This is a genomic window from Bacillus sp. Nf3 (assembly GCF_003028545.1).
GTDB classification, from domain to species: domain Bacteria; phylum Bacillota; class Bacilli; order Bacillales; family Bacillaceae; genus Bacillus; species Bacillus safensis.
On the sequence record NZ_PYUA01000004.1, the window covers coordinates 57,672 to 173,014 of the forward strand.

At 40.9% G+C, this 115,343-nt stretch carries 114 protein-coding genes and 1 pseudogene (2 of these 115 cut by a window edge); 64 read left to right on the top strand and 51 right to left on the bottom strand.

The features are described 5' to 3' along the window. The 4 genes from C9414_RS13185 to C9414_RS13200 form a co-directional block, all read left to right on the top strand. Window positions 1-1,520, top strand: the 3' portion of a protein-coding gene (locus tag C9414_RS13185; RefSeq protein WP_107163802.1) for a phospho-sugar mutase. The gene continues 226 nt to the left of window position 1, outside the view; the window shows 1,520 of its 1,746 coding nt (coding positions 227-1,746); the start codon falls outside the window, past its left edge; its stop codon occupies window positions 1,518-1,520. Between the two features lie 156 nt (window positions 1,521-1,676). Beyond that, on the top strand, window positions 1,677-2,822 hold the full coding sequence (locus C9414_RS13190; RefSeq protein WP_107163803.1) for a GAF domain-containing sensor histidine kinase: 1,146 nt from the start codon (window positions 1,677-1,679) through the stop codon (window positions 2,820-2,822). Continuing rightward, a complete protein-coding gene (locus C9414_RS13195) occupies window positions 2,819-3,469 on the top strand; it encodes a response regulator (protein ID WP_039177456.1) in 651 nt (216 codons plus the stop codon). Before C9414_RS13190 ends, C9414_RS13195 begins: the two co-directional genes overlap by 4 nt. A 250-nt stretch (window positions 3,470-3,719) precedes the next feature. After that, window positions 3,720-4,604: a GNAT family N-acetyltransferase gene (locus tag C9414_RS13200; protein ID WP_107163804.1), complete on the top strand. Its 885-nt coding sequence runs from the start codon at window positions 3,720-3,722 to the stop codon at window positions 4,602-4,604. Window positions 4,605-4,655: 51 nt separating this feature from the next. Here the strand turns inward: C9414_RS13200 and C9414_RS13205 are convergent, their stop codons facing one another. After that, window positions 4,656-4,904: a YhdB family protein gene (locus tag C9414_RS13205; RefSeq protein ID WP_024425297.1), complete on the bottom strand. Its 249-nt coding sequence runs from the start codon at window positions 4,902-4,904 to the stop codon at window positions 4,656-4,658. Window positions 4,905-5,095: 191 nt separating this feature from the next. Here C9414_RS13205 and C9414_RS13210 point away from each other — a divergent pair, with 191 nt between their 5' ends. Continuing rightward, on the top strand, window positions 5,096-5,416 hold the full coding sequence (locus C9414_RS13210; RefSeq protein ID WP_390273615.1) for a YqzG/YhdC family protein: 321 nt from the start codon (window positions 5,096-5,098) through the stop codon (window positions 5,414-5,416). 144 nt (window positions 5,417-5,560) lie between these two features. Here C9414_RS13210 and C9414_RS13215 read toward each other — a convergent pair whose 3' ends face one another. Beyond that, window positions 5,561-7,036, bottom strand: coding sequence for a catalase (locus C9414_RS13215; protein ID WP_039177466.1), 1,476 nt, complete (start codon window positions 7,034-7,036; stop codon window positions 5,561-5,563). A 160-nt stretch (window positions 7,037-7,196) separates the two neighbouring features. Then, window positions 7,197-7,628 carry an Rrf2 family transcriptional regulator gene (locus tag C9414_RS13220; RefSeq protein WP_047202875.1) on the bottom strand — a complete coding sequence of 144 codons (432 nt, stop codon included), beginning with the start codon at window positions 7,626-7,628 and terminating at the stop codon, window positions 7,197-7,199. A 183-nt stretch (window positions 7,629-7,811) separates the two neighbouring features. On the opposite strand from C9414_RS13220, the gene C9414_RS13225 reads away from it, so the two are divergent. After that, a complete protein-coding gene (locus C9414_RS13225) occupies window positions 7,812-9,011 on the top strand; it encodes a globin domain-containing protein (RefSeq protein ID WP_107163805.1) in 1,200 nt (399 codons plus the stop codon). A 67-nt stretch (window positions 9,012-9,078) separates the two neighbouring features. Then, the gene (locus C9414_RS13230) at window positions 9,079-10,503 is read left to right on the top strand and encodes a SpoVR family protein (protein WP_390273620.1); all 1,425 of its coding nucleotides are present in this window, start codon (window positions 9,079-9,081) and stop codon (window positions 10,501-10,503) included. A 48-nt stretch (window positions 10,504-10,551) separates the two neighbouring features. Here C9414_RS13230 and C9414_RS13235 read toward each other — a convergent pair whose 3' ends face one another. Beyond that, the gene (locus C9414_RS13235; RefSeq protein ID WP_107163807.1) at window positions 10,552-11,916 is read right to left on the bottom strand and encodes an alkaline phosphatase; all 1,365 of its coding nucleotides are present in this window, start codon (window positions 11,914-11,916) and stop codon (window positions 10,552-10,554) included. A 353-nt stretch (window positions 11,917-12,269) separates the two neighbouring features. Here C9414_RS13235 and C9414_RS13240 point away from each other — a divergent pair, with 353 nt between their 5' ends. Together C9414_RS13240 and bcaP are read left to right on the top strand one after the other, a co-directional pair. Then, on the top strand, window positions 12,270-13,100 hold the full coding sequence (locus C9414_RS13240) for a C40 family peptidase (RefSeq protein WP_025093318.1): 831 nt from the start codon (window positions 12,270-12,272) through the stop codon (window positions 13,098-13,100). 451 nt (window positions 13,101-13,551) lie between these two features. Further along, the gene (gene bcaP, locus C9414_RS13245) at window positions 13,552-14,952 is read left to right on the top strand and encodes a branched-chain amino acid transporter BcaP (RefSeq protein ID WP_107163808.1); all 1,401 of its coding nucleotides are present in this window, start codon (window positions 13,552-13,554) and stop codon (window positions 14,950-14,952) included. A gap of 63 nt (window positions 14,953-15,015) precedes the next feature. Here bcaP and C9414_RS13250 read toward each other — a convergent pair whose 3' ends face one another. The 3 genes from C9414_RS13250 to C9414_RS13260 are packed head-to-tail and all read right to left on the bottom strand — an operon-like array spanning window position 15,016 to window position 16,836. Next, window positions 15,016-15,306 (bottom strand): hypothetical protein, encoded by a 291-nt coding sequence (locus tag C9414_RS13250; protein WP_024425288.1) that lies wholly within the window; start codon window positions 15,304-15,306, stop codon window positions 15,016-15,018. Beyond that, window positions 15,294-16,352: an anti-sigma factor gene (locus C9414_RS13255; protein WP_039177486.1), complete on the bottom strand. Its 1,059-nt coding sequence runs from the start codon at window positions 16,350-16,352 to the stop codon at window positions 15,294-15,296. The genes C9414_RS13250 and C9414_RS13255 overlap by 13 nt, the downstream gene beginning before the upstream one ends. Then, window positions 16,345-16,836, bottom strand: coding sequence for a sigma-70 family RNA polymerase sigma factor (locus tag C9414_RS13260; protein ID WP_024425287.1), 492 nt, complete (start codon window positions 16,834-16,836; stop codon window positions 16,345-16,347). The genes C9414_RS13255 and C9414_RS13260 overlap by 8 nt, the downstream gene beginning before the upstream one ends. 370 nt (window positions 16,837-17,206) lie before the next feature. On the opposite strand from C9414_RS13260, the gene C9414_RS13265 reads away from it, so the two are divergent. Further along, window positions 17,207-17,809: a lysophospholipid acyltransferase family protein gene (locus C9414_RS13265; protein WP_039177489.1), complete on the top strand. Its 603-nt coding sequence runs from the start codon at window positions 17,207-17,209 to the stop codon at window positions 17,807-17,809. 38 nt (window positions 17,810-17,847) lie between these two features. On the opposite strand, the gene C9414_RS13270 is transcribed toward C9414_RS13265, so the two are convergent. Together C9414_RS13270 and C9414_RS13275 are read right to left on the bottom strand one after the other, a co-directional pair. Then, window positions 17,848-19,179 (bottom strand): hemolysin family protein, encoded by a 1,332-nt coding sequence (locus C9414_RS13270; protein WP_039177491.1) that lies wholly within the window; start codon window positions 19,177-19,179, stop codon window positions 17,848-17,850. Window positions 19,180-19,237: 58 nt separating this feature from the next. Then, on the bottom strand, window positions 19,238-19,678 hold the full coding sequence (locus tag C9414_RS13275) for a MerR family transcriptional regulator (RefSeq protein ID WP_034667702.1): 441 nt from the start codon (window positions 19,676-19,678) through the stop codon (window positions 19,238-19,240). A gap of 337 nt (window positions 19,679-20,015) precedes the next feature. Between C9414_RS13275 and C9414_RS13280 the strand changes: the two genes are divergently transcribed. Together C9414_RS13280 and C9414_RS13285 are read left to right on the top strand one after the other, a co-directional pair. Continuing rightward, entirely contained in the window at window positions 20,016-21,398 is a 1,383-nt protein-coding gene (locus C9414_RS13280; RefSeq protein WP_107163809.1) for a hemolysin family protein, read from the top strand. Window positions 21,399-21,488: 90 nt separating this feature from the next. Next, window positions 21,489-21,881: a transcriptional regulator gene (locus C9414_RS13285; protein WP_107163810.1), complete on the top strand. Its 393-nt coding sequence runs from the start codon at window positions 21,489-21,491 to the stop codon at window positions 21,879-21,881. On the opposite strand, the gene crcB (C9414_RS13290) is transcribed toward C9414_RS13285, so the two are convergent. The 3 genes from crcB (C9414_RS13290) to C9414_RS13300 are packed head-to-tail and all read right to left on the bottom strand — an operon-like array spanning window position 21,878 to window position 23,361. Continuing rightward, a complete protein-coding gene (gene crcB, locus C9414_RS13290) occupies window positions 21,878-22,243 on the bottom strand; it encodes a fluoride efflux transporter CrcB (protein ID WP_047202882.1) in 366 nt (121 codons plus the stop codon). The genes C9414_RS13285 and crcB (C9414_RS13290) overlap by 4 nt on opposite strands. Continuing rightward, window positions 22,244-22,639, bottom strand: coding sequence for a fluoride efflux transporter CrcB (gene crcB, locus C9414_RS13295; RefSeq protein WP_107163811.1), 396 nt, complete (start codon window positions 22,637-22,639; stop codon window positions 22,244-22,246). It abuts the gene before it with no gap. 5 nt (window positions 22,640-22,644) lie between these two features. After that, on the bottom strand, window positions 22,645-23,361 hold the full coding sequence (locus C9414_RS13300) for a glycerophosphodiester phosphodiesterase (RefSeq protein ID WP_107163812.1): 717 nt from the start codon (window positions 23,359-23,361) through the stop codon (window positions 22,645-22,647). A gap of 305 nt (window positions 23,362-23,666) precedes the next feature. Between C9414_RS13300 and C9414_RS13305 the strand changes: the two genes are divergently transcribed. From C9414_RS13305 to C9414_RS13315, 3 genes are all read left to right on the top strand, one after another. Beyond that, complete coding sequence (locus C9414_RS13305) at window positions 23,667-23,768, top strand: YhdX family protein (RefSeq protein WP_017360338.1); 102 nt, start codon at window positions 23,667-23,669, stop codon at window positions 23,766-23,768. 164 nt (window positions 23,769-23,932) lie between these two features. After that, window positions 23,933-25,021 (top strand): mechanosensitive ion channel family protein, encoded by a 1,089-nt coding sequence (locus C9414_RS13310; protein ID WP_047202885.1) that lies wholly within the window; start codon window positions 23,933-23,935, stop codon window positions 25,019-25,021. 29 nt (window positions 25,022-25,050) lie between these two features. Next, on the top strand, window positions 25,051-25,782 hold the full coding sequence (locus C9414_RS13315) for an NAD-dependent protein deacylase (protein WP_258182636.1): 732 nt from the start codon (window positions 25,051-25,053) through the stop codon (window positions 25,780-25,782). 40 nt (window positions 25,783-25,822) lie between these two features. On the opposite strand, the gene C9414_RS13320 is transcribed toward C9414_RS13315, so the two are convergent. After that, on the bottom strand, window positions 25,823-26,677 hold the full coding sequence (locus C9414_RS13320) for a polysaccharide deacetylase family protein (RefSeq protein WP_107163814.1): 855 nt from the start codon (window positions 26,675-26,677) through the stop codon (window positions 25,823-25,825). A 296-nt stretch (window positions 26,678-26,973) separates the two neighbouring features. Here C9414_RS13320 and dat point away from each other — a divergent pair, with 296 nt between their 5' ends. Continuing rightward, window positions 26,974-27,831 (top strand): D-amino-acid transaminase, encoded by an 858-nt coding sequence (dat, locus tag C9414_RS13325; RefSeq protein WP_107163815.1) that lies wholly within the window; start codon window positions 26,974-26,976, stop codon window positions 27,829-27,831. 45 nt (window positions 27,832-27,876) lie between these two features. On the opposite strand, the gene C9414_RS13330 is transcribed toward dat, so the two are convergent. Further along, window positions 27,877-28,383, bottom strand: coding sequence for a universal stress protein (locus C9414_RS13330; protein WP_039177520.1), 507 nt, complete (start codon window positions 28,381-28,383; stop codon window positions 27,877-27,879). Window positions 28,384-28,939: 556 nt separating this feature from the next. On the opposite strand from C9414_RS13330, the gene bmrC reads away from it, so the two are divergent. Next, on the top strand, window positions 28,940-30,697 hold the full coding sequence (bmrC, locus tag C9414_RS13335; protein WP_107163816.1) for a multidrug ABC transporter ATP-binding protein BmrC: 1,758 nt from the start codon (window positions 28,940-28,942) through the stop codon (window positions 30,695-30,697). Further along, entirely contained in the window at window positions 30,694-32,709 is a 2,016-nt protein-coding gene (locus C9414_RS13340; RefSeq protein ID WP_058838785.1) for an ABC transporter ATP-binding protein, read from the top strand. The genes bmrC and C9414_RS13340 overlap by 4 nt, the downstream gene beginning before the upstream one ends. 117 nt (window positions 32,710-32,826) lie before the next feature. Here C9414_RS13340 and C9414_RS13345 read toward each other — a convergent pair whose 3' ends face one another. The 7 genes from C9414_RS13345 to C9414_RS13375 all read right to left on the bottom strand — a co-directional run bounded on the left by C9414_RS13345 (window position 32,827) and on the right by C9414_RS13375 (window position 39,107). Continuing rightward, window positions 32,827-33,444, bottom strand: coding sequence for an NAD(P)-dependent oxidoreductase (locus C9414_RS13345; protein WP_039177527.1), 618 nt, complete (start codon window positions 33,442-33,444; stop codon window positions 32,827-32,829). A 285-nt stretch (window positions 33,445-33,729) separates the two neighbouring features. Further along, window positions 33,730-33,933, bottom strand: coding sequence for an alpha/beta-type small acid-soluble spore protein (locus C9414_RS13350; RefSeq protein ID WP_039177528.1), 204 nt, complete (start codon window positions 33,931-33,933; stop codon window positions 33,730-33,732). A gap of 236 nt (window positions 33,934-34,169) precedes the next feature. Next, window positions 34,170-35,276, bottom strand: a complete 1,107-nt coding sequence (locus C9414_RS13355; RefSeq protein ID WP_047202891.1) for an ABC transporter ATP-binding protein — start codon at window positions 35,274-35,276, stop codon at window positions 34,170-34,172. 145 nt (window positions 35,277-35,421) lie between these two features. After that, window positions 35,422-36,297, bottom strand: a complete 876-nt coding sequence (locus C9414_RS13360; RefSeq protein WP_107163817.1) for a helix-turn-helix domain-containing protein — start codon at window positions 36,295-36,297, stop codon at window positions 35,422-35,424. Between the two features lie 20 nt (window positions 36,298-36,317). Then, window positions 36,318-36,527, bottom strand: a complete 210-nt coding sequence (locus C9414_RS13365) for a YheE family protein (protein WP_073204534.1) — start codon at window positions 36,525-36,527, stop codon at window positions 36,318-36,320. A 152-nt stretch (window positions 36,528-36,679) separates the two neighbouring features. Further along, window positions 36,680-38,038, bottom strand: a complete 1,359-nt coding sequence (locus C9414_RS13370) for a YheC/YheD family endospore coat-associated protein (RefSeq protein ID WP_107163818.1) — start codon at window positions 38,036-38,038, stop codon at window positions 36,680-36,682. Continuing rightward, window positions 37,995-39,107, bottom strand: coding sequence for a YheC/YheD family protein (locus C9414_RS13375; protein WP_107163819.1), 1,113 nt, complete (start codon window positions 39,105-39,107; stop codon window positions 37,995-37,997). The genes C9414_RS13370 and C9414_RS13375 overlap by 44 nt, the downstream gene beginning before the upstream one ends. A 215-nt stretch (window positions 39,108-39,322) precedes the next feature. Here C9414_RS13375 and C9414_RS13380 point away from each other — a divergent pair, with 215 nt between their 5' ends. The 5 genes from C9414_RS13380 to C9414_RS13400 all read left to right on the top strand — a co-directional run bounded on the left by C9414_RS13380 (window position 39,323) and on the right by C9414_RS13400 (window position 45,212). Then, window positions 39,323-40,456, top strand: coding sequence for a DUF445 domain-containing protein (locus tag C9414_RS13380; RefSeq protein ID WP_107163820.1), 1,134 nt, complete (start codon window positions 39,323-39,325; stop codon window positions 40,454-40,456). Between the two features lie 121 nt (window positions 40,457-40,577). Further along, window positions 40,578-40,934, top strand: coding sequence for a YlbF/YmcA family competence regulator (locus tag C9414_RS13385; RefSeq protein ID WP_024425750.1), 357 nt, complete (start codon window positions 40,578-40,580; stop codon window positions 40,932-40,934). A gap of 448 nt (window positions 40,935-41,382) precedes the next feature. Next, window positions 41,383-42,249, top strand: coding sequence for a Cof-type HAD-IIB family hydrolase (locus C9414_RS13390; RefSeq protein WP_039177545.1), 867 nt, complete (start codon window positions 41,383-41,385; stop codon window positions 42,247-42,249). Between the two features lie 113 nt (window positions 42,250-42,362). Beyond that, window positions 42,363-43,862: a coproporphyrinogen III oxidase gene (locus C9414_RS13395; RefSeq protein WP_047202896.1), complete on the top strand. Its 1,500-nt coding sequence runs from the start codon at window positions 42,363-42,365 to the stop codon at window positions 43,860-43,862. Window positions 43,863-43,937: 75 nt separating this feature from the next. Next, window positions 43,938-45,212 (top strand): lysine N(6)-hydroxylase/L-ornithine N(5)-oxygenase family protein, encoded by a 1,275-nt coding sequence (locus tag C9414_RS13400; RefSeq protein ID WP_107163821.1) that lies wholly within the window; start codon window positions 43,938-43,940, stop codon window positions 45,210-45,212. A 37-nt stretch (window positions 45,213-45,249) separates the two neighbouring features. Here the strand turns inward: C9414_RS13400 and C9414_RS13405 are convergent, their stop codons facing one another. Further along, window positions 45,250-46,473 (bottom strand): cation:proton antiporter, encoded by a 1,224-nt coding sequence (locus tag C9414_RS13405; protein ID WP_039177552.1) that lies wholly within the window; start codon window positions 46,471-46,473, stop codon window positions 45,250-45,252. Between the two features lie 3 nt (window positions 46,474-46,476). After that, entirely contained in the window at window positions 46,477-46,974 is a 498-nt protein-coding gene (locus tag C9414_RS13410; RefSeq protein WP_048238384.1) for a cation:proton antiporter regulatory subunit, read from the bottom strand. Window positions 46,975-47,327: 353 nt separating this feature from the next. Between C9414_RS13410 and C9414_RS20255 the strand changes: the two genes are divergently transcribed. Together C9414_RS20255 and C9414_RS13425 are read left to right on the top strand one after the other, a co-directional pair. Beyond that, window positions 47,328-47,522, top strand: a complete 195-nt coding sequence (locus tag C9414_RS20255) for a hypothetical protein (RefSeq protein WP_080967171.1) — start codon at window positions 47,328-47,330, stop codon at window positions 47,520-47,522. A 27-nt stretch (window positions 47,523-47,549) separates the two neighbouring features. After that, on the top strand, window positions 47,550-48,320 hold the full coding sequence (locus C9414_RS13425; RefSeq protein WP_039177561.1) for an enoyl-CoA hydratase: 771 nt from the start codon (window positions 47,550-47,552) through the stop codon (window positions 48,318-48,320). A 30-nt stretch (window positions 48,321-48,350) separates the two neighbouring features. Here C9414_RS13425 and C9414_RS13430 read toward each other — a convergent pair whose 3' ends face one another. Continuing rightward, window positions 48,351-48,539, bottom strand: a complete 189-nt coding sequence (locus tag C9414_RS13430) for a YhzD family protein (protein WP_039177563.1) — start codon at window positions 48,537-48,539, stop codon at window positions 48,351-48,353. 172 nt (window positions 48,540-48,711) lie between these two features. On the opposite strand from C9414_RS13430, the gene C9414_RS13435 reads away from it, so the two are divergent. The 4 genes from C9414_RS13435 to C9414_RS13450 all read left to right on the top strand — a co-directional run bounded on the left by C9414_RS13435 (window position 48,712) and on the right by C9414_RS13450 (window position 54,085). Beyond that, the gene (locus C9414_RS13435) at window positions 48,712-49,926 is read left to right on the top strand and encodes a metallophosphoesterase family protein (RefSeq protein WP_107163823.1); all 1,215 of its coding nucleotides are present in this window, start codon (window positions 48,712-48,714) and stop codon (window positions 49,924-49,926) included. A gap of 16 nt (window positions 49,927-49,942) precedes the next feature. Continuing rightward, window positions 49,943-52,729: an ATP-binding protein gene (locus C9414_RS13440; RefSeq protein WP_107163824.1), complete on the top strand. Its 2,787-nt coding sequence runs from the start codon at window positions 49,943-49,945 to the stop codon at window positions 52,727-52,729. A 62-nt stretch (window positions 52,730-52,791) separates the two neighbouring features. After that, on the top strand, window positions 52,792-53,739 hold the full coding sequence (gene yhaM, locus C9414_RS13445; RefSeq protein WP_107163825.1) for a 3'-5' exoribonuclease YhaM: 948 nt from the start codon (window positions 52,792-52,794) through the stop codon (window positions 53,737-53,739). A gap of 115 nt (window positions 53,740-53,854) precedes the next feature. After that, window positions 53,855-54,085, top strand: a complete 231-nt coding sequence (locus tag C9414_RS13450) for a sporulation YhaL family protein (RefSeq protein ID WP_039183045.1) — start codon at window positions 53,855-53,857, stop codon at window positions 54,083-54,085. Between the two features lie 53 nt (window positions 54,086-54,138). Here the strand turns inward: C9414_RS13450 and C9414_RS13455 are convergent, their stop codons facing one another. Continuing rightward, complete coding sequence (locus C9414_RS13455; RefSeq protein WP_047202904.1) at window positions 54,139-55,017, bottom strand: peptidylprolyl isomerase; 879 nt, start codon at window positions 55,015-55,017, stop codon at window positions 54,139-54,141. A 161-nt stretch (window positions 55,018-55,178) separates the two neighbouring features. Here C9414_RS13455 and C9414_RS13460 point away from each other — a divergent pair, with 161 nt between their 5' ends. Together C9414_RS13460 and C9414_RS13465 are read left to right on the top strand one after the other, a co-directional pair. Further along, window positions 55,179-55,265, top strand: coding sequence for a YjcZ family sporulation protein (locus C9414_RS13460; protein ID WP_008361129.1), 87 nt, complete (start codon window positions 55,179-55,181; stop codon window positions 55,263-55,265). Between the two features lie 145 nt (window positions 55,266-55,410). Further along, entirely contained in the window at window positions 55,411-55,500 is a 90-nt protein-coding gene (locus tag C9414_RS13465; protein WP_017360317.1) for a YjcZ family sporulation protein, read from the top strand. Between the two features lie 51 nt (window positions 55,501-55,551). Here the strand turns inward: C9414_RS13465 and C9414_RS20545 are convergent, their stop codons facing one another. Then, complete coding sequence (locus tag C9414_RS20545; protein WP_072368131.1) at window positions 55,552-55,737, bottom strand: hypothetical protein; 186 nt, start codon at window positions 55,735-55,737, stop codon at window positions 55,552-55,554. A gap of 82 nt (window positions 55,738-55,819) precedes the next feature. After that, window positions 55,820-56,341, bottom strand: coding sequence for a DUF3267 domain-containing protein (locus tag C9414_RS13475; RefSeq protein ID WP_039177576.1), 522 nt, complete (start codon window positions 56,339-56,341; stop codon window positions 55,820-55,822). 232 nt (window positions 56,342-56,573) lie between these two features. Between C9414_RS13475 and C9414_RS13480 the strand changes: the two genes are divergently transcribed. Beyond that, window positions 56,574-56,918 (top strand): YhaI family protein, encoded by a 345-nt coding sequence (locus tag C9414_RS13480; RefSeq protein WP_058838794.1) that lies wholly within the window; start codon window positions 56,574-56,576, stop codon window positions 56,916-56,918. On the opposite strand, the gene C9414_RS13485 is transcribed toward C9414_RS13480, so the two are convergent. Together C9414_RS13485 and C9414_RS13490 are read right to left on the bottom strand one after the other, a co-directional pair. Beyond that, window positions 56,896-57,516 carry an HTH-type transcriptional regulator Hpr gene (locus C9414_RS13485; protein WP_039177583.1) on the bottom strand — a complete coding sequence of 207 codons (621 nt, stop codon included), beginning with the start codon at window positions 57,514-57,516 and terminating at the stop codon, window positions 56,896-56,898. The genes C9414_RS13480 and C9414_RS13485 overlap by 23 nt on opposite strands. A 187-nt stretch (window positions 57,517-57,703) precedes the next feature. Continuing rightward, on the bottom strand, window positions 57,704-58,060 hold the full coding sequence (locus tag C9414_RS13490) for a YtxH domain-containing protein (protein WP_024425453.1): 357 nt from the start codon (window positions 58,058-58,060) through the stop codon (window positions 57,704-57,706). Between the two features lie 128 nt (window positions 58,061-58,188). On the opposite strand from C9414_RS13490, the gene yhzF reads away from it, so the two are divergent. Then, entirely contained in the window at window positions 58,189-58,380 is a 192-nt protein-coding gene (gene yhzF / locus C9414_RS13495) for a membrane protein YhzF (protein ID WP_024425454.1), read from the top strand. Between the two features lie 49 nt (window positions 58,381-58,429). On the opposite strand, the gene C9414_RS13500 is transcribed toward yhzF, so the two are convergent. The 3 genes from C9414_RS13500 to C9414_RS13510 all read right to left on the bottom strand — a co-directional run bounded on the left by C9414_RS13500 (window position 58,430) and on the right by C9414_RS13510 (window position 60,943). Next, the gene (locus tag C9414_RS13500) at window positions 58,430-58,948 is read right to left on the bottom strand and encodes a tryptophan transporter (protein ID WP_039177586.1); all 519 of its coding nucleotides are present in this window, start codon (window positions 58,946-58,948) and stop codon (window positions 58,430-58,432) included. A 127-nt stretch (window positions 58,949-59,075) separates the two neighbouring features. Next, complete coding sequence (gene serC / locus C9414_RS13505; protein WP_107163826.1) at window positions 59,076-60,155, bottom strand: 3-phosphoserine/phosphohydroxythreonine transaminase; 1,080 nt, start codon at window positions 60,153-60,155, stop codon at window positions 59,076-59,078. A 359-nt stretch (window positions 60,156-60,514) separates the two neighbouring features. Continuing rightward, complete coding sequence (locus tag C9414_RS13510) at window positions 60,515-60,943, bottom strand: HIT family protein (RefSeq protein ID WP_024425457.1); 429 nt, start codon at window positions 60,941-60,943, stop codon at window positions 60,515-60,517. A gap of 487 nt (window positions 60,944-61,430) precedes the next feature. On the opposite strand from C9414_RS13510, the gene C9414_RS13515 reads away from it, so the two are divergent. The 3 genes from C9414_RS13515 to C9414_RS13525 are packed head-to-tail and all read left to right on the top strand — an operon-like array spanning window position 61,431 to window position 64,145. After that, window positions 61,431-62,171, top strand: a complete 741-nt coding sequence (locus C9414_RS13515) for an ABC transporter ATP-binding protein (RefSeq protein ID WP_047202605.1) — start codon at window positions 61,431-61,433, stop codon at window positions 62,169-62,171. Further along, a complete protein-coding gene (locus tag C9414_RS13520) occupies window positions 62,164-63,384 on the top strand; it encodes an ABC transporter permease (RefSeq protein WP_107163827.1) in 1,221 nt (406 codons plus the stop codon). Before C9414_RS13515 ends, C9414_RS13520 begins: the two co-directional genes overlap by 8 nt. A gap of 53 nt (window positions 63,385-63,437) precedes the next feature. After that, window positions 63,438-64,145, top strand: coding sequence for an EcsC family protein (locus C9414_RS13525; RefSeq protein ID WP_107163828.1), 708 nt, complete (start codon window positions 63,438-63,440; stop codon window positions 64,143-64,145). Window positions 64,146-64,374: 229 nt separating this feature from the next. Here C9414_RS13525 and C9414_RS13535 read toward each other — a convergent pair whose 3' ends face one another. After that, a complete protein-coding gene (locus C9414_RS13535) occupies window positions 64,375-65,562 on the bottom strand; it encodes a M20 family metallopeptidase (protein ID WP_047202373.1) in 1,188 nt (395 codons plus the stop codon). 283 nt (window positions 65,563-65,845) lie between these two features. Between C9414_RS13535 and C9414_RS20550 the strand changes: the two genes are divergently transcribed. Next, entirely contained in the window at window positions 65,846-65,998 is a 153-nt protein-coding gene (locus tag C9414_RS20550; RefSeq protein WP_224927902.1) for a hypothetical protein, read from the top strand. A 64-nt stretch (window positions 65,999-66,062) separates the two neighbouring features. On the opposite strand, the gene C9414_RS13545 is transcribed toward C9414_RS20550, so the two are convergent. After that, a complete protein-coding gene (locus tag C9414_RS13545) occupies window positions 66,063-66,548 on the bottom strand; it encodes an antibiotic biosynthesis monooxygenase family protein (protein WP_024425462.1) in 486 nt (161 codons plus the stop codon). Window positions 66,549-66,675: 127 nt separating this feature from the next. On the opposite strand from C9414_RS13545, the gene C9414_RS13550 reads away from it, so the two are divergent. The 7 genes from C9414_RS13550 (at window position 66,676) to C9414_RS13580 (ending at window position 76,720) form a co-directional block, all read left to right on the top strand. After that, the gene (locus tag C9414_RS13550; protein ID WP_107163829.1) at window positions 66,676-68,811 is read left to right on the top strand and encodes a transglycosylase domain-containing protein; all 2,136 of its coding nucleotides are present in this window, start codon (window positions 66,676-66,678) and stop codon (window positions 68,809-68,811) included. Between the two features lie 124 nt (window positions 68,812-68,935). Beyond that, window positions 68,936-69,994, top strand: a complete 1,059-nt coding sequence (gene hemE / locus C9414_RS13555; protein WP_039177601.1) for a uroporphyrinogen decarboxylase — start codon at window positions 68,936-68,938, stop codon at window positions 69,992-69,994. Window positions 69,995-70,026: 32 nt separating this feature from the next. Beyond that, window positions 70,027-70,965 (top strand): ferrochelatase, encoded by a 939-nt coding sequence (gene hemH, locus C9414_RS13560; protein ID WP_047202369.1) that lies wholly within the window; start codon window positions 70,027-70,029, stop codon window positions 70,963-70,965. Between the two features lie 22 nt (window positions 70,966-70,987). After that, window positions 70,988-72,400 (top strand): protoporphyrinogen oxidase, encoded by a 1,413-nt coding sequence (gene hemY, locus C9414_RS13565; protein ID WP_047202368.1) that lies wholly within the window; start codon window positions 70,988-70,990, stop codon window positions 72,398-72,400. A 173-nt stretch (window positions 72,401-72,573) separates the two neighbouring features. Then, window positions 72,574-73,152 (top strand): TetR/AcrR family transcriptional regulator, encoded by a 579-nt coding sequence (locus C9414_RS13570; protein WP_047202367.1) that lies wholly within the window; start codon window positions 72,574-72,576, stop codon window positions 73,150-73,152. 64 nt (window positions 73,153-73,216) lie between these two features. After that, entirely contained in the window at window positions 73,217-75,526 is a 2,310-nt protein-coding gene (locus tag C9414_RS13575) for a YhgE/Pip domain-containing protein (RefSeq protein ID WP_047202366.1), read from the top strand. Between the two features lie 144 nt (window positions 75,527-75,670). Beyond that, window positions 75,671-76,720 (top strand): M42 family metallopeptidase, encoded by a 1,050-nt coding sequence (locus C9414_RS13580; RefSeq protein WP_047202365.1) that lies wholly within the window; start codon window positions 75,671-75,673, stop codon window positions 76,718-76,720. Window positions 76,721-76,753: 33 nt separating this feature from the next. On the opposite strand, the gene C9414_RS13585 is transcribed toward C9414_RS13580, so the two are convergent. Beyond that, window positions 76,754-78,043, bottom strand: coding sequence for a glutamate/proton symporter GltT (locus C9414_RS13585; protein ID WP_047202364.1), 1,290 nt, complete (start codon window positions 78,041-78,043; stop codon window positions 76,754-76,756). A 339-nt stretch (window positions 78,044-78,382) separates the two neighbouring features. Next, on the bottom strand, window positions 78,383-78,520 hold the full coding sequence (gene yhfH / locus C9414_RS13590; RefSeq protein WP_008359029.1) for a protein YhfH: 138 nt from the start codon (window positions 78,518-78,520) through the stop codon (window positions 78,383-78,385). A 156-nt stretch (window positions 78,521-78,676) separates the two neighbouring features. On the opposite strand from yhfH, the gene C9414_RS13595 reads away from it, so the two are divergent. The 3 genes from C9414_RS13595 (at window position 78,677) to C9414_RS13605 (ending at window position 82,138) form a co-directional block, all read left to right on the top strand. Further along, window positions 78,677-79,420, top strand: a complete 744-nt coding sequence (locus C9414_RS13595) for an MBL fold metallo-hydrolase (RefSeq protein WP_047202380.1) — start codon at window positions 78,677-78,679, stop codon at window positions 79,418-79,420. Window positions 79,421-79,422: 2 nt separating this feature from the next. Further along, the gene (gene lplA, locus C9414_RS13600) at window positions 79,423-80,412 is read left to right on the top strand and encodes a lipoate--protein ligase (RefSeq protein ID WP_107163831.1); all 990 of its coding nucleotides are present in this window, start codon (window positions 79,423-79,425) and stop codon (window positions 80,410-80,412) included. A gap of 172 nt (window positions 80,413-80,584) precedes the next feature. Then, a complete protein-coding gene (locus C9414_RS13605; protein WP_107163832.1) occupies window positions 80,585-82,138 on the top strand; it encodes a fatty acid--CoA ligase family protein in 1,554 nt (517 codons plus the stop codon). Between the two features lie 92 nt (window positions 82,139-82,230). On the opposite strand, the gene C9414_RS13610 is transcribed toward C9414_RS13605, so the two are convergent. Further along, a complete protein-coding gene (locus C9414_RS13610; protein ID WP_107163833.1) occupies window positions 82,231-82,638 on the bottom strand; it encodes a YhfM domain-containing protein in 408 nt (135 codons plus the stop codon). A 177-nt stretch (window positions 82,639-82,815) separates the two neighbouring features. On the opposite strand from C9414_RS13610, the gene C9414_RS13615 reads away from it, so the two are divergent. Continuing rightward, window positions 82,816-84,099, top strand: coding sequence for a M48 family metallopeptidase (locus tag C9414_RS13615; protein ID WP_064498263.1), 1,284 nt, complete (start codon window positions 82,816-82,818; stop codon window positions 84,097-84,099). A 46-nt stretch (window positions 84,100-84,145) separates the two neighbouring features. On the opposite strand, the gene C9414_RS13620 is transcribed toward C9414_RS13615, so the two are convergent. From C9414_RS13620 to C9414_RS13635, 5 genes and pseudogenes are all read right to left on the bottom strand, one after another. Beyond that, on the bottom strand, window positions 84,146-85,291 hold the full coding sequence (locus C9414_RS13620; protein ID WP_047202379.1) for a serine alkaline protease SapB: 1,146 nt from the start codon (window positions 85,289-85,291) through the stop codon (window positions 84,146-84,148). A gap of 387 nt (window positions 85,292-85,678) precedes the next feature. After that, window positions 85,679-86,263: a histidine phosphatase family protein gene (locus tag C9414_RS13625; RefSeq protein WP_047202360.1), complete on the bottom strand. Its 585-nt coding sequence runs from the start codon at window positions 86,261-86,263 to the stop codon at window positions 85,679-85,681. Window positions 86,264-86,324: 61 nt separating this feature from the next. Continuing rightward, entirely contained in the window at window positions 86,325-86,936 is a 612-nt protein-coding gene (locus C9414_RS21325; protein WP_404841197.1) for a methyl-accepting chemotaxis protein, read from the bottom strand. A 144-nt stretch (window positions 86,937-87,080) separates the two neighbouring features. Further along, window positions 87,081-87,620: pseudogene (locus tag C9414_RS21330) on the bottom strand (protoglobin family protein); the annotation flags it as partial. A 91-nt stretch (window positions 87,621-87,711) separates the two neighbouring features. Continuing rightward, window positions 87,712-89,244: an FAD-dependent oxidoreductase gene (locus C9414_RS13635; protein ID WP_107163834.1), complete on the bottom strand. Its 1,533-nt coding sequence runs from the start codon at window positions 89,242-89,244 to the stop codon at window positions 87,712-87,714. Between the two features lie 142 nt (window positions 89,245-89,386). On the opposite strand from C9414_RS13635, the gene C9414_RS13640 reads away from it, so the two are divergent. Further along, on the top strand, window positions 89,387-90,247 hold the full coding sequence (locus C9414_RS13640; RefSeq protein ID WP_024425480.1) for an SDR family oxidoreductase: 861 nt from the start codon (window positions 89,387-89,389) through the stop codon (window positions 90,245-90,247). Between the two features lie 56 nt (window positions 90,248-90,303). Here the strand turns inward: C9414_RS13640 and C9414_RS13645 are convergent, their stop codons facing one another. Next, a complete protein-coding gene (locus C9414_RS13645; protein WP_107163835.1) occupies window positions 90,304-90,540 on the bottom strand; it encodes an IDEAL domain-containing protein in 237 nt (78 codons plus the stop codon). A gap of 289 nt (window positions 90,541-90,829) precedes the next feature. On the opposite strand from C9414_RS13645, the gene C9414_RS13650 reads away from it, so the two are divergent. Continuing rightward, entirely contained in the window at window positions 90,830-91,408 is a 579-nt protein-coding gene (locus tag C9414_RS13650; RefSeq protein ID WP_039177625.1) for a competence protein ComK, read from the top strand. Between the two features lie 323 nt (window positions 91,409-91,731). Further along, window positions 91,732-92,214, top strand: a complete 483-nt coding sequence (locus tag C9414_RS13655; RefSeq protein WP_039177626.1) for a hypothetical protein — start codon at window positions 91,732-91,734, stop codon at window positions 92,212-92,214. A 31-nt stretch (window positions 92,215-92,245) separates the two neighbouring features. Here the strand turns inward: C9414_RS13655 and pdxR are convergent, their stop codons facing one another. Beyond that, a complete protein-coding gene (pdxR, locus tag C9414_RS13660) occupies window positions 92,246-93,685 on the bottom strand; it encodes a MocR-like pyridoxine biosynthesis transcription factor PdxR (protein ID WP_107163836.1) in 1,440 nt (479 codons plus the stop codon). A gap of 145 nt (window positions 93,686-93,830) precedes the next feature. Between pdxR and C9414_RS13665 the strand changes: the two genes are divergently transcribed. From C9414_RS13665 to C9414_RS13675, 3 genes are all read left to right on the top strand, one after another. Continuing rightward, entirely contained in the window at window positions 93,831-95,000 is a 1,170-nt protein-coding gene (locus C9414_RS13665; RefSeq protein WP_107163837.1) for an MFS transporter, read from the top strand. A 65-nt stretch (window positions 95,001-95,065) separates the two neighbouring features. Further along, a complete protein-coding gene (locus C9414_RS13670; RefSeq protein ID WP_064498569.1) occupies window positions 95,066-95,344 on the top strand; it encodes a barstar family protein in 279 nt (92 codons plus the stop codon). A 179-nt stretch (window positions 95,345-95,523) separates the two neighbouring features. Further along, on the top strand, window positions 95,524-96,480 hold the full coding sequence (locus C9414_RS13675; protein WP_107163838.1) for an LCP family protein: 957 nt from the start codon (window positions 95,524-95,526) through the stop codon (window positions 96,478-96,480). A 62-nt stretch (window positions 96,481-96,542) separates the two neighbouring features. Here C9414_RS13675 and C9414_RS13680 read toward each other — a convergent pair whose 3' ends face one another. Beyond that, complete coding sequence (locus tag C9414_RS13680; protein WP_041089714.1) at window positions 96,543-96,911, bottom strand: YhjD family protein; 369 nt, start codon at window positions 96,909-96,911, stop codon at window positions 96,543-96,545. 158 nt (window positions 96,912-97,069) lie between these two features. Between C9414_RS13680 and C9414_RS13685 the strand changes: the two genes are divergently transcribed. Together C9414_RS13685 and lepB are read left to right on the top strand one after the other, a co-directional pair. Further along, entirely contained in the window at window positions 97,070-97,687 is a 618-nt protein-coding gene (locus C9414_RS13685) for a TVP38/TMEM64 family protein (protein WP_024425492.1), read from the top strand. Continuing rightward, a complete protein-coding gene (gene lepB / locus C9414_RS13690; RefSeq protein ID WP_047202354.1) occupies window positions 97,687-98,199 on the top strand; it encodes a signal peptidase I in 513 nt (170 codons plus the stop codon). Before C9414_RS13685 ends, lepB begins: the two co-directional genes overlap by 1 nt. Before the next feature lie 38 nt (window positions 98,200-98,237). Here the strand turns inward: lepB and C9414_RS13695 are convergent, their stop codons facing one another. Further along, a complete protein-coding gene (locus C9414_RS13695) occupies window positions 98,238-99,383 on the bottom strand; it encodes an AbrB family transcriptional regulator (RefSeq protein WP_047202353.1) in 1,146 nt (381 codons plus the stop codon). Between the two features lie 267 nt (window positions 99,384-99,650). Here C9414_RS13695 and C9414_RS13700 point away from each other — a divergent pair, with 267 nt between their 5' ends. Genes C9414_RS13700 through C9414_RS13710 form a run of 3 tightly spaced genes read left to right on the top strand, consistent with a single transcriptional unit; the run spans window position 99,651 to window position 101,374 of the window. After that, window positions 99,651-100,073: a BlaI/MecI/CopY family transcriptional regulator gene (locus C9414_RS13700; RefSeq protein WP_047202352.1), complete on the top strand. Its 423-nt coding sequence runs from the start codon at window positions 99,651-99,653 to the stop codon at window positions 100,071-100,073. Beyond that, a complete protein-coding gene (locus tag C9414_RS13705) occupies window positions 100,066-100,905 on the top strand; it encodes a M56 family metallopeptidase (RefSeq protein WP_047202351.1) in 840 nt (279 codons plus the stop codon). Before C9414_RS13700 ends, C9414_RS13705 begins: the two co-directional genes overlap by 8 nt. A gap of 58 nt (window positions 100,906-100,963) precedes the next feature. Then, window positions 100,964-101,374 (top strand): DoxX family protein, encoded by a 411-nt coding sequence (locus C9414_RS13710; RefSeq protein WP_107163839.1) that lies wholly within the window; start codon window positions 100,964-100,966, stop codon window positions 101,372-101,374. Between the two features lie 197 nt (window positions 101,375-101,571). On the opposite strand, the gene C9414_RS13715 is transcribed toward C9414_RS13710, so the two are convergent. Further along, entirely contained in the window at window positions 101,572-102,018 is a 447-nt protein-coding gene (locus C9414_RS13715; RefSeq protein WP_047202349.1) for a ferritin-like domain-containing protein, read from the bottom strand. A gap of 152 nt (window positions 102,019-102,170) precedes the next feature. On the opposite strand from C9414_RS13715, the gene addB reads away from it, so the two are divergent. The 5 genes from addB to C9414_RS13740 are packed head-to-tail and all read left to right on the top strand — an operon-like array spanning window position 102,171 to window position 114,274. Continuing rightward, window positions 102,171-105,680 carry a helicase-exonuclease AddAB subunit AddB gene (addB, locus tag C9414_RS13720; protein ID WP_107163840.1) on the top strand — a complete coding sequence of 1,170 codons (3,510 nt, stop codon included), beginning with the start codon at window positions 102,171-102,173 and terminating at the stop codon, window positions 105,678-105,680. Beyond that, complete coding sequence (gene addA, locus C9414_RS13725) at window positions 105,658-109,362, top strand: helicase-exonuclease AddAB subunit AddA (RefSeq protein WP_107163841.1); 3,705 nt, start codon at window positions 105,658-105,660, stop codon at window positions 109,360-109,362. Before addB ends, addA begins: the two co-directional genes overlap by 23 nt. A gap of 25 nt (window positions 109,363-109,387) precedes the next feature. Next, complete coding sequence (gene sbcD / locus C9414_RS13730) at window positions 109,388-110,563, top strand: exonuclease subunit SbcD (protein ID WP_047202346.1); 1,176 nt, start codon at window positions 109,388-109,390, stop codon at window positions 110,561-110,563. Next, window positions 110,560-113,955 carry an AAA family ATPase gene (locus C9414_RS13735; protein ID WP_064498269.1) on the top strand — a complete coding sequence of 1,132 codons (3,396 nt, stop codon included), beginning with the start codon at window positions 110,560-110,562 and terminating at the stop codon, window positions 113,953-113,955. Before sbcD ends, C9414_RS13735 begins: the two co-directional genes overlap by 4 nt. A 19-nt stretch (window positions 113,956-113,974) precedes the next feature. Then, window positions 113,975-114,274, top strand: coding sequence for an HNH endonuclease family protein (locus C9414_RS13740; RefSeq protein ID WP_039177660.1), 300 nt, complete (start codon window positions 113,975-113,977; stop codon window positions 114,272-114,274). A gap of 47 nt (window positions 114,275-114,321) precedes the next feature. Here C9414_RS13740 and C9414_RS13745 read toward each other — a convergent pair whose 3' ends face one another. The 4 genes in view from C9414_RS13745 to C9414_RS13760 are tightly spaced (at most 22 nt apart) and all read right to left on the bottom strand, a layout consistent with a single transcriptional unit that may run on beyond the window. After that, the gene (locus tag C9414_RS13745) at window positions 114,322-114,540 is read right to left on the bottom strand and encodes a spore germination protein (RefSeq protein ID WP_003211468.1); all 219 of its coding nucleotides are present in this window, start codon (window positions 114,538-114,540) and stop codon (window positions 114,322-114,324) included. Window positions 114,541-114,562: 22 nt separating this feature from the next. Continuing rightward, window positions 114,563-114,994: a spore germination protein GerPE gene (locus C9414_RS13750; RefSeq protein ID WP_024425504.1), complete on the bottom strand. Its 432-nt coding sequence runs from the start codon at window positions 114,992-114,994 to the stop codon at window positions 114,563-114,565. Continuing rightward, window positions 114,994-115,170, bottom strand: coding sequence for a germination protein GerPD (locus C9414_RS13755; protein ID WP_003210893.1), 177 nt, complete (start codon window positions 115,168-115,170; stop codon window positions 114,994-114,996). The genes C9414_RS13750 and C9414_RS13755 overlap by 1 nt, the downstream gene beginning before the upstream one ends. Beyond that, window positions 115,167-115,343 carry the 3' end of a spore germination protein GerPC gene (locus tag C9414_RS13760; protein ID WP_047202343.1) on the bottom strand. The gene runs 438 nt beyond the window's last position, so the window shows 177 of its 615 coding nt (coding positions 439-615); the start codon falls outside the window, past its right edge; it ends in the stop codon at window positions 115,167-115,169. Before C9414_RS13760 ends, C9414_RS13755 begins: the two co-directional genes overlap by 4 nt.

The window sequence follows — 115,343 nt, forward strand, 5'->3', positions numbered from 1 at the left end:
TTGCGAAACATGGAGAGGATGCAAAAAAAAGAGGCGTCGCCATTGCATATGATTCACGTCATAAATCGCCTGAATTTGCGATGGAAGCAGCCAAAACACTTGCTTCACAAGGCATTCAAACGTACGTATTCGATGAATTGCGTCCGACACCAGAGCTCTCCTTTGCGGTTCGTGAGCTGCATGCATTTGCTGGAATTGTTGTGACAGCAAGTCATAATCCACCAGAATATAATGGCTATAAAGTGTATGGTGAAGATGGCGGGCAGCTGCCTCCATTTGAAGCAGACCAAGTCATTCAAGAAGTAGATGCAATTGAAAATGAACTGTCAATTTCAGTTGATTCTGAAGAAACGTTGAAACAGCAAGGACTGATCAAAATGATCGGAGAAGAAATCGACCATGCTTATATTGAAAAATTAAAAACCATAATTGTGCACCCTGAGCTGGCACATGAGGTTGATGTCAAAGTCGTTTTTACTCCGCTTCATGGGACGGCCAATCACCCTGTCAGAAACGGGCTTCAGGCTCTAGGTTATCAGCATGTCACGGTTGTGCCTGAGCAGGAAAAACCAGATCCACAGTTCTCAACAGTGACCTCGCCTAACCCAGAGGAGCATGCAGCATTTGAGTACGCCATCAAGCTTGGCGAAAAACAAAATGCCGATATCCTCATTGCAACAGACCCAGATGCTGACAGATTAGGCATTGCGGTCAGAGATCACGAAGGAGAATTTACTGTTTTAACAGGCAACCAAACAGGCGCCCTGCTGCTCCATTATTTATTGTCTGAAAAACAAAAGCTGGGTCAGCTGCCGCCTCGTCCTGTTGTGATGAAAACCATTGTCACAAGTGAGCTTGGGCGTGCTGTAGCATCAGCTTTTGGGGCCGACACGATAGACACACTTACAGGCTTTAAATTTATTGGAGAAAAAATTAAGCAGTTTGAAAAGAGCGGAGAATACACGTTTCAATTCGGTTATGAAGAGAGCTATGGCTATTTGATCGGTGACTTTGCTCGAGATAAAGATGCGGTGCAAGCGGCACTATTAGCCGTTGAAGTCGCTGCCTTCTATAAAAAACAGGGCAAGTCCTTGTACGACGCGCTTGTCGATATTTTCAAGCAGTTTGGATTTTACCGTGAAGGATTAAAGTCTTTAACCTTAAAAGGAAAAGAGGGAGCAGAGCAGATTTCAGCGATCCTTCATACCTTTAGAACAAATCCGCCAGCTGCCATCGCAGGGCAGCGCATCACAGTGATCGAGGATTACCAATCAAGTCAAAGACATCTTGTGGCTGAAAAGAAAGAGGAAACCATTCATCTGCCGGCATCAAACGTGCTGAAATATTTCCTTGAGGACGGTTCGTGGTTCTGCTTAAGACCTTCCGGCACTGAGCCTAAAGTGAAATTTTATATTGCAGTCAAAGGCACATCTTTAACAGATAGTGAAGAAAAACTAAAGCATCTGTCAGAAGAAGTGATGAAAGTCGTTTATGATATTGTGGAAGAAACAGCGAAATAACGAAAGACAAGGCCATCGTGTATGAATGCATGATGGCTTTTTTCTCAGTCAAAAGGATGAGAAGAAATCATTCTTTTGGAGAAAGAGCCGCGTGGGGACTCATGGTATAATGAGCGTAATGATAAGTGAAGGCTGCAAATGCCGGGGGTAAACAGTATGGGAGAATACCAAGAGAAGGTTGAAACATTAAAAACGTTAAAAGAAATTGCTGAAAAGCTAAATGAAGGCATGGAAATGAAAGAAACGCTCCATGAAGTGCTCCATATGCTGATGGATGTCACAGGCTTTCATTCAGCATGGATTTATTTTATAGAAAAAGACGGGTCATATGAACTGATGGCAGAGGTTTCTTTACCTGAAGCACTCGCAAAGCATCAAAAACAGCTCATGTGTCAAAATGATTGTTATTGCATCAATCGATACACAAAAGGCTCACTGCAATCAGCCACCAATATTATAAACTGCAAACGGATTGAAACGGCGATTGAACAAAAGCTTGGAGATACAGAAGGGATTACACATCATGCGACGGTGCCGCTACAAGCATGTAAGCGTACGTTCGGCTTATTAAATGTGGCGGCAAAGGGGAAAGTCACATTTACACAAGAAGAGCTGAATTTGCTTGAAAGCATTGCGCTTCAAATTGGCACAGCGATTCAGCGGATGAAGCTTGTGCAAAATGAACAGCAGCACGCCCTTTTACAAGAAAGAAACCGGCTGGCACAGGATTTACATGATTCTGTCAACCAAATGCTATTCTCTGTGAGTCTGACTGCTAAGGCTGCACGGCAAATGACAAGCGATCAGAATCTAGGGGAAATGATTGATTTTATTCAACATTTGTCACAAGACGCTCTGATTGAAATGCGGTCACTCATTTGGCAGCTGAGACCAAGAGGCCTTGAAAAAGGGTTTACGACAGCAATTGAAGAGTATGCTCAGCTTTTAGGATTACGCTGCAATTTATCTTTATCAGGCTGTGTAGAAATGGATCATTCTCACAATGAAACTTTGTTTCGGGTCTGTCAAGAAGCGCTGAATAACTGTCAAAAACATGCGGAAGTAGAAGAAGTCGAGGTCAAACTTGAGCAAGCAAAAGATACGTTCGAGATGAAAATCATTGACCTCGGAAAAGGTTTTCAATATGACGAGCAAATGAGCCTTCCTTCACTTGGGCTGAAAGGGATGTCTGACCGCATCCGAAGAGCAGGTGGTACATTTTGTATCCATTCAGAGTTAGGAAAAGGAACAACGATTCATGTAAAAGTGCCATTTTCACAAGAAAGGAAGGGATCGTCATGAGAGTTGTCATTGCAGATGATCATCATATTGTGAGAAAGGGCCTGGTGTTTTTCTTACAGACACAGCCTGATGTGGACATCGTTGGTGAGGCGTCCAATGGGCAAGAGGCATTAGAGGTTGTCAGAGATACTCAGCCTGACATTGTCTTAATGGATTTGTCTATGCCTGTCATGAATGGCATTGAGGCAACGAAACAAATGACGCTGGAAATGCCGGATACCCGCATTGTGATCCTGACAAGCTATGCGGACAAAGATTATGTGATTCCCGCCATTCAAGCAGGGGCGAAAGCCTATCAATTAAAAGATGTAGCACCAGAAAAGCTGCTTTCGACCATGATTGAAGTACAAAATGGCACCTATCAGTTAGATGGTCATATCACGACTTTTCTTGTGCAGCATCTGACAGAGCCAAAAGAACAGAAATGGGCATTGATGAAAGAGCTTACCAATAGAGAGCGAGATGTTTTATTTGAGATTGCAAAGGGCAAAAGCAACAAAGAAATTGCCTCATCGCTGTTTATTTCTGAAAAGACTGTCAAAACGCACGTATCTCATGTATTATCAAAGTTAGAGCTGGCAGATCGAACCCAGGCGGCTCTGTATGCAGTGGATTATCAAAAAAATCAGCCAAAAGAGCTGCTATGACAGAAGGGGATTTAGTCGTTATGCTAAAACTTTTAAGCGCACATTCAATTCAATGAATTGAATAAAAAAGAGCACAGATGTTGGTTATTTGATGTGCGCTTTTGTGTAAAAAGAGAGGCATGGATCGTCTAATTTCTAATAGAAAAATGTAAAAGACTTGACGAGTGGATGCTCATCAAGTCTTTTTTTATTTTATAGGAGGTGATGAACTGGTCAATCACAGGTGAATTTAAAATGGGAGGGAATCAAAGTGGAAAAATATGAATTAGTAAGTGGTTATCGCCATGATGTCAAATTAAAAGAGAGCTTTAATAAGCTTGCGATCGATACATTTGATTTGGATTTTAGCGGCTGGTACGAAAGAGGCTATTGGGATGAAAAATATATACCTTATTCCTTTGTACATAACGGGAAGGTAATCTCTAACGCTTCTGTCTATCTTATGTCAGTGATCATTGATGGGCAAACGTATCGAGCAGTTCAAATCGGCACTGTTATGACAGATCAAGCCTATCAGCGCAAAGGATTAGCGGCAAAATTAATGCAGCATATCATGGATCAATACAAAAATGAGTGTGATGTCATCTTTCTTTTTGCTAATGAAACTGTGTTAGATTTTTATCCGAGATTTGGTTTTACCCGTCATCACGAAAGTGAATATAGCTTAAATATCAATAAAAGCGCTATTCAAATAAAAAAAGGCGTAGATGTTAAAAAGCTGACATTGGAGCAAGACCTCTCATTACTTGAACGTTTCGCAGAAAAGCGGCAAACTCACTCAATGAAGCTGGATGCTCAGCATCACAGCAGCTTATTGATGTTTTATTTTACATTAGTATGGCCGGATGCCATTTTTTATATTGAAGCATTAGATAGCATTGTGCTGTTGAATGAAGAAAATGAAACGATGCATGTGTTCGATATCATTTCGCTTCAAACACCAAATGTACAAGAAGTTGTAGAAAGCATTGTGAAGGAAACAACGGAAAAAGTGATCTTTTATTTCACGCCTGATACGACAATTGAAGGTTTACACGCAGTTACAAAGCCAAATGACGAGGATGCACTATTTATTTACACAAAGGAACATTGGGCAAAAGGCCACTTTATGTTTCCCATCACAGCGCACTGCTAATTGTATGTAAAAAGGGAGGGCTAAAATAAACTTCATTCTAGCCCTTTTTCTTTATGTGTACATCGGTTGTGAATAAACTTCAGCAGCAGCAGCCTCTGAAGCGTGGTCAATGTACTGCAGGAGCCCATATAAACATTTTTCAACATCTGCATCGTTCCGGTTAAATTGATACGCATGTAAGAAATGCTCAATACGTTTCGAGAGCAAATCATCTTGCGTACGTACCATAAGAATAAGTAAATTATCCCATTGCGAGCGATGCGTATAATAAAGTGCTTTATCATAATCCGCCACATTCATTAAACCTTCTCCTTTCCCTTGAGAAGTCCTCATTAGTTTGCTCGGAACATATCGACTTTTTCAGGGGAAAAGTTGGTGTCCGCATGAATTGCGTACCGGGAATTATAGGCTGAATAATTGCTTCATGTATGAAAAAGGATCAGCCAGCTAAAGCTAAACAAAACATATATGAAAGTGAGATCAATGATATCATGCAGTCGAAATGGTGGATGCTTATTGCAGCAGGAATCGTTTTGCTTGGCAGTTTGATGATTCATCCTGCATCAAAAGCAGCGGTGCAGCCGTTTGAAAATTGGGAAAGACTCGCGTACACAGCGTTGCAAGATGAATATAAAGGTGCCGCTTTAAACGATTATCATTACATTGGCCGGACAGAAGTAAATGATGAGCAGACAAAAGATGTGTTTCGCGTAACTGTTAAGGAAGGCTCAACTCGCTTTGCCGCACATGCAGAAATTTATTTTCATCCGGTGACCGGTCATTTGATTAGTATTAACGTGTTTCGACTATAAAGAAGCACCTTTTTTTGTAAAAGGTGCTCGAGGTGTTCTGACAAACCCTCAATAACTGCCTTTACTAGCACGCTCAAAAAAAGACAAAGGGCCAAAATTAAGATCATTTTAGCCCTTTGTCCAACAATTTATTTCGAGATGGATTTACTTCATGCTTCCTTGAAGATAAGCGCGAATATCCACACCAAGTGAATCTGCTAATCGCTGGCCGTAATCTTCATCGGCACGATAGAAGTTGCAGATTGCAAGTAATTTTGTTTTGTCATTTACATCTTTCAAATCAGCTGTTAGGTTTTTAATCAATGCTTGTTTCTCTTCTTCAGAGTAGCTTCGATATCTTTCTCCAGCTTGTTTGAAATCGTTCGGTTTTTCAATTTTTTGTCTCACCATACGGTCACCGTGAAGAACTGGCTCACTTTCTTTGTAGTGAGGGTTTTCTTTTGGCTGATCGTCATAACGGTTTGGTTCATAGTTAATATGACCGCTTGGACGAGTCGTTGTCATAAAGCCATCCTGCTGGTTATTGTGTACAGGTGCATAAGGGCAGTTAACCGGAATGCGCATGTAGTTCGCACCAAGACGGTGACGCTGCGTATCAGGATATGAGAACAGACGGCCTTGAAGCAGTTTATCTTCAGATGCCTCAATTCCTGGAACAAATGCACTTGGCGTGAAAGCAGACTGTTCTGTTTCAGCAAAGAAGTTTTCAGGATTGCGATTGAGTGTCATGCGTCCTACTTTTTGAAGCGGGTAATCTTCCTCGCTCCACGTTTTAGTTGGGTCACATGGATCATAATCAAGTTCATCATAATCACTAAGCGGCATAAGCTGGACATATAAGTCCCATGCTGGGAAGTTGCCTTTTTCAATGCGGTCATATAAATCTCTTGTCGCATGCTGGAAATCGTTCGCTTGAATTTCTGCTGCTTCTTCCATAGATAAGTTGTGAATACCTTCAGAAGGTCTCCAGTGATATTTCACATATTTTGCTTCGCCGTATTTGTTCACCCATCTAAATGTATGCACACCAGAACCACGCATTTCAGCGTAGCTTGCAGGGATTCCTTCGTCAGAGAAGAGCCATGTGAGCATATGAGTGGATTCAGGTGTTAAGGTCATAAAATCCCAATAACGGTCAGGATCTTGAATATTGGTTACAGGATCTGGCTTGAGAGAGTGAACCATATCAGGAAATTTCAATGCATCACGAATAAAGAAGATCGGCAAGTTGTTACCAACGAGATCATAGTTGCCTTCTTCTGTATAAAATTTGACAGCAAAGCCGCGCGGGTCACGTAAGGTTTCAGGTGAACCTTTTGGATGAATAACGGTGGAGAAGCGAACGAAAACGTCTGTTTGTTTGCCTTCTTCACTTAAGAAGGCCGCTTTTGTATGTTTCTCCATGCTGTTTTCTACTTCAAACACACCGTAAGCGCCGGCGCCTCTAGCATGAACGACACGTTCTGGAATACGTTCACGATCAAAGTGTGCGAGTTTTTCAATCAAATGGTAATCATCAAGAAAGGTAGGTCCGCGGTGACCAGCCGTTCTTGAGTTTTGGTTATCGCCAACAGGAACGCCTTGGTTCGTTGTCAAATTTTTATGATTTGAATTTGTCATTCTTTTCTCCTCCTGTAAACAAAAAAGTGTTTTCTAGCAATCTATATACCCTAATTATATTGAATCAAACATGATAGTCAATATTTATTTATAATAATTTTAAATAAATTATTATTACAAGAAGGTAAAGAAAAAGACGAAAGAATAAAATTCTTTCGCCTTAAAGCAGGAGCTCTCTGAGAGCATCTTTGTTTTGTGTTAAATCTTTTAGTGTGTATCCGTCAAGAACGCTTAAATAAGCAGTGAGTGCTTCATGAAGTACATGCTTTAATGAACAAATCGGGGAAATGATGCAGCCATTTTTCTTTGGATCAAAGCATTCAACCATGACTAAATCATCCTCTGTATAACGGACAACCTCTCCAATGTTAATGCTTTCTGGGCTTTTTCCAAGCCTGATCCCGCCATTTCTTCCGCGAATCGTGTCTACATACCCGCGTTTTCCAAGATGATAAATCACCTTCGTCAGATGATTTTTAGAAATGCCATAAACATCGGCGATCTGCTGAATATTTGACAGTTCATTGTTTTCTCTTGATGCTAAATAAATGAGTACCCTTAATGAGAAATCTGTGTAATTCGTAAGTTTCATTTTGACGACCTCTAAACCTAATAGAGTTTTGTATCATCGTAACACATTTTAGACAAAAACTGTTCGAGAAAGTGTGAAATGTGACAACATTTAAAACATGTATTATAAATATTGCTTTTAGAGACTGTCTTCCATTACGATAAAGATGTATTTAAAATACTTCTTTTGAAAGAAGGAATGAAGATGTTATCTAAAGATCAAATGAATGCAATAAAGCAATCAGCTCCTCTATTAAAAGCCGAGGGAACCAAACTTGTCACTGTTTTTTATGAAAATATGATTCGCCAGCACCCGGAGCTACTCAATCAATTTAATAAAACAAATCTTATGAACGGAAGTCAGCCAGAGGCACTTGCTGCGACACTATATCAGGCTGCACTGCACATTGATCGATTAGAGGAATTACTACCTGCGGTCAAACAAATTGCCCATAAGCATGTCAGTGTCATGGTCAAAAAAGAGCAGTACCCAATTGTCGGGTATCACTTGATTGAAGCGATGAAAGATGTGTTTCGTTTAAGAGAAGAAGATGACACTCTATTAGCGTGGAAAGCTGCATATGACATCATTGCGAATATTTTCATTACCATTGAAGCAGAAATGATGGATGATAATGTGAAGCAGACAGGTGGATGGGCAGATGTGAAGCCGTTTGTGATAAAGAAAAAGAAGCAAGAATCTCCATCGCTTATCTCCTTTTATTTAGTACCAGAAGATGAATCAGAGCTGCCAATGTATAAAGCAGGCCAATACATTACGGTTCAGACAGATATGCCAGGAGAAGCCTATATGTGCAGCAGACAATACAGCTTATCAGACGAGCATCATCCATCTTATTACCGTATTACAGTGAAGCGTGATGGTCATGTGTCCAAATTTTTGCATGATGAAATGGAAGAAGGGGACGTTCTTCAAGTGAGTATGCCGCAGGGAATGTTCTGCTTGCAAGATGACATAAAAGAGCCTGTTTATTTCATCAGTGCTGGGTCTGGTGTCACACCAATGATTGGTTTAGTGAAAACTGCAGCACAAAACAGCCAGACATTTACGATGATTCATGCTGATCGATTAGAGGATGTCATCGCTTTTGAAAATGAGTTTGAACGCGTTTTAGCTTCAGCAGCCCATGGGCGCATCATTCTATGTAATGAACAATTTGCGCAGTCTGGAAAGGGTGAGCTTGTTGAGAAAGCGGTTTCCCGCATTGATCGTCCATTTCTTCAATCGGTGATCGGAGAAGGGAAAGGCCAATTTTATCTATGCGGTTCCCCGGTGTTTACACAGGAGATCATTCATATTTTAAAAGAGCTGGGAATTCCAACAGACCATATTCATTTCGAAGCATTTGGCGGGCAATCCACGAAAGAAATGGAAGTCGTCTAAACGGTTGGAGGAACATCATGTTTTTTTACATACGCTCATATAGTAGGGATAAGTCCGATGAGGAGGGATGGTTTCCTTGAGCGTATCTGAAAAACGTCTTTTACAAAGAGCGATTGATGAAATTACAGAAATTGCAGAAGGATTTGGTCTAGATTTTTATCCGATGAGATATGAAATCTGTCCCGCGGAAATTATTTATACGTTCGGTGCATACGGAATGCCAACACGATTCAGCCACTGGAGCTTTGGGAAGCAATTTCATAAAATGAAGCTTCATTATGATTTAGGGTTAAGTAAAATTTATGAGCTGGTGATCAATTCAAATCCTTGCTACGCCTTTCTACTTGATAACAATACGCTTGTTCAAAATAAATTAATTGTGGCTCATGTACTGGCACACTGTGATTTCTTCAAAAATAATTGCCGTTTCCAAAACACAAAACGAGATATGGTCGAAAGCATGTCAGCAGCGGCAGAGCGGATCAAAGAATATGAGCATATCCACGGAACAAAAGAAGTCGAATCCTTTTTAGACGCGGTATTGGCTATCCAAGAGCATATTGATCCGTCTCTTGTTCGATCAAAATTAAGCTGGAGTATGGACGATGAAGAAGAATATGAAGATGATAAACCAAAACGTCAAACGCCTTATGATGATTTGTGGGGAATGGATGAGCCGAAGACGCGTCAGAAAAAGAAAACCGTCAAACAATTTCCACCAAAGCCGGAAAAGGATCTTTTACTCTTTATTGAGGCGCATTCCCGGGAGCTGGAGCCATGGCAGCGGGATGTTCTTACTATGCTGAGAGAAGAAATGCTCTATTTTTGGCCGCAGCTGGAAACAAAGATTATGAATGAAGGCTGGGCATCGTATTGGCACCAACGGATAATGCGGGAGCTTGATTTGGATTCAAGTGAATCGATAGAGTTCGCAAAATTAAATGCAGGTGTGGTGCAGCCATCTAAAACAGGCATCAATCCTTACTATTTAGGGCTGAAGATTTTTGAAGATATCGAAGAGCGCTATGACAACCCGTGTGAAGAATTAAAAAAAGCAGGGGTCACAGAAGGATCTGGCCGCAGCAAAATGTTTGAAGTCAGGGAAATTGAATCGGATATTTCCTTTATTCGAAACTACTTAACGAAAGACCTTGTGATGAGAGAAGACTTGTACTTGTTTCAAAAGCAGGGGAGAGATTATAAAGTCATTGATAAAGAATGGAAGGCGGTACGTGATCAGTTAGTCAGCATGAGAGTGAATGGCGGCTTTCCGTATTTGACCGTGATTGATGGCGACTATTTAAAAAATAATGAACTTTATATCAAGCATTGGTATGAAGGCATTGAACTTGATCTGAAATACTTAGAAAAAGTCCTGCCGTATTTATATCAGCTATGGGGAAGAAGTGTGCATATCGAGTCAGTTCTTGAAGGAAAAGAAGTCATGTTTTCTTATGATGGAAAAGGGGTTCATCGGAAATATCTCGCATAAAAAAAGACGAAAAAAGATGTCTCTTAGCAGACATCTTTTTTGCTCGTTTTATTGGTTTTTCAGCAGTTTGAAAATGTGTTTTGCTTGATCGGTGTTTTCCATCAGACCTTTTAGCTGCTCACTTGTTGGACCATATGCATAGAATGGAACTTCATCACCGGTATGACCTGATGTGGTCCAGCCTGTATGTGATCTCGTGTTGATCACTTCTTCAATCGCATCATCAATTTTAACAGCATCCTTTGTTTCAGCGGCCTTTTGAATGGCGGCTGTTTCCTCTTTTGTGAAATCAAGATTGATATATTGTTTCAGCGCTGACTCAATAGGCATGCCGCTGACAATTTTGTTTGCGATAAAGTCAGGCGTCTTTTTCGCTGCTTTGACAGGCTTGTAATCCCAGCTGCCCGAACCGTCTGCTCCGAAGGAAAGTCCGCCAGTTGAATGATCTGCTGTCGTGATGACTAACGTGTTTTTATCCTTTTTCGCAAAACGAATCGCTTCTTCAAATGCTTTCTCAAAATCCTTCATTTCGCTCATCGCACTGACAATATCATGATCGTGTCCAGCCCAGTCAATTTGACTGCCTTCAACCATAAGGAAAAATCCTTTTTTGTTTTTAGACAGCTGTTTGATGGCTGAGGATGTCATATCTTGCAGGGAAGGAGTCGTTTTATCACGATCGATGGCTTTATCTAGACCTCCATCAGCAAAAATGCCTAACACTTTTTCATTTTTGTTTTTTTGTAAGGCGGCTTTATTGGTGACATAATCATAACCGGCTTGTTTGAATTCTTTCGTCAGATCACGATCCTTCCGGACAAAATCGACAAGTCCACCGCCAAGCATGACGTCGACTGTATGCTGTTTTCCGATTTTCTCATCGAAGAAATCATCAGCGATGGCTGCTGTGTTTTTCCTAGACACATCGTGAGCGGCATACGCAGCAGGCGTGGCATTCGTTAATTCAGATGTCACGACAAGACCCGTTGACTTTCCTTTGCGTTTGGCTTCTTCTAAAACGGTTTTTAATTTTTTGCCGTTTTTATTTACACCAATGGCATTGTTGTATGTCTTTTTACCAGTGGCCATGGCTGTACCAGCCGCTGCTGAATCAGTAATGTTACTTTTAGAGTCGTCAGGGTATGTTTTATGCATGCCAGTGAGGTAAGGGTCAAACGCTGTTTGCTTTGAAAGGTCACCGTTGTGTTTAAATGAGCGGTAAGTTGAAAGATAAGGTGTTCCCATGCCATCTCCAATCAGCACGATCACATTTTGCACATCATTTTTCGGCTTCTTTTTAGCCTCAGCTTTGTCAGCTTGTCCAAATTCAATCCCTGAAAAAATGCCAATCGATAGCACAGATGCTGCTGCCACTGCAGCGATTTTCGTTTTTGAGTTTTTCAACACACTCATTCATTTTGCCTCCTCATTGTTTATGTATCGCTCTTACGTTTACAATGGTAGAGCAGAAGTGTGGATTCCTTTTTACAGCATCGTAAAGTTCACTTTAAAATTGTAAAGGTCCACTTTACATAGAATGAACCAAAAAGAGAAATGAATGTATCATTTATCCATGACAAGATGCGATTATTTTGTCATGATTGTGTAATGAAAATGAAATAAAAAGAACCCTAAAAAAAAATAAATTTTGCCGAATTAATAAGCATAATGTCGTAGGAAGTCAAGACTATTTCTTCTGGTATTTGATCCTTATAATAGGGAGTAGATAAAAAATCGGATCAGATAGATACATACAGGAGGAACAAATGAAAAAACAATTGATCACAGCTGCAAGTGCAGTTCTACTTGGGACGACATTATTTGCCGGAGCTGCCTCAGCACAATCAGTAAAAGTTCAAAAAGGTGACTCTCTTTCTGTTCTAGCGAAAAGATACAAAACAAGCGTGAGCAAAATTAAATCAGACAATAAGCTGAAATCTAACGTAATTTATGTTGGACAAACCTTAAAAGTAAATGGCACTTCTTCGAAAAAAGCAGTGAAAACATCAAAAACAACAACAAAAGTAAAAACGGCTTCAGCAACTGCCACTCATAAAGTTGTCAAAGGCGATACATTATCGAAGATTGGCAAAAAATACGGGATGACTGTGAAAGAGCTGAAATCGTTAAATAAGCTTAAAACAGACCTCATCAAAATCGGACAAAAGCTAAAGGTGAAAAAGACATCTAAAGTAAAGACGAAACCTGTAAAAGAAAAAACAGTCTCTACTTCTTCCTTAAACACGTCTAAGCTCATAGCAGATGCTAAAGCGCAGAACGGTACACCATATAGATGGGGTGGAACGACACCGAAGGGCTTTGATTGCAGCGGATTTATGTGGTATATCATTAACAAACAAAAAAAGATTTCAAGACAAACCACTGAAGGCTTCTGGGGATCGATGAAAAGTGTATCCAAACCAAAAGTTGGAGATTTTGTCTTCTTTACAACGTATAAATCGGGTCCATCTCACATGGGTGTCTACCTTGGGAACAACAAGTTTATTCATGCTGCTTCTGACGGAGTAACGATCAGTGATATGACATCAAGCTATTGGAAGCCCATTTATCTTGGAGCGAAAACATTCGTAAACTAATTCATTTTAAGAGACTGCTATGAAGCAGTCTCTTTTTTCATATATCAATTGTGCCGCGGAACTGGTCTTTTCTCATAGATCACTATCAGTCTAAAGGCTTTAAAATAACATAATTGTGGACCCGCTTTTTAAAAAAGGGTCTAATTTTTGTTGCATAATAAGTATACTAAAAAAATATAATCTGCTATGTTGTATAATAAATAGAGAAAGACAAGCTATCAATTGAATAAGGAATGGAGAAAATCTAACCCACTTATTGACAAACATTTCGTTGATATATAAGAATTTTCACTCTATTTTTAAAAAAAGTGTTTTCATTTTTTAATTTTCATATATAATAATTTTACGCCACCAATTTATTGCGCTAAATTTAATCTAAATATTCAGAAAATATTGTGAATTATATGAATGTGGCGTCTTTAGACTGATACTAAGTTTTGGGAGTGATGGTATGAGCAATTCGTTGTTTAGAAAAAAGAGCATTTCAGAGCTCATTGCGGCAACACAAGGGGAAAAAGCATTAAAAAAGGAATTGGGTTCATTTGATTTAACCATGCTTGGCATTGGAGCCATAATTGGGACAGGGATATTTGTTCTGACAGGGACAGGAGCCGTCACTGCGGGGCCAGGACTTGTTCTATCATTTGTCATCGCAGGTCTTGCTTGTTTGTTTGCAGCACTGTCATATGCGGAATTTGCTTCCACAGTGCCTGTATCAGGGTCTGTGTATACATTTACGTACGCATCAATGGGGGAATTTCTAGCGTTTATCATTGGCTGGGATTTAATATTAGAATATATGCTGGCCGCTAGTGCCGTTTCAGCGGGCTGGTCAGGCTATTTTGTGTCATTTTTAAATGGGATAGGGATTCATATACCAGTTGAATTAACAGCAGCACCAGGTGGTTTAAAGGGGCAAGTGACATATTTTAATCTTCCAGCATTTATTATTTTAATGGTCATCACTTTCCTGCTGTACTTTGGTATTAAAGAATCAAAACGAGTAAATAACATCATGGTTATTATGAAAATTGCTGTGATTCTGCTCTTTATTTTAGTCGCTGTGAAATATGTAAAACCTGAAAACTGGACACCATTCGTTCCATTTGGGACATCAGGGGTCTTAAGTGCAGCAGCCCTAGTATTTTTTGCATTTATCGGGTTTGATGCAGTAGCTTCCGCGGCAGAGGAGACAAAAAATCCATCACGCAACCTGCCTAGAGGGATTATTACTTCCTTATTGATTTGTACGCTGCTTTATGTTGTTGTTAGTGCGATTATGACGGGCATCGTTCCTTTCATGAATTTTGAGGGAGTATCACATCCAGTGTCTCTCGTTTTACAAATAGCCGGACAAAACTGGGTGGCGGGTATTGTGGATGTCGGAGCAATTCTAGGGATGACAACCGTGATGCTTGTCATGCTGTACGGCCAGACACGCGTGATGTTTGCTATGTCTCGTGATGGTTTGGTGCCGAAGGTTCTATCAAAGGTTCATCCAAAGCATAAAACACCTTACATCAATACACTGTTCTTCGGTACATTGTCAGCATTAATGGGTGGATTTATTCCACTTGATGAGCTGGCAAGCCTAGTGAACATCGGGACACTTTCAGCATTCATTTTGATTTCAGTGGCCGTCATTGTGATGAGAAAAACGCAGCCGGACTTACCGAGAGCATTCAGATGCCCAGCAGTTCCGCTTATTCCGATCTTGGCTATTCTATCTTGCGGATTGCTCATTTATAAGCTTGGTGCAATCACCTTTGTTCGTTTCTTAATCTGGCTTGCGATTGGGCTGGTTGTGTATTTCTTATATTCAAGAAAGCACTCAGAATTGAATAAAAAATAACTTAAAAAAGCCCGTGCTACTTGGTTCAGTCAAGTAACACGGGCTTTTGCTTTTGAGTACTGATTAAAAACCTAACTGAAGATCGACATCGATTGATACGATGGCATAGACACAAACAATGACAAAGATATTCAGTACGACACCGAGGAAACCTGGACCCGTACGGCCTTTTTTAATGAACAGTTCAATAATGCCAAATGGAACTGCGGCCATTGCAAAAGGTAGCATTTGAAAAGAATAAAATGTCACGTTGCTGATAATGGCGAGGTTTAGCATGAGCAGGGATAATATCGCTGTGCCGACAGAAATCCAGCCAAATACATTATGCTCTTTAAAGATTCTTACCAATTCCATAATTCCACCTCGCTCACTTTTGCCGTTTTGATGCGTTTTGTCTTCACAAATTTCTCAATTTCTTTAGAAGGTCCAGTGACCACAGAGCCATAAACCGTGACGCCATTTCGATCGATATAGCGTATACGATTAGACAGATCAAGATCAGGTCTGCCAGAGATCGTTGTTGCCCAGGTCGGGTGCTGATTGACATAAGCAAGGGCATCTTTGAATTGATCTACCTCAGTTTTGGATGTGTGCTGAAGCTCTTTTAAAAATTCAGAGTCTTTCCCAGGAAAGCCGATTGGCCGCTGATTTCCACTTAATGAATCCTCTGTTTTAATCGCATTCCACAGCACTTTCATATCGTATTTTTTAGCAAAGGAATAAACATCCTTTGGTGTGTAAGCTTTGTCATAGGATACATACACTTCACTTACTGTTCCTTCAGGAAGCTTGTCTAACGTAGTGAGTGTTTGTTTTTTTGAGGCATCTGCTTGCGCCGAAGGATGAGTAAAGAAACCTTCCGTTTCGCGTGCGCTGTCACCATAATAAGAGATGGTAGGCTGCTTTAATTTATCGAAAAACATCTCGATTTGTTCACTGCCAATGGCTTCTGTTTTATTGCCAATTTGTTTTTGCAGCTTCAATTCGGTGTTCATCCCAAAAAGTTTGACCTGACCTTTTAAATCCTTCATATCTATGGCCACGTTTGGTTTGGTCAAAGCGACGGTGACAGCGGCTGTTTCCATGAAGTGATTGCCTTTGCTCTCGGCTCCGCCAACGCCGTAGTATAGATAACTTCCTAATGTACAAAGTGGTAAAATAATGAGTGTCGATATGACAGCAAGTACGGAAATACGTAAATATGACTTTCTTTTTCCGTATTGTAAAATGGCTTTTTGCTTCTCAGGACTGATGGAAAAATCTGTCCAATCCGAGTCGTTCAGTTCCTGGCTTAAGCGTTTTTCGTTTTCTTCAAGCTCTTCTTCAAACGCCATCATTTCTTCCTCATTCATCTCACCATTATTATATTGTTCCCATCGCTTGTTAAACTCTTCATTCATCATTAACACCTCTGTTGTAAAGTGCTTTTAGGCGCTGCCTTGCACGAAATAAAACACTTTTAAAATTTGCTTCAGTAATATTCATGACCTTGGATGCTTCCTTGTAATTTAGTTCTTTTAAATAATACAATGTCAACGCTTCCTTGTAGTTATCTGGAAGCTGCTCCAAATACATGGTGAGGACTTCCTTTATTTCAACCTGTTCAGCAGGGCTTTGTACAGACGTTTGTAAAAGGCCGCCAATGAGGTCATCCGATATGGTCACTTCTTTTTTATGTTTCCTGACATAATCAATAAAAGCATTTCGTGCCACCTGAAATAACCAAGGTTTCACTTTGCTATGGTCGTAGGAATGGATATGTATATACGCACGCATAAAGGTTTCCTGCAATAAGTCTTCTGCCAAATGTTTGTCTTTTGTCATGGAGAGCAGAAACCTGTAAACATCGTTCATATACATTTGATAAATTTCATCGATCGTCACTGATTTTTCTCCCCTCTATGTTATACACGCATAAGAAAGGCATAAAGTTGCACGAAACTTCTCATTACCGTACATTACTCATTTCTTTCGCCGAATCAAAATCATTTCTCCTTATCATAGCGAAATTTGCATCATTTATAAAGTATTTTCAATAGAACAAATCAGGAAAAAACATCGAAAAACGACAAAAATGGACACAATTCCTATTCTATTCTCCCCTAAAACCATGTGCTTGAATACAGTCAGAACGTTCATTTTAAACGAAAAAGACAGGGAGGATTGGGCTGCTCATAAATTTTTAGTACCAGGTAATAAAAAATTTGTTATAATAGAGACAAATCCTTCATTTTTCAAACAAAGGAAGTGCACTATGTATAAATTTTCAGGCTATACCGTCAAATTAATATTTGGTCTCCGAGGTGGAATCAAAGTATATCAAAAAGAGAATCTGCCAACTGATCGGGGGTTTGTCATTGCTTGTACACATGAGGGTTTTGTGGATGTTCTTGCATTAGGCGCAGGAATTCTTCCGTTTGAGATCCATTACATGGCGAAAAAAGAATTGTTTGCGAATAAATGGATCGGTGGATTTTTAAAAAAGATTCATGCCTTTCCAGTTGATCGAGAGAACCCTGGGCCAAGCAGTATTAAAACGCCCATTAAATTATTAAAAGAGGGAAAGATCGTTGGGATTTTTCCAAGCGGAACACGTACAACAGAGGATGTTCCTTTAAAAAGAGGGGCAGTGACCATTGCGCAGCTCGGTAAAGCGCCAATTGTTCCAGCCGCATACAAAGGGCCTTCAAATGCGAAAAGTCTTTTCAAAAAAGGGAAAATGCGCTTAATTATCGGTGAACCGATTGAACTGTCTGAATTTGACCATCTCCCGCCAAAAGAAAGATTAGGTGCCATGACGGAAGTATTAAACACGAGAATTAAAGAGTTAGAAGCTCAATTAATCGAAAAGTCATAAGAAAAACGACCGCTTGCTTAGGCAAGGGTCGTTTTTTATTAAGAAGCGCCTTCTTCAGCTGCTTCTAATAATTGTTCATTTAACTTTTTTACTTCGATGTATGCCACATGGTGTCCATCGACTTCATTAATGATAAATTCATAGCCTTGTTCACGAATGGCGTCATTTTTCTCTACTTCATATTTCTGAGTAAGGAACCAGCCGCCGATTGTGTCGACCTCTTCATTATCAAGCTGTATACCTAATAGCAGGTTGACTTGATCAACAAGGACCTTGCCATCAAAGATGTAATGGTCTTCTCCAAGTTTACGTACTTCGTTGATTTCATCAATGTCGAACTCATCACGAATTTCACCAACGATTTCTTCAAGAATGTCTTCAACGGTCACAAGACCTGCTGTACCGCCATATTCATCAGATAAAATGGCCATGTGTACACGTTCGCGCTGCATTTTGAGCAGTAAATCATGAACAGGAACCGTTTCAATCACATGAATAATCGGATTCACAAACTTTTCGATCGTATCACTTGTAGAACACTCACCGCTAATGCAGGCAGTGAGAACCTCTTTAATATTTAGAACACCAATAATGTTGTCTTTGTCGCCGTCTTCAATTGGATAACGTGTATATTTTTCTACCTTTGTTACTTTCAACATTTCCTCAATGGTAATATCATGAGGGAAGCTGACAACTTCGGTACGAGGAATCATAATTTCTTTCGCCAGACGGTCATCAAATTCGAAAATTTTATTTACATATTTGAATTCAGACTGGTTAATCTCGCCGCTCTTATAACTCTCTGATAAAATAATCCGCAATTCTTCTTCAGAGTGCGCCATATCATGCTCAGATACTTGCTGAAGACCAAACGCTTTTGTTAACAAACGAGCAGAACCATTTAATACCCAAATGAACGGGAACATCACTTTGTAAAAGATCATCAGTGGTCTAGCAAATAGAAGGGATACTTGCTCCGCCTTTTGAATGGCGAGTGTTTTTGGTGCAAGCTCTCCAACGACAACGTGTAAAAACGTCATGATACTAAACGCAATAATAAAAGTGACAATAGAACTAGCTGATTGAGGAATCGACAGCTCTACAAATAGTGGAGCAAGCATATGCGCAATTGTTTCTTCCCCTAACCAACCAATACCAAGGGCGGTAATGGTAATACCAAGCTGACAGGCTGATAAGTACTCATCAAGGTGAGTCGTTACATGCTTGACAGCAACTGCTGTTTTATTACCTTCTGCGATTAACTGATCAATTCTTGAGCTTCTTAAGCGAATGATCGCAAACTCTGATGCAACGAAAAACGCGGTTAAAGCTATAAGTAAAGCAACTATGAGTAAATTAACTATGTCCAATTAAGGCCTTCGTTCTGACTTTGAGAACGAAGGTAACACCTCCTGTTTAGTAAAAATTTTAACTTAACAGCAGTAAAAATGATTGGACAGCCGTCATTTTTTCAGGAGTAAGCTGTTCTTTTAATTTTTCACGTTGTTCTGGCTGAAGCTGCTTACAACGTGCCAAAATGCGGTCCATATGCTCATTCATCCGATCGATATCAGAGGTTAAATGGACAAGTTCATCATGATCTTCCTTTTGAGAAGGAAATTGTTCATCTAATCTGGATTTGATGTCAGAAAGAGCCAATCTCTGCTGTTTGCAAAGAACGATTAATTGTAATCGTTTTAAAGCATATTCATCGTAATAACGATAATTTGAGCAAGATCTAACAGGCGCAAGCAAACCTAGATTTGTATAATAATCTACAGTTCGTTTCGTTACCTGTGCAATCTGTGCTAGTTCACCAATACGATACTTTTTCTCAGCCCCATCTGAACATCTCCTCCTAACCGTCACGTTATAGTTTATGAAAATAGTTTAATATAATTCTAGTCTGAAACACAAGTTAATTGTTCATATTTCCTGCCAATAAGAAGAAACAGAGGAGGATTTCCCTCAATTTAGTCAGTCATGTCAAAAACAGCATGATGATACAGGAATTTTCAGATTATTTATGGTAAGATAAAATGAATACCGTTTCATATATATGTAGAGAGGCGGAATTTTACGTGAACCGGAGGTGGTTAAGTGGGGCCCTCAAAGTCGTCTTATTTAATCAGTTAACCGTTTTGCAAAACATAACATCATCAATCAGGAGGTGACTCCTTGTTCTTCTAAGAAAGAGCAAGGTTAAATGGACGATATTGTTAATCTGAGTATAGTCGGTGTTTTGATTGCTTTAACAGCTTTCTTTGTTGCATCTGAATTTGCCATAGTCAAGGTGAGAAGTTCAAGAATTAATCAGCTTGTTGCCGAAGGGTCCAAAAAGGCCATCATGGCGAAAAAGGTGACATCAAGGCTAGATGAATATTTGTCAGCCTGTCAGCTCGGTATTACAGTGACATCCCTTGGTTTAGGATGGATTGGTAAGCCGGCTGTGAAAGAACTTTTGGTTCGAGGTTTTGGTTTGACAAACATTCCTGATTCAGCAATCAGCCTGATCTCAGCAACACTTGCGTTCTCTATTATTACCTTTTTGCATGTAGTTGTAGGTGAGCTTGCACCAAAAACACTCGCCATTCAAAAGGCGGAAAAAATGACGCTATGGCTGTCAGGCCCGCTGCATGCATTTTATATCCTTATGTTCCCTTTCATTTATGTGTTAAACGGGTCAGCCCGTTTGCTAACTAAAATGATGGGCATTGATATGGGGGCTGAAAAAGAACATTCCCATTCTGAAGAGGAATTGAAAATTTTATTATCTGAGAGCTTAAAAAATGGGGAAATCAACCCATCAGAATATAATTATATGAACAAAATTTTCGATTTCGATAATCGAATTGCCAGAGAGATCATGATACCGCGCAGAGAAATTTGTGCGATTCCAGAAGATATGCCGTTAGATGATATCCTCGCCATCATGACGCAGGAAAAGTATACACGTTTCCCTGTGTTTTCAGGAGATAAAGACCATGTTATCGGCATGCTGAACAAAAAGCAGCTCTTTGCAGATCTTGTGTATCAAGGAGAAAAAAATCAACTGAAAATTCAAGATTATATATATCCAGTGATTGAGGTCATCGACACGATTCCTATTCAAGAGCTTCTCGTCAAGATGCAGCGTGATCGAATGCATATGGCGATCTTAACTGACGAATATGGCGGAACGTCTGGGCTTGTCACAACGGAAGATATTTTAGAAGAGATTGTCGGAGATATTCGAGATGAATTCGATGAAGATGAGCAGCCAGTTATTCAAAAAAGAGCCGATCATCATTATGTTTTAGATGGCAAAGTGAGATTGGATGAAGTTCAAGATTTGATCGAGATTTCATATCATGATGAGGAAATTGATACAATCGGCGGGCTCATCTTAAAAGAGAATATTGATATTAGAGAAGGACAATCCATCTATCTTGATGATATTCGAATGAAAGTGCTGGAAATGGATGGACGTTACGTTAAAAAGATTGATTTAAAAAAAGGCGTCACATCGGCAGAAAAAGGCAGTGTACGCACTGGGCTTGATATAAAGGAGCCACTGCTAGTAAACGAAATGACCTTGAGCGAAAAATAAGCTCAAGGTTTTTTTAGGTATTTAGTCTCTTTTAAACGAATATACGTTCGGTATATAATAAGAACAAACGTTCGATAAAGGGGGATGGACATGCTTTGGTATGAAACAGCAAGTATCACGGAGAAAAAAACATCAATGAAACGAATTGAGTTTCATTTAAAGAATTTCAAAAATTATCAAGCAGCGATCTTAAATATCGAAAGGCAGCTTGAAAAAAGAAGCCCGCATCATCTCGACCACATGACACGGAAAAAGTTAGAAGAGCAAAAAAGTCAGTATGAACTCATCGTTGCTTGTATTGAAACGGCATTAAAAGAGTTGGATGAAATAGAGCAGCAGCTCATCGATTACAAATATTTTCGAGATTGGCGGATGGCAAAATGTGCAATGGAAATCGGCTATAGTGAAAAAACACTCTTTTTGATGAAGCGCCAGCTCATGAATCAGCTGCTCATCAGCTTAGCCGCCATCACCAATATTTAAAAAAGATGCTGTCCTATTTGATAAAACGCAGCAAACAGACATAAAGACCCGATGATGGTAACCAATAAGTAGACAGCAAGCTGTCCAATTTGCCGCTCATGCAGCATGGACGCAGCCTCTACACTAAATGTAGAGAATGTTGTAAAACCACCGAAAAACCCAGTCCCAATGATCATAAGCAGCGGATTATTGTCAGTCACTGCACCTGTCAGTAAACCTAAACCGGCTGCACCGAGTAAGTTGATAAGAATAATACTATACGGAAAACGAGTATGAAACTTGGTTTTCTGAATCGATTGACTGAGGAAAAAACGAAGGGCACTGCCCATCCCGCCAGCAACAGCTGTATAAAATACAATCATTTATCTGCTTCCTTTCGGCTGCTCATTTTGTTGAAAGAAGTGCTGAGCGGTGATCAGTCCACATAAGGCAGCGCCCACTCCAGCAATCACTGAGAGTAGAATGTATATGACACTTGATGTGAACAGTCCATCCTGTAATAAGAGAACTGTTTCTTTAGAAAAAGTGGACATTGTCGTAAAACCACCACAAAATCCTGTTCCGATTAAAGCAGCAAGATACTTTTTTCCCTTCCGAAACATAAAATACCCTGTTGAAAAGCCAAGAAGCAGACTGCCTGTAATGTTTTCAATCAGTGTTGCATAGGGGAATGTGTGGCTGACAACGGACTGGCTAAGTTCATATCTGCAAAGGGTACCAACCAGTCCACCGATAAATACGGCGAGATATGCTTTCATTTACATCATTTCTCCTTTAGAAAAAATGGCGGGTGATCCGTCACCACTCCATCAATGGGATATGTTTTGATCCTGTCGGCTGTTTTTTGGTCTTTCACTGTCCATATAAAGACATCCATTCCAAATGAGTGGATGCGATCAATCCACCATCTGTTGATCATCGTTTTCTTCATATTAAGGCAATCGGCAAAGGAGCTGTACTCTGCTAATTTCCTTTTCGTCAGTTTGAAAGCCGAGGGTTTTATAATAAAAGCTGTTCGAAGAGAAGGGGCGTAAGCTTTGACTTTTTGAAGGGCATTGGCATCAAAAGATTGAACCATGATGTGACGGGAATAGGCAAACCGGTTGATGATGTCGACAACTGCCTTTTCAATCCCAATCTGTCGTTTTGGATGCTTGATCTCAATCAGTATCCCGACAAGCTGACTGTATCTTTGAAGGATTTCCTGTAAGGTGGGAATTCGTTCGTTGGCGTACTGAGAATCAAACCAGCTTCCTGCATCAAGTTTCTTCAGCCGATCAAGTGTATAACTTTTCACTAATCCGCTTCCGTTACTCGTTCGATCAACGGTATCATCATGGATAACGGCTACGTGCTGATCCATTGTCAGCTGGACGTCTAACTCAATATAATCCGCACCCTGCTGAACAGCTAAATCAAATGCGGCGATTGTATTTTCTGGGGCAGCGCTTGATGACCCTCTATGCGCGATAATATACACATGCTCCAGCTCCTGACATAAGTTCTGGTCTTATCATATCAAATTTTTGCTGTTTTTCCTTCTTTACTATATGGAACGAGGGAGAGCTGTATGTAATGGAACATGGCTTGTGGTGAGAAAGCATCGTGTATATAAGGTGAAAAGTTGCAGGAATATCCCAAGCTCTTATTGAGTAAATCTGAACTACATCATTTTTTCTTCGATCAATTTTGTCCAAATCGTCAGCGTTCGTCAAAATATTAGTGCTTTCGTCATGTTGACTGAAAATTCTGATGTTTTATAATGATGAAAAGGAGGCGAGATGATTGGGTAAAGGGAGAATTAGAGTGGAAGAACGTATTAAGGCCGAAACGGATGCTGAAATGTTTAAAGCGACTCTCCTTGATCAGGCTCAGAAGAAAAAGTAGTTTGCTGCCCGTCGATATGTCTCTAGCCAAAATTTCATATTTGAACATCATGCCTCGGGATTACTCCCGAGGCTTTTTATGTAGAGGTCAGACATTTAAGAGAGGACATGAACGAAGGATATATTATAAACTAGAGAGGATTGTTTTAAAGGAGAGAGACAGACATGTTTACACAAAAATGGATGGATACATATTTCACAGTAGATATTGCGATCCAAATCGGTATTAGCCTTTGTATTTTATTGCTTTTTTTATTGCTTCGGAAAGTATTTACGAAGTATTTATTTCAACTTCTGTTTAGGCTGACAAATCGGTCTAAAACGGAGGTCATTAACCAGATTGTTGTGGCATTTGAAAAACCAGCCAGGCTGTTTTTCGTGGCACTTGGTTTATATTTTGCGTTAAGACAGGCACCATACTTTGAGCATCATATGGATGTCATCATCAAATTGTATAGATCCTCCATTATATTGATGCTGACGTGGGGACTTTGTAATTTAACCGCAGCATCTTCCTTCTTATTTCAAAAGGTCAATTCGAAATTTGAATTAGAAATGGATGATATTTTAGCACCGTTTTTATCAAAGGTACTTCGTTTCATTATTATCGCACTAAGTATTAGTATCATTGCACAAGAATTTAATTATGATGTCAATGGACTTGTGGCAGGTCTTGGTTTAGGTGGTCTAGCCTTTGCGCTTGCCGCTCAGGATACAGTGGCTAACTTTTTTGGAGGGATTGTCATCATTACAGAGAAGCCTTTTACGATGGGCGACTTTGTGGAGACACCAAGTGTTCTTGGGACTGTGGAGGACATTACCTTTCGAAGTACAAGGTTTCGAACACCTGCTGAAGCCGTTGTGACCGTTCCGAATTCTACGCTTTCTAAGGAGCCGATCACAAACTGGACTAGAATGAATAAACGTCAGATTACGTTTTCTGTTCGCGTTTCCTACAATACACCAAAGGAAAACATTGATCAGTGTATTAAGCGTCTGAAGCAGATGCTTCACGAGCATGATGGTGTACATAAGGAGACGATTATGGTGAATCTCGATGTATTGGCAGACAGCTATTTGAACTTGTTTTTCAACTTTTACACAAACACGACAGCTTGGTCTGAAAACCTTGATATTAAGCAGGACATTAACTATCGCATCATAGATATTTTCCACGAAGAAGGCGTAGAATTTGCTTTCCCTGGACAGACCATTTATATGAAACAAAAAGGTGAGAAGCAGCTGGGTGAATAAAGGAGGAATGGTACGTGGATCAAAAAAAGCTGGAAGCGCTAAGAGAGAGAATATCGCAGGCTTCACATATCACGGTACTCTCAGGTGCAGGTATGAGTACTGAATCGGGTATTCCTGATTTTAGATCATCGGGTGGATTGTGGACGGAAGATACTTCTCGCATGGAGGCGATGAGCCGGTCCTACTTTTTATCAAATCCTCATCAATTCTGGCCGAAATTCAAGGAATTGTTTCAGATGAAAATGAGTGGGAAGTACGAGCCGAATAGTGGGCACACCTTTTTAGCCAGCCTTGAGCAACAAGGGAAGCATGTGGATATTTTCACCCAAAATATTGACGGTCTTCATAAAAAGGCGGGAAGCCAGCATGTATATGAACTCCATGGCTCCATTCAAACGGCTACTTGTCCATTGTGCCAGGCGGTATATGATTTGCCTTATTTGTTAAAAGAAGAGGTGCCGGTCTGTCAAAGGGTTTCCTCAGACGGCAGTACTTGTGGACGTGTGCTAAAAACAGATGTTGTTCTTTTTGGAGATATGGTCAAACATTTAGACCAAGTGGAGACATCACTTCAGAAAACGGACATGCTGCTCGTCATGGGGACTTCCCTGGAGGTAGCGCCAGCAAGATATATTCCAGAAGATGCAGCTCATGATCCTTCCATCTTCATGGTGATGATGAATTTGAGTGAAACAGAATTCGATCCGCTTTTTGATCTTGTCTTTCATGAGCGAATTGGCGATCTCGTGAATGCTTTATAGATTATTAAAAAACCCGCATCCTAAAGGTGCGGGTTTTTCTTTATTGCTGCAGCGGCTTCATTGTTTCATCAAGGACTTCAAATGTATAGCCCTTCGCCTTTAGCTGCGTAATTAAGCTGCTTAAGTATTTTGCCGTCGCAGGCTGATCATGCATTAAGATGATTTTTGGTTCTTTTGGATATTTTGTCTCCAGCACTTGCAGCTGATTTAATACCTCTGGTACATATTTTGAGCTTTTATATTTCCAGTCCAGACTGTCAATGGTCCAGTCCCAGTAGACAAAGCCTTTTTGTTTTAAACGTGCTTTTTGCTGATCGGTTAAATTGGGGGCACTGCCATAAGGTGTTCTTACAAGATGGGTATACTCACCTGTGACAGAAGCCAAAATGCGCTGATCTTCCTTCATCTCGTTAACAGGAGAATCACTTTTTTGATAAAAGCGTTTCACATCATGGGTAATACCATGAAGCCCTAATTGATGACCTTCTTGATGGAGTCTTTTCACAGCTGCCGGGTGTTCTTTAATCTGCGGCCCGAGCATAAAGAATGTAGCCTTCACTTTTTGCGCTTTTAGCACATCTAACAGCTGATTTGAAGTCGCTGATGGACCATCATCAAAGGTTAAAAAGATTGTTTGATCCGTTATATGTTTATTTGAATCGATCTTAAAATGTGCATCTAATGTTTTCCGAGAAGCATCTTTTGCTTTCATACTAGTGCTTGTGTCCCTAAATTGACTGCTCGCAGACAATTTCGCCGGCTGATCTGCTGCCTGCATATTGGTTTTGGACATATCCCAAATAAAAAAGAGGATCAGTGTCAGAATGACAAAACCAATCGCCTTTGAGAGCAGCATTGTGTTTGAAGGTGTCTGTTTTTTTTTAACCCGTTGCATTACAATCGCTCCAATAAATCAAAAATTTGTGTCGAATCATGTAGTAGATTCTGTCTTTTTCCGCTGTTTTTTGTCATGTTTATATGGTGTCAGTATACAGGAAAAAAGAGCCTATGAATATAGAAGATGCTAAAAAATTGGAATCTTTTTGGTTATGAATCTATATTTGTTACAATAGAAAGTTATCCATTTTATATGATGTGAAATAATTCTGAATAATCATTGAAACGTACTCATTTATCCGCTAAGATAGCATCAGATTCAACCATTATTGCAAAGCGAAGGGGAGATTCCATATGAAAGTATTGTACAATGGAGATTTCATTGAAAAAAAGGATGCACATGTTGATATTGAGGACAGAGGCTATCAATTTGGTGACGGAGTCTATGAGGTCATCCGAGTATACAATGGTACTTTGTTTACGTTAAAGGAGCATACAGAGCGTCTGTTCAAGAGTGCAAAGGAAATTGGTATTCATCTGCAAGGTACAGTATCTGATATGGAAGAAAAGTTAAAACAGCTCGTCGCTCACAATCAATTAACAGATGGCGGTGTATATATTCAAGTCACGCGGGGAGTCGCCCCTCGTAAACATCAATATAGCGATTCTCTCACTCCTCAAATCACGGCATATACGTTCCAGGTGAAAAAGCCTGTTCAAGAGCAGAAAGCTGGTGCAAAGGCCATATTATCTGAGGATCTTCGCTGGTTAAGATGTGATATCAAAAGCTTAAACCTTTTATATAACATCATGGAAAAGCAGAAAGCATCTGAAGCTGGTGCGTTTGAAGCAATCCTGATAAGAGACGGCTTTGTGACCGAGGGAACCTCCTCGAATGTATATGCCGTGATTGATGGCGTGATTCGCACTCACCCTGCAAACAATCTCATTTTAAACGGCATTACCCGTAGAAAGCTGCTGGAGGTATGTGAGGCAGAAGGATGTACTGTTGAAGAAAATCGAATAAGCAAAGAAGAACTGCTGCGCGCTCAGGAAATCTTCATCAGCTCGACGACGGCTGAAGTCATTCCGATTGTTGAAATAGATGGCGAGCCAGTAGGGAAAGGCGTTCCAGGCGAGCTGACAAAGCGCGTACAGGAAGGCTTCCAGCAAAAAATTAAACATGAAAGTGAAGCATCGATCTCTTCATAAATAAAAAAGGCTGTAAACATTAGTTTACAGCCTTTTGTGATGCATTTATTTCACAATAAGCACAGGTATATCTGATTTTGCTGATAACTTTTCACTCACACTGCCAAATAGCATTTTTTTCAATCTGCTTTGGTCACGTGCTCCCATGACGATGAGGTCTGCTGAAATTTCCTCAGCATATTCGATAATCGCTTCTGCTGGTTCTCCCTCCACAATTTCAATGGCAGCCTCAAACTGCTCCTCATTTAAAAGCATTCTTGCTTCTGCGACGACCTCTTCTGTATGGTCTTCAAAAATCAAGGGACTTTGCTGTTCATCATGAGGCACATACACAGGGGGTGTTTGAAGATCTGCCATGCCGCCGCCGATATAAGCCCCGCCAGTCATTGGGCGCGGTGCATCAAACACCTGTCTGCCTGTTTTGCCATCATGGGCATAGGCAACGGTCAGCTTGGCATGCAAGGTTTTGGCTAAAGCGATTGCCTTTTTTAATGCTTTCTTACTGTCTTCATGTCCATCAAATGCAACGACCATCCGATCAGCTTGAAACAATGTCCTCATTCCTTTCAAAAGGAGTCTTTACACTCATGGTATACCCGTTATTAGAAAAAGATACACATAAAGGAGATTGATTTTTGTTAGAAAATTTCATTTATTGAAAAATATTTATTGACAAAATGGTGACAGCCACTATAAGATAAAAAAAGATTCAAGAGCCAAAAGGAGGAAATGTCATGTGCAACATTGGAAGAATGAAATCAAACTGCATGAATGGGTTGATTCACGTGACAATTACACCTTCATTGGTCATTGAAAAGGAACTCGTATGTTCCAATTGATCGGATGAATCAAGGCGTATGTTGCGTATTTGTCAACATGCGCCTTTTTACATGACGAAAAGAGGCGTACCAGCCAGCTGGTGGCCTCTTTTTTTGTTGTATTCATTTCGCAATCCGAAATAAAGAGATGGAAAACACCAATTAAATGAAGAGGAGTGAAAGCATGTGAACATGCCAAAATCAAGACAAATGATAAAAGCCCAAAAAACGAAACAAGGTGACTTGCAGGAAAATTTAGAAAGCGGCTAGCTTGAAAAGGAGAGACAAACATGTTTTCAGTATTTGCGAAATTAGGCTGGTTCTTTAAACAAGAGTGGAGGCGTTATACAATCGCTATTACGCTTCTGCTCATTGTGAATGTGCTTGAAATGCTTCCGCCAAGATACCTTGGCCAGGCAGTGGATGACATTCGTTCTGGTCAATTTACAACATCCAGTATTTTGTTTTATGTGACCATTTTTTGCTTACTAGGTGTCGTCGTCTATACACTTACATATTTTTGGATGTATCAGTTATTTGGCGGCGCAAATGTCATGGAGCGTGTGATGCGCGGGAAACTGATGCGCCACTTGCTGAAGATGACACCGACCTTTTATGAAAAGAAAAAAACCGGTAACTTAATGGCATTAGGAACAAACGATTTGAATGCTGTGGCCTTAACGACAGGTTTTGGCGTTCTGACCTTGGTTGATTCCACTGCTTATATGCTGATGATCTTCTTTACGATGGGTCTGACAATTAGCTGGAAATTAACCTTAATGGCGATTATCCCTATGCCGCTGATGGCGCTCTTGATTGCGTTTTATGGCAGCAAAATCCATGAGCGCTTTACTGTCGCTCAGGATGCATTTGGTGATATGAACGATCGTGTTCTTGAATCAGTGGCAGGCGTTCGAGTCATTCGGTCTTTTGTACAGGAGAAACAAGATGTCGAACGCTTTCGCGAAATGACAGATGATGTATTCCAAAAAAACATGCGAGTGGCAATCATTGATTCCTTATTTGAACCGACAGTGAAATTACTTGTAGGAATCAGCTACTTAATCGGAATCGGCTACGGAGCCTATCTCGTATTCCAAAGTGATTTAACCATTGGGGAGCTTGTTGCATTTAACGTCTATCTTGGCATGATGATCTGGCCAATGTTTGCGATCGGCGAATTGATTAATATTATGCAAAGAGGAAATGCGTCGTTAGACCGGTTGAATCATACACTCAGCTACAAGCCGGACGTAACAGACGCTGCTCAGCCGAAAACATTACAAGAGCCTGGAGATATTGAGTTTGATCACGTGACATTCAGGTATCCAACTTCACCTAAAGATAATCTCATTGATGTGTCTTTTACCGTTCGAAAAGGGCAGACGATTGGGATTACAGGCAAAACGGGAAGCGGCAAAACGACCATTGTCAAACAGCTTCTGCGCCAGTACCCGGCAGGTGATGGGCAAATATTGCTATCAGGTGTTCCAATCCAAGACATTGAATTAGATCAGTTATTTCAATGGATCGGATACGTACCGCAGGATCATATTCTTTTCTCAAAAAGTGTCGAACAGAATATGCGCTTTGGTCATCGGGACGCGAAACAAGATGAGTTAGCACAAGCAATCAAAGATGCTTACTTTGAAAAGGATCTACGCCTTCTGCCAGAAGGTTTGGAGACCATGGTTGGGGAAAAAGGTGTTGCGCTGTCAGGCGGACAAAAACAGCGAATATCCATTGCACGTGCTTTATTAATTGATCCAGACATTTTAATTCTGGATGATTCATTGTCTGCGGTAGATGCAAAAACAGAAACCGCTATCCTAGAAAATCTAAGACAAAACCGTCATAGCAAAACGACGTTTATCACGACTCATCGCCTATCAGCTGTTGAACATGCGGATCTCATTCTTGTCATGGAAGAAGGACGCATTGTCCAAAAGGGCACTCACAACGAGCTCATCCAGCAGGATGGGTGGTACCAAGAACAATTTTTGCGTCAGCAGCTGACAAATCAGCTGGAAGGAGGGGATGAGGCATGACAACAGGAAGAAGACTCCTTGCCTACGCACTCCTATATAAGAAAGTACTGTCTGTTGCCTTAATCTTTCTAATGATTGCAGTTGGTGCTGAGCTGACAGGACCGTTTATTGGGAAGAAAATGATTGATGATCATATTTTAGGTGTAGAAAAACCGTATGTCGAGGTCAATGAAAAGACAGACAAAACCGTTTATTACCAGGGAAATAACTATATACGAAGCGATCGATTAAACAATGGAATGGAATCTGGAAAGCAAATCAATGTGGTGCAAGTCGGGTTCGGTTACTATTTTGTGAATGAGCCGATTCGTTTTGATGGAAACAGAAAGATATCGGGAGATCAGCTCACCATTGATAATGGGAACGAGCGTGAGACCTATGAGGTACAGCGTTTATCAAAAGAAGAGATTTTTGCTTTTTATCAGCCAGAAATCAGTGGTTTGGTGCAGCTTGTTCTATTTTATCTAGGGCTGCTCATCGTTGCGATTTTCTTTCAGTATGGGCAGCATTATTTGCTCCAGAGGATTGCAAATCGAATTATTCAAAAAATGAGGGTAGACGTCTTTGAGCACATCCAAACGCTGCCGATCCGATATTTTGATAATTTACCGGCTGGAAAGGTTGTCGCGAGGATCACCAATGACACGGAAACCATTCGTGACCTATATGTAACAGTCCTTGCTAATTTTGTGACGAGTGCCATTTACATGATTGGGATTTACATTGCCATGTTTTTATTAAATGTGAAGCTGGCACTCATTTGTTTGGTCGCAGTACCAATTATATTCCTATGGTCGATGACTTACAGAAAGTTTGCATCCGTGTACAATCACCGAATTCGTTCGATCATCAGTGAAATCAATGCCAAGTTAAATGAAGCCATTCAAGGGATGACCATTATTCAAGCGTTTCGTCATGAAAAAGCGACGAAAGAGGAATTTGATGAGCTGAACAACAATCACTTTCGGTATCAGCGAAAGATGCTGCATTTAAATTCACTTCTTTCACATAACTTGGTTAACCTGCTGCGAAATTTAGCATATGTGGCGCTCATTTGGTATTTTGGCGGTGCATCGTTAAGTGCGACAGGCATTGTGTCCATTGGTGTGCTCTATGCGTTTGTCGATTATTTAAATCGATTGTTTCAGCCGATCACAGGTATTGTGAATCAATTCTCCAGGTTGGAATTAGCAAGAGTTTCATCGGAAAGGGTGTTCCGATTATTAGATGAACCCGGAACAGAAGTGGAAGAACCTGTTCAGAAGAAGCTGGAGGGACACGTTCAGTTCAAAGATGTCACCTTTGCTTATAATGAAGGGAAAAATGTCTTAAAGAATATTACGTTTGAAGCTAAGAAAGGTCAAACGGTTGCACTTGTGGGGCATACTGGTTCTGGGAAAAGCTCGATCATGAACTTGCTGCTGCGTTTTTATGACATTCAGCAAGGAGACATTCTCATAGATGGCGAAAGCATATATGATCAGTCGCGTCAAACGCTGCGTAAACAAATGGGCATTGTGCTGCAAGACCCGTATTTATTTTCGGGAACGATTGCCTCCAATGTCAGCTTAGGAAATGAAGACATCAAAAGAGAAACCATTGAATCCTCATTAAAGCAAGTAGGCGCAGCAGAGTTATTGAAGCATCTGCCGCAAGGCTTTGATGAACCAGTCGTTGAAAAGGGAAGCACCCTTTCCTCAGGGGAACGTCAGTTGATTTCATTTGCGCGCGCATTAGCGTACGATCCAGCGATTTTAATTTTAGATGAAGCCACCGCCAACATTGATACAGAAACAGAAGCGATCATTCAGCGGGCGCTTGATGTAGTCAAAGAAGGACGAACGACTTTTGTGATTGCTCACCGATTATCCACGATTAAGAAAGCCGATATGATCTTGGTGTTAGAAAAAGGTGAAATCGTCGAGCGTGGCAGTCATGAACAACTCATGCAGCAAGAAGGGCTGTATGCGCAAATGTATGAACTGCAAAAAGGCGCTGTTGCAAACAGTTGATGAATAGTAGAAAAAAGAGCCTCTTCAAATTGAATGAGGCTCTTTTCCTTTGCATGAAAAAGTCGAGGACGGACTCCTCGACTTTTACTGGTTATATTGTTTGGACAGGCTGCATCATCAATAAGCGATGCCGACGCGTTGATGCACAAATTCCTTCGAATTTAACTGCTGATATAAAAAGTGTGCGGTATCTTCAACTGAAATTTTCTTTCCATCTATAGGGAGAAAATCTTTCTCATAGCGATATGACCGTGTCACTTCTCCATCTGGTAAATAGGTTGGACAAATAATGGTCCAATCTAGATCAGTTGATTGAAGGATTTCAAACGCTTTCGCATGCTCTTTAGCTGCTCGGGAAGTAGTCCGCTTTGATTCATTTGTTTCAAAACGGTAAAGCTCCGGCTGCTGCCTTGCTTTTAAAATACCTGCTGTACCAATTGTAATAATTCTAGATGTATTTGTTTGCTTCATGGCTTGTACGATATGCTCCATTGAAACAGATAATGTATCATCACCATCTGTTGATAGACAGCTCACAACAATATCTGCTCCTTTCATTGTCTCAAGCACATCTTCTCGATTTCTTGAATTGCCGGTGACTTGAAACATACCCGCAAGCATTTCTTCCCGGTTTGTCCGAATCAATGAACGAACCATGTAACGATCATCTACTTGAACGAAACGAAGAAATGCTTGTCCTACACGTCCATGAGCACCGAAAAGAGCTATTTTCATCTGTTCGATCCCTCCACTACATACTATAAGTGAAAAGAACCCAAAATGGTACAACTTTTATGTGATGCTTTTTTTATAAAGGTGAAAGGACCGAATACTATGACCATATTCACATAATAGAGAGATCCCTACAAATTGTAAAAGTTCAAAGTTCATACCAGAAATAATGTCCATGAAGATCCGCTCCTTTCTACTACATGATATGAGCTGAAAGGAGTTTGGTGAGGGATAAAAACAAAAAAAGAAGACACCATAAGAGGTGCCTTCTATGATCCAGGTATGAAATTAAGCTTTTGTTCCGCCAAGGTTTTGTTGAGCGTAAGACACAAGACGTTTTGTGATTTCTCCACCAACTGAACCGTTAGCACGAGCTGTAGTTTCTGCTCCAAGGTTTACACCAAATTCAGAAGCAATTTCGTATTTCATTTGATCGATTGCTTGCTCTGCTCCAGGAACTAGTAATTGGTTTGAACTATTAGAATTTGCCATGATGTGATTCTCCTTTTTGTATATGATTTATTTTTTTGGTTGGGTTTGCTGGAATCGCACCAGCGAAATGATCAAGTCATTTGCCACTTGGCGAAACCCAATGCAGTAACTGCTTTGTACTAAGTATTATGGTTATTTCCGAAAAAAACATACGAGAAAAGAACATGGTAAATGTTGTGTGAACATACAAAAAACCATCACCCAATAATAAGTGATGGCGCTGCTTATATATCTTTTTATTCAGCTGAGCGGATGCGCAGCTCTGTATCTGAATCAAAGAAATGGGCTTTGTTCATATTAATCGCAAGAGGGATAGACTGTCCGGCCTGTACATCGGTACGAGAATCAACACGTGCAATAAACGATTGATCATCGATAGAAGAGTAAAGCATCGTTTCTGCTCCCATTAATTCAGCTACTTCTACGTTAGCTTTAATTTTTGTGCCTTCAGACGCCTCTATAAATACTGGTTCATCGTGAAAATCTTCTGGTCTGATGCCTAGTATGACATCTTTTCCAATATAGCCTTGGCTGCGTAATACTTTCATTTTCCCCTCTGGTACACGAATATGTGTTTTTCCAACCGCGATGGCGCCGTCAGAGAGCTTTCCTGTAAAAAAGTTCATCGCTGGTGAGCCAATGAATCCACCTACAAACACATTCTCTGGGTTTTCATATACATCTTTCGGTGCTCCAACCTGCTGAATAAAACCATCTTTCATCACAACAAGGCGGGTTGCCATTGTCATGGCTTCAGTCTGATCATGTGTCACATAGATAAATGTCGTTTGCAGACGCTGATGAAGTTTAGAAATTTCAGCACGCATCTGAACACGGAGTTTTGCATCTAAATTAGAAAGCGGCTCATCCAAAAGGAAAACCTTTGCATCACGTACAATCGCTCTGCCAAGGGCAACACGTTGTCTTTGACCGCCAGACAGTGCTTTTGGTTTTCTGTCTAAATATTGCTCAAGCCCCAATATTTTAGCGGCATTTCGAACCCGCTCATCAATCTCTGCTTTCGGAAACTTCCGAAGCTTTAATCCAAAAGCCATATTATCGTACACATTCATATGAGGATATAATGCATAGTTTTGGAAAACCATTGCGATATCCCGGTCTTTCGGCGCTACATCATTCATCCGTTTTCCATCTAACAGAAAGTCTCCTTGTGAAATTTCTTCTAGACCTGCAATCATGCGAAGGGTTGTTGATTTTCCGCAGCCTGATGGACCAACAAACACAATAAATTCTTTATCTTCTATATGTAGATTAAAGTTGTCTACTGCTGTTACCTTGTTATCGTACACTTTATAAATTTGATTCAGCATTATTTCAGCCATTTAATGTCAGCCTCCCCAGTCTCTCTTTTTGAAAGCGCTTTACTATTGATTAAAGTGTATAAAATGGGGAAGAGTCTGTAAATGGACAACGTGCACAACATCCTATTTTCATTTTTGGGCAGGGTGCTCATCTTTCGTTCTTTCTTTATGAAAGATCAAGTAGAGTCATCATCAAATAAGCAGCTGATGCTTCTGGAAAATGTCGTATATCTAGCCCAGTGCGCTCAATAAATTTATCAATTCGATATTGAAGACTGTTTCTGTGAACATATAATGCTTTTGCTGCTTTGGATGCGTTTAAATTACATTGCATATAGGTCATGAGAGTGCGGTAAACATCTCGGTCAACAACCGCTTCTTTAAAAGCATCTGATATAGCATGAGAGAGGGCGGATGCATCATAACAAATGAACGATGGCAGGCATTGATAAAATGTGGAGACCCCTGATCTAAGCTTTTCTCGCTGCATGTGGCATACAAAGAGCTGTTGTTCATTTAATAATCTCATCTGTAAATGGTCATTTGGCAAATGCAGTTGCCCTTGTATAAAGACTGAGTCTGTTAAAAAATCACTTGTAATGGCTAGAGACAAATCGTTTAACTGATTTAATTGACTATTTTCTGATGTAGCGTTTGGTTGAATCAGCATAGCTGTTTCAGGGCCTGTCCATATGAAATGAGTATGTTCGAGGCTGTTATTCACAGCCTCTTTTATTTGCTGTCTTTGTTCCTCTTGATGGATCATTTGAAAATAATAAACACGGACGGGATGTTGGACAGTTAGTGGTTTGTTTTCAAAAAGATAGCTGAACCATCTTTGTTCACCCTCGGTCTGCGCTTTTTGAAATAGATCAATCGGTGTTAGAAAAGAGTTGAGAAGAAGTGTCTCTCTTGCTGTAAGCTCCGATTTGTCTACTCCGAATATTTCGCCTTCGTCTGTTTGATACCAAAGAATTTGTTTGTCATGAGTAGGTGTACTGATGATATGGTCTCCGTAAACAAGTTTTAATTTTTCTAACATGGCGGGGCTCCTTAAACAGTTTAATCATAGACATGGAATAGCATTAATTCGTGGATTTCTTCTTTTAAGGTTGGTTCAACTTCATGGGGCGGAAGATGAGAGCCCCATTCAATGTCACCTGTTTTGTGGTAGATGCCTTCATAGTGCGCTCCATTGTGGAAAAAGGATATTTTCCAGCCTGGCAATTGTGCTTTCTTAAAAAGAGGTTTCCATTGAAAATGAGAAATCATATCATCATTGCCTCCTTGCTTTTATTGATGAAACAATAAACAAACACGACAACACGGAAACAACCTTGAACTTGATTTTATTGTATCTCATCTCATGAAAAGAGCATAGAAAAAGCATAAATTTAAGAGCACAACATGTGGCAAAAATGTAGTCAGTAGACGTTCGCGTGATCTGAAGTGGTGAGTGCCGTTTCTGAAAGGTAAGATGCGTAACCCATGATTCTTTTCCCAATCAGCCATTCTGATTTTTTCAAAGAGACATGCTGGAAAATCTCTCGGCCAGGGCGAGAATTGGCCTCAAACATCCAAATTGCGCCTGTTTGATCAATGCCTAAGTCAAAACCGATTTCACCAATATGCCCGGTCATTTTTTTATCTATTACTTGGCTAAGCGTGATGGCAGTATGAGAAAGCTGCTGTAAAATCTGCAAACGTTTCTTTTCTTCTGGAAAGACTGCATAAAGTGTTTTCACCGTTCCGCCGTGTAACTGGTGAGTTGTGATGGTGTGATCTCCAGAAATTTTTGCTGCTGCTGCTGTGACTGTCCAATCACCGTCTTTATTTTTATTCGTATGAACTCTGAAATCCATCGGCTGATTGTCTATTTGAAGAAGCTCAATGCCTTGTTGTGCAATAAAATCATGAATTGCATGATCTTTTCGCAGCCTTTGAACAAACTGATCTATTGAATCATATGGAATAGCCCTTCCAAAATTTGAGCATACAGTGATTCCGTGATTTTCCTTTTTTAACCGATAAATACCGTCTCCATGACTTCCGTTCGTCGGTTTTAAGTATATAACTTGATGAAGGTGGAGAAGTGTTTCAATTTTACTTAGAGCGTCCATGGGATCTAATTGTACAGAATGTGGGAGAAAGGACCATGTTTTTTCATCTGTTAATAGCTGTTCATGAATCTCCCATTTATTAAAAAAGTAAGGATTGAACCAAGGGATATTATAGTCTTGGGTGAGTTTTCGCTTCGTTTCTTGAATGAGTGCTGACTGAGCAGCTTTTCTATTTGGAAGACGGTCATAAATGACTGACGGCAGGGGAAGCTGTTTTTTAACCCATGAACCTTGCTGGTACAACAATCCTTCTACAATTCCTTTTTCCCAATCAATAGAATGTGACCCAAAAAGATAGGCAAAACCAGCATGCTGTCTGAAAGAATGCAGCAGTTTGATAAAAAGTTGTGTTCTTGTTCCTAATGGCTGCGTGCTTTGCTCAAAACCTGCAGTGAAAATGCCCATCAACGCCCCTATAAAAAGTGTATGGTCAATGATGATCACATCAGCTTTTGATTGGTAAGGAATCAGTAAATCTCTGTATAGATCTTCAGATAATAATATTTTCTTTGGATGCTGATGATAGGAAATGTTGAAGTCATCGACTAAACGAGACCCTAGGGCAAGAGAATGGATGGCCTCTTTCTGTTTATAATGGTCGGGAAGATGAATTGTTTTTTCACTTGTGAGGTGTGGGGCGATGATGCAGCGATTTTTGTTCATAAGAAACCTCCTTCGGTTGAGACATCATCGATTGCGCATGTTCAAGAATGGTACGAATCAACTGATGTTCCTTTTCAGGGTAAGCTTTTAAAAAAGCGGATCGTCCTGGCTTTGATCTGACATATGATATGAACAGCCTGCCTTCACTTGTATGAAGCAAGTCTACTGCGAATTCAAAGCAAGGAGAGTAGGTTTTATCTATATAAGCTGGAATTGATGCCTGAATGGACGCAAGATCGTCTAAAAGGAGCTCCTTGATGTGTGGCTGCAATGTATGTAGATAGTGTTCAAAGCCTATCACAGGATCTGATTTTTGTGTAAAACTTAAAAGACTATTTTCTGCAGGTGATTTTGTGTGAATCCCCATGCGTTTCCATTGATTTTGTGAATCTTTCATAAGAAAAATCCTGATTTCATTGAATAAAGGTTCTTTTTGATCACTTGTGTTGAAAAATTGAAGGAAATACCGGCCTGCATATTTTTGGCACCAGCGCTCCATCTCTGACGCGCGAGAAAATGTAATGGTTTGATTGGAACTTAGCTGAACGGTGAATGTTGATTTGCCATCAAAGGAAATGAAGTAAGTAGATGCTGCGTGCTGCTGGGAGAGAGGCTGCATTCTATAATAACCGCCAGCCCCGCACTCCCTTACCATATTGATCAGGTCTGAGGGCTCTTTTAATAAAGAGCATCCAGGTAAATATGGCTGTAAAGCAGAGAGGAGACGGAGCTGCTCAAATAGCACCATTTTATTTGAAATGCCGGTATTCAAAAAATCTGTTTTTGGATACTTTTTTAGCCATTCCATGATGGGTTTTGCTTTTTTAGATTGTGCGTCATGCCGGTAAAGACATCGATCGTAAATCAAGTCGGGAATCGGAAACTGTGCGTCGGCAAACCCTTGGTCATTCATATATGTTTGACCTTGTATCAAATTTGAAGCCGGCTTTAAATCAAGTGGTGTAAAACGAACAACCTTTAAACGATAAGAAGAGGCAGCTTTGGCGAGCTGACGTGTAAATGCCTCTTCATACTGCGGAGAAAGGGTTACAATACCTAATGTTTTCATTAAAAAACACCTTCTTTTCAACTTCTTTTTTTACCATTCACAAAAACGTTTTTTTATGATTTTACATAAAGCTTGCGCTCCTTTATCATTACGACAGATCGCTTGATCATATGTCTCGCTGCATACTTCATTTGCTTGGGAACTTGACAACAACTATAATACGTATAGATCAAAACAATAAACATCGGGTGTTGTTTGAAAGGTAGATGACGACTTTGAATATATTCACAACGTTTATCTTTATGATTGTTATCGGCGCAGTCATAGGAGCAGCGACAAACCATCTTGCAATTAAAATGCTTTTTCGGCCTTATAAACCATATTACTTATTCGGAAAACAGCTTCCATTTACACCGGGGCTTATCCCTAAAAGAAGAGACGAAGTAGCCAAGCAGGTTGGTGTCATGGTTATGGAGCATTTGCTCACGCCAGAAGGTATTCAAAAGCGATTTGAATCATCCGAGGCAAAGCAGGAGATCCTGCGTACAGTCCATCGATATATTGACAAAGGCGCAAATATGGAGATAACCGTATTCTCCCTGCTAGAAAGGTTCGGCGTTACAGAGGCTGATGTCAAAGCAGATAAATGGCTCCATCAGTGGTCTGATCAGAAGCTCAAATCACTGCTTGAAACATATAACCAGCAAACTTTATCTGAATTGCTCCCTGTAGAAGTGGAAAACAAAATATCATCGAAAATTCCAGATGCAGCAGATTATATTTTAAAGAGAGGCATTCATTATTTTGAAAGTAATGAAGGCAAAGCAAGGCTCGGCAATATGATTGATGATTTCTTAAAAGAACGGGGAATGCTTGGCAGTATGGTCCAAATGTTTCTAGGGAATACAAGCTTAATTGATCGTGTACATCCCGAAATCATCAAGTTTTTAAGAAACGCAGAAACAAAAAGATTTTTATCAGATTTGCTTGTTCAAGAATGGGACAAGGTGAAGCAATTTTCTCTTCATGAGCTTGATGAAAAATGGAATGTGAAGGAACTTATTTTTAGTGTGAAAAACCAATTGCTTTCTCATTTCTCTACAAAGCTGATATTAGACAAACCTGTTGGGACATATGTCAGTGCTGTCGCGGATGATCTTAAAACACACTTTGTGCCAGTGTTGATTGATAAGGGGATCGGAGCGGCTTCAAATGCTTTAGAGGGTCTGCTTGCTAAGCTGCAATTTGAAGATATCATTCGTGAACAAATTGAACTTTTCCCGCTTGAAAAAATGGAAGAGCTTGTAGTCAGCATCTCCAATAAGGAGCTGAAGATGATTACATTTCTAGGCGGTCTTTTAGGCGGGATGATTGGTGCTATCCAGGCTGTTTTTGTGGCGCTATTCTAAGACAAGCTAGAGAAATTTTAATGAATTCATTGTATATATGTGAAACGAAAGCCATAGTTTGTTATAGTGGAGTGGTGTCCGCCGATCATATCGGTGATAACGGATAGAAAGGAGACATAACATGTCTGTAAATCTTTACGATGTTGCATATGACCTTGAAAAAGCATTGCGTCATAGCGAAGAATATTCAACTTTAAGAAATCTTTATGATGAGGTAAATGCGGATGAGTCCTCTAAAAGAATGTTTGAGAACTTCCGTGACATTCAAGTAAACCTTCAACAAAAACAAATGACTGGTCAAGAGATCACACAAGAAGAAGTGGAGCAAGCTCAAAAAACAGTTGCGCTTGTTCAGCAGCACGACAAAATCTCTCAGTTGATGGAAGCAGAACAACGTGTGAGTGTTCTTATCGGTGAATTAAATAAAATTATCATGAAGCCACTTGAAGAGCTTTATGGGAATCCAGAAGAAAACTAATGGAAAGGGCGATGTCATTCGCCCTTTTTTGTTTTAACTTTTCTCCTCAATATCTTTTAAAAAAAGGTTGTCGAAGCACATAAATTCTGCGATAATACTTATATTGAAAGTGCTTTCAAAAAGGCGCTCTCAAGGGACAATTGGGTGCGTTTCACTTGGGATTTAAGGCAGTGAGCCAAACGAGAGAGAAGCGCTTCTGGGAGAAACGCAAAGCATAAGGGGATCTGATATAAGCAATGCTTTGGTGTGTGAAAGATAAGGGGATCATGGGGAGCTTCATCACTCCATTGTAACGCATCCAAACCATACATAAAAAAAAGCCTAGGGGTAGGCTTTTTTTATTTATCAATCATTCATAACCTGTGGCTCTTTCAACTGCATGTTCTAAAGCACCAAGCTAGGGCATATCCTCATCGTAAGTACAGTCATCAAGAAGGGGGATGCCTCAGTGTCAAAAAAACTACTTGCACTCAATATAGATGGGACGTTACTTCGTTCCAATGGTAAAATCCATTCCGCTACAAAAGAAGCTGTGGAATATGTAAAGAAAAAAGGGGTTTACGTGACGATTGTCACCAACCGGCATTTTCGTTCCGCTCAAAAAATTGCCAAGGCGTTGAAGATTCCAACATCAACCCTTGTGACGCATAGTGGTGCATTTATCGCGGATAAACTCGATGAGCCGCTTCATGTGAAAAAATTAACGGAAGAAAAGACATTTAATCTTGTGCAAATCCTTGAAAGCTTCGATTGTAATGTTCGCTTGCTGCATGAAAAATTCTCGATCGGCAACCGGAAAAAAACGCAGTCTCAGCTGATGGGAAAGACGCTCATTCATCCGTCTGATCCAATTTTCTATCCCGTTCAATTTGTTGAATCGTTAAGTGATATGCTGATGGATGAACCGGTCAGTACACCAGTGATTGAAGTATATTCGACAGCGGAGCTTCAGCCTGAGATTCACAGGACCATTCAACAAGCATTCCCATCTGTTGATCTTATTAGGATCAGTGATGAGAAAATGAATATTGTCTGCAAAGGGGTTTCGAAAGAAGCGGGACTTTCTCTCTTAACTTCTGCACTCGGTTTTACTTTAGAAGATACGGTCGTTATTGGACATGGAACAGATGATATTCCAATGCTTGAATTGGCTGGTTTAGGCGTTGCTATGGGAAATGCCCCCAATGATGTCAAGCGCAAAGCCGATTGGGTGACCCGCTCGCACGATGAACAGGGTGTGGCTTATATGATCAAGGAATACTTTAGAATGCAGCAAAGAGAAGGATTTTTACATCAATTTGATATTAAAAGATAATACAGTGAAGGCCCTGTCAATCAAGAAATGGCAGGGCCTTCGTCTGTTCCCTTCATTGCTTTTCCTACATGAATTTTGTAAAATGAAACAAGTTTGAAGATAAAGGTGATATGATGCGAATTTTAATTAAAGGGCTGTCAGATGAACGATTTCATCGCCCGCTTGTCAATATAGCCAATTTATTTGAAGAAGATAGTGAAGTGATATTTGAAACAAGTGAATTTGATGATGGTTTGGTCATTGAATTTAGTTGTAAGGAAGAAAATGGCATGGTGGAAGCGTCTGGCCATATCGATGGGTCAGATATCACCAGTCGTTTTTCACGGGATCTCCCAAAGAACTTGAACGATAAGGAGCGCTGGAAGCAAATCAAAAACACAGTGCTGTCTGTTTATTTACACTTGCTTCAGGAGCACACGGGAATGACACAAAAGTGGGGGATTCTCACAGGAATACGTCCTACGAAATTGCTTCATAAGATGCTGAGAGAGGGCATGTCAAAGGAAGATGCACATGCGGCATTAAAGCGTGATTACTTGATTCATGATGAAAAAATCAATTTGATGCAGGAGATTGTCGACCGTCAGCTTAAAGCCATTCCAGATCTGTATGACCTTCAGCAGGAAGTGAGTATTTATATTGGCATTCCTTTCTGTCCCACAAAATGTGCTTATTGTACGTTCCCTGCTTACGCCATTAAAGGACAAGCTGGTAGAGTGGGAACGTTTTTGTTTGGTCTGCATTATGAAATGCAAAAAATGGGTGAATGGCTAAAAGAACATGGGATCAAAGTGACGACCGTTTACTTTGGCGGAGGCACGCCAACGAGCATCACAGCGGAAGAAATGGATTTGCTGTATGAAGAAATGTATCGCTCGTTCCCTGATGTGAAGCATATACGGGAAGTAACTGTCGAAGCAGGGCGTCCGGATACGATTTCCCCTGATAAGCTAGAGGTGCTAAACCGCTACAATATTGACCGGATTAGTATCAACCCGCAATCGTATGAGAATGAAACATTAAAGGCTATTGGCCGGCATCATAGTGTGGAAGAAACGATTGAAAAGTATCATTTATCAAGACAGTACGGCATGAATAATATCAATATGGACTTAATCATTGGATTGCCGGGAGAAGGGCTCAAAGAATTCCAGCACTCCTTGCAGCAGACTGAGGAACTCAAGCCTGAATCTTTAACTGTGCATACCCTTTCCTTTAAAAGAGCATCTGAAATGACGCGCAATAAGGAGAAATACCAAGTAGCAGACCGAGAAGAAATCACACGTATGATGGATGAAGCAGTCACTTGGACGAAAGCACATCATTATCACCCATATTATTTATATAGACAAAAAAATATTTTGGGAAATCTCGAAAATGTCGGGTATTCATTAGATGGACAGGAAAGCTTGTATAATATCATCATCATGGAAGAAGTACAGACAATCATTGGCATTGGGTGCGGTGCAGCAAGTAAATTCATTGATCCACGGTCAGGGAAAATTACGCAGTATGCCAATCCAAAAGATCCAAAATCGTATAATGACCGCTATGAACACTATACAGAAGAGAAAATTCAATTCCTTGAATCATTATTTGTTTCTCACGTTTAAACACTGCGATGACGCAGTGTTTTTTTCATTTGTAAAAGGGTATATAAGTGATAAAAAGTTAAAGCAGGTGTACATATGATAGATGTGATCGGAATTGGGATTGGACCTGCCAATTTAGGATTGGCCGCTTTGTTAGAGGAGTATGAGGATGTCTCATGCTGTTTTTTTGAACAGGAGTCTGAGTTTGCTTGGCATCCCGGTATGCTGATCAAAGGAACGGATTTACAAGTTTCCTTTTTAGCAGACCTTGTCACAATGGCGAATCCAAGGAGCAGGTATACATTTTTAAATTATTTACATGAATCAAATAGACTTCACCGGTTCTATACATTTGAACAGTTTGATATCCCGCGGAGAGAATTCAATGAGTATTTATCATGGGTTGCAGGAGAGTTAGATAGCTGTCAGTTTGGGATGAAGGTAGAAGAAGTGACGGACTGCCAAGAAGGCTACCTTGTGAAAGTCAGACGATTGAAAGATGGTTCACTATCTGAGTATCGTGCAAAGCATGTTGTGCTTGGAACAGGAAGCAAACCGATGATTCCGGTCGATGTGCCTGAAGCAGCATACCCATATGTGACCCATAGCAGCCGTTATTTAGAACAGCAGAAATCACTTCACGAAGCTGAGTCGGTGGCGGTGATCGGTTCAGGGCAGAGTGCAGCCGAAATTTTCTTAGACCTGCTTCAGCATCAAAACAAAGGCCAGCAAATTTCGTGGTTTACGCGTTCTAGTGAATTTAGAGAGCTGGAGACGGCTGAGCTTGGCCAAGAGCTTTTTACACCAAAGTATGTCGAGTATTTTCATTCGCTTCCTTATGAAGAACGTATGAACACATTGCCTAGGCTGACAGGATTAAGAAATGGCATAGATGCATCGACACTTTCGCGCATTTATCAGGAATTGTATCATCGCTCTGTTTCAGGTGAAGAGCCATCTGTGATCATTCAGCCAATGACCGAGCTTGAAGCGATTCAAATAGGAGAGCAGCAGTCTTTGGAGCTGCACCTCAGACAGTGGCAGCTGAAGAAAGAAAAAAGCATAACAGCAGATCATGCCGTATTAGCTACAGGGTACACACCGAATATCCCTGAATGGTTTGACGCATATGAACTTTTGATTGAATGGGAAAGTGATGCGCATTTTAAAGTGACAGACGACTTCAGGCTTGTGTTCAAAGACAAGCGCTCAAATCATTTCTTTACATTCACGAATCTTGATCATTCTCATGGAACAGCGGCGACCAATTTAAAACTATCGATTTACCGCAACCAGAAAGTGATTCAAACCATTCGCGGGATCGAGGAAGCGCCAGTCAAGCAAGAGACTGCATTTCAGCAATTTGAATAAGACATAAAAAAGGGCCCAAGCATAGGGCCCTTTTTTATTAGATCGTCGTTTCTTTTTTTACTTTTGGTTTTTCAGGTTTCCATTTGAAGATTTTGTTGAGGATTTGATAGATTTTCTTAGATTCTTTCGTTACGAGCGGTCCTAATATCGCAAGAATTAAGACATACAATGCAGCAAAGGGCTTCAAAGTAGCGGCAAGTCCGCCCGCAATGCCAAGCTCGGCAACAATGATTGAAAACTCTCCTCTCGATACGATGGTTAATCCAATATTAGAAGAGGCTTTATGAGAAAATCCAGCTCTCCGTCCAGCAAACATTCCGGCAGTGAAGTTCCCAATTAAGGTAAGCATCACAGCGCCGATCGCAAGCCAGAAGGCATCACCCAATGTAAATGGATCAATACTGAGACCAAAGCTGAAAAAGAACATTGCTCCAAAGAAATCTCTAAACGGAACCACGAGGTGCTCGATGCGGTCAGAGTGCTCTGTTTCTGAGAAAACAAGACCAAGTAAGAGAGCCCCAATAGCCTCTGCTACATGAATCGTTTCTGAGAAACCAGCGACAAAGAACAAAGCCGCAAATATCACAATGATGAACACTTCGTTCGAACGGATATCAAACAACTTGTTTAATAGTTTTGGCAGCTTTCGCGCAATGATAAAGAAAAGCATCATATAACCAAAAGCGATTAAAATAGATAATAAGGCACCGCCAACAGTAGTGGCATCTCCTAGGACAAGACCTGATACGACGGATAAATAAACGGCAAGGAAAATATCCTCAAACATAATAATCCCTAGAATTAACTCTGTTTCAGGATTTGCCGTCCGTTTCAAATCGACAAGGACTTTGGCCACAATGGCGCTGGATGAAATGGTAATCACTCCTGCCATAATGAGAACCTCAAGGAATCCAAACCCTGTGATAAAACCGTAGAGCAGTCCTAAGCTGAAGTTGATCAAAATATAAATAGATCCGCCGACTGCAATGGATTTACCAGATTTAATGAGTTTTCCGACAGAGAACTCAAGTCCAAGATAGAAAAGCAGGAACAGGACGCCCATTCTGCCAAAAAACGAAATAATCTCGGTGCTTTCGATAAATTTTAAATCAATGATCCCGATAGTTGGAGCATGCGGCCCAACAATCATTCCGAGGACAATGAGAAAAGGGATGATAGAAAATTTAATTTTATTGGCGATTAAGCTGGCGATGGCGATAAGAATAAGCGCCGTCCCAACTTCAAAGACTAAATGATCCATTCATCACTCTCCCCCTCTAGAAAGAAAATCACGTATCAATCGCTTCAAGTGTTTTCTTTCGCCCGAAATGACCATCGTATCATTTGCTTGAATAATCGAATCGGCACCAGGGTTGAGTAATTTTTCATTTGTATGTTTAATGATCGCAATCACGGTGACTTCATAATTTTGTCTCACATCTAAATCACCGAGTGTATGTCCCACCGCTTTTGCACCTTTTTCCACCTTAAACCATTCAATGATCAAGTCATTGAAGGCCATTTCAATGGTTTCTAGTGCCTGCGGTTTATACACCATACCGCCGATAATAGCAGCGATTTGCCGGGATTCAGCATCATCGAGTGAAATGGTAGACAGCACTTCATCTGGATCATCATCGTCAAAACGATAAATCTCCCGTCTGCCATCATCATGAATCACAATCGTCATCTTTTCTCTATTTCTCGTTTCAATTTCAAATTTCTTTCCGATCCCAGGAAGATCATTTTCTTTAATGTTCATTTTATCCCTCCGAATTTGATAGGCTGTGTTTTTCGTATAGTAAATACGGATGAAATAAAATGAATCAGTAGAGGTAATTAGATTGATACATAACGGGGATCACACACTTCATTTCCAAAAAACATAGATCAATGGATAATGCAGATGATGGGGCAGGCTTTGACAGAAAAGTTTTGGCATCCGCCATTGATAATCTGTCCTTCAACAAAATAGATGAAGCATGTTTTTTTGAAAATGAAGGTGTCTTCACAGCATTGATTTCTTCATCATAGATGGATGGAGAAATCAGGCTAGGTGTGCTCGCTTCTGCTTGTGACGCAAAAACGACATTTGAAAAAGGAGAAAACATGACGATGAAGCTAACCAATATCATGATGGAACATCTGATCAATCATCCTCCTCCTTTCAAATTTATTTTCTTTCTTATTTTACTATATAAAAATATATTTCTTGTTTCAATGATTATGCTTATTTTAGTATCAATTGATCTTGAAATTTTTTGTTTAGAGAAAAAGGTTTTACTTGATGGAAATGGAAGTAAGTTATGAGCTTTTAAACAAAAAGGGGGATGGATGATGACATATATCAATTGTCAGTTAGACGGGGATGTTTTTGAAATCGTTTTCAATAGGCCTGAAGCTTATAATTCGTTTCATGTGGACATGTTTGCTGAATTCAAAGAAGCATGTGATGCAGCGGAGGAAAGTAGTGCTAAAGTCGTTGTCATCAAGGGAGAGGGAAAAGGATTTTCAGCAGGCGGAGATATTGGGATGATGCTTAAGCAGGAAAGTGAAGAAGATTTCCATCGTGTGATGGATTTGATCGAGGGAATTACACTTTCACTAGCTAGTATGAAAAAAGTGACGATTGCGCTTGTCCACGGGTCAGCAGCAGGCCTCGCTTTTAGCTTTGCCCTAAGCTGTGACTACTTGTTTATGCATCACGATGCTAAACTTGCCATGAATTTTAATGGGGTAGGATTAATTCCAGATGGCGGGGGGCATTTTTTCCTCACAAAAAGAGTCAGTGAGCAAACCGCCAAACAATTGATTTGGAGCGGACAAAAGCTGCCGGCTGAAGAAGCGTTAAAGCTGCGCCTTGCCGACGGGCTGTTCCAAGAAGAGGTCGATACGTACCAAAAAGTGTGTGTGAAGTCGTTTATGAACATGCCGCTTCAAGCCTTTATCGAAACAAAGATGATCTATTTCCAGCAGTCAGAATCAAAGCTCTTAGCAGTTCTTCAAAAAGAGAGAGCAGCACAGGCAAGACTGAGAAAAAGTCATGATCACAAGGAAGGTATACAGGCTTTTTTAGAAAAAAGACGACCTGTCTTTCAAAAAGCATAAATGAACATGAGGCCGGCGAAAGCCGGCTTTTTAACGTTCAAATAAAAGCAGCTTACCTGCTGGATCAACGAGTCGATGAGAATGCTTTGTGTATTGCTGTTCCATTAAGCGATGACGTCCTAATTCCTTTGCCTTCTCGTCACTATCCGCTGTGATTTTTTCATTTAATAAAGTCTCACCTGACCGGTCAAATACGGTTAAAAAGTATGTCTTCTCCATGCCTCATCTTCCTTTCCTCTCTTTTTTAATGTAATTAAACATGAAATAAGATAAAACCTCTTTTTTAGCCCTTAAAAATGCGTTTTTTAGAATGAAAGTGATAGAACGTGCATTCGTAAAAATGGCATGATAAAATATGGACAATGACAGTATCGGACAAGGAGATAGACGTTTGACTAAGCTCACCTTTATTCATGCCGCAGATTTACATTTAGACAGTCCATTTGCAGGAATGTCGACGATACCTAGTTCCATATTTAAGCGGCTCAAAGAAAGTACATTTCAAAGCGCTAAGAACATGTTTGATCTCGCCATTGCGCGGGCAGTAGACTTTGTGCTGCTGAGCGGAGATTTATTTGATGAATCCAATCGCAGCCTGAAAGCACAGCTCTTTTTAAGAAACCAGTTTGTAAGACTGCAAACACACGGGATTGAAGTCTTTATTATTTATGGGAATCATGATCATTTAGGCGGTGAATGGACACCGATTGAGTGGCCCGAGAATGTACATGTCTTTTCGAGCAGCACACCAAGTGAGCACTCCTATTATCGAGGGGATCAGCTTGTCGCGAGTATTTATGGGTTTAGCTACAAAGAGCGGGCTGTCTATGAAAATATGACATCTCATTATGTCAAAACGACAGATGCTGCCTATCACATTGCGATGCTTCACGGCACATTAGCTGGGCAAGAAGGCCATGATGCTTACGCCCCGTTTCAGCTTCAGCAGCTCCTTTCGCAAGATTTTGATTATTGGGCGCTCGGACATATACATAAAAGAGCCCTTCTGCATGAAGATCCATATATTATTTATCCTGGTAATGTGCAGGGCAGACATATGAAAGAAGCGGGAGAAAAAGGCTGTTACTTGATTCACCTCTCCGAAGATTCTCACACAGCGGATTTTATCAGCTGTACAGATATCATCTTTGAGACACTGGCAATAGACATCACAGAAACGGCTCATATGACGGATCTTGTCACACTTGTGGAAGGCAAAATCAATGAGCTGAAAGAGGAAGGCATTCCTCATTTTGTCAGAATTGAATTGATAGGTGATGCGCCTTCTTACTTTGAGCATACACAGCTTGAGGTCCTCGAAGAGCTGATGACTGTTTTTCATGAGCAGGAGGAAGATGAAGACGTGTTCGTTTGGGTGATGTCAATTGACTGCCGAACAAATGAGGAAGTGATCTATCCAGAGGATTCTTTTTTGAAGGAACTCACTACAGAAATTGAACAGTTTGAGTCATATGAAGAGCTGCTTTCACCGATCAAGCGTCACCCAACCTACAGAAAGTCAGGAACAGCGCTCACAAAAGAGGATGAAGTGGATATAAAAGAAGAAGCACAAAGGCTGCTGACGGAACAGCTGAAGCAATTATGAGAAAAGGAGAGGTATGATGAAAATACGTTCACTCCATATAGCGAATTTCGGGAAATTTTCAAATCGAACCTTTCACTTTTCTGATGACGGTTTTCAGCTAGTTTACGGCCTGAATGAATCGGGGAAAACGACATTGAAGGCGTTTATTGAGTCGATGTTATTTGGTTTTTCAAAAAACAAGATGTACAAGTCGAAACAAGGTTCTTTCTATGGCGGCTCCCTCACTTGCTTAGATGAGGAGTTAGGTGTCATTCACATTGAGAGATCGTCCGATCGAGGCGGTCAAGCACAGGTGTTTTTACCGAATGGTGAAGTGAAAGACGAAGTATTCCTGCGGACTCTTTTAAAGGGAACGGATCGCAGATTATTCCAATCAATCTACTCATTTGATGTGTTTGGACTGCAAAATGTCCAAGCCTTAAACGAAGATCAAATCGGTGAATTTCTGCTTTTCTCAAGTTTATTTGGCTCAGATGCGGCCTCCAAGATGGATAGCAGGCTGCTTAAGCAGCAGGAGCAGCTGTTTAAACCAAATGGACGCAAGCCAGAATTAAACCAGCAACTTGATCGTTTAAAAGAGCTAACTGGCCAGCTGAAACAAGCTAGATTGGCAGAAGGCCGCTATACAGAAAAAAAACGGGAGCATTCTGAATTCATAGAGACGATCGCAGCGCTTCAAAATGAAATGAAGCAGACAGAAGAACAGATTCAGCAGTTAACTGAATACATTCGACTTTATCCCATGATAGAGAAGAAGATGGAGTTAAAAATAGAATTAGCCCGTTATCCAGAACGAGTCAAACGCTTTAGAGCAGAAACAGAGCATGAATTGGATAAATTAGAATCACACCTTCACCCGAAAAAGGCTCATATGACTGCACTAAAGCAAAAATTAGATCATTTGCAAACCACGATGGCACAAGTTCAACCGCTTCATGACAAGGATACGTTACTGGAGATGAAGCGTGTCGTTGATGAATCATCTCATGCTGAACGTGTCAAAAATCGCTTAGCTGAATGTAAAGCAGAGCGTGATTCATTGAAACAAAAAATGGACGAAGCCGCAGCGAAGCTGAAGTGGCAGCGTTCAGTCAAGCTCGATCAGATCGACGACTCCCTTGAATTTGAGTGGGAATTAAAGGAGGCTGTCAGCCAATATGTTCGTTTAATGGACAGAAAGGCACAGCTGGATGACAGGTTTGATCATGCAAGACATGAGCTGGAAGAAGCGGAAACCGCTTTAAAAGGATTAAAGGAACAGCAGGCCAAATCGCACAGTACAGTGGAAACTGGGGAAACAAGAACAAAAGAGAAACAGGTTCATTCCCGGGCGTGGTTATTTCCTGTGATGGTGATGTTTGATGCTGCATTTCTGCTTGTCCTTTTCTTTTTAACAGAATGGTGGATTACTTTCTTATTTGCGGGATTTTCTGTTTTTGTCTTCTTTGCCATTTATCCATTTTTGAAATCAATACAGGTGAAACAGGGAAGCGGCGTGGGAACATTCGATTCCTTCCAGGTGCAGGCAGCTTCAGCTGAAACGCTTGTGAGGCAGAAGGAGCTTTTGTACGAAAGGATTATCCGGCAATATGAAGACTGGGAGCTGGAGCTGGAACCTGTCCAGCAGCAAGTAGAGGAAAAGAAAAGACAGCTGGGCTTGTCCTCAGAGCTTTCTTTCCTTGTAGAAGCCTTCCTTATTCTGAAGCAATTAAAAACGGATACAGCGGGATATGAGGAGCTTAGCCGGGAAATAGACGAGCTTGCCGGCCAGCAATCCAATTATGAGCACAGGGTGGAAGCGTTAAGCAGTCTTCTTCAACGAAAGGAAGGCACCATTCAAGAGAATATCTTGGCCTTTCAAGAGATATTGAAAGATGAGGCGAAAAGAGAAAAAGAACGTCAGACATTGGATGTATCGATTCAACATGTGAAACAGCAGATCACGACGCTAGAAGGGGAAATTGACTATTACGAAAAACAAATGGACGCGCTTTTTCGTCAAGTAGAAGCAGAGTCCAAAAAAGATTACCAAATCCTTTCTCATGTATCAAAAGAATATCGGGCACGGCTTTCCCATTTGCAGCAGCTGAATCAAGAGCTGCATAGAAGCGGCTGCTTTGATGAGGAAGAATCGATTGTTCGCAAAGGATTGCGTCTTCTTGAAGATGAGTGTGCAGAAGCGAAGCAGCACCTGAATAACGTACAATCGAATGCGGCAAATATGGAAAAACGCCTGGCAGAACGAGCAGTGGAAATCCGGCAAATAGAAGCTTCTGGTACGGTGTCTGATTTGACTCATCAGCTTGCAGCTGAGCAGGAGCATGCAAAGCACCTTGCGAAAAAATGGGCGGCGATTCAGCTTGTCCGCTCCGTCATTCGAGAAAAATTGAATGAGCATAAAGAAACAAGGCTGCCAGCATTGCTGCAAACAGCTTCAAGCTTTATTCAGCCGTTAACGAATGATCGATATGAAGCCATTTTATTTTCACCCGAGGATGACCGGCTGATCGTGAAAAGGGTGGATGGACGAATATTCCGCCCAGAAGAGCTCTCACAGGCAACATGTGAACAAATCTATCTGGCGATTCGTTTTGCACTCGCCTTGTCGCATCAGCAGGAGTGTCAGCTTCCGTTTATGATGGATGACAGCTTCGTTCATTTTGATCATGTACGTCTAGGAAGAGTGTTGGAGTTGATGAATGAACTCACACGTTTTGAAACACAGCTGTTTTATTTTACCTGTCATCAGCATATGGCGCAGGCAGCAGAAGATGGACAGATTACGAGTTTAGCAGTTGAATGATTGACAAATAATGACTTATGTTATACTTATATGAGCAGAAACATGGAAGGAGCTTTTATTGAATGGCTAAAGGGATCATGACCTATGATGTCGGCGAACAAGTTGACCTGCATTTATTAATTAAATCATCTACTAAAGGGATTGCAAGTAATGGCAAACCATTTTTAACGCTCATTCTTCAAGATCAAAGTGGAGATATTGAGGCGAAACTATGGGATGCAAAGCAGAATGATGAAATCACCTATGGCCCGCAAACCATCGTGAAGGTAGTAGGCGACATTCATCATTATCGCGGGAGGAATCAGCTGAAGCTTAGGAATATACGCCCTGTTGCTGAAAACGAGCAAATTCGAATTGATGATTTTCTCGAAACAGCTCCTATTCCAAAACACGATATGATGGATACGATTATGCAATATATCTTTGATATGAAAAACCCTAATATTCAGCGTGTTACAAGGCATTTGCTGAAGAAATATGGACAGGAATTTGCTGATTATCCAGCAGCGACAAAAAATCATCACGAATTTGTCTCTGGACTCGCCTACCACGTCGTGTCCATGCTGCATTTAGCAAAATCCATTGTTGACCTATATCCATCACTAGATCCAGATCTTTTATATTCAGGCATCATTCTTCATGATTTAGGGAAAGTAAAAGAGCTTTCAGGTCCAGTCTCTACCACATATACAGTGGAAGGGAATTTAATTGGTCACATTTCCATCATGGTGACAGAAATTGCGAAAGCGGCAGAAGAGCTTAGCATTGATTCAGAAGAAATTCTCATTTTACAGCACTTAGTCCTCAGTCATCATGGAAAAGGAGAGTGGGGCAGCCCGAAACCACCAATGGTGAAAGAGGCTGAAATTCTCCACTATATTGATAATTTAGATGCGAAAATGAACATGATGGATCGTGCGCTTGAGCATGTGAAACCAGGAGAATATACAGAACGTATTTTTGCACTTGAGAATCGTTCGTTTTATAAACCAACCTTCCATCACGAATAATCATGTCAAAACGTCCGTTTATGTGGGCGTTTTTTTCATAACTTGTCTTCTTTTCGCATAAGCATGTAACACAAAGGAAGAGAGGAATGTCCTTAAGAAAAGGAGGCGATGAAAAATGTTGTTTTTTCCGTGGTGGGTGTATGCCTGTATCATCGGCATTATTTTCTGTGCGTATAAATTAATGACAACAGCCAAAGAGGAGCAAGAAATTGATCAATCCTTTATTGAAAAGGAAGGAGAAATTTTTATCGAGCGAATGGAACAGGAAAGAGAGCGCAGACGTCAGGATCAGCAGGTGAAAAGATCACAGGATACTGCGGCACAAGAAGATCATTCGATTGCTTAATCTAGTCATACAAAAACCCCTCTGCACGATGATGGCAGAGGGGTTTTTTGTGATTACTGTTGAGTCTGCTGATTTTGTGCAGGCTGTTCAGATTTTTCTTTGAACGTTTTTTCAAGCTCTTTATCTTTTACTTTCACATCAGCATCTTTTACTAATTTGTTTAAGATGTTTTGGATTTCGTTTGTGTCTGCTTGTTTTTGGTCAAGCAGTTCTTTTTTCAAGTCCGCTTTCATGTCATCATATTTACCGCGTTCTTCGGTCTTTTTAATGATATGGTAGCCGAATTGGGATTTTACTGGCTTGCTGATTTCATTTACTTTTAGTTTAAAAGCAGCCTTACTGAAGTTCTCGTCCATTTGGCCTTCTTTTGCGAACCAGCCTACATCGCCGCCTTGTGCAGCTGAAGCAGTATCAGTTGAATATTCAGAGACAAGGGCATCCCATTTTTCACCTTTATCTAATTTCTTTTCCACTTCGTCAGCTGTTTTCTTATCAGCTACTAAAATGTGGCTTGCGCGGATTTTCCCTTTTAGGTCATCGTAATACGCTTTGACTTCTTTATCAGTGATTTTGATGTTAGCTTTGGCAGCCTTTTGGGTCAGCAGCTCATATTTCACTTGATCTTTGATGTAATCTTTACCGAATTCATCTTGAAGCTGTTTTAAACGATCTTCACCAAGTGACTTTTTATATTCTTCCAATTTCTTATCAATTTCTTTATCGGATACTTTGTATTTGTCAGCAAGAACCTTTTGTTGAACAAGTAGGTTTAGAGCATCTCCACCTGCTTGTTTCTTAAGAGTTGTATAAAGTTCACCTTTTGTGACATCTCCTGATTTTGTTGTTGCGATTACATCTTTATCACCGCTACTGCATGCGCCAAGAGTTAAAACACTTACTGCTGTTACAGCTGCTAAAGCCATTTTTTTCATTCAAAAAACACTCCTAATCTTTCCAATTTATTTATCATTGCTTGTATCATAACATATTGTGACATGCTGTAAAAAGAAATGCAAATGGAAGGGCATTCGTCTAGTCAAAAAATTGCCCGCGACATACACATATAGTGATCACAAAAAGGAGGCTGAATTATATGGGAGCAGGATATTCTAATGGGTTTGCTTTATTGGTCGTGCTATTCATTTTGCTGATCATCGTTGGTGCAGCATATCTTTACTAATTAAATCGCTGTGACAGAAGGGAGCCGTCCTGCCGTGCGTGAGGGCGGTTCTTTTTTCAAACGATGACAGGTGCCTAAACGCTTTTTATTTTTCTGCATACACTGAGCTTAGAACAGAGGAAGAACTGGCAGGAGGTGTTTTTACATGGGAGGAGAAGTCTTTGCTGGCGGTTTTGCACTAGTCGTCGTATTATTCATCTTATTGATCATCATCGGTGCATCTTGGATTTGCTAATTAAAATATACACAAAAAGCTGCCCTCAAATTGGCAGCTTTTGCTTTGATCTTAAATGGAAATGGTAATTTCAACAAATGATGAGATAAGTAAGATCAGTATCGATACATTGATAAAGCGAAACACCTTATCTTGCCGTTCTTCAGGAATCTCTCTGACAAGGCATAATGTATTAGTAAGCCTGTTTATTGAATACACAATAAACGCGGCAAAGACGATGAAGTAAAATAAAACTATCGGAGATCCCCCCTCTCTATGCTATTCCCATACTACATTACCAAATTTTTTATGAAAAAGATAGAAGTTGGCTTTAAAAACCTCATGATGAGGAAGTTTGGTCAACTAAAATATCAAACTCGTCTTGAGCTTGATCGATGATGCAGGATTTAGGTGCTTTAAGCAGCTTCCATGCAAATAAAAAGTCAGGCAAACAATAGCCTGCATGTATACTTGCGATGATGATAAAATAGTGTGCATACATGGGAAACGCCACCCCTAATACAAAGTAAACCGGTGAGATGACACAAAACGGGCTGAGAAGTGAAAAAAGCATCACTTTTTTAGGCACGCGCTGCCAGCAATTTCGTTTCATAAATAGCGTCATTTTTTTCTTATTTTTCATCACTGGGATCAAGTGAACCACACGGTGGACAAGCAATGTCACAAGTAAGAGCACGGCAAAAAGCGGTGCGTTATGGCTGCTTAGCCTCGTTTCAGGATGAGTCAGTTGAAAACATAAAAATGCCATAATGAAAAAAAGGATAGCAAGACTTATGGCAGAAATCATCATTCTCGTATAACCATAATCCTTTTCAAGATTAATGGTCTTCCAACAATTCATTTTTCATCCTTCCAATCTAAAAATCGAATTGAATATCTCAAGATAATTTACTCTTCCTGAGGATAAAAATCAATGGTTTTGATGAAAAAAAATAAAATGCTGCCTTCAAATGGAATAAAGAGAGGAAACTTTGGATTTTTCAAGAAAAAAGAACAGAAGGGGGAGGTTCGTCTCTTTCGTCAATGAGTAATTTCGGCTAAAATAGAAGGACTAAGAGAAAGAGGGAACGTACATGAGTATTGAGGAACGAATGAGCCAGCTTGAATATTATATGGAACTTTTATTGACGGCAACCGATATGAGCCGTTATCCATATTATGCGTTATTGATCAGGCAGCGTGTATCGAAAGAAGAGGCAGAGGAAATTGAGCGTATTTGTGCTGAACTTTCAGAGGAAATGGATAAGCAAAAAGCACAAGGTTACGTCATGTTTGACGATCTCCTCGCGCTTTTTGCGGGACAATTAATTGAAAAGCTGGATGTTCATGAGACCATATTTGCTTTGCATGATCAAGGACTATTTCAGCCGTTAATGAATGAATTTATAAAGATCATTAAACAATTTGATTTGTGTTAGCCGCTTTTTCTGCTGCCTCAGCTGAGTTTTCAAGTTCCTCAGTCTTTTTCGTGACTTTTCCTCGCTCATTCAAAAAGTCCTTCTCAATGTTTGAAAACGATTTCTCAAAAATCTCCATGAAATCCTGACCATAAATGTTTCGGATGATGCACATCATTTCTAAAATCTCAGGGAATTTTCCGTAAATGTCATGAAGCGGCTGTGCGCCTTTGACAATACCAGTTCGTGCCGGGTCAAAATCTTCGAGTAGTTTATGGAATGTCTCTTCGCCTTTTGGCGTTAGCTCAATATACGTATTGCGTTTATCGTTTAACTTTTTAGAAAATTTTAAAAATCCTCGTTCCTCCAGTTTCTTGGAGAAGTTAAACGCCGTTGATACATGCATGACGCCAAACTTTGCAATTTCTGATATTGAAGCTCCTTTTAATTGATACGCAATCCATAAAATATGATGTTCATTGATATTTAGGTTATACGGTTTGATCCACTGCTGCCAGTCCTTTTCAATGGATTTCCAAAGAGCTTTGCTCAATTGGGCCATTCTTTGACTGAATAAAAGTGCTTCTTTTACATCGAAAGGCTGTTCCGAATGATTCATCCATTTCACCTACTTCTCTTTTTCTTGTAATTCTATTATGCCAATAAAATAAAGATTAATAAAGCTGAAAATTCAAGAATTTTTAAAAGTCATGAAAAACATTGACAAAATAACCTTTTTTCAACAAAAAAAGTGCGGGATACGCACCCCGCACACTTTTGTAAACGAATATTTTTTTGTGAGTATATTAGTTTTGTAAGGTTTTCTCCAGTTGTTTGAGCTTTTCCTCAATTTCCTGAATTTCCTTTTGTAAGTCCTGCTGATGAGGTTTGATTTCTTCGCGCCATTGCTGAATCGATGTTTGCAATTCAGATCCGACTTCTTTAATCACCTCTGCGCTTTCTTTTGCTGTTTCCACAATTTGCTCTTTTAAAGCTTGTCCATCTCTTTTTAATTTTGTCAGCGTATCTTCGAATTTGTCATAGCCGTCTTTCACTTTTCCGCGCACATCTCTGCCAGAAGAGGGAGTCGTCAGGAGCACTGCCGCACCTCCGAGGAGACCGCCTACAAATAATCCTGTTAATAAAGAACGTCCACTAGCCATTCAAATCACCTCTAGTCAAATTTTACACATTCGCATGTTCTCTCTGAGCTGACGATCAGCTTCATTGAACTTCCATACATAGCTTGCTTTATTTTAGCATACTTTTGAAGAAAAGGGAGGGGAGAAGGTTGTCTGTCTTTCTGTTCGTTTTTATGTGTATCGTCATCGTTTTTACAGGTGGTTCTATTCATTATGCAAGACAGCTTGGGTATGCAGGGTCTTATCCGCCAAAACATGTCTTAAAACAAAAAGCACTTGTGTGTGCGGCAGGTGCAGGGATTTCGCTCCTCATTTTGCTGCTGACCCTTTTTCTTTTATAAAAGCATGAAAAAAACCTCTTCATCTATCATGAAGAGGTTCGGTTATTCGTTAAGCAACTTCTATCATTCTTGCACGTCTCAAAATGGACTGAGCAATTGGGAAGACAAATACCATAGCGATGGTATTAATCACAGCTGCTGGCAGGACGACGCCCACAAGAAGTGCCGGTAATGCAGCTGGCAGTCCAGTGATCAGTAAAGCGGCAGATAAGAAAATCACGCCGGATACGATGGTTCCAATCGCAGTTAACACAGCGGTCAGCACCACTTTGTTCTTTATCTTCGAGCAAGATAAGAAAAGGGCTAGGAAGATAAAGGCTGTCACTGGCTTATCAATCATATTCGGAATTTGTCCGCCTGGGAATCCCGTTGTTAATGCAGAAATGACTCCAGTCACTAGCGCAATCACGACGACATGCTGAACCTTTGGGAAAAGGATGATGCTTAAAAACATCATGACCAGCATCATATCAGGTTTCATTCCGAAAAAGATGGGCGGGAAAATCGTATGCAAAACAGCTCCCATTGCTGCAAGCAATGACATAATCACTAATTCTTTTGTTTTCATTTCTATGCTCTCCTCTGCTAAGCTCTTATAGGACTCTCCAATAATATGGCTCATCATTTATTGCAAGAGTCATGACTTTATATTTCTCGTTATTATAACAAATTTATTTCCCTATAGAAAAGCCTTTTTACTCATTTTCTTGCTGGAACTTTTTCATAAAGTCCGCAAGCTTTTGGCAGTCTTCAATTGAGACCGCATTGTAAATAGATGCTCTGCATCCACCGACAGAACGGTGGCCGGCAAGTCCAACCATTTGCTCTTGCTTTGCTTTTTCCACAAAGGAAGAAGTAAGTGCATCATCGCGAAGAGTAAAGGTGACATTCATATGCGAACGGCTGTCAGCACGCGCATGTCCTTGATAAAAACCGCCGCTTTGATCAATTGTATCGTAGAGAATGCCTGCTTTTTGTTCATTGCGTTTTTCCGCTGCTTCTACACCGCCAGCTTGTTTAACATGCTCAAGGACAAGCGACAGCATATAAATCGCAAAAGTCGGTGGTGTGTGATAAAGAGAGTTAGCTTTTGCGTGTGTTGAATATTTTAATATTTTTGGCGTACTGCTTTTCTCTTTCTCTAATAAACGTTTACGTGCGATCACAATCGTGATGCCAGAAGGCCCTAGGTTTTTTTGTGCCCCGGCATAAATGAGATCAAATGAAGAAACGTCTATTTTTTTGCTGAGAATATCACTGGACATATCCGCAATGAGCGGCAATGACGTTTGTGGGAACGTTTTCCACTGTGTGCCAAAGATCGTATTGTTTGATGTGATGTGTAAGTAAGCGCCATCTGTTAAACCGGAAGCATCTACTTCTGGAATATACGAGTAGTTGTCATCTTCACTTGAAGCAAAGACAGATGTCTGACCAAACCCTTTTGCTTCTGACAAGGCTTTTTCTGACCAAGCGCCTGTTTGAATGAAATGAGCTGTTTCGCCTTCATGTAAGAAATTCATAGGAATCATCGCAAATTGAAGACTAGCTCCGCCTTGTAAAAAGAGGATTTCATAATCTTCAGGAATGTCCATCAGTTCCACCAAAAGCGCTTTTGCTTTATTGTGGACTTCTTCATATTCACCGCTGCGATGAGAAAGCTCCATCACAGACATCCCAGTTTGTTTAAAATCAACAAGTTCTTCCTGTGCTTTTTGAAGCACTTCTAGCGGCAGTGCCGCCGGACCAGCATTAAAATTTGTCGTTCGCTTCATCACAATCTCTCCCTATTTCTCGCGTTAATGGATCAAAAGATAAAACCATCCTATCACAAATTTGAAGCATTTGGACAAAAAATTTGAATCGTTCAAAATATCTTACTATTAAGAGATGAAAGCGATGAAAAGGGGCAAAAATAAGAAAAACCTCATCTGTTAAGATGAGGTACAGATTGTTGACAAAGGGCTAAAATGATCTTTATTTTAGCCCTTTGTCTTCTTTTCAGCGTGATAGAAAACCTTTGCAGCCCTAGGAAGGATGAGCACCGGAACGGAGCGAATTTGACATTCGTGAGTACCGGCGCGCAGACCTGACACCGAATGCGAGGGTTTGTCTACATGCTGAACCTCATCTGTTAAGATGAGGTAAGCCGCGTGTGGATGGCAGAAGAAATGTCTTTTAAATCCTCTGACGTGTATTGATCTTGATGTGATTTCCATACGGCACCAAAGCCATCACCTTTGCCGTAGCGCGGAATGATGTGCATATGGTAATGGAACACCGATTGTCCGGCTTTTTCACCGTTGTTGTTCAGGAGGTTTAACCCGATTGGTTCAAATTCCTGTTTGATCGCCCTTGCAATTTTTGGAATCGCTTGGAAGTAGTGGTTAGACACTTCTGGTGTCATCTCATAGATATTTTCTTTATGTATTTTCGGGATTACAAGGGTATGTCCTTTTGTTACTTGGCTGATATCAAGAAAAGCCAATACATGCTCGTCTTCATATACTTTTGCACATGGAATGTCTCCATCAATGATCTTGCAAAAAATGCAGTCGCTCACGCCATGTCACTCCTCATTATTTTTCCTTTATCGTATCACAAAAAGAAGCAAAAAAGAAAACAGGACAAGCGTACTCCTTTGGTCGCTCATCCTGCTCCTGCAGAAGAAATGCTGATGCTTTCATTCGATATGCCTTTTGAATTCTCTATTTACTAAAATAAAGAATTCATATGCCTGCTATTTCTGCCGTAAACACCTCATTTGACGTTTTGGTTTGTCGTATACATATTGTATAGGACACAAAAATCAAGAATCAGTGAAGCAAAACAGAAGCTAAGGTTTTTAGATGAAAAACCAACTTGTCATGCGGTTCTTTGCCTTTAACAAACACCTCATTTACTTATTGGTCATCAAGTTCATTTCTTCTACATACATTATGATGACCATAGCGCCTATTTTTTATTCATGACTCGTCTATAGGTAAACATTTCAAATTATCATTCGTTTTTGTTACTATAAAGGAAAAAAGAAAGAAAGGAACGAATTCATGTCCCTTCTCACTGTAAAAGATGTAACGGGTGGATATACGAAGAATCCCGTTCTAAAAAATATTTCATTTGAATTAGAAAGAAATCAAATTGTTGGTCTCATTGGCTTAAACGGGGCGGGAAAAAGTACAACCATCCGCCATATTATCGGGCTTATGAAACCGCATAAAGGTGTCATTGAATTGAATGGACGAACCCTTCAAGACGACCAAGAGGCGTATCGTTCACAATTTACATTTATTCCTGAGACACCTGTTTTATATGAAGAATTAACGTTAAAAGAGCATTTAGAGCTGACAGCGATGGCTTACGGTCTATCAAAGGAACAATTAGACGAACGGCTGCCGTCGTTGCTGAAAGAATTTCGAATGGAGAAACGGCTGAAATGGTTCCCTGCTCATTTTTCAAAAGGAATGAAGCAGAAGGTCATGATTATGTGTGCATTCCTTGTGGAACCAGAGCTGTATATCATCGATGAACCGTTCTTAGGGCTTGATCCTCTTGCGATCAATGCACTGCTTGAACGGATGAATGCTGCGAAGAAAAGCGGTGCTAGTGTCCTGATGTCAACGCATATTTTAGCGACAGCTGAGCGCTATTGTGATTCCTTTATTATTTTGCACGAAGGGGAAATCAGAGCGAAAGGAACACTGGCAGAGCTGAGAGAACAGTTCAATATGAGAGATGCGACACTCGATGATCTTTATCTGGAATTAACAAAGGAAGAAAACTATGAGTAAAACAACGCTTACTATTTGGAAATCAAGATTAGAGGAACACATACAAGAAACAAGAAAATACTTAAAATACATGTTCAACGATCATCTTGTCATTGTGCTCATTTTTTTCCTTGCAGGCGGAGCAAGCTGGTACAGCAGCTGGCTCAAACAGATTCCGGCTCACTTCCCATCCTACTGGGTGATGGCAGTTGTTTTCTCGTTAGTACTTACAAGCTCATACGTACGTACGTTAATTAAAGAAGCCGATCTCGTGTTTTTACTTCCTTTAGAAGGGAAGATGGAGCCTTACTTAAAACAAGCTTTTAACTTTAGCTTCATTTCTCAGCTTTTTCCTCTCATTGCTGTATCCATTGTCGCACTTCCGCTTTATTCGGCAGTGTCTTCAGGAGGCATCACGGGGTATGTGCTGATACTGGCGCAAATGATCTTGATAAAGGGCCTGAATACAGCCATTCAATGGAGAATGACTTATTTTCAAGGAAAACACGTGAGATGGCTCGATGCAGCCCTTCGTTTTCTATTAAATCTGATGTTGATCTATACCGTCTTACAGGCAGCCTATGTGATTGCAATCGTTTTTTATCTTATCTACGGTGTCTATCTCGTCTACTTAACAAATGCAGTGAAAAAACAGCCTTTTCAATGGGAAATGCATATTTCTGATGAATTAAAACGGAAGCAGCGCTTTTATCGTTTGGCAAACTTATTTACCGATGTGCCTCACTTAAAGAAACAGGTGAAAAGAAGAGCATACATGGACTGGATGTTGAAGTTTGTTCCTTACGATCAGCGTAAAACTTTTTCTTATATGTATGTGAGGGCGTTTGTACGCTCAAATGACTATTTTGGTCTGGTGTTTAGATTAACGGCCGTGTTTGTCCTGATTATTTTGTATACAGGTGCAGCAGGCTGGGTGGGTGCGCTACTTGTCTTGTTCACAGTATTTATCACAGGTGTACAGCTTGTGCCATTAACGAAGCACTTTGCTCATCTTTCATTACAGGCACTTTATCCAGTTTCTCAAAAAGAAAAGGATCGAAGCTTTTTTGTTCTCGTCCGTAATGTGCTCATCATCCAATCGATATTGCTGAGCTGTGCGGTACTTCCAGCAGGAGGCTGGCAGGGAAGCGGACTTGCCTTTGTCATTTCTTTAGCATTTGTGCTTGTCCTCTTTAAGCCTTACGTACAAAGCAGGTTAAAAAAGATGAGATAAGTAGAGGTATGTTTTTTACAACGCGCGTATGATGACATCTAGGAGGGGACCGGATGAATGCAGCTGAACGGGAGTTGTATGAAGAAGCCATTCTTTTTCAAACACGTTTTTTAAGAAAACCTTCAAAGATCGAACGGTTTTCAAAAGGAGTTCAGCAGCAGGTGAACCGCCGAATTCCTGCCAGGTTTCATCAAGTCATCACAAGTGCGGTCAAAACAATGGTTGAATCCACCGTATCAGGTTCACACTTCACTTCATTTTCAGTGATTGATGAACAATTATCTCTTGTAGAACGAAATGAACTGGCAAAGGATAATGTGAAGTATTACCAAAAGGCGGCTGCCGTCGAAGGGATTGGAACAGGTGCAGGCGGTTTATTCCTCGGAATGGCAGACTTTCCGCTGCTGCTGAGCATAAAGATGAAATGCCTTTATGAGCTGGCGTGTATTTACGGCTTTGATTTATCTCAAAAGGAAGAAAGACTCTTTTTGCTCTGTATATTTCAACTCGCTTTTTCCAGCAGTGCACATCGTCAAAAAATGATGAAGATCATAGATGATTGGGAAACGAGCCGAGAGGAAATGGATTGGTACAGCTTTCAGCAGGAGTATCGAGATTACATTGATCTTGTGAAGCTGTTTCAATTAATGCCGGTCGTCGGAGCCGCTGTTGGCGGCGTGGCAAATCATCAGCTGACAGGACAGCTCGGAGAGGTCGCACGCCATGTATTTCACTTGCGAATATTGAAAGATATGAATTAGAAAAGCCGCTGAGGACAGCGGCTTCAGATTGTTGACAAAGGGCTAAAATGATCTTTATTTTAGCCCTTTGTCTTCTTTTCAGCACAGCGTGATAGAAAACCTTTGCAGTCTAGGAAGGACGAGCAGCGGAGCGAAGCGAATTTGACATTCGTGAGCACCGGAGCGCAGACCTGACACCGAATGCGAGGGTTTGTCTACACGCTGAAACCGCTGAGGACAGCGGCTTTTTTTATTCATTGTAGGAAAGAACGGCGTTAGCGAGTACCTTTGCTGCGACAGGCATTGCTTTTTCATTGATATCGAACTTTGGATGATGATGTGGATACACGTCCTGGCTGTTTTCCGGCATGGCGCCTGTGTAGAAGAAGGTGCCAGGGACATGCTGTAGGTAGTAAGCAAAGTCTTCTCCGCCCATTTGGGTTTCCGCTTCTTTTACTTCTGTAACTCCTTCTGTCTGGTTAGCGATGTCAGCAATATATTCAGTCGGCTTCGGGTGGTTTTTGACAGCTGGATATCCTCTCACATATTCATATGTGTAGGAAGCATCATGCATCTGACACACCCCTTTTACCACCTGTTCAATTTCTCGTTCGATGATATGCCGTGCACTTTCTTCAAAGGATCGTGCAGTACCAGTTAAAACAGCTGAATCTGCAATGACGTTAAAGGCATTCTCTGCGACAAAACCTCCAACAGACACTACAGCAGAATCAACTGGATTGACTTTACGGGCAACGACTTGCTGCAGGTTTGCGACGATTTGTGAACCGATGAGTACGGCATCTTTTGTTAAATGAGGCTGGGCACCGTGCCCGCCTTTCCCTTGGACTTGAATAGAGAAACGATCGGCAGCTGCCATAAAGTTCCCGCTTTTATAAAGAATCGTGCCACAAGGCTCTGAAGACCAAAGGTGCGTACCAAATATCACATCGACACCGTCTAAACAGCCGTCTTCAATCATTGGTTTTGCGCCGCCGGGAGCATATTCTTCCGCATGCTGATGAATGAGGACGATCTTTCCTTTTAATTGGTCACGATGTGTATGCAAAACTTTTGCTAATACAAGAAGTGTCGCAGTATGCCCATCGTGACCGCACGCATGCATCACTCCAGGTTTTGTTGATTTGTAAGGTACATCTTTTTCATCGTGGATGGGAAGTGCATCAAAATCAGCTCTGAGGGCAATGGTTGGCCCCGGAGAAGCTCCTTCGATAAAAGCGAGTACGCCATGACCGCCCACCTGAGTACGCGTAGGGATTTGTAATGTATCATAATAGCTGGCGATGAAAGCGGCTGTTTCTTCTTCCTGAAAAGAAAGTTCAGGATTCATATGGAGATGGCGTCTAATTTCAACCATTTCCTCATAATGTTCATCAAGACGTTCATTGATGCTTTTCTGTAAAGTGGATATTGTCATTGAATCGAAAACCTCCTTCATGCTCTTTTACTGATTGTATGGTAATTGTTAGAATCTTTCAACAGAAGAGGATTTCGTGGTCAGTATCAAAAGGTCATTTTGCATAAAAGTCGAAGTTGATATGAAGCAGGGAAAGGGAGGAGTAGCGTTGGGAAGCTGTCCAAATTGTTCAAAAACATTTTCTTTCGTCGAAAAGTTTCATTTATCACATACGAAAATGATGATGTGTCCAAGCTGCCGGCATCAAATCAAAGAAACGTTTATCTCAAAAATGAGTTTTTTCATGATCTGTTTGATTCCGCTATTGGTGCTGCTCGTTCAATTGAAAGGTGCTTCACCTATGTTGAAATGGCCGATCTTATTAGGTTGGATATTGCTGAATTTCTATGTGCTTCAGCCGATCATTCATCGGTACGAGCTGAAATCAAGCTCATAAAATGAAGAGCCCAGCGACTGGGCTTTTTTTCATGAAAAAAAGAAGTGCTGAGAGCAGCACTTCCTTAATTGTCTGTGACGGCATGGTAGGATGTGAGGTAAGCTGGACGAGAGAAAATGGAGCCTGTATCCTCGTGTGGCTGAAAGAATGCTTCTGATTCTTGAAAGTCTTGAAATAAGTCCTCTGATTCCCAAAGTGTCAAAATCAAATAAACTTCTTCATCTTTTTGAGGTCTTAAAACGCGAATAGCCTGGAAGCCGCGCTGATGTTCTGAGATGTTCGTCTTTTTCTGAAAGGTGGATTCAAAGAGTGCTCTGCTTTCAAGCTTAACAGGGATATGATTCAAGGTGACAAAACCAGATTGGACAAGCTCGCCTTTCGCATAAATCACATCATAGGCATGAGGGGCTTTAAATACAGTCTCACCCTCCGTTTCATGAAAAAGAGCTGCTTGTTCTTTTCCGACCATATAAAGCAGATTTTCCAGATGGTGTTTTTTTGCGATTTTATGCAAAAAATCTGCTGTTCCATATGTAATATAGAAATTCATCTAAACCGCCTCCTGCTTGATAGTATAACAAAAGAATGATATATAATTCTTTGGCAGTCAATCCATAAAACATATTATGAAGCAATACATCCCATACTATCCGTATAAAGGAATGAGGTGACCTAATTTGAAGAAAAAGAAGATAATCATTCCATTAGTCATTGCAGGAAGTACAATCGTACTCTCATTTATTGGCTATCTGACGATTTTATTTTTAGGACATTATGTCATAGATGAAAAGAAGCTTGTTTTTCATGCTTCCTCCAAAATCATTGATCAGAATGGAAAAGAACTCACAAGCATGTATTCAGAAAATCGGGACCCTGTGTCGTTAAAAGAGGTGCCTGATAAAGTAGCAAAAGCCTTTGTGGCTGTCGAGGACAAGCGTTTTTATGAGCATCACGGAATTGATGCACAGTCTATTTCAAGGGCGATTTATCGAGATATATTAGCAGGAGGGAAGGTAGAGGGCGGCAGTACAATTACTCAGCAGCTCGCAAAAAATATTTTTCTCACAAATGACAAAACCTTTCTTCGAAAAACGAAAGAAGTCATTATTGCCATTAATTTAGAAAGAGATTATTCCAAGGATAAGCTACTTGAGATGTATTTGAATCAGCTTTACTTCGGCCATGGTGTTTATGGTATTCAGGCAGCAGCCAATTATTACTTTAGTAAGGATGTCAAAGATTTAACGGTCAGCGAAGGTGCTACACTCGCTGCGATGCCAAAGGCACCATCTTCTTACTCGCCTGTTCTACACCCTGATAAAAATAAACAAAGGCGGGACACCATCCTGAATTTAATGAACGAACAAGGATATTTGTCTTCAACAGAAACGGTAGAAGCAAAAGGGAGAACACTAGGCATTCATTTAAAAAAGAAATCAGAAACACCTTGGGTGGACAGCTATGTTGATCTCATCATTAAAGAAGCAGAATCAGAGTATGCCATTTCACATGAACAATTGCTTCAAGGCGGCTATACCATTAAAGTACCGATCGATATGAATCTGCAAAAAACTGCATATGATGCGATGAAGAACAACCGTTATTTCCCGGGAAAAAGCGGTTCTCCGGAAGGCAGCGCCGTATTTATTGATAACGAGTCTGGTGGAGTGAAAGCAGCCATTGGAGGACGAGAATATCAGGCGAGAGGCTATAACAGGGTGACAGCTGTTAGGCAGCCGGGATCTGTTTTTAAGCCGATCGCGGTCTACGGTCCGGCAATGCAGGAGAAAAAATTCAGACCTTATTCACTGCTTGAAGACAAAGAAAAAAGCTATGACGGCTACTCACCTAAGAATTACGATGGGCAGTATGAAGGCCGGGTCACAATGATGGAAGCTCTCATGAAAAGTAAAAATACCGCTGCTGTGTGGACGTTAAGCCAGCTGGGCATTGATACGTCGAAGTCATATCTCGAGAAAATGGGGATAGATATCTCTGATAAAGGCTTAGCTATTGCGCTTGGCGGTTTAGAAAAAGGAGTTTCTCCATTACAGATCGCTGGAGCCTTCCATACATTTGCCAATGAAGGCGTATATAAAAAACCCTTCTTTATTCAGAAGATCACCAATGATGAAGGAGAAACTGTAGAAAAGAATCGTGGTAAGCAAGAACGAGTGTTTAGCGTGCAGAATGCATGGAACATGACAAGAATGCTTCAGCAAGTTGTCAAAGGCGGGACAGCCCAGAGCGGTTCATACGCTGGAGATTTAGCTGGTAAAACAGGAACGACCACATATTCGGGTGTGAAAGGTGCAACAAAGGATGCTTGGTTTGCCGGTTATACGCCTAGTACAACGGGTGCGATTTGGATGGGGTATGACAAAACCGATAACAGCCACTATTTAACTGGGGGCAGTCAATACCCAGTGCAGCTGTTTAAAGATATTTTAACAGCAGCTCAAATCACCAATGAAACGTTTGAAAAACCAGAGGGAATAAAAGAGCTTCAATCTCCTATCCATTTAGAGGGAGTATCAGGATTTGAAGCCCGCTATGCGTTTAAAATCAAAGGCTTGTTTACATTAGAGCTGTCTTGGGACAAGCAGGAGGATAAACGCGTTGAATACCGCATCTATGAAAAGAGAAATGGAAGCGAAACGCTGATCGACACAGTAACAGGCGTGGGCAGTTATACAATGCCGTATGCCAATGTATTTTCAAACGCAGAGTATAAAGTTGTTCCATATAATACCCAAACACAAGAAGAAGGCGAAGGCAGTGCGTATGTCAAGCCAGAGTCTTTTGGACGTTAATATTCGGCGATTTTTTGAACATTGAGCCGCTTTAGTATACCGTGCCTTGAAAACGCGGTATAGTAAAAGCAGTGTTTGAGCCTTATGCAAAGAGAGTGTAGGGCGAAAGGTGGAATGAAAGGTAATGGGAAAAACGAAGGTTTTTAATGACACGTTCTTAAAGGCGTGTAAAGGGGAAAAAACAGACCATGTACCAGTTTGGTATATGAGACAGGCAGGACGCTCACAGCCTGAATATCGTGCCCTTAAAGAAAAATACGGGCTATTTGAAATTACGCATCAGCCAGAGTTATGTGCTTATGTAACAAGACTTCCTGTAGAACAATATGGTGTAGATGCCGCTATTTTATATAAAGATATTATGACCCCGCTTCCGGCTATTGGAGTGGACGTAGAAATTAAAAATGGAATTGGACCTGTGATTGATGCACCGATTCGATCTAAAGCAGATATCGAACGTCTTGGGGAACTTCATCCTGAAGAAGACCTGCCATATGTGCTTGATACCATTCAGCTTTTAACGAAGGAGCAGCTGAATGTTCCACTTATCGGTTTTGCTGGCGCACCATTTACGATGGCAAGCTATATGATTGAAGGCGGTCCATCTAAAAATTATCATAAAACAAAGGCGCTGATGTACAGTGATCCTGAGGCGTGGATGCTGCTCATGAACAAGTTAGCTGATATGACGATCACGTACATACGCGCGCAGGTAAAAGCCGGGGTCAGTGCATTTCAAATTTTCGACTCATGGGTTGGCGCTTTAAATGCAGCAGATTACCGGACATTCATTAAGCCTGTCATGCAGCGAATTTTCACAGAGCTGAAGTCTGAAAACGTCCCAATGATCATGTATGGAGTTGGTGCAAGCCATCTAGCGAAAGACTGGCACGATCTGCCGCTTGATGTGGTTGGACTGGATTGGCGTATGAGTGTAGATGAAGCGAGAAAAGAAGGGCTCACAAAAACGTTACAGGGGAACCTTGATCCAACTATCTTACTTGCTCCTTGGGAAGTCATTGAAGAAAGAGCAAAAGATATTTTAGATCAAGGAATGAAATCAGATCACTTTATCTTTAACTTAGGTCATGGGGTATTTCCTGATGTTTCACCAGATACGTTAAAGAAGCTGACAGATTTTATTCACGATTATTCAGCGAAATATAAAAAATCATCCATCTAAACTATTTCAAATGATCTGAAGGAGTGTTGGTTGTGGAGAAAAAGAAAATGGGACTTCTTGTCATGGCATATGGCACCCCATATAAAGAAGAAGATATTGAACGTTATTATACACATATCCGCAGAGGCAGAAAGCCGGAGCCAGAGATGCTGCAAGATTTGAAGGACCGCTACAAGGCAATCGGCGGTATATCTCCTTTATCAAAAATTACAGAACAGCAGGCAAAAGGTTTGTGTGATCATTTGAATGACATCCAAGACGACATTGAATTTCATGTCTACATTGGCCTAAAACATATTGAACCATTCATTGAGGATGCAGTTGCAGAGATGCACAAAGACGGCATCACAGAAGCAGTGAGTATTGTTCTTGCGCCGCATTTTTCAACCTTTAGCGTGAAATCGTATAACAAGCGTGCACAAGATGAGGCAGACAAGCTTGGCAATCTGAAGATTACATCTGTGGAAAGCTGGTACGATGAGCCGAAGTTTGTGGACTATTGGGTGAAACAAGTGAAGGATACGTATGCATCGATGAGTGAAGAGGAAAGAGAATCAGCCGTACTCATTGTGTCTGCACACAGCCTTCCTGAAAAAATTATTGCAGCAGGAGATCCATATCCTGAACAGCTCGCACAATCTGCCAAAATGATAGCAGAAGGTGCGGGAATTGAACATTATGAAATTGGCTGGCAAAGTGAAGGCAATACGCCTGATCCATGGCTTGGACCTGACGTTCAAGACTTAACACGGGATCTATTCGAACAAAAAGGCTATAAAACGTTCGTATATGTGCCTGTTGGGTTTGTCGCCGACCATCTAGAAGTGTTATACGACAACGATTATGAATGTAAAGTCGTGACAGATGAAATCGGTGCAGCCTACTATCGTCCAGAAATGCCAAATGCGAAACCAGCATTTATTGATGCTCTGGCAACTGTCGTATTAAAGAAGCTTGACGAAAGCAAGTAATTATATAAAAGAAGGCGATCCTATGCATGACAATCAAAAACACCTTGTCATCATTGGCGGTGGCATCACTGGTTTAGCCGCCGCCTTCTATTTGGAAAAGGAAGTCGAAGAAAAAGGTCTTCCCATTCAAATATCTCTTATTGAAGCGAGCCCTAGGCTAGGTGGAAAAATACAAACATTATATAAAGACGGCTACATCATTGAACGTGGACCTGATTCATTTTTGGAAAGAAAGGTCAGTGGACCGCAGCTGGCGAAGGATGTTGGTCTCGCGGATCAGCTCGTCAATAATGAAACAGGGCAAGCATATGTACTAGTCAATGAAACCCTTCACCCAATGCCAAAAGGCGCTGTCATGGGTATTCCAACTCAAATCAGCCCATTCATCACAACCGGTCTTTTTTCAGTTGCAGGAAAAGCGAGAGCCGCAATGGATTTCGTACTGCCAAAAAGCAAGCAGACAGAAGATCAGTCGCTCGGTGAATTTTTTAGAAGACGTGTCGGTGATGAAGTAGTTGAGAATTTAATCGAACCTCTACTATCAGGTATTTATGCTGGTGACATTGACCGCCTCAGCTTAATGTCCACCTTCCCGCAGTTTTATCAAACAGAACAGAAGCATCGCAGTTTGATTCTTGGGATGAAAAAATCACAGCAGCATGCGAAAGCGCAGCAAGTGACGGCGAAAAAACAAGGGCAGTTCCAAACGATTAATCAAGGACTGCAAGCGCTTGTTGAAGCAGTAGAAAGCAAGCTCAAGATGACAACGATTTATAAAGGGACAAAAGTGAAGCAGATTGAAAAAACTGATGGGGGCTACGGAGTGCAATTAGACAGCGGTCAAACGCTTTTTGCTGATTCAGCCATTGTGACAACTCCGCATCAATCGATCTATTCCATGTTTCCAAAAGAAGCGGGGCTTGAGTACTTGCATGATATGACATCTACTTCTGTTGCAACAGTTGCACTCGGTTTTAAAGAAGAGGATGTTCATAATGAATATGACGGCACTGGTTTTGTCATCTCAAGAAACAGTGATTTCTCTATTACAGCCTGTACGTGGACGAACAAAAAATGGCCGCATACAGCTCCTAAAGGAAAAACGCTATTGCGTGCTTATGTAGGGAAGGCAGGCGACGAATCAATTGTCGAACAGTCAGACCATCAAATCGTCAGCATTGTGCTGGAGGATTTGAAGAAAATCATGGATATTAAAGCAGATCCAGAACTGACGACAGTGACTCGCTGGAAGACCAGCATGCCGCAATATCACGTCGGTCATCAAAAAGCCATTTCGAACATGCGAGAAACGTTTAAGCAATCATATCCTGGTGTTTATATCACAGGTGCTGCTTTTGAAGGTGTCGGAATCCCTGATTGTATTGATCAAGGAAAAGCTGCCATTTCAGAGGCTGTATCTTATCTATTTTCATAAAACAAACTCCCTTTTCTACCAAGGAAAGGGGGTTTTTCGTGTTCTCATCATTCAAAAAGAGTTGTGAATCATAAAAGTGAACAAAGTTGTTGCATCCGGAGAAAAGGATGTGGTATATTACTTTCTGTACTTAATGACCAAAACGTTCAAATAGTCATTTTGGGAGTGAGATCATGAGTGTTGATAGGAGACAAATGATTTTAGACGGGGCTACGAAGGCATTTACTCAATTTGGGTATAAAGCCACCACAATGGACCTTGTGGCGAAGCTTGCCAACGTCGGAAAAGGAACCATTTATACCTTTTTCAAAAACAAAGAAGAGCTGTTCGATGAAATTTTCACATCCCTTTTAATAGAGATGAGGAAAATTGCAGATGAAGCAATGGATGAGGAGAAAAGTTTCTCTGAAAACCTTCATTTAGCACTCTTTGCAATATTGGAATTTCGAAAAAACCACCAGCTCACAATCAAAATCTTTCAGGAAAATGCGGAGCTTGGCACATCAGCGGTCAAGGAAATGATTGAAAAGATGGAGCAAATGATCATTCGCTATGTTAAAACGAAAGTAAAAGAAGCGATTGATAAAGGCGATATTAAGCCATGTGATCCTGAATTGACTGCATTTGTGATGGTGAAACTATATATTGCACTTATTTTTGATTGGGAAAAGCGATACGAGCCTTTAACAAAAGAAGAGGTGGCCGAGTCGCTGGAGCTTTATGTACTCAAAGGACTTTTAGCCGCAACATAATTTTTTTTAAGTTCAAATGACCAAATTCTAAATTTAGTCATTCATCTATGGGAGGAAAACAGCAATGAATTTAATTCGGAATCAATGGAAAGACATTGTGACGAGCAAAAAACTACTGATCCCGATTTTCGCTGTGTTATTTATTCCGCTGATTTACAGCGGCGTATTTTTAAAAGCATACTGGGATCCATATGGTACAGTCGATCAATTGCCTGTAGCGGTTGTCAACTTGGATGAAGGCAGTCATTATGACGGGAAAACACTGCATGTCGGCGATGATTTAGTGAAGGAATTAAAGAAAAACGATAATTTCAAATGGAATTTTGTCGATAGTGAAGAAAAGGCAGTGAAGGGATTAAATAACGAGGATTATTATCTCGTCGTGGAAATACCAAAGGATTTCTCGAAAAATGCAAGTACAGTCCTTGATAAACATCCAAAAAAATCGAATCTGAAATATTATACGAATCCAGGTGCCAACTATGCGGCGTCACAAATTGCGAATAATGCCATTATCAAATTAAAAGATTCGGTTTCAAAGGAAGTCACGAAAAATTACGCAGAGGTCATTTTTGATAACTTCAAAACGATTGCAAAAGGCTTAGATCAAGCAAGCGATGGTGCGAAGAAAATTGATGACGGAACAAAAAGTGCAAAAGATGGCAGTAACAAGTTAAAAGACAATTTAGCAAAATTGGCTGAAGGAACGTTAACCTATAGCGAAGGTGTTCATCAGTTTGCTGGTAAAATGGGTGAACTGAACACAGGGATACAATCTCTTGACAGCGGACTTGGCCAGCTCTTAACAGGCTATCAAACCATCGATCAGAAATTTGGAGAGCTTGGTACAGGAATTGATACATTGACTGAAGGGTTAAACACAAGCCGGGAAGGCCATCAGCAGCTCGCTTCTAAAATGCCGCAATTCACAGCAGGCATTGAGCAGCTAAACAACAAAGCACAATCCTTTTCAGAAAAAATTGAAGCAGTAGAAAAAGTCTTGTCATCACCAGAATTAGCGAATCTTGAAAAGATGGCGCCTAAACTCGATCAGGTGAAAAAAGACGCAAAGACGTTTAGTACAAAACTTGCTTCATTAAAAGAAGCGTTATCGAATCGAGATGCTAAAGTAAAAAGCATCATCCAAAACAGCTCAATGACAGATGAAGAGAAAAAGGCGGCAATGGATCAGCTTGACAGTCTGCCTAAAATCGAACTGCCTGATCTGTCTGGACTTGAACAGAGCTTAGCGGCCTTGCAGGAACTGCCTGATGCAAGTGAGGTTCAATCTGCAGTTGCTTCTGCAAAAGCTCAGCTGCAGCAAGTCAAACAGCTGCCAAAGAAAACAGAACAGCTCTACACATCTACAGTCGCGATACAAAATGCGATTGATCAAATGACATCTGGTACGAATAAATTGTATCAAGGTGCACTGAAGCTTCAAACAGGTCAAGGCCAATTACAAGATGGTCTGCAAACAGCAAATGGAAAGCTTGAAACAGCGAAAAGCGGTGCAGATAAGCTTGCAAATGGTTCAAGCCAGCTGAGCGCAGCGTTAAATAAGCTGGAAAGTGGTTCAACGAATATCCAAAGCAACACATCTAAGCTTGCTGAAGGCTCAAAATCACTCGATAAAGGATTGGGAGATTTAAAGAGCGGAACAGGTAAGCTGTCCGATAAATTAAAAAGCGCCGCTGATGAAACAGGAGAAATTGATGCGGGTCAAGACAATTACAATATGATTGCGAGTCCCGTGAAAACAGAAAATGATACAGCGAAAAAGATTGATAACTATGGTACAGGACTCACACCTTATATTTTATCGATGGGACTCTTTGTAGGGGCTCTCATGCTTACCGTTGTCTTCCCAATGAAAGACCCTGCTGGACGCCCTAGAAATGCGTTTGAATGGTTTTTCAGCAAATATAGTGTGCTCTTTTTTGTTGGTATCCTGCAAGCAGTTATTGCAAGCTCCTTGCTCATCTTTGGGCTTGGTCTTGAGGTGGAAAGCCTCTGGCGCTTCTATCTCTTTGCGATTATCGTCAGTCTGACATTCTTAGCGATCATTCAGCTGCTGGCGACAACAATGGGGAACCCAGGACGCTTCATTGCTGTTATTATCTTGGTTCTTCAGCTCGCAGCAAGTGCTGGTACATTCCCGCTTGAGCTTGTGCCGAAATTCTTCCAAGTCATTCACAGTCTGCTTCCAATGACGTATACAATCAACGGATTTAGAACGATCATTGCAAGCGGTGATGACAGCTATTTATGGCACCAAGCAGCGATCCTTGGAACAGTTGCGATCATCATGATGGCGGCAACAACAGCATACTTTGCTTGGAACGTAAGAAAAATGAAACAGGACGAAGCTTAATCCATGAATCCTTTCTCTTTAATAGAGGAAGGATTTTTCATTTGAAATTAGACATCTCGAACCTGAAGCGATATATTTTAAGAAGAGATGCTGAAAAAGGCATACATGGAAGGAATTGCTTTCAGACAAAGGAGGAAATGCCGAATGACTACTGAAGTAAATGAAACCATTCAGCTGATTCAAAAGCTTGTTTCAATCCCAAGTCCATCAGGAAATACAGAAAAAGTGATTGGCTTTGTTGAACGTTTTTTACAAGATTTGAACATTGAGACAAAACGAAATCGAAAAGGCGGATTAATTGCCACCATTAAAGGAACAGATGACAAAGAACATCGCATGCTGACAGCGCATGTCGATACGCTCGGTGCGATGGTTAAGGAAATTAAATCAAATGGACGGCTTCGTCTAGCACTTATTGGAGGCTTTCAGTATAACTCAATTGAAGGCGAATATTGTGAAATTGAAACAGCATCAGGCCATACATACACAGGGACCATTCTTATGCATCAAACATCCGTGCACGTCTATGCGGATGCTGGAAAAGCGAAACGAAACCAAGAGAATATGGAGATTCGTCTCGATGAAAAGGTGAAAGATGCAGACGATGTCAAAGCACTTGGCATTCAAGTAGGGGACTTTATCTCATTTGATCCGAGAGTGGAAGTGACGTCTTCAGGTTTTATTAAATCAAGACATCTGGATGATAAGGCAAGTGTGGCGCTACTTTTGCGGCTCATCCACAGAATTCAAAACGAAAATATCACATTGCCGCATACGACGCACTTCTTAATTTCCAATAATGAAGAAATTGGCTACGGCGGAAACTCGAATATTCCAGAAGAAACGGTGGAATATCTAGCTGTTGATATGGGCGCGATCGGTGACGGTCAATCAACAGATGAATACAGTGTATCGATTTGTGTAAAAGATTCGAGCGGCCCTTATCACTATGGATTACGCAAGCATTTAGCTGCATTAGCAGAAGAGCACAACATTGATTACCGCCTTGATATTTACCCTTATTACGGCTCTGATGCATCAGCAGCCATTAGAGCAGGGCATGATATCATTCATGGACTGATTGGTCCTGGTATAGATTCCTCGCATGCCTTTGAAAGAACACATGAAGATTCACTTGTCCATACAGCGGATCTTCTTTATCACTATGTTCAATCACCATTAATCACAGCATAAAAAAAGAACCCCGTAAGCTGGGGTTCTTTTTCATTAGCTTGAAAGCTGTGTTGGCTCAGGTACATCTTGTCCTGTCATCACGCGATGTCCTTTTTCAGGGTCATACTGCCCTTCCCATTTAGACATCACAACAGCTGCAAGTGCATTTCCTGTTAAGTTCACAACAGTCCGTGCCATATCCATGATACGGTCCACACCTGCAATAAATGCAAGACCTTCAGCAGGTACACCGATCGTTCCTAATGTCGCGAGTAATACAACAAATGAAGTACCAGGAACGGCAGCCATTCCTTTCGATGTTACCATCAGTACAAGAACAAGTGTAAGCTGCTGGACGATCGTGAGGTCAATGCCATATACCTGTGCAAGGAAAAGCGCAGCAATGGCTTGATACAAGACGGAGCCGTCCAGATTAAACGTATAACCGATTGGAATAACGAACGAAACAATTCCTTTTGGACATCCGATTCGCTCCATTTTATCCATAACTCTTGGTAAAACTGTTTCAGAGCTGGATGTACTAAAGGCAAGAAGCATTTCGTCTTTCATGTAAGCAAGAAATCTGAAAATATTGACGCCAATCATCTTTCCGATAATTCCGAATACAACGATAAGGAAAAGAGCGAGCGCAAAATAAACAAGACCTACAAGCTTACCTAATGAAATAAGAGATTCAAGACCAAATTTTGATACGGTCACACCAATGAGTGCGAATACACCAAATGGTGCAGCTTTCATCACAATATTAACGACATGGAACATGGCATGTGATACACCCTCGAAGAAGGCGAGCACTGGTTTACCGCGTTCACCAATCGCTGAAACGCCAAGTGCAAATAGCACAGTGAAGAAAATAATCGCAAGCAAATCACCTTCCGCCAATGATTGGAAGAAGTTCGTTGGAACGATATGAAGGAACGTATCAGCAACTGATTTGCTGCTTTGCTCTTTTTCCGTTTCAACATACTGGCTAATATCTTGTTTTTCAGCATGTCCAAAGTCAACGCCTGCACCAGGCTGTACAAAGTTTGCTAGGACAAGGCCAAGGATAATCGCAAATGTTGTGATAATTTCAAAATAAAGAATGGTTCTAAAACCTAGTTTCCCTACTTTTTTACCATCACCCGCACCTGCAACACCTAAAATTAAGCTGGATACGACAATTGGGATGACAATCATCTTGATGAGCCTCAAGAAGAAGTCTCCAATTGGTTTTAAGTATGTCTCGACACCTGGGTTACCGAAAAAGATTGCCCCAACAACGACACCGAGAATAAGACCGATTAGGATTTGAGTAGCCAATCCAAATTTTAATTTTTTCATAGATTTCCTCCCTAACATATTCATTAAAGGAATATTCCCATCATATTAAGTTTTAATATATGAATTAAAGTATAACTAAAATTAAAGAGGTTCGTCCACGATAAAATTATATTAAGAAAATACAAAATTGTTAGAAAAAATAGACATTTAGAACCTCCTTCATTGTTTTTAGTCAATAAAAAGTGTCTTCAGAACTAAAACTCATCATATAAAAATACTAAAAACCCCTTTTGTGACAAGGGTTTTACCTTTTTACCTATTTTTCAGAAAAAATAAAAAGCACTTTTGACTCCAACTGACGGAGGAGGGAAAAAGTGCTTTTTTATTCAATTTATTTCCTTATTTAAGATAACTTACTTGTGAGCATTCCTCACATTCATTACCGTAACACTCGTGCTGTTCCATTAAATCATTTCCACATTTTGTGCATTTCTTTGAGGGCAAATTTCTAAAAAACTCTGTGATTTTTCCTAGCATTTGTCATCCTCCAATACGTTTTGTTGCTATCATTGTATTATAACAGATTAATAATTGTCAATCTGTTTTGTAACAATAGGCAAGAAGAATGCTTTTTTCGTGAAAAATGGGTATATTGTAAGAAGGGGATTTTTAGAAAAGGAGGGAAAAATGACGATGAAATTAACCGTAATTGGATGCTATGGAGGGTTTCCGGCAGCAGGTGAAGCGACATCAGGCTATCTTTTTGAATCAAACGGTTTTCGTCTTCTTGTAGACTGCGGAAGCGGTGTTCTTTCAAAGCTTCAGCAATACATTGATATAGAAGAACTAGATGCTGTTCTCCTTTCTCATTATCACCACGATCATATTGCAGATATCGGACCACTCCAATATGCGAAGCTAGTGGGATATCATTTAGGAAAAAGCAGCGGCCCGCTTCCAATCTATGGACATACTGGTGATCAAGAAGCGTTTGGACGGCTTTCTGATGATGTACATACAAAGGCAAAGCCTTATCAGCCAGAAGAAGGGATTCAACTTGGACCATTTCAAATTGATTTTTTGAAAACGGTTCATCCAGCAGAATGCTATGCTATGAGAATTCAGGCAGAGGATGCTGTGGTCGTGTATACAGCAGACTCAAGCTATCAGGAGGCATTTATTCCATTTAGCAAGGGGGCAGATCTGCTCATAGCCGAAAGCAATTTTTATGCTGGACAGGATGGATCAGGTGCTGGACATATGAACAGTACAGAGGTAGGGAAGATTGCAAAGGAAGCAAATGTTGGGGAACTCATCATCACCCATCTGCCTCATTTTGGCCGTCATAAAGACCTAGTCAATGAAGCACAGGCGTTATATACTGGCAATATACAGCTTGCCCATTCAGGGCTTAGATGGAACAAGGAAGGAAGATAGAGATGCTGTTTATCGATAACGAACAACATTATGATCCAATGATTAACTTGGCAATTGAAGAATATTGCTTAAAATATTTAGATCCAGAAGAAACGTATTTGCTGTTTTACATCAATCAGCCGTCAATCATTATTGGAAAGAACCAAAATACAATAGAAGAAATCAACACGAAGTACGTGGAAGACAACGGAATCAAAGTCGTGCGCCGCTTATCCGGCGGTGGTGCAGTTTACCATGACAAAGGAAACTTAAACTTCAGCTTTATTACCAAAGATGATGGGGACAGCTTCCATAACTTCAAAAAGTTCACAGAACCAGTCATCAAAGCGCTTGAAAAGCTAGGTGTTAAAGCTGAATTGAGCGGCAGAAATGACATCATGGCAGATGGACGTAAAATTTCTGGAAATGCTCAGTTCGCAACAAGAGGACGTATTTTCAGCCATGGCACGCTGCTATTTGATTCAGAAATTGAACATGTCGTTTCGGCTTTAAATGTGAAAAAAGAAAAGATAGAATCAAAAGGCATCAAATCGATTAGAAGCAGGGTTGCCAATATCAGTGAACTGATGGATCAAAAAATGACAACAGAAGAGTTTAGAAAAATTCTTTTAAGCTACATTTTTGATACAAATGGGGACGTGCCTCAATATCGCCTGACCGAAAAGGATTGGGAAAAGATTCACGAAATTTCCCGAGATCGCTATCAAAAATGGGAATGGAACTATGGCCGTTCACCGAAATTTAATTTACAGCATTCTAAGAGATTCCCTGCAGGCTCCATTGATTTGCGATTAAAAGTGAAAAAAGGGATGATCCAGGATTGCAAAATCTTTGGTGATTTCTTTGGCGTAGGGGATATTGCCGATATTGAGAAGCGGCTCATTGGGCAGCAATATGATCGTAAAACGATCAGTGACGTCTTAGAAGATATGGATATGCGCCACTATTTCGGCAATGTATCAAAAGAGGATTTTCTTGATTTGATTTATTAATTGCGTGAAAGCACGGCTAGAGATAGCGGTGCTTTTTTGATTGAAGGAAATGAAAGCGATTTACATTTGATCTTGTGGATTTTTTCGATTGTCTATTATAATAGAAAGGAGGAATGTTCGGCCATAAAATGAATGGTCATTCATTCATTGATGACATGTAAGGGGTGGGAGAATGGATTTGATCAAAAATCTTCAGCAGACGGCGATGACGAAGGGAGAAAATATCGCACTGATCTATGAAGGAAAGAAGTGGACCTATCGAGAGCTGATGACAAGTATCGAGCGTTTTGCAGATGGATTAGTCAACGAAGGGTTTCAAGCTGGGGATCATATCGCGCTTATTTTAGGAAATTCACCGCATTTTGTCATTTCTTTTTTTGGCGCATTAAAGGCAGGACTTGTCGTAGTACCTATTAACCCAACATACACACCTAGTGAAATTGGGTATATGCTCATCACAGGTGATGTAAAAGGTATTGTGGCGCCTGAACAGCTTCTGCCAGTGTACGAGCAGGTGTATGAGCAGCTTCCGTCCATTGAAAGAGTCATCATTTGTGCAGAAAATGAATCGGCGTGCAGATCAAGCTTCAAGGAAGTATCTGATCGACTTGTTTTCTTTGGAAAGCTTGTGTCAGGAGCTGCGAATGAGAATGTACATCCTTCCATTCAGCCAAATGATACCGCTGTTATTTTATTTACATCTGGCACGACAGGAAAACCAAAAGGTGCAATGCTGACTCATTTCAACCTTTATTCAAATGCCAGAGATGTCGCTGAGTATTTATCGATTGATAAAAAGGACAAGGTCATTGCCGCTTTGCCAATGTTCCATGTTTTTTGTTTAACAGTCTGTATGAATGCACCGTTAATGCATGGCGCGACGATTTATGTCTTGCCGCATTTCAGCCCATCAGAGCTTTTGCACATGATGGAAAAAGAGAAGCCAACGCTATTTGTTGGTGTTCCTACCATGTATAACTATTTGTACCGTCAGGAGGGGCATAATGAAGCGATGTCTTCCGTGAGGATCTGTATATCAGGCGGTGCCTCAATGCCCGTTGCCTTACTCCATGGATTTGAGAAAAAGTTCGGAGTGACGGTCCTTGAGGGCTATGGGTTATCAGAGGCATCTCCAGTGACTGCATTCAATCCTCTTGATGGAAAAAGAAAGCCGGGTTCTGTCGGGACTGACATTATGAATGTGAAGAATAAAATTGTGAATGAACTTGGAGAAGAAGTTGGTCCTAATGAAGTCGGAGAGCTGATAGCAAAAGGGCCAAACATCATGAAAGGCTATTATCAAATGCCAGAAGATACGGAAGCTGCACTAAGAGACGGCTGGCTGTATACTGGTGATTTGGCGAGAAGAGACGAAGAAGGATATATTTATATTGTCGATCGGAAAAAGGATATGATTCTTGTTGGCGGTTATAATGTTTATCCAAGAGAAGTAGAAGAAGTACTTTATCAACATGAAGCTGTAGCAGAAGCCGTTGTTATCGGTGTGCCAGACCCAAACACAGGAGAGGCAGTCGTCTGTTACATTTCCCCTAAGAAACATGCTCACATTAATCAAGAAGACATCATCACACATTGTTCACGCTATTTAGCGAAATATAAGCAGCCCCAAACGATCCATTTCATAGATGATATTCCAAAAAACACAACAGGTAAAATTTTAAGAAGAGCGCTAAAGGAGAAGTATCAAGCAGAAGAAAGTAAATAAAAAAGGGAGTCTCTGATGAGGAGGCTCCCTTAGCATGTAGACAAATCCTCGCATCTCACGCCGAAAGAAGACAAAGGGCTAAAAAGATCATTTTAGCTCTTTTGAATGGCTTCTTTTAACTGTTTCTGAAAAGATTTCGACTGTTTTTGATTGAGTTCATAAAACGTTCCATCAACCAAAAAAACGACTTGTGATCGGTCGGTCCAAAGCTGAAAGGTGGTGCCGTTTGTTCGTCCGAACATCACTTTGGCGATATAATCGGGCTTTTTTAAATTTTTTTTGAGATGATTACTTGTTTGTCTGCCTTTATTTAAATCTTCAATTAGATCTTCTGCTGTGTCCTTATCATCTATTTCATACGAGATGGATTCATTCGCTGGCGAGAGCAGCAATTTTTCTGCTCGATTCTCATCAAAGATTTCGCTCGTCCGGCTGAACACATAAAAGAAGGTGATGAATAAAAGTCCCAAAATCACAACTCCTGCAAGGATTTTCTTCATTTTGATCCTCCAACTCACTGTTATACATGTAGCTTCTCCGATTTTTAAGTCGCATAATCATTTTTTTCGCGAAAGCTTTTTCAGATGGGGCATGCTATGATGGAGCCACATGAGACAGGTTCTAAACGAAAAAAAGAGTGATTAGAATAGAGAGAGGAATGGAAAGGAGGCTGACCTGTGCGAGTACGTAAATGGGTAGCTCTTGCAACGGTAGCATACATATTGTACGGTCTTTTTATTTATTCATATTTGTTTCTAATGGGGGATTCATCGGTACCTGAAAGTGTAAAAGGGACAAGTGCAGATCCGCATACTTTTATGACAAGTCATGAGCTTGCGATCAGCGAGAATTTCTCGAACATACGGAACCTGCTGTATTTCATAACCATCCCATTAGATTGGTATGTCTTTTTCCTTTTGCTCATTTCAGGGTTTTCACGGAAAATAGCAGACTGGAGCCTGTCAGCAGCTCGTTTCACGTTTTTAAGCAAACTTGTGTACGTGTTTGTGCTGTCGCTTCTAACAATGCTCATTTCATTCCCAATGAAGTGGATTGGCTATCAGCTGTCTTTGCACTACGGAGTATCTGCACAAAGTACGGCAAGTTGGTTGAAAGATCAAACACTGGATTTTTGGATTCAATATCCGCTCCTTGCCCTTTGTGCAATTGTGTTTTTTTGGCTGATTCAAAAGAGAAGAAAACGCTGGTGGCTGTATGCGTGGTGTTTGACAGTCCCAGTTACGCTGTTTCTCTTCTTTATACAGCCGGTCGTCATTGATCCGTTATATAACAATTTTTATCCACTAAAGGATCAAGCGCTTGAGAAGAAGATATTAACGCTTGCAGACAAAGCGCATATTCCGGCAGATCATGTGTATGAGGTCAATATGTCTGAGAAAACGAACACGATGAACGCTTATGTCACAGGAATTGGTGAAAATAAGCGTATTGTCTTATGGGACACAACACTGCAAAAGCTGAAAGACCGCGAAATTTTATTTATCATGGCGCATGAAATGGGACATTACGTCATGAAACATGTTTATATTGGATTAGCAGGATATTTAGTGCTGTCATTGGCCGGATTATTTGCGATCGATCGTCTTTATTTTTATCTTTATCAAAAAGGGGCAGCCACATTTCGTCTGAAGGTGTCACACGACATTGCTGCTCTTCCGCTTCTTTTAATCATCGTATCGATGCTGTCATTTGCAGCTTCACCTTTTACAAATGCAGTGTCAAGGCATCAAGAACGGGCAGCCGATGAATATGCGGTGAACATGACAAAAGACGGGGAGGCGGGCGTAACGTCTTTTCAAAAGCTTGCAAAATCAGGATTGTCCCAGGTGAATCCACCATTTCTAGTGAAGATTTTCCGTTATGGACACCCAACCATGATGGAGAGAATCATGGATATGGAAAAAGCGGCGGAAAAAGAGAAGCCGCCTAAAAAGCAGTAATAAATAAAATCCGGCTGGATCAGCCGGATTTTTTTATCACACTTGGTTAGTTCGAAGCCGCTTGAACGTTGATTAACCCTTTTCCATAATAGAATGAGTCACCAAGCGGTGTCGCTGTATTTTCTAAGCGCTGGCGAACCTGTGAATTTGTTAGGTTCGGGTTTTTAGAAAGGATAAGCGCTGCTGCTCCTGCTACATGAGGAGACGCCATAGATGTTCCAGTATAAGAAGTGTATCCACTGCTTGGCACTGTACTTAAAATAGAAGTACCAGGTGCAGAAACATCTAATTCAGGACCTGCGCTAGAAGATGAGTTTCTGACATTGTTACTGTTTACATTGGCAACAGCAATTGTAGAATCGTATTTTGCTGGATAGCCAACTGTACTGCTAGAGCCGCTAGAGCCAGAATTACCTGCGGCTGCCACAACAACGACTCCACGGTTATTCGCTGTATCGACGGCATTTTTAAGCGCAGTTGAACCGCTTGGTCCGCCTAAGCTCATATTGATGACATCCATGTTATTGGCAACAGCCCATTCAATACCGCTAATAATCCAGCTGTATTGTCCGTCGCCATAACGGTCTAATACTTTTACAGCATATAGGGAAGCGCTTGGAGCGACCCCGAGTACACCAATTGTGTTATCAAGGGCAGCAATGGTTCCAGCTACGTGAGTTCCGTGTGATTGAAAGTCTTGGGTGGCATTTGGCTCTGAAGGGACGAAGCTCGCACCGCCTGCAACATTTAAGTCAGGGTGTGCAGCGTGGATTCCAGTATCAAGGACAGCTACTTTGACATTAGCACCTTTATAACCTTGAGCGTGTACAGCTGGAGCTTTGATTTGAGGGATTCCATAAGGGACGGTTTGTGCATATGCTTCTGCTTTATGGTCTTCTTCTACGTAAGCAATGCTAGGGTCATGTTCAAGTTTTTTGGCGGCTTGTTCGGACATTTTCACTTGTGCAGCATTAATGAGGCGGTATTGTTTTTCTAGTTTTCCACCATTTTGAATGACAGCTTGTTTTTTAGAGCTGTTTGTGGTGGCAGAGGCTTTAAAACCAACAATATAGCTTTTTTCACTATCTGTCTTGGAGACCGTCTCGGCATTTGCCATGGAGCCTCCAAACCCTGCTGAAAACAGAAGAGGGACAGCCAATAAAACACTTGTCATCACATTTTTCTTTTTCACGCACATTCCACATCCCTTTTTTCTTATTTCAGAATAATCATCCGTAGTCTAATAGAATGATCCGTTTGATTATTCTGTATATTCAGTTTAAGGGAAGTAGGCAAATAAGAGTAGACCTGAATTTTTGTGAAAGTCCTAGCGAAAATTGGGGAATTAAGTCACTTGGAACTGGTGGTAAAATATGTTTATTCTATCATTTCAGCGATGATCTATTAAAAAGGGAGTATGCTTTTTTTCTCATGATCCATTTCTAGTTAAATATTCGATACCCGAAAAGCCATAAAATAGGTAGAATCGTCTAGCATCTATTTCGAATTTCGATATAAAAAAATATTATTTTATCATTGTTTTTGTCATAAAAAAGAACCTGCTAAGATAACAGGCTCTTTAAGAAGGGGTAGATTGAGTTAAATGGCTGACCACATTATAATCACGAACCTTCCATTTACCATCTGACCATTCCACATAATTTAAGCAAGCATTGACAAGTCTCGTGTTCTGTAGACCCATATGTTCATCAGCCAAAGTGGTGAGTAAAGCATGGATAGCAGCACCGTGAGCCACGATCAACACATGTTGATCTGGATAGGCTGCTCTGACTTTCTCAATTCCTTCTAACATTCGGTTTTGAATCGTCTCTAGTGGTTCCATATTTGGATACTGTTTATCTGGAAACAGCTTTTGACGTTCCTCAAACGACATGCCTTCAGCGTCACCGTAATCTCGTTCAATGAAATCATCCATGATGACAAGTGGGGCATGGACATGATTTAAAATCAAGTGTGCCGTTTCTTTTGCCCTTATGAGTGGACTGGAAATGACAACATCCCAATGGACATCCTTTAAGTAAAGTCCAGTTTGTTCAGCCTGCCATTTACCTGTGTCGTTTAAAGGGATATCTGTTCGTCCTTGAATTCGTTTCGCTGCATTCCAATCTGTTTCCCCGTGTCTGACTAGGCAAATTGTTGTCAATCAAATCCCGCCTTTTCTATCTTTTCTTCTATTATACTAAAGCAGAAGAAAAAAGGCTGTATTAGCGATTTGTCAGGCTAGTTAAGGATTCGACGGAGCTTGCGACTTGAGACACTGTTTGTTTGACTTCCTTCAATTCGTTAAGGAAGGTCTGAAGATCAATTTCAATTTTTCCGTTTTGGTTTTTGCTTAAGTTCATGCTGCTGACGATATCATCAAAGAGTGAATTGATTTGTGTCATTTTTTCTTTACTGTCTGTCACAAGTAAATTCACGTCCGCAATATGCTGAGACACTATGGCGATTTGTGAATTGGTATTGTTAACGAGTTCAGATACAGTTGAAACCGTTTTCTTTGTGTCCTCTGATAATTTGCGCACCTCGTTTGCAACGACAGCAAAGCCTTTTCCATGTTCACCTGCTCGTGCAGATTCGATTGAGGCATTTAAGGATAACAAGTTCGTCTGCTCTGCAATGCCTGTGACAATCCCAAAGATTTGTTCAATTTGTTTAGCGATTTCTTCAAGGCGCTTAATTTCTGTTTCAATCTTTGTCATACTGCCATCAATTTGATTCATTTGTGTTTGCTGAATTTCTAATTCTTTTTTACCGCCGATTGATTTTTCTTCGACCTGTGCTGAAATTTGTGTTCCAGCTTGTGACATGTCCGCCATCTCATCCGATTTTGAGACAAGCTTGTCAACTGCACTTGTTGTGTTTGAGAAGAGCGAAGCAAGCGAATTTGACGTTTCCGTGATTTTTGTATGAAGCTCCTGCTGCTGCTCTTCTGCTTCATCACGAATTTTAGAATATTCGTTTTGGAATGTATCTAGGACAAGCTGCTGCTCTAAATTTAAAATTTTCGTTGTCGCTTTGACTGCTGTCTGATATTCTTTGAAATCTTGGATATGGTTAGCGAATAAATCCATAATTGATAGCAGAAGGTCTTGGAATGCGGCCATGTACCATTTAGGCTGGAGTCCAATCCGTAAATGAACTTGCGCAATTTTAATGCGTTTTGCTACATAGGTTTCGTCAATCACACCTGCAAACATTTCGCTAATATGAATGCGGAGTGTTTTTTTCAAACGGTCGACAGAACTATTGTCTTGAATGATATGCATCAAGGAAGACTCGACTTCTAAATTTTTATAAAATTTATCAACGATATGTGCAATATCATCCTGAACAATTGAATTGAGTTGCTTTAATATCAATAGGTCATGCTGCGTCAGGTCGATCATTTTGATTTGTTTAGCAATGTCCGTATTGTTCGAGAAATTGATTCGTTTTATCCCATCATCCTGCTCTGTGAAAAAAGCAGTGTTTTTTCTTTTCGATTCTTTTTTAAATAACAATGTGTTTGTCCCCCCATAATCATCACAAATATCAGACTTTATGTTTTTTATCGGATAATTTTGGATTTTTTAAAGGGGAACGAGTGAAATTTTACTGTTCTGCATATGACCTTTTTAGTGGTTTTTTAGCAGGGCCTTCTACTACTTCTCCAGTAATAGAAAAACGTGAACCGTGACACGGGCAATCCCAAGTGCGGTCACTATTATTCCAAGCGACTTCGCAGCCTAGGTGAGTACACGTGGTATCGACAAGAAAAACATTCCCATCCTCTGATTTATAGGCGCCGCACTTTTTATGTTCATACGAGATAATGCCGCCCTCGCCTGGTTGTAAATCATCGATTGTTTGATCAGTTTGTTTGAATTTACCACTGATCAGCTTGGCAGCGACATTGGTATTTTCTTTTACGAAATCTTTGACGAAAGAGTTAGTAACAGGTCTTGATGGCGTAAAAATTGATTCGTATGGATTCGATTTTCCTTCAATTAAATCACCGATAAGAGTAGCAGCCACGTGGCTTGTGGTCATACCCCATTTTCTAAAGCCAGTCGCTACAAAGATATTCTGGTGGTGTTTGGTCAGGCGGCCAATGTAAGGGATTTGATCCATTGTGACCATATCGTGTGTCGACCAGCGATACAGCACTTCTTCAATTCCAAGGGTGGCGTCTCCAAACGTTTCTAGTCCTTCATAGTGAGCGGATTCATCTCCGCCTTGTCCTGTTTTATGACCTTCTCCTCCGATGAGGACAACTTCCTCGCCGTGCCATTCTGCCGTTCTTAAAGAGTGAGCAGGCTGATCAATTCCGAGGTACATCCCGTCTGGGAGAGGTTTTGTCGTTTTGGCTGCTACAACATAGGATTGTTCTGGATGAATTCGGGTGAAGTAAAGTCCTTTCCCATCATAAAAAGGAAAGTGTGAGCATGAAATGATGTAGCGCCCTGTCAGATGATGTCCGTTTTTTGTGACGACAGCAGGCCTGTTTCCTTCTTTTACATCAACAGCGGTTGTTTGTTCAAAGATACGTACACCTCGCTTGAGGAGCTTGTCAATTAGCGCATTGAGATAATGAAGAGGATGAAACTGTGCCTGCTTCGTCATTCCAAGGGCTGCTTTGATGTCAGCGTCAAAAGGAAGCGTTTTTTTCCATTCCCGGTCAATACCAAGCTGTTTGTAGGCATCTAATTCCTTCTTTAACTTTTTTACTCCGCTTTCTTCCTTTGTATAAAGGTACGCATCTTTTATCTCTAGCTGACAATTGATGTCGTACTCTTTGATACGAGCTTGGATGAGGTCTTTTGCTTTCTCGTTTGCTTCTACATACAAACGTGCTTTTGGCATGCCAATCTGCTGTATCAGCTCATGATAGTACACATCATGCTGTGAAGTGATTTTAGCCGTTGTGTGTCCGGTCGTGCCTTGCAGCAATTGATCGGCATCAATGATGATCACATCTAATCCTCGCTCTGTCATTTCAAACGCCGCAGCGATACCGGTAATACCGCCGCCGACAATGATCACTTCTGCTGTGAGATCTTCACTGACAGCGGGAAAAGAATGTTTCCGGCTGTCCGCCAGCCATAACGATTTTGCCTCTTCCATTCCTTTATGTTCTTGTTCCATGTTGTCGCCTCCACTTAACTTGTTGTGTATAATTTTTCCACAATGATGAAAATCATACATCTGTAAGGAAACAAGGGCGTCATACATAAAAAAGGAGTCACCACATAAAAATAAACAAGATAAAAGGAAGGAGTGGACTAACGTGTCAACAAAGCAGCCGAAGAAAACATTGCCGCCTCAGCACCAAAATGAACGTCCTGGTCTTGAATATAAAATGAACCCTAGACCTGTCTTTGATCGTGAGGTGCAGGACAAAAAGTTAGCAGGAAAAACAGCCATTGTGACAGGTGGAGACAGCGGGATCGGAAGAGCAGTCTCTGTCTTATTTGCGAAGGAAGGTGCCAATGTCGCCATTGTGTACTTAAGTGAACATCGCGATGCCGAAGAGACGAAGGACTATATTGAGAAAGCGGGAGGCCGTGTCATCTTAATTGCAGGTGATTTAGGGGATGAGGCTTTTTCAAATGAGGTCGTCAAAAAAACAAAAGATGCGTTTGGTTCCATTGATATTTTGGTGAATAACGCCGGGGAACAGCATCCGCAAAAAAGCATTGAGCAAATTACCTCACATCAGCTTCTTCGGACGTTTCAAACGAATATTTTTGCCATGTTTTATTTAACAAAGGCTGTTCTTCCTCATTTAAAAAAAGGAAGCAGTATTATTAATACAGCATCTGTCACCGCCTATAAAGGGCATGAAACATTGATCGATTATTCATCTACAAAAGGGGCGGTCGTGACATTTACGAGATCATTATCCTTATCGCTCATTAAACAAGGGATTAGAGTGAATGGGGTAGCACCGGGTCCTATTTGGACACCGCTGATTCCATCAACCTTTACTGAAAAAGAAGTGTCTGAATTTGGCGGGGATGTCCCAATGGAGCGTCCTGGTGAGCCAGTAGAGCTTGCACCCAGTTATTTGTTTTTAGCAAGTGAAGACTCATCTTATATGAATGGACAAATGCTCCATGTGAATGGTGGAACCATTTTAAATGGATAAACAAAAAACTTGCGGTAAAGAGACAAGTTGCTGTCTCTCTGCCGCAAGTAAAATCATCATGATTGATGTAAGCAGTGTTCTGCATATTGAGCTGACAAGTCAATGAATCGCTTTTCATCACGCTGATCCAGTGCCTTATCAATCTCTTCTCTTAGGAAGGTTAAGCGCTGTTTATAAAGCGCCTCATCTAAAACCATTTGAATATAGATGTCTAAAATGGTGACGCCGTTTTCTTCGGTTTTTTGGGTGTTGCGGGACTTCATGAGCTCAGCATACGTTTTTTTCTCTTTCATAAAGAATCCCCCCGATGCCTTTTTTATAGTATATGGATTGGCGGAGAAAAAATCAACAAGAATTTATAATTTTTAGACAATTTATTTTTGAGCAGAATCGACATCACTTGTCCAATCGACAGAATGTGATATATCTTTAAAAAAAGCTTTTCGATAGATCGAATGGACTAAAAAATATGATAAAAAGATGATTTTTAATAAATTTTGAAAAAATCCTGTCGTTTCTTATATGTTGGTGATAGATTAATAGTATCTTAAATAACCAAATATTAACACAGGAGGAAATGAAGTGTCAGGAATTAGTGAAACACCTTTAGATTCATACGTCATTAATCAAACAACAATGGCGGTCCTTTCAGTTGAAGAAGGAAAAAGAGTATATTCAAAAGTCATCGAAAGAGAGACAAGCTTTTACGTTGAATTAAAGCCCCTGCAAATTATTGAACGCAGCTGCAGATTCTTCGGCTCAAGCTATGCAGGCAGAAAGGCGGGAACATACGAAGTAACAGGAATTTCTCATAAGCCTCCAATTGTAATTGACTCATCCAATCATCTGTATTTCTTCCCAACCTATTCATCCAACCGTCCTCAGTGCGGCTGGATCTCCCACAAATACATTCATACCTTCCAGGAATCATCCCTCGGAGACACGGTGGTCACCTTTACAAATGAGCAAACCATCAAACTTGATGTCTCATATAAATCATTTGAGAGTCAGGTGCACCGAACAGCATATCTCCGAACGAAATTTCAAGATCGTCTTGATGGAGGTCTTCCTAAGAAACAAGAATTTATGCTGTATCCAAAGGAACAGCAGCTCAATCTCGTATACGATTTTATATTAAGGGAGCTTCGTAACAGATATTAATCAAAAGCCAGCGGCAGAGCAGCCGCTGGACCTCTTATCTCATATGGACTTTATGCAATGCGAAAAGGGGGGGCATACATCATAAAGATGAATTCATTGAAACCAAATACGTATGTCTCGTCGTCTATTGGTTGTATTGGGAAATGACAGGGAAATGTGAATCCTTAGACGTATTTTCATCCATTTACTCATAAATCACAGAAGTGACACGAGCTTGTCTGTTACAATAAAAGAAATCAATTCTTGCGAAGTATTTTTATGTAGTAAAGGATGCTTATATTTGACCGATATGAACGAGTGGGATGAAGAAATGGAGGCTCTGTATGAAAAAACAATCACATTTGGTGCTGCTATTTATCCTAACAGTGACATTACTAGCAGCCTGTCAGCAAGCAGGTCAATCGCCTTCAAAACAAGACGCAAAAGAAGCTGCTTATGAACAATGGGTTCAATCTTATATGGATGAGTTAAATGAATCATATGAAAAGATGACCGATCAGTTTATCTCAGATGGACATGGAAAAATTCAAACAAATAAAAAATTGACAGAAGCGACGAAAGCATTTGATCGTGTGATTCAAAAAGGGCTTGATCATCAAGAAGTTCCAGCCGCTTATCAAAAGGCCGATCAACAATTAAAGACAGGCCTTGCTTCATTTGAAAAAGGGGTTAGTAAGGTGGAGAAGCTCTTGAAGCATCCCGATCAAGAAAAGCTGTTTATATCCGCTACCCATCATTTTCAGGATGGCTTGCAGCAGACAGCCGCATTTATTGAAGAAGTAGGTCAGATTCAGCAATCATCCTAAAAAGGCTTGGAAGGTTTACTTCCAGGCTTTTTTAGATGTGAAGTATTTTCTTTAAACGGCGAACGCCCTCTTGAATCATGCTTTCGTCTGTACAGGCGAATCCTAGCAGTAATCCTTTTCGATTGCTTTCAAAACAATAAGGACTTAGTGGATAAATGCCAACGCCAGCTGCTTTTGCTACTTCAATGCTTCCTTTTTCATCAAAGTCTGGCGCTCCTTCTAAAAAGACATGAAGGCCCGTATCGGTTCCATAGATACGGAAGTGTTTGTCAAAGTGATGTGCGAGAAGGGCTTCCATCATGGCTGCCTGTCTTTTTTTATACAGCTGTCTCATTCGCCTGACATACCGCGTGAATTCTCCTTCTTTGAAAAAAGAAGCGAGTGTGATTTGTTCCATAATGGGCAGCTGTCTTTGAATGAGTGATTGCAGTACGGCAATTTCTTTTATGATTGCTTTGGAGCCGATAATGGCAGCAAGCCGGATGCCAGGCGCCAGCACCTTTGAGAAGCTTAAGATGTAAATCACATGCTCGGGTGCTTCTGAAAATAGGGAAGGGAGCGGCCCGCCATGGTAACGATAATCTCCATCAAAATCATCCTCTAATATATAAGACTGATGGCTGACAGCAAACTTTAGCAGCTGCTGCCTTCTGTTTACACTCATACATACACCAGTTGGACGCTGATGGGAGGGCGTCACAGCAATCAGTTTTGTTCGGTGGGGCAAAGTATTCACCACCATTCCTTCTTCATCCACTGGTGCAGGGTGAATGTTCATTTCACGATGCATAAACGACAGCCTTGCCCCAGGGAAACCTGGATCTTCAACAGCTACTGTATCCCCTTTTTTAAGCAATACCTGTGAAATCAAATCAATGGCTTGCTGAGTGCCACCTGTTAACACCATTTGATCTTCTTCTACTTCAATCCCGCGCTCAACAGATAAATATTGGCGTATTTCTGAACGCACTTCCCATAATCCATGCGGGGAGGAATAGCCCCAATTCTTCATGTCTAATCGCTGTAATGCTTTCATGAGCGAGCGTTTCCATATGTTTTGAAAGTGGTCATCGATCGCCGGTTCCTGATGACGAAAATCAATATCGAGCTTCTCATGAAATTGATTGGCTGATAGCCAATGATCCATTTGTTTTTCAGCTTCTTCAAAGTGAGGTCTTATCGGAGGTGAGAAAGGCGGTTCACTTTGATGGGGAGGGGAAGCTGTATATTGATCACTTGAAATGACCCTTGTACCGCCTCTTCTAGATGTGCTGACGTAGCCTCTTGCCAGCAGCTCATCGTAGGCAAGCTGGACGGTTGATCTTGATACATTAAGCTCCTGTGCGAGCACTCTTGTCGGTGTTAACTGATCGTCAGGATGCAGTTTTTGTGAATGAATTTTTTGAATGATCTCATTCACGATTTGCTGCCAGAGCGGGGTAGCGCTTGAACGGTCTAAATGAATATACATCGTGCACCTTCTCTCGTTTTCACAACATAAGATGATGATGACACGGAATTATGGACTGGTCAATAGTGCTGTTTTTGGATGTAGGAAGTAAGCCAAATGGTGTGTACACTGTTCTCATATGTAATGATATAGAGGAGAGAGTCAAATGATCCCAGCATCCAAAGAAGAAACGGCACACTTATCCATCATCCCGTTTATTTTCGTTTTACTTGGTCTTTTTATGATTACGATTGCTGTGAATCTGCAAGTGCCCCTTTATACGGCGTATGCAGAACAAGCAGGGTACGGAAAGGCGGCAACAGCACTTGTATTTGCTGCGTATGTCTTCGGACTCATTCCAGTTTTGCTTTTTCTTGGCGGCATTTCTGACCGGGCTGGACGCAAACCGATTTTATTGGTTGCGCTTAGCTTTTCGTTATGTGCCACCTTGTTGATGATTGTACATCCTTCCATACAGATGCTTTTTGCTGCCCGGCTGCTGCAAGGTGTCGGTCTTGGTCTTAGCGTTGGAACATGCACCGCATATTTGATTGCTTTATATCCTGAGAAATCAAGCTGGATTCCAACTTTTATTGCATTATGCAGTTCGGTTGGATTTGGGGGCGGTGCTCTTTTTACGGCACTTCTTTCTTTTCAGCGTGTGTCGCTCACGCCGCTTAGCTATTGGATTGTTCTGGCCTTTTTGTTCTTAACTATTTTGGGTGTCTTCTTTTTCGTGCCGCCTGTCCAAGGAGATTCACGTAAACCGATGATGAACATGCCAAGATTTCCAAAAGGAACAATGCCGGCGAATGCAGCCATTGCTATCGCGTGGTCGGTGTGCGGCCTTGTCATTTCAATTTTGCCAGCACAGCTTAAATTAAATGGTTATGAATTGTGGGTAGGACCGGCTCTCTTTTTGATTAATATGGCAGGTGTCCTGATGCAGCCCTTTGTGCGCAAGATGAATAGCAGCACAGCGCTTCTTTTGGGGTTTATCTGTCTTCCATGCGGATATGGCCTCTTGCTATACGGTGCAAACAGCGGATCTATCTTCCTTGTGCTTGCCGGAACGATGCTGGCGGGTACTGCCTGCTATGGATTTACTTATTTAGGCGGACTTCAGCTCATTGTTGAGCGAGGGAAAAAAGAGGCGGCTAGAGCCGTTGCAGGCTATTACTTGTTTGCTTATTTAGGTCTTGGTATTCCAAGTGTGTTTGTTGGCCTCTTCGCTGATATTTACGGTACTCAGATCGTATTAATCCTCTTTTTCTTACTCGTTGTGGCTGCCTGCCTCATTCTATTCGTCTCAGGTGTCAGACAGAAACAAAAGTAAGGTGCCTATCTTTCTCTTTCTCTTCCAATTCGTTTAAAATATAGAGAGGAGAGGGGAAGATGAACATGAAAAAAGTGCAGCTGGACGGCGCAGTGTGCAGGTCGCAAGAAGAGCTTCACGATCAGCTAAAAACAGTTTTACACCTTCCTGATTATTACGGGAAAAACCTTGATGCCCTTTGGGACTGTTTAACAGGAGAGGTGAATCTTCCAGTAGAACTGACATGGGTGAATTTTCAAACGAGCAAAGACGCTCTTGGCGATTATGCTGAGAGCTTGCGTCAGTTATTCCAAGAAGCAGAAGAAGAACTGAAGGGACAATTTCAATTTGATATTCAATCATGATGGAAAAAGCAGCCGCTGCCGCAGGCTGTTTTTTTGATTTTGATTTGTAAATAGGTGAGCTGTCTGATGTTTAAGATTGTGGATTCATAAAAATATGTTGTATGAAGGAAACTTTCATCAAAATATGTTATAGTGGGACCTACATTGATAGACTAAGATAGAGTGAGGGTTCGGAAAGGATGAAGGAAAAAACAAGATCAAAAAGAAGACTAAGGCCTTGGGTAAAAGCCGTGCTGTTTATCATGGCATTTGTCATGGTGATGGCAGTGTCCGTGACTGGATACGCATATTATAAAATTTCAAAAGCGTCGAATAAGGCGCAAGTATCATTAGAAAGAGGAGACACCTCGCAAAAGCGTGTAAAAGCGTTTGATCCAGGAAAAGACAGCTTTTCGGTGCTGCTGCTTGGAATTGACAGCCGTCCAGGTGAAACGGTAGACGAAGCAAGAAGTGATGCGGTCTTACTGGCGGCGGTGAACCGAACAGACAAAACCATTAAGCTTCTCAGTATTCCTCGTGATTCTTATGTGGATATACCGGGAAGAGGATATGATAAAATTGCTCACGCCCATGCGTTTGGAAGTGCAGATTTGTCAGTCAAAACGGTCGAAAACTTGTTGAACATTCCTGTAGACTATGTGATTTCAGGGAACTTTAAGGCATTTCAAGACATTGTGGATGAGCTAAACGGAATTGATGTAACGATTGAAGATGAAAGCATCGTAAAACAGATGGAAAAGGATTCAAAAGGAAAAGTTCAAGTGCAGACAGGCACTCATAGACTGAATGGCGAAGAAGCTTTAGCCTTTGTGAGAACGAGAAAAGCAGACAGTGATCTCATGCGCGGAAAGCGCCAAATGGAAGCACTTCAAGCCATCTTTGAAAAATCTAAATCGATTTCTTCGATCCCGTCATACGACAACATCATTGATACGCTTGGTGATAATGTCTCAACAAATCTTTCCATGAAACAGTTCATCGGTCTTTTTCCATTACTGAGCTCATTGAAATCAGTAGATACCATTCAGCTAAAGGGTCATGATTATCAGACTGGGAATGTGTATTATTTTGAGTTAGATGGACCAGGATTAAACGAAGTCAGAACAGAGCTGAGAAAACAGCTTGAATTATCATAAATAAGTAGGAGCTTGCCGCCTCGGCAGGCTTTTTTTGCATGTGTAACGCGCTGCATTTCAGCCTATAGTTCGTTTGTTTGTTGGAGAAAATATCGAGTCAGCAGTTCCTCTACCCGGTGACGTATACGCGGATTAAAGTATTTATGCTTTTCTTCATAGCCATTTATGATAAATAGATACGTTGTAAATCCCTCATCGTGTTCAATTTGCTGTACTTTCATATTTTCTTTACGTAAATGCTGCTTCAGTTCATAAAGTGCTTTCTGTGCTTCCTTTAACACAGAGGTCACAAGCTGAATGTATGGTTCATTTAGTTTAAATGTTTGATGTTGTTTTAAGTGTGTCAGATCACGATTGAGGATGGAGATGACCATAGGAAGAAAGATGGCCTGTTCCATCATTTGAAGCTGTACTCTTGATAGTCTCGTCATGTTCAAGCCTGCTTTCTTTATAAATAGAACAAATGTTCTTGTTTATTATATCGAATGAGTCAAACAATCTCAAGGGGGGGCGAGTGGGATTTATTTGTATATTTTTATGTTTTCCATGTAAAATGAAATGTAGACAAACCTTGAAGGAGTCAAACAAGTTGACATCATTTCTTTCTCTATTTACTCATGAAAATATCACATCATTTTTTGAAAGCTACAAGGCCTTTGGACCAATTGTTGCTATATTGCTTCCTCTGATTGAAGCATTTCTTCCTTTTTTACCACTCGTGGCGTTTGCGGTGGCAAATGCAAATGCATTCGGCCTTTGGGAAGGATTCTTATTAACCTGGATCGGTGCAAGTGCAGGTTCTATTCTTGTCTTTTTACTGATCAGAAAATTTGGACAGATGAGAATGCTGAACTTTATTAGCAGACACCCTTCCATTAAGAAATTAATGCTTTGGGTAGAGAAACGGGGATTTGGTCCGTTATTTATTTTACTCTGCTTTCCTTTTACACCTTCTGCTGCCGTCAATGTGGTCGCAGGCTTATCAAGAATTAGCATGTGGCAATTTTCATTAGCTGCTTTAGCTGGTAAGTGTGTCATGCTCTTTATCATTAGTTTTATTGGTTATGACCTTTCTGCCTTAGTAAAGAATCCGTTAAGAAGTGTTTTTGCGGTTCTAGTTATCGTTTTATTATGGTATGTTGGAAAGAGAGTAGAAAATAGGTTGAACATTCGAATGAGCAAGCGTGAGGACAAAGGAGGCTCTTAATGAAAAAGAAGCCATTGTTATGGTTGATGATTATTACATGCATCGTCTTATTGTTCCAGGTAAAGAATTTCATGTTTGTGAAGTATAAAGTAGAAGGGGTTAGTATGGACCCCACATTTACAGATGGAACAGAATTATTAATCAACAAGTTCTCGCCAAAACTCACGAAAATTAGCCGGTTTGATTATGTGTTATTTCACGGACCAAAAAATCAAATTTTGATCAAACGGGTCATTGGGCTCCCGGGAGAATCGATCAAGTATGTCGATGATCAGTTATTTGTGGATGGTGCAAAATGGAAAGAACCCTATTTAAAAGAGCAGAAAAAACATAAAATGGGGAATGTCCTGACAGGGGATTTTCAGCTGAAAGCCATCACAGGACAAGATAAAATCAAAAAAAACCATTACTTTGTGATCGGAGATAACCGAATACATAGCTTTGACAGCCGGCATTTTGGAACGATTTCAAAAGATCAAGTAGTTGGTGTCAAAAGAAATCAGGATGAATAAAAAAGAGGCGCTCTGCACATGCAAAGCGTCTCTCTTTTTTATTTAGCGGCTTTATAATCAGGATGTCTTTTTGCCCAGACATGATGTAAGAATCGAAAAAACGGTGGCAGCATAGCTATGACAAGAATGATTCTAACGACTTGTACAGCTACTACAAAGGTTGAGTCCTCATGGAGTGTAACTGCTGTTGTTGCCATTTCTGCAATACCGCCAGGCGAAAAAGCAAGAATGGCTGTAATGACAGAAATCCCTGTGACCTCAGCAATGGCAATTGAACTGAGAACCGTTGCAGCAATTAGTCCAGCTGAGCTGACGACGGCTACAATTAACGTGTTTTTTAGTCCGACAAACATTTGTTTATTCATTTTTGAACCGATGGTTGCACCTAGAAATACCTGTGATGCGATATTCGCTTGTGCTGGCCAATAAGGAATCAAATCATGACCTATGAGCGCACCTGCACCTACTTGAAGAGCAGCAACTCCTAACATGCTGCCAATCAGCCAAGGGGCAGGGAAGTGAAGACGAACCGCCAGGCGTGACATAAGCCAGGCACCTAAAATAAGTGCAGCAGTCCACGAGATATTTGACAGGGTGAAAACACCGGATGAAAAGGCGCTCCCTTGAACGCCTGCAGCTGCATCCGCTGGATTTTTTGTATTTAAATAGAACACCGTAAATGGGATGGTGAGTACCACCATTAATACACGTGTTGTTTGTACGAGACTAACAACGGCTGTATTTGCTCCAACCTCTTGGGCAATCCCTGGCATAGCAGATAAACCGCCTGGTGCTGTGCCGACAAAGCTGGTCAGCATATCTGTTTTACTCAGCTTCCATAAGGCAAAGCCAGAGAGCATCGCCAGTAGAATAGAAAAAACGAGCATGAAACTCACAGGGAGCCAATGTTCAGCGAAAATATGAAGAACTTTCATGTTCATTTTCTGTCCGAGTTCGATTCCGAGAATAAATTGACCAAGGAGTAGCCATCTGCTGTGAATACGCAAGGTGTTGTTTCCTTTGCGCTGAAACAGGGTGGGACGTCGCATGGCAATAAAGGCAGCTGTGATTAATGTACCGATCATCCAGCCAATAGACATTCCTGTTAAAGACAAAAGAAATCCACCTAAACCGCTTATTGCGATCAAAATGAGATCGGTTCGAAGGCTCTTTCCTTGTTTCATCACATGTAAACCTTCTTCCTATAAATTTGTTCAGTAAGTGAAATGTTGTTATCTTCACTATAATACAAAAGTCTCTATAAATAAAATACGAATTTTTTTACCATTTTCATAAGATTATCTTATCAAAAACCCGACAGCTTCTTAATAAAAGTGAAGATATAATTTTTACCAAAAACAAAAACAAATATACAACGATTTTCCCCTATTTTTGTTATCAGTTGACTATCATTTTCAATTACACTACAATCCTTAGTGTGAGGTGATAACATGAAAATTCCTTCTTTTAAATATAATGAAAAGGGATTGAATCGTTTTTTCGGTCCTTTAGAGGGAAGAATTATGGAGATCCTTTATCAAGGTAAGGATATGCCGATTAAAGAAGTGCAGCAGAAGCTGTCAGATGAAAAGCCGATTAATTTCAACACGGTGATGACTGTGCTGAACCGCTTAACCGAAAAGGGAATTGTGGAGAAGAAAACAAAGGGGCGTTCATCTATTTATAACCCCATTTTAACAAAAGAAGAATTTCTAAATGAGCAGACAAAATGGATTACGCAAGGACTGATGGACGATTTTGGTCCACTGGCAGTGAATCATATGGTGGATGCAATTGAAAGTGCTGACCCTGAATTACTCAAAGTGCTTGAAGCAAGGCTGGCATCCAAAAAAGAGGAGCAGCAAAATGAATAAAATGAAATCGAGCCTGCTATTTTTAGGCGGTATATTGATTGGTTTAACGATTTTTTATCAGATGGGGTATTACGTGCTTTCAAGCTTTTTTGGCTGGAATCAAGCATATAATCTCATTCATGTATGCCAATCTGTTCTCGAATTCTATGGATTCACTCCTTTGAAATATTTTCTAGATGCTTTAGTCCTCTACACACTGGGATTTGCGATTTTCTATATGACGAAGCAAATCAAAACGTACATTCAATTCAAGCAAAATCTCATGCTTGCAGTCGATCACCAGTCGACCGAATCTTTATCTGAGAAATACGCAAACGACATCATTGTGTTTCATTGTCATGAACCGCTTGCTTTTGCCATGGGTATGCTTCACCCAAAGGTTTATTTATCAACGTCTCTCATGGACATGCTGGATGAAGAGGAGATTGACGCTGTTGTTCATCATGAATTGCACCACAAATACAGCTATGATCCTTTAAAGGCCTTCACATTCTCAATGCTCACAAAAGTTATTTGGTACATTCCAGTGTTAAAGCATATGAGACAAAGCTATTCCGTTTTTCGTGAAGTGATCGCAGATGACTATGCGATTCGGCAGACAGGCACTGAGCTTGGAGTAGGGCAAGCCCTTTTGAAACTCATTAAAAAGAGAACTCAGTTTCAAAAACAAACGAAGTTTGCGGTATCCTTTGGAGATCGGGCATTGAATTTAAGAATACAAAAGATCTTAAATCCAACATACAATATTCCTTTCAATGTACCCATCATTCCCATTGTCACATCAACCATTCTCATGGTGGTCTTGATGATTATGCTTAATCTAAATTACTAATTTTTTTTTACTAATTAACATTACATTATGTAGTGTAAAAACAGGAGGAAATCACTATATGAAAACGAATCAAGAAATAGGAACACTTTTCGTACGTGTTATTTTAGGTTTGATCTTCTTTCTACACGGACTTCAGGCATATCAAGGAGGTCTGGGAGGAACAGCGGCATTCTTTGGACAAATCGGTATACCGGAATTTATGGCCTATATTGTGAAGACAATTGAACTGGTCGGTGGTATCGCCTTGATTTTAGGTCTAGGAACACGTATTTTCGCAGCGCTATTTGTACCAATTATGGCTGTGGCGATTATGACGGTTGGTTTTTCTAAAGGATTTGTTGGCGGTTATGAATTTGAACTATCACTGCTTGTCATGGCGCTTTATTTAACACTTAGCGGCAGCAAGATGCTATCCATTGATGGGCTGCTAAAACATCAGCAGCAAAACAATGAAGCAAAATTTCATTAAACGATCATGAAAAAAACTCCTTCTGCTATGTGTGGCAGAGGAGTTTTTTTATTTATCAAATTGTCGTTTTCACGTTTGAAAAAATGAAAGAGATGAGAGGTTTGCTGAAAATAGTCCTTTATTTTATAGATTGAATGAACAAAAAGACGATTTCATTTTTTGACGGAACATACGATCTCCTATTAAAATAGGACTATCTAAGACACATGGTGCGTTAAAAGATATAAAAACCATACAGCATGCTGCTGTTCATCTTGAGCAATACGTTTCATCAGCTCTTTTGTTCCTTGATCCCGGACATAATCTGATACCGTTAAGTAAAAATCGACCGTTCTTTGTTCATCTTTAAATGCGAAAAGAAGCCCTTCTCTAAATTGATCTGGACAAGGTTCTGTTACACTTGGTTTGTGGTTTTTACCTGTTAAAGAATAATATAGCTTTGAAAATAGTTGATAGTGTCTGACTTCATCCTGGCGTATTTCTTGAATGATTTTTTTTGCCTCAGGAGTTTTAGCTCTTTGGGCAAGTTTTTCGTAGCATTGGATCGCAGAATATTCACCATTGATCGCTTTTTCAAGGTCTGAAATGATTCTTGTGTTTTGGCGCATGTCATATGGCGAGTAGTCATAATAACCGTAATACATGATATTGCCAGCCTCCTTTAAGTTCATGATGGTTTATGATATGAGAAGAGTTAGGAAAGGTGCCTATATCTTTTTAGGAAGGAGAAGGGGAAAATAGCTATTTACTTTTATTTTCGCTAGAATATGAGTACATAAGAAAGGTGTTGTGGAGCGTGGAAATTCAGTTTTTAGCAGGCAGATCGGGGAGTGGAAAAACGACTGCAATCTTAGAGGAAATCAAAGAACAGCTTCGGCTAGATCCGCTGGGTCCGCCAATCATTTTTTTAGTCCCGGATCAAATGACATTCTTAATGGAATACGAGCTTGCAAAAACGTCTGAAGCTGGCGGGATGATCAGGGCCAAAGTATTTAGTTTCACGCGTCTTGCTTGGTCTATTTTACAGCAGACTGGCGGAGCGAACCGGCAATTTGTGACAAGCACAGGAATTCAAATGCTTTTAAGAAAAGTGATTGAAGAAGAGAAAGAAAAGTTTAAGGTATTCAAAAAAGCGAGCGATAAGCCGGGATTTGTCGAGCAAATCGAAAAGACGATGGCTGAGTTCAAAAGATACTGCATGTTGCCGGAGGATATTGAAAAAATTTCATTATCGAGCATGCATTCAGAGTATACAGAAGAAAGACGGGCAGGCGAAAAATTGCATGATCTGCATGTTCTTTATCAGCAGATGGAGCAGCATTTACAAGATGAATATGTGCACTCAGAAGACTATTTGACGCTTCTTACGCAGCAAATTCCTTTATCTGAAGAAATAAAAGGAGCACATATTTATATAGATGGCTTTTATCAATTTACACCGCAGCAGCTTCTCGTCATTGAACAGCTTCTGCTTCATGCTGAGAAAATAACGGCTGCGTTCACAGTGGATCGTTCCTATCATGATAAGCAGCCAAATGAACTTGATTTATTTCGTATGACTGGTAAAACGTATTTCCAGCTCTATCAGCTTGCCAAAGAGTGCGGAGCGGCCATTTCTGAGCACATTTTGGAGAGAAATAACCGGCATCTTCATACGCCAGATCTTGCTTATTTAGAACGCCAATATGAGCAGAGACCGGTGCAGCCATTTCAGGAAGTAACCCCTCATCTCACAGTGTCTAAAAGTGCGAGTAAACGAGCTGAAATTGAGGGAGTAGCGAGAGAAATTCTTCATTTAGTGAGAGAAGAAGGACTTAGACTGCGAGATATTTCTGTTGTCGCGCGGCATGTAGATGACTATAAAGATACGTTAAAAGAGGTTTTTCGAGATTACGATATTCCTTTTTTTATTGATGGAAATGAATCAATGCAGTATCATCCGCTTATTGAATTGATTCGTTCGAGCTTGGATGTCATAAAAGGAAACTGGCGGTATGAGGCCGTGTTTCGCTGCGTGAAAACAGAGTTCTTATTTCCGCTCGAACTTGCCAAAAACAAAGCGAGAGAACAGGCAGATCAGCTTGAAAACTACTGTATTGCTTATGGTGTAAAAGGAGAACGCTGGACAAACGGCTCCCGTTTCCACTACAGACGATTCCAATCTTTAGATGAGGATTTTGGACAAACAGATCAAGAAATTGAAATGGAACAGATGCTGAATGATGTAAAGGAGTGGATTGCACCTCCGCTTTTCCAATTGCAAAAAAGGCTGAAAAAAGCGCAAAAGGTAAAAGACATGGTGGAGGCAGTCTATGTCTTTTTAGAGGAAATACAAGTGCCGGATAAACTTGAAAAAGCTAGGCTGGAAGCAGAAGAAGCAGGTAGATTAGCTGAAGCCATGCAGCATGGACAAGTATGGGATGCTGTTATTCAATTAATGGATGAATTTGTTGAAATGCTCGGTGAGGAGGAGCTCTCATTTCCTTTATTCCAGCAGATGATGGATACAGGATTGGCCTCTTTAAAATTCGCTTTAATTCCGCCTTCACTCGACCAAGTATTTATCGGAAGTATGGATTTATCAAGAATGTATCAAGTGAAGTGTATGTTTATCATTGGGGTAAATGATGGCGTTATTCCCGCACGCCCTTCTGACGAAAGTGTTTTGTCTGAGGATGACAGGGAATGGTTAAAACGAGCAGGAGCAGAGCTGGCAGAGACAGGAAAGGAACGGCTGCTAGATGAGCAATTTTTAATTTACCAGGCGCTGTCGAGTCCATCTCATCATTTGTATCTGTCTTATTCAGTGTCAGATGAAGAGGGGCGCTCTCTATTGCCCTCGACTCTTATCAAGTATTGTCAGGAGCTTATGCCAAATCATGAGCATGCTTTGTATGTGTTAGACCCGGAACAGCTGGATGACGAGGAGCAATTAAAATTTGTAGCGAATGAGCATGTCTCGTTATCGTATACTGTCTCGCAGCTGCAGCAATGGCTCAACCAATATCCCATCAGTGGTGTATGGTGGAGTGTTTATAATTATTTGATAACGTCAACTCATCGGGATGTATCAAAAAACATCTTGTCGAGTTTGTTTTTTACAAATCGAGCGAAGCGCTTAAAACCAAACGTTACAAAAGAACTTTACGGTGATCACATTCAAGGCAGTGTTTCAAGAATGGAGAAATTTAATGCGTGTGCATTTTCTCACTTTGCTTCCCACGGGTTAAAACTAAAGGACCGGCAATTTTATAAATTGGAAGCACCCGATATCGGCCAGCTGTTTCACTCGGCTTTAAAGCATATTTCAGATACGCTTGTTGAACAAAAAAAGGATTGGAAAAACTTAACGAAGGATGACTGTGTCAACTATTCAAGACATGCAATCGAACAGCTTGCTCCGCGTCTTCAAAAGGAAATCCTATTAAGCTCTAATCGGCATGCTTATATTAAAGAAAAACTCCAGAAAATCTTGATTCGGGTCTCTTCTATCTTGAGTGAGCATGCAAGAGTGAGTGGATTTTCTCCCGTTGGACTTGAGTTAGGGTTTGGCGGCCAAGGACCTCTTCCGCCGTTTACTTTTCAATTGAAAAATGGCTGCACGATGGAGCTTGTCGGAAGAATTGACCGAGTAGATAAAGCAGAAGGTTCAAAAGGGCTTCTGTTGAGAATCGTCGACTACAAATCGAGTGAGAAAGGTCTTGATCTAGCAGAGGTATACTATGGGCTGGCTTTGCAAATGCTCACTTACTTAGATTTAACCATTACGTATTCGAAGGAATGGCTCGGTGTAGAAGCAACGCCAGCTGGCATTTTATATTTCCATATCCATGATCCGCTCATTCAAGCACCGATTCCGCTCGCAGAGGATGAAATTGAGCAGGAAATATTCAAGAAATTTAAAATGAAAGGTCTATTGCTTGAAGATGTAGAAGCGGTAAAGCTAATGGATCAAACGCTTGAATCAGGAAGATCACAAGTCATTCAAGCAGGTTTGAAAAAGGACGGATCTTTCCGTTCTGACTCTGCTGTTTTAAGTGAAGATCATTTTCATATACTCACACAGCACGTTCGGCGTACATTTGAAGAAGCAGGCGAAAGAATTACAAATGGTGAAGTTGCCATTAATCCATATAAATTGAAGGATCAAACACCATGCCGCTTTTGTTCATTTAAGTCTATTTGCCAATTTGATGAATCGATAGAGGATAATGAATTTAGAGTGCTTTCATCTGAAAAGGATGATGTTGTGATAGACCGGATCAAAAAAGAAGGGGATCAGTATGCAAATACCAAAACCGAATAACAGTACTTGGACGGATGACCAGTGGGAAGCCATCGTTTCAGAAGGACAAGATATCCTTGTTGCGGCGGCAGCAGGGTCAGGTAAAACAGCTGTTTTGGTTGAACGGCTGATTCGAAAAATGACCCGTCCAGAAGATCCAGTTGATGTGGATCGTCTGCTCGTTGTGACTTTCACAAATGCATCTGCGGCAGAGATGAAGCATCGGATCACAGAAGCACTTGAAAAGGAATTAGCGAAAAACCCCGGGTCTCTTCATATGAGAAGACAGCTGTCGCTCATGAATCGTGCCAATATTTCTACCTTGCACTCTTTTTGTTTGCAGGTTCTGCGCACCTTTTATTATGAAATTGACCTTGATCCAGGCTTCCGTTTGGCTGATCAAACAGAAGGAGAATTATTAGGAGATGAAGTGTTGGATGAACTGTTTGAGGATGAATATAAGGCTGGAAAGCCATCGTTCTTTGAACTGGTTGATCGCTATACTTCTGACCGTCATGATTTAGACTTGCAATGGCTTGTGAAGAGAATTTATGAGTTTTCCAGATCTCACCCTTCACCTGAGCAATGGATGAGGGCATTTCTTTCTCTTTATGATGTAGATGTTCAAACAAAAGTAGAACAATTACCGTTTTACCCATATATCAAAGAGGACCTTTCTCTCGTTTTTCGAAGCTGTCTGGAACTACTTGAACGAGCTCTCGCCCTATCAAAAGAACCGGGCGGCCCGGCACCGAGAGCAGAAAATTTTATAGATGATCTAGAGCAAGTCAATGAATTAATCAGGCACCAAGATGATTTTGAGAAGCTTTACGAGCTGGTGCCAAACATCAATTTTAAAAGGCTCAAAACATGTAAAGGGGACGAATATGACCCTGTGCTGTTAGAAAAAGCCACAGATGCACGTAATCAAGCAAAAAAACAATTAGAAAAGCTTAAAGATGAATACTTTATGCGCAGTCCAGCCCAGCATTTGAAGAGTTTAGCTGAAATGAAGCCGGTGGTCGAAACACTTGTGGAGCTTGTCATCCAATTTGGACAGCGTTTCGAAAAAGCGAAGCAAGAAAAATCAATCGTGGACTTTTCGGATTTAGAGCATTATTGCTTACGCATTTTAGCAGAGCAGGATGCGGAAGGAAATTTGATCGAAACAGAAGCGGCTAAGTACTATCAACAGCAGTTTGAAGAAGTACTCGTTGATGAATACCAAGATACAAACCTTGTACAAGAAACGATTTTAAAACTTGTATCTAAAGGGGAATATGCTGCAGACGGCAACCTGTTTATGGTTGGTGATGTAAAGCAGTCCATTTATCGTTTTAGACTGGCTGAGCCCATGCTCTTTTTAAACAAATATAAACAATTTACACCAGACGGCAAAGAAACAGGGAAGAGAATCGATTTAAATAAAAACTTCCGCAGCCGTTCAGATGTGTTAGACAGTACAAACTTTTTGTTCAAACAGCTGATGGGGGAAACAGTTGGAGAAATTGAATATGATGAACAAGCTGAATTAAAGCTTGGAGCGAGTTATCCAGAAAGCGAAGATACAACGACAGAAATGCTTCTTGTCCATTTAGATCAGCAGGAAGCAGAAACTGACGAAGAGCGAGAAGAACTAGAGACCGTACAACTAGAAGCGAGAGTCATTGCTAAAAAAATAAGAGAATTGGTGGAGAGGCCCTTTCAAGTGTACGATGCAAAACAGCAAATGACCCGTAACTTGCAGTATCGGGACATAGTGATTTTGCTTCGTTCTATGCCATGGGCCCCGCAAATGATGGAGGAATTGAAGAAGCAGGGAATCCCTGTGTATGCAAATCTTTCTTCCGGTTATTTTGAAGCAACAGAGGTGTCTGTCATTCTTTCGCTGTTAAAAGTCATCGATAATCCATACCAGGATATCCCGCTTGCAGCTGTATTAAGATCACCACTTGTCCATTTAGACGAAAATGAAATGGCACTGATTCGCACGAGTGATAAAAAAGGCACTTATTATGATGCTGTGAAGGCATTTATGAGTGTGACTCATTCAGATCACCCTACATGCAAAAAACTAGAACGATTTTTCAGGTTGCTGCGTAAATGGCGTGATTTCTCGATGAATCATTCAGTAGCGGAATTGATTTGGGAAGTATACCGCGATACGCAGTATCTAGATTACGTTGGCGGGATGCCTGGAGGCAAGCAGAGACAGGCGAATCTCCGCGCTCTTTATGATCGATCAAAGCAGTATGAAAAAGCTGCCTTTAGAGGACTGTTCCGTTTTCTTCGTTTTATCGAAAGAATGCAGGAGCGTGGAGATGATCTTGGTGCGGCAAAAACGTTCAGTGAAACAGAGGATGTTGTTCGCATGATGACGATTCACAGCAGTAAAGGGTTAGAATTTCCAATCGTCTTTACCGCAGGACTCGGCAGGAACTTTAATATGATGGACTTAAACCAGTCCTATTTACTTGATAAAGAGCTAGGTTTTGGAAGCAAGTATATCCATCCTGAGCTGAGAATTAGTTATGCAACATTACCGCTTGTAGCGATGAAAAAAAAGATGAGGAAAGAGCTGTTATCTGAAGAGCTGAGAGTTCTATATGTGGCGCTCACAAGGGCTAAGGAAAAATTATTTCTGGTCGGCTCTGTCAAAAATCAGGTGAAAGCATTAAGCAAATGGCAAAATGCTGCAACCGGAGAAGATTGGCTGCTCCCTGATTTTGAACGTTATCAATCGAAAACATACTTAGATTTTATTGGTCCTGCTCTCATCCGTCACCAAGCAATGTCATCTATTTTAGAAGAAACAGGTGATGTTGTTCTTTCGCATCCATCAGCATTCACAATCTCATTTACTCAAGCTTCCGATCTTCTAAAAGAAGATATGTCACTTGAAAAGGAGCAGCAAGACGAGGTGGTACAAGCTTTGATGGAGGGTCTGCCTGTTGAAGAATATGGTGATGCTGATGAGAAAGTAGCAGAGAGACTTTCATGGAGATACCCATATCTAGCGGCCTCACAAGTCGGCACAAAGCAGTCTGTTTCCGAGATAAAGAGAATGAAAGAAATACAGGATGAGTACAGTGTTCCTTCTTCTCTTCGAAAAGCTCGTGCCACGTTGTATGACCGGCCGGCTTTCATTAAGAAAAAAGCACTCACTGCCGCAGAGCAAGGCACCGCAATGCACACAGTCATGCAGCATATTGTGCTTCCTTCTGACGAGCCCTACGATGATTCACGTATACAGCAGCTGCTCGATTCCTTACAGCAGCGAGACTTGCTAACAAATGAGCAAGTCCAGTCAATTGATCAAGAAGGAATTGCAGCCTTCTTCTCTACTTCTATTGGTCAAAAGCTGCGAAAAGCGGACTGGGTAAAACGAGAAGTGTCATTTAGTATGGTATTACCTGTTAAAGAGGTATACAGCCATATTGATGCAGAGGGGGAGCCTGTCCTTATTCAAGGGATGATTGACTGTTTATTTGAAACGGACGGAAAGCTATATTTACTAGATTATAAAACCGATAGAGTGCAAGGCAGATTTACAGACGGCCTTGAAGCAGCTGTGCCTATATTGAAAAAACGCTATGAAACTCAAATAGCGTTATATGCAAAAGCAGTAGAACGTTTAACAAACAGAACATTAGAGGAGAAAATTCTTTATTTCTTTGATGGGAATATAGAAATTTCATTATAAATGTTTCGAATGAGAGGTGAATCACATGAGGATTCTGCATACGGCGGATTGGCATTTAGGAAAAACCCTTGAAGGCCGAAGCCGGCTTGATGAGCAAGCACAGTTTTTAGATGAGCTGTATCAAATCGTAAAAGACGAACACATTGATGTCATTGTCATGGCTGGAGACGCCTTTGATACAGTGAATCCGCCTGCTAGAGCAGAGCAGCTTTTTTATGAAAGTCTATCCGCCTTATCTGATAAAGGAAAACGTCAGGTCGTGGTCATCTCAGGCAACCATGATAATCCGGATCGACTATCCGCCGCATCTCCTTTAACAAATGATCAGGGAATTCATTTAATTGGATATCCGACAAATGATATCATCCGCGTCGATGTTCCTTCTTCGAGTGAACGTTTATCCATCGCAGCACTCGCTTATCCGTCTGAAGCGAGACTAAACGAGGTGCTGGCTGAAACATTTGAAGAGAAAGTGCTTCGTGATCATTACAATTTAAAAATACAGCAAGCATTCCAGCATTTAAGCACTCAATTTCAATCCGATACGGTCAATATCGCAACGAGCCATATTTATGTGGCAGGAGGAAGTCAAACAGATTCAGAAAGACCGATTGAAGTAGGCGGTGCATATACCGTTGCGGCTGAAAGTCTGCCAGAAGCAGCCTGCTATGTGGCCCTTGGTCATTTGCACCGGCCGCAAACCATCAAGCGTGCCAAAACGATCGCCCGCTATTCCGGGTCACCTCTTGCTTACAGCTTTTCTGAATCAGGATATGCCAAATCAGTCACGATTGTTGAGGCAAAACCTAATGAAAAAGCAAGCTGGAAAGAAGTGTTGTTATCAAGCGGAAAACCACTTGTGAAATGGAAGGCGACAGAGGGACTAAGTCAAGTACACGAGTGGCTGGATGAAAAACGGGATCTTCAGGCATGGATTGATTTAGAGATTCATTTAACAGATCAGCTCTCCATAGAAGAGATCCATCAGCTCCGAAAGCAGCATAGCGGGTTTGTTCATATTAGACCAAAATTTAAAGAACTGCAGCAATTGGAAGAACAAAAGCAAGTTGAAAAGCTCTCGATCGAAGAGCGGTTCGTGAAATTTTATGAGCGCCAGACAGGCGGCGGACTTCCTGATGAAAAAACAGTCAAGCTGTTTTTGGAGCTCGCCAATGAAATGCAAGAGGAGGAAGCGACTTGAAGCCGATTACGCTAACCATTAAAGGACTTCATAGCTTCAGAGAAGAGCAAACAATTGACTTTAGCTCATTATGTGATGCAGGTGTGTTTGGCATTTTTGGACCGACAGGAAGCGGAAAATCGTCCATATTAGACGCGATGACCCTGGCACTCTATGGCAAAGTGGAACGGGCATTAAATAATACACATGGTATTTTGAACCAAGCGGAAGAGAAACTGTCAGTTTCCTTTACGTTCGCTTTGCAGAAGGAACACCATATTTCTTATAAAGTCGAACGTGCTTTTAAGCGGGCGGATGAAATGAAAGTCAGAACGACACTATGCCGTCTGATTGAAATTGGTGATACGCAGACAGTCCTTGCAGATAAAGCGAGTGAGGTCAATCGTAAAATAGAGGAATTACTCGGGTTAACCATTGATGATTTTACGCGTGCGGTCGTCTTGCCCCAAGGGAAGTTTGCAGAATTCCTTTCCTTAAAAGGAGCCGATAGACGACAAATGCTTCAGCGTTTGTTTAACCTGGAAAAGTATGGGGATCAGCTCGTCAAACGTTTGCGTGCAAAGGCGCAGAATCAGTATGGACAAAAAAATGAACTGCTTGCTGAGCTGAATGGTTTAGGTGAAGCTGGTCCAGAGGCGCTCGCAAAGGCAAAGGAAGCGGCAGAGCAGGCAAAGGCTATTTTTCATGAGAAAAAACAAGCGCGGGATGAAGCGTTCACTGTTTTTACAAAGGCGCAAACAATTTGGCAGTATCAAAAGGAACAAGAAGCTTATGAGACGGAACTAAACCATCTGAATCAACTGGCACCATCAATGGAAGAAAAAAGGGCCAAGCTTCATATTGCTGAGCAGGCAGAGGCATTAAAGCCCTATGCGGATGCATTAACAAAGGCTGAAAATCAGCTTTCTCAAGCATTAAAAGAGAAGCAGGAAGCAGAAAATCAGCTTCTGCATCAACGAACGATCTATGATCAAATGACGCAGAACTATGAGCAAGCCAGACAAAAGAAAATAGAAACTGAGCCAGAACTCCTCCAAAAGAAAGAGCAGCTGATTCAGCTAAAGGAAATTGAACGAAAAAAAGAGGCGGCTCTTCAGGAAAAGACGGCAATCGAACAGAGAAAAAATAATACAGCGCAGCAATTATTACAAAAAAAAGAAGAAGCAGACAATCTCCAATCATTGTTAGAACGTGCACTGGCAAAACAAACACAGCTGAAGCGTGAGCTGGAGCCATTACAAGTCTCTGTAAAAGAACGGAAAAGTGTACAGGATGCTTTGCGATTAAGCGAAAATGTTCAAAGAATACATCAAAGCATACACAAGGAAGAACAAAAGATGGAGGAGCTCAAAAAGCGATCAACACAGACCGCAGCAGCATTTGAAAAGCTTCAAAAACAGCAAAAAGACCATCATGAAAAAATAGACCAATCGTTTCAAGCGATTGAACAGCTCTATTTCTATGTATGTGAATTCGAACGGGCTTTTACAGAATGGAGTAAAAGAGAACAAAGTCAGAAGCTCGAAAAATTAAAACAGCGTGATGCTGTTAGGGCGGCGGAATTAAGAAAAGAATTAGCGGCAGAGCTTGTAGATGGTGAGCCATGTCCTGTTTGTGGATCGGTTCATCATGACTCAAAGGCATTGGAAAACAATGACCATGAAGAAACAGTGGCACAAATCGATGAAGTGATTCAACGGATGGACACAGAGCTTAAGCAGGCAGAGGAATACACAAGAGACATGTATGCCGCCAAGCAGCTATTGGAAACGCACGCTAATCAATTAGTAAAACAATTTGCCTTTTTATCTCAGAAAGCTCCAGGTGCGGAAGTTGCGGCAGCAGTAGAAGCAGTGCAAAATCCGGAGTCCTTGCAGTATCTCATGCAAGAATGGAAAGGCTTGAAACAAGATATTCAAGAAGTTGATCGTAAACGAGCTCGTTTAATGGATGAAACACATGATCAAGCAGCAGAGATAAACAAGATAAAAGATCAAATGACATTTGAACAGCAGCGTATCGAAGAATTAGACGGGCTGATCAAGGAGCTTCAATCTGAGCTTTCAGAGCAAACATCTCAATTTGAACAGGCCTTCCCGCACTTTACTTTGCATCAAGTACAAGAGATGCAAAAGCAAATAGATGAAAAGGACCAGCAAGCGGAAGGCTATAAAGAGCGGATTGAGAAAAGCATTTCATTTTTAGAAGAAAAACAGCAGGCAAAAGAACAGCTGCAAACAGTCATATACGATGTGGAGAAGGAACTTGATAAACTAGCGCATCAGCTGGAAAGTCAGCAAAAGCTCATTCATCAATATGAAACAGATTTAGGGCGATATCCATTAAAAGCTGTCACTATTTCTGAAGAACTGATCGAGGTTGAACACACGCTTGTTCGTCTCAATGAAATGGAACAGCAATCGTACAAGCAATTACAGCATGCGCAGGAGCTCTTTAGTCAGGCACAAAGCCATTTTTCAAGCAGTGAACGTCAGCTTCAAGAGGCTGAACGAAGAAAACAAGAAGCAAGAGCAGCATGGGATAAAGAATCGGAGTCTTCTCCTTTTGATAAGCCTCAAGAGATTGCATCTGCTTTCCTGAATCAGGCAGTACGTCAATCAGTTAAACAAGAAATTGATGAATTTGAGGATAAAAGAAAGCAATGTGCCGCAAACTTAAAGCGAATTTCTGAACTGCTGAAAGATGAGTCACTAGATGAAGAGCAGTGGACTGATATTCAACTGAGGAAAGAAGCGGCAGAAAAGGCATTGGAAGAAGCAACAGTGATGAGCGGCTCTGCTTATGAACATCTGCGTGTGACGGAAGAAAATCACCAGCGATTTGCAAGTATTCATGAACGCTTAGCGGAGCTGCAGCAAGAAATTGATCGGCTCGATAAGCTGCAAACCGTGTTTAAAGGAAATACATTTGTTGAGTTCTTAGCAGAAGAACAGCTGGAAAGTGTCAGTCGTGATGCATCTGCCCGTCTTGGTATTTTGACAAGACAAAGGTATGCGATTGAGGTGGATTCCGAAGGCGGCTTTGTCATGCGTGATGATGCGAATGGCGGTGTCAGACGTCCAGTGTCCAGCTTGTCCGGCGGGGAGACCTTCCTGACGTCGCTTGCGCTTGCACTAGCTCTTTCAGCGCAGATTCAGCTGAGAGGTGAGTTTCCGCTGCAATTCTTTTTCCTTGATGAAGGTTTTGGTACCCTTGATCAAGACTTGCTTGATACGGTCATTACCGCATTAGAGAAATTACAATCCCAAAACTTAGCTGTTGGTGTCATCAGCCATGTGGAAGAATTGAAAATGCGGCTGCCGAAGAAACTGATTGTCCATCCAGCAGATCCAAGTGGGAAAGGGACAACAGTCTCAATGGAATTAATGTAAAGATTGAGGTGATGACACGGTGGCAAAGCAAACAATTGGATTATGTGAGCTGTGCGGAAGACAAGATGTCCTGCTCACAGAACATCACTTAACGCCAAGAGAAGAGGGTGGTGCTTTTTTACCGACTGCCTTCTTGTGCATCCCTTGTCATAAACAAGTACATGCCCTTTTTACAAACCAGGAGCTTGCCGCACGTTTGAACACAATTGATGCACTGAGGCAGGATGAAAAGCTTGCTTCGTACATCAAATGGATTCGGAAACAGCCGGCAAGCAAGCTGGTTAAAACGAAAAAATCGAGACAGCGCAGAAAGAAATAAGCATAAAAAAGCGCTCCTCTATTTGAAATAGGTGTAGAGGAGCTGCTTCATGCATTACCTACCATATTCTGATCATTTAAGTCAGGATCCACATAGTTGGTGGCGCTAATGCCATTATTTAATATCAAGAAATCTCCGGTATTCCCCGCTCCAGAGCCTAAAGCAGATTTTGACGAACTTTTAGGCGACAGGTAGAATGAGTCACCGACGTTTACGACGCCTCCAGAAATAGAGTTAATGTAAATGGGTCCGACAATTGCTGGCATAATCGACATCCTTTATTCGAAGTCATATCACCATCATATGCGCAGGTAGGTCCATTTGTGAGTTTTGCGGACTTTCATCATTGCTAAACAGCTCCCTAATATGCTTCACTCGCGCAACGCCATTCATTCGACAAGTAGAGCCGATTTGATAGACAGAGGACGATGATACCCCTTCTACATGGATGGAAGACACTTTAATCACAGGCTTTTCATGGTAAAAGGCTGTTCTCACTGATCGTTCTGGCAGCATCAATGGAATAGGCTCATAATACACTTCAAATTCTTTCGCATCTAAATTTTCTGCTTCATAGCCATAAAACAAACTAATGGTTCGTTGAACAGCTAACACCTTGACTTTCGGACATAGCTCCTGAGTATCACCGATTTGAACCACACTCGAAATCCCGACAGAATTCACCTTTGAGAACTTCACTTGAGATGTGCGCTTGATCATTATCGAGGTGCTAGAGGAACAAACGGGCCAATAATCAGAGATTCTGGCGGTGTATCGAAAATTGAGGATAATTGTACATGATCTGTGTCCCCGATGATAAATAAGGAAGAAGACGATACCCCGACTACTTTAATGCTTCCAGTCTCAATATTGCGGTTGACAACTGTGAAATTCATCCGTTTTCCTCTCCTTTCGTTTCACTTGGAATATGGGCTAAAAAGTGCTCAATCGCCCGCTTTACATCATGCTTCACATATTCAGCAATTTGCTCTGAACGCTGCAACGGTGTCATATCTTCCCGGTGAGGCAGCTGTCCCGCATAGTATTTGATCCTGCTGTCAATTTGCTT

Bases quoted from the DNA above. Each gene is read 5' to 3' on its own strand.
- C9414_RS13695 (WP_047202353.1), bottom strand. From the start codon at position 99,383: ATGAAACAAGGAAAGAGCCTTCGAACCGATCTCATTTTGATCGCAATA.
- C9414_RS13635 (WP_107163834.1), bottom strand. From the start codon at position 89,244: ATGGAACAAGAACATAAAGGAATGGAAGAGGCAAAATCGTTATGGCTG.
- C9414_RS13395 (WP_047202896.1), top strand. From the start codon at position 42,363: ATGCGAATTTTAATTAAAGGGCTGTCAGATGAACGATTTCATCGCCCG.
- C9414_RS13385 (WP_024425750.1), top strand. From the start codon at position 40,578: ATGTCTGTAAATCTTTACGATGTTGCATATGACCTTGAAAAAGCATTG.
- C9414_RS13575 (WP_047202366.1), top strand. From the start codon at position 73,217: ATGAATTTAATTCGGAATCAATGGAAAGACATTGTGACGAGCAAAAAA.
- C9414_RS13195 (WP_039177456.1), top strand. From the start codon at position 2,819: ATGAGAGTTGTCATTGCAGATGATCATCATATTGTGAGAAAGGGCCTG.
- C9414_RS13375 (WP_107163819.1), bottom strand. From the start codon at position 39,107: ATGAAAACATTAGGTATTGTAACCCTTTCTCCGCAGTATGAAGAGGCA.
- C9414_RS13425 (WP_039177561.1), top strand. From the start codon at position 47,550: ATGACATATATCAATTGTCAGTTAGACGGGGATGTTTTTGAAATCGTT.
- C9414_RS13545 (WP_024425462.1), bottom strand. From the start codon at position 66,548: ATGAATTTCTATATTACATATGGAACAGCAGATTTTTTGCATAAAATC.
- C9414_RS13205 (WP_024425297.1), bottom strand. From the start codon at position 4,904: ATGAATGTGGCGGATTATGATAAAGCACTTTATTATACGCATCGCTCG.
- C9414_RS13535 (WP_047202373.1), bottom strand. From the start codon at position 65,562: ATGACAATATCCACTTTACAGAAAAGCATCAATGAACGTCTTGATGAA.
- pdxR (WP_107163836.1), bottom strand. From the start codon at position 93,685: ATGTATATTCATTTAGACCGTTCAAGCGCTACCCCGCTCTGGCAGCAA.
- crcB (WP_107163811.1), bottom strand. From the start codon at position 22,639: ATGAAAGCATATCTCGCCGTATTTATCGGTGGACTGGTTGGTACCCTT.
- C9414_RS13255 (WP_039177486.1), bottom strand. From the start codon at position 16,352: ATGAATGAAGAGTTTAACAAGCGATGGGAACAATATAATAATGGTGAG.
- C9414_RS13455 (WP_047202904.1), bottom strand. From the start codon at position 55,017: ATGAAAAAAATGGCTTTAGCAGCTGTAACAGCAGTAAGTGTTTTAACT.
- C9414_RS13515 (WP_047202605.1), top strand. From the start codon at position 61,431: ATGTCCCTTCTCACTGTAAAAGATGTAACGGGTGGATATACGAAGAAT.
- C9414_RS13265 (WP_039177489.1), top strand. From the start codon at position 17,207: ATGTATAAATTTTCAGGCTATACCGTCAAATTAATATTTGGTCTCCGA.
- C9414_RS13370 (WP_107163818.1), bottom strand. From the start codon at position 38,038: ATGAACAAAAATCGCTGCATCATCGCCCCACACCTCACAAGTGAAAAA.
- C9414_RS13460 (WP_008361129.1), top strand. From the start codon at position 55,179: ATGGGAGCAGGATATTCTAATGGGTTTGCTTTATTGGTCGTGCTATTC.
- C9414_RS13710 (WP_107163839.1), top strand. From the start codon at position 100,964: ATGAAAACGAATCAAGAAATAGGAACACTTTTCGTACGTGTTATTTTA.
- hemE (WP_039177601.1), top strand. From the start codon at position 68,936: ATGGGAAAAACGAAGGTTTTTAATGACACGTTCTTAAAGGCGTGTAAA.
- C9414_RS13310 (WP_047202885.1), top strand. From the start codon at position 23,933: ATGTTTACACAAAAATGGATGGATACATATTTCACAGTAGATATTGCG.
- C9414_RS13210 (WP_390273615.1), top strand. From the start codon at position 5,096: ATGCAGTCGAAATGGTGGATGCTTATTGCAGCAGGAATCGTTTTGCTT.
- C9414_RS13235 (WP_107163807.1), bottom strand. From the start codon at position 11,916: ATGAGTGTGTTGAAAAACTCAAAAACGAAAATCGCTGCAGTGGCAGCA.
- C9414_RS13700 (WP_047202352.1), top strand. From the start codon at position 99,651: ATGAAAATTCCTTCTTTTAAATATAATGAAAAGGGATTGAATCGTTTT.
- C9414_RS13320 (WP_107163814.1), bottom strand. From the start codon at position 26,677: ATGCAACGGGTTAAAAAAAAACAGACACCTTCAAACACAATGCTGCTC.
- C9414_RS13340 (WP_058838785.1), top strand. From the start codon at position 30,694: ATGACAACAGGAAGAAGACTCCTTGCCTACGCACTCCTATATAAGAAA.
- C9414_RS13755 (WP_003210893.1), bottom strand. From the start codon at position 115,170: ATGAATTTCACAGTTGTCAACCGCAATATTGAGACTGGAAGCATTAAA.
- C9414_RS13215 (WP_039177466.1), bottom strand. From the start codon at position 7,036: ATGACAAATTCAAATCATAAAAATTTGACAACGAACCAAGGCGTTCCT.
- C9414_RS13705 (WP_047202351.1), top strand. From the start codon at position 100,066: ATGAATAAAATGAAATCGAGCCTGCTATTTTTAGGCGGTATATTGATT.
- addA (WP_107163841.1), top strand. From the start codon at position 105,658: ATGCAAATACCAAAACCGAATAACAGTACTTGGACGGATGACCAGTGG.
- C9414_RS13745 (WP_003211468.1), bottom strand. From the start codon at position 114,540: ATGCCAGCAATTGTCGGACCCATTTACATTAACTCTATTTCTGGAGGC.
- C9414_RS13220 (WP_047202875.1), bottom strand. From the start codon at position 7,628: ATGAAACTTACGAATTACACAGATTTCTCATTAAGGGTACTCATTTAT.
- C9414_RS13345 (WP_039177527.1), bottom strand. From the start codon at position 33,444: ATGAAAATAGCTCTTTTCGGTGCTCATGGACGTGTAGGACAAGCATTT.
- C9414_RS13715 (WP_047202349.1), bottom strand. From the start codon at position 102,018: ATGTATTACGGTTATTATGACTACTCGCCATATGACATGCGCCAAAAC.
- C9414_RS13475 (WP_039177576.1), bottom strand. From the start codon at position 56,341: ATGAATTGTTGGAAGACCATTAATCTTGAAAAGGATTATGGTTATACG.
- C9414_RS21325 (WP_404841197.1), bottom strand. From the start codon at position 86,936: ATGGCGGACATGTCACAAGCTGGAACACAAATTTCAGCACAGGTCGAA.
- C9414_RS13410 (WP_048238384.1), bottom strand. From the start codon at position 46,974: ATGAACATTAAAGAAAATGATCTTCCTGGGATCGGAAAGAAATTTGAA.
- C9414_RS13645 (WP_107163835.1), bottom strand. From the start codon at position 90,540: ATGAAAGAGAAAAAAACGTATGCTGAGCTCATGAAGTCCCGCAACACC.
- C9414_RS13430 (WP_039177563.1), bottom strand. From the start codon at position 48,539: ATGGAGAAGACATACTTTTTAACCGTATTTGACCGGTCAGGTGAGACT.
- yhaM (WP_107163825.1), top strand. From the start codon at position 52,792: ATGGCTAAAGGGATCATGACCTATGATGTCGGCGAACAAGTTGACCTG.
- C9414_RS20255 (WP_080967171.1), top strand. From the start codon at position 47,328: ATGAAGCTAACCAATATCATGATGGAACATCTGATCAATCATCCTCCT.
- C9414_RS13450 (WP_039183045.1), top strand. From the start codon at position 53,855: ATGTTGTTTTTTCCGTGGTGGGTGTATGCCTGTATCATCGGCATTATT.
- C9414_RS13240 (WP_025093318.1), top strand. From the start codon at position 12,270: ATGAAAAAACAATTGATCACAGCTGCAAGTGCAGTTCTACTTGGGACG.
- C9414_RS13520 (WP_107163827.1), top strand. From the start codon at position 62,164: ATGAGTAAAACAACGCTTACTATTTGGAAATCAAGATTAGAGGAACAC.
- C9414_RS13230 (WP_390273620.1), top strand. From the start codon at position 9,079: ATGGTTTCCTTGAGCGTATCTGAAAAACGTCTTTTACAAAGAGCGATT.
- dat (WP_107163815.1), top strand. From the start codon at position 26,974: ATGAAAGTATTGTACAATGGAGATTTCATTGAAAAAAAGGATGCACAT.
- C9414_RS13610 (WP_107163833.1), bottom strand. From the start codon at position 82,638: ATGAAGAAAATCCTTGCAGGAGTTGTGATTTTGGGACTTTTATTCATC.
- C9414_RS13490 (WP_024425453.1), bottom strand. From the start codon at position 58,060: ATGGCTAGTGGACGTTCTTTATTAACAGGATTATTTGTAGGCGGTCTC.
- C9414_RS13365 (WP_073204534.1), bottom strand. From the start codon at position 36,527: ATGATTTCTCATTTTCAATGGAAACCTCTTTTTAAGAAAGCACAATTG.
- C9414_RS13280 (WP_107163809.1), top strand. From the start codon at position 20,016: ATGGACGATATTGTTAATCTGAGTATAGTCGGTGTTTTGATTGCTTTA.
- C9414_RS13585 (WP_047202364.1), bottom strand. From the start codon at position 78,043: ATGAAAAAATTAAAATTTGGATTGGCTACTCAAATCCTAATCGGTCTT.
- C9414_RS20550 (WP_224927902.1), top strand. From the start codon at position 65,846: ATGATCTGTTTGATTCCGCTATTGGTGCTGCTCGTTCAATTGAAAGGT.
- yhfH (WP_008359029.1), bottom strand. From the start codon at position 78,520: ATGCTAGGAAAAATCACAGAGTTTTTTAGAAATTTGCCCTCAAAGAAA.
- C9414_RS13465 (WP_017360317.1), top strand. From the start codon at position 55,411: ATGGGAGGAGAAGTCTTTGCTGGCGGTTTTGCACTAGTCGTCGTATTA.
- C9414_RS13605 (WP_107163832.1), top strand. From the start codon at position 80,585: ATGGATTTGATCAAAAATCTTCAGCAGACGGCGATGACGAAGGGAGAA.
- bcaP (WP_107163808.1), top strand. From the start codon at position 13,552: ATGAGCAATTCGTTGTTTAGAAAAAAGAGCATTTCAGAGCTCATTGCG.
- lplA (WP_107163831.1), top strand. From the start codon at position 79,423: ATGCTGTTTATCGATAACGAACAACATTATGATCCAATGATTAACTTG.
- C9414_RS13355 (WP_047202891.1), bottom strand. From the start codon at position 35,276: ATGGCTGAAATAATGCTGAATCAAATTTATAAAGTGTACGATAACAAG.
- crcB (WP_047202882.1), bottom strand. From the start codon at position 22,243: ATGATTGTATTTTATACAGCTGTTGCTGGCGGGATGGGCAGTGCCCTT.
- C9414_RS13670 (WP_064498569.1), top strand. From the start codon at position 95,066: ATGAAAAAAGTGCAGCTGGACGGCGCAGTGTGCAGGTCGCAAGAAGAG.
- C9414_RS13190 (WP_107163803.1), top strand. From the start codon at position 1,677: ATGGGAGAATACCAAGAGAAGGTTGAAACATTAAAAACGTTAAAAGAA.
- C9414_RS13680 (WP_041089714.1), bottom strand. From the start codon at position 96,911: ATGACGAGACTATCAAGAGTACAGCTTCAAATGATGGAACAGGCCATC.
- C9414_RS13250 (WP_024425288.1), bottom strand. From the start codon at position 15,306: ATGGAATTGGTAAGAATCTTTAAAGAGCATAATGTATTTGGCTGGATT.
- C9414_RS13655 (WP_039177626.1), top strand. From the start codon at position 91,732: ATGAAAAAACAATCACATTTGGTGCTGCTATTTATCCTAACAGTGACA.
- C9414_RS13360 (WP_107163817.1), bottom strand. From the start codon at position 36,297: ATGTTAGAAAAATTAAAACTTGTTTACGGAGACCATATCATCAGTACA.
- C9414_RS13480 (WP_058838794.1), top strand. From the start codon at position 56,574: ATGAGTATTGAGGAACGAATGAGCCAGCTTGAATATTATATGGAACTT.
- bmrC (WP_107163816.1), top strand. From the start codon at position 28,940: ATGTTTTCAGTATTTGCGAAATTAGGCTGGTTCTTTAAACAAGAGTGG.
- C9414_RS13580 (WP_047202365.1), top strand. From the start codon at position 75,671: ATGACTACTGAAGTAAATGAAACCATTCAGCTGATTCAAAAGCTTGTT.
- C9414_RS13675 (WP_107163838.1), top strand. From the start codon at position 95,524: ATGAAGGAAAAAACAAGATCAAAAAGAAGACTAAGGCCTTGGGTAAAA.
- C9414_RS13225 (WP_107163805.1), top strand. From the start codon at position 7,812: ATGTTATCTAAAGATCAAATGAATGCAATAAAGCAATCAGCTCCTCTA.
- C9414_RS13405 (WP_039177552.1), bottom strand. From the start codon at position 46,473: ATGGATCATTTAGTCTTTGAAGTTGGGACGGCGCTTATTCTTATCGCC.
- C9414_RS13750 (WP_024425504.1), bottom strand. From the start codon at position 114,994: ATGATCAAGCGCACATCTCAAGTGAAGTTCTCAAAGGTGAATTCTGTC.
- sbcD (WP_047202346.1), top strand. From the start codon at position 109,388: ATGAGGATTCTGCATACGGCGGATTGGCATTTAGGAAAAACCCTTGAA.
- C9414_RS13500 (WP_039177586.1), bottom strand. From the start codon at position 58,948: ATGAAAACAAAAGAATTAGTGATTATGTCATTGCTTGCAGCAATGGGA.
- C9414_RS13485 (WP_039177583.1), bottom strand. From the start codon at position 57,516: ATGAATCATTCGGAACAGCCTTTCGATGTAAAAGAAGCACTTTTATTC.
- C9414_RS13285 (WP_107163810.1), top strand. From the start codon at position 21,489: ATGCTTTGGTATGAAACAGCAAGTATCACGGAGAAAAAAACATCAATG.
- hemY (WP_047202368.1), top strand. From the start codon at position 70,988: ATGCATGACAATCAAAAACACCTTGTCATCATTGGCGGTGGCATCACT.
- C9414_RS13665 (WP_107163837.1), top strand. From the start codon at position 93,831: ATGATCCCAGCATCCAAAGAAGAAACGGCACACTTATCCATCATCCCG.
- C9414_RS13400 (WP_107163821.1), top strand. From the start codon at position 43,938: ATGATAGATGTGATCGGAATTGGGATTGGACCTGCCAATTTAGGATTG.
- serC (WP_107163826.1), bottom strand. From the start codon at position 60,155: ATGAAGCGAACGACAAATTTTAATGCTGGTCCGGCGGCACTGCCGCTA.
- C9414_RS13350 (WP_039177528.1), bottom strand. From the start codon at position 33,933: ATGGCAAATTCTAATAGTTCAAACCAATTACTAGTTCCTGGAGCAGAG.
- C9414_RS13525 (WP_107163828.1), top strand. From the start codon at position 63,438: ATGAATGCAGCTGAACGGGAGTTGTATGAAGAAGCCATTCTTTTTCAA.
- lepB (WP_047202354.1), top strand. From the start codon at position 97,687: ATGAAAAAGAAGCCATTGTTATGGTTGATGATTATTACATGCATCGTC.
- C9414_RS13440 (WP_107163824.1), top strand. From the start codon at position 49,943: ATGAAAATACGTTCACTCCATATAGCGAATTTCGGGAAATTTTCAAAT.
- C9414_RS13570 (WP_047202367.1), top strand. From the start codon at position 72,574: ATGAGTGTTGATAGGAGACAAATGATTTTAGACGGGGCTACGAAGGCA.
- C9414_RS13595 (WP_047202380.1), top strand. From the start codon at position 78,677: ATGAAATTAACCGTAATTGGATGCTATGGAGGGTTTCCGGCAGCAGGT.